Annotated in this window: 104 protein-coding genes, 1 tRNA gene and 1 other RNA gene (2 of these 106 only partly in view); 64 read left to right on the top strand and 42 right to left on the bottom strand. The window is 68.6% G+C overall.

The window, feature by feature from the left end; all coding sequences use genetic code 11:
• The 4 genes from ku to EV379_RS13725 all read left to right on the top strand — a co-directional run.
• Nucleotides 1-695, top strand: the 3' portion of a protein-coding gene (gene ku, locus EV379_RS13740) for a non-homologous end joining protein Ku (protein ID WP_130506633.1). 163 nt of this gene lie to the left of the window's left edge; the window shows 695 of its 858 coding nt (coding positions 164-858); its start codon lies beyond the left edge, outside the window; its stop codon occupies nt 693-695.
• Between the two features lie 176 nt (nt 696-871).
• Nucleotides 872-1,180: a DUF7882 family protein gene (locus EV379_RS13735; protein WP_130506632.1), complete on the top strand. Its 309-nt coding sequence runs from the start codon at nt 872-874 to the stop codon at nt 1,178-1,180.
• Nucleotides 1,181-1,256: 76 nt separating this feature from the next.
• Nucleotides 1,257-1,961: a GAF and ANTAR domain-containing protein gene (locus EV379_RS13730; protein ID WP_130506631.1), complete on the top strand. Its 705-nt coding sequence runs from the start codon at nt 1,257-1,259 to the stop codon at nt 1,959-1,961.
• On the top strand, nt 1,958-2,674 hold the full coding sequence (locus EV379_RS13725) for a GAF and ANTAR domain-containing protein (RefSeq protein WP_130506630.1): 717 nt from the start codon (nt 1,958-1,960) through the stop codon (nt 2,672-2,674). Before EV379_RS13730 ends, EV379_RS13725 begins: the two co-directional genes overlap by 4 nt.
• A 12-nt stretch (nt 2,675-2,686) precedes the next feature.
• On the opposite strand, the gene EV379_RS13720 is transcribed toward EV379_RS13725, so the two are convergent.
• Complete coding sequence (locus EV379_RS13720; protein ID WP_130506629.1) at nt 2,687-3,022, bottom strand: DUF7882 family protein; 336 nt, start codon at nt 3,020-3,022, stop codon at nt 2,687-2,689.
• Between the two features lie 135 nt (nt 3,023-3,157).
• On the opposite strand from EV379_RS13720, the gene EV379_RS13715 reads away from it, so the two are divergent.
• Nucleotides 3,158-3,481: a DUF7882 family protein gene (locus tag EV379_RS13715; RefSeq protein ID WP_130506628.1), complete on the top strand. Its 324-nt coding sequence runs from the start codon at nt 3,158-3,160 to the stop codon at nt 3,479-3,481.
• Here the strand turns inward: EV379_RS13715 and EV379_RS13710 are convergent.
• Nucleotides 3,478-3,918, bottom strand: coding sequence for a hypothetical protein (locus EV379_RS13710; protein WP_130506627.1), 441 nt, complete (start codon nt 3,916-3,918; stop codon nt 3,478-3,480). The two genes, EV379_RS13715 and EV379_RS13710, sit on opposite strands and share 4 nt — an antisense overlap.
• A gap of 428 nt (nt 3,919-4,346) precedes the next feature.
• Here EV379_RS13710 and EV379_RS13705 point away from each other — a divergent pair, with 428 nt between their 5' ends.
• From EV379_RS13705 to EV379_RS13695, 4 genes are all read left to right on the top strand, one after another.
• Nucleotides 4,347-4,880, top strand: coding sequence for a DUF892 family protein (locus tag EV379_RS13705; RefSeq protein WP_165397371.1), 534 nt, complete (start codon nt 4,347-4,349; stop codon nt 4,878-4,880).
• A complete protein-coding gene (locus EV379_RS17255; RefSeq protein ID WP_165397370.1) occupies nt 4,877-5,041 on the top strand; it encodes a hypothetical protein in 165 nt (54 codons plus the stop codon). The genes EV379_RS13705 and EV379_RS17255 overlap by 4 nt, the downstream gene beginning before the upstream one ends.
• A 48-nt stretch (nt 5,042-5,089) precedes the next feature.
• Nucleotides 5,090-5,605 (top strand): DUF6328 family protein, encoded by a 516-nt coding sequence (locus tag EV379_RS13700; protein ID WP_130506625.1) that lies wholly within the window; start codon nt 5,090-5,092, stop codon nt 5,603-5,605.
• 63 nt (nt 5,606-5,668) lie between these two features.
• Entirely contained in the window at nt 5,669-6,316 is a 648-nt protein-coding gene (locus EV379_RS13695; protein ID WP_242616386.1) for a TetR/AcrR family transcriptional regulator, read from the top strand.
• On the opposite strand, the gene ectB is transcribed toward EV379_RS13695, so the two are convergent.
• Complete coding sequence (gene ectB / locus EV379_RS13690) at nt 6,313-7,578, bottom strand: diaminobutyrate--2-oxoglutarate transaminase (RefSeq protein WP_130506624.1); 1,266 nt, start codon at nt 7,576-7,578, stop codon at nt 6,313-6,315. The two genes, EV379_RS13695 and ectB, sit on opposite strands and share 4 nt — an antisense overlap.
• A gap of 190 nt (nt 7,579-7,768) precedes the next feature.
• Between ectB and EV379_RS13685 the strand changes: the two genes are divergently transcribed.
• The gene (locus EV379_RS13685; protein ID WP_130506623.1) at nt 7,769-8,047 is read left to right on the top strand and encodes a hypothetical protein; all 279 of its coding nucleotides are present in this window, start codon (nt 7,769-7,771) and stop codon (nt 8,045-8,047) included.
• Nucleotides 8,048-8,057: 10 nt separating this feature from the next.
• Here EV379_RS13685 and EV379_RS13680 read toward each other — a convergent pair whose 3' ends face one another.
• Nucleotides 8,058-8,615: a TetR/AcrR family transcriptional regulator gene (locus EV379_RS13680; protein ID WP_130506622.1), complete on the bottom strand. Its 558-nt coding sequence runs from the start codon at nt 8,613-8,615 to the stop codon at nt 8,058-8,060.
• Between the two features lie 141 nt (nt 8,616-8,756).
• Here EV379_RS13680 and EV379_RS13675 point away from each other — a divergent pair, with 141 nt between their 5' ends.
• The gene (locus EV379_RS13675) at nt 8,757-9,770 is read left to right on the top strand and encodes an SDR family NAD(P)-dependent oxidoreductase (protein WP_130506621.1); all 1,014 of its coding nucleotides are present in this window, start codon (nt 8,757-8,759) and stop codon (nt 9,768-9,770) included.
• Between the two features lie 51 nt (nt 9,771-9,821).
• Nucleotides 9,822-10,802 (top strand): oxygenase MpaB family protein, encoded by a 981-nt coding sequence (locus tag EV379_RS13670; protein ID WP_130506620.1) that lies wholly within the window; start codon nt 9,822-9,824, stop codon nt 10,800-10,802.
• Here EV379_RS13670 and EV379_RS13665 read toward each other — a convergent pair.
• Nucleotides 10,759-11,331: a GNAT family N-acetyltransferase gene (locus tag EV379_RS13665; protein ID WP_130507489.1), complete on the bottom strand. Its 573-nt coding sequence runs from the start codon at nt 11,329-11,331 to the stop codon at nt 10,759-10,761. The two genes, EV379_RS13670 and EV379_RS13665, sit on opposite strands and share 44 nt — an antisense overlap.
• A 19-nt stretch (nt 11,332-11,350) precedes the next feature.
• On the bottom strand, nt 11,351-11,950 hold the full coding sequence (locus EV379_RS13660; RefSeq protein ID WP_130506619.1) for a class I SAM-dependent methyltransferase: 600 nt from the start codon (nt 11,948-11,950) through the stop codon (nt 11,351-11,353).
• Nucleotides 11,951-12,149: 199 nt separating this feature from the next.
• Here EV379_RS13660 and EV379_RS13655 point away from each other — a divergent pair, with 199 nt between their 5' ends.
• The 3 genes from EV379_RS13655 to EV379_RS13645 all read left to right on the top strand — a co-directional run bounded on the left by EV379_RS13655 (nt 12,150) and on the right by EV379_RS13645 (nt 16,192).
• Entirely contained in the window at nt 12,150-14,726 is a 2,577-nt protein-coding gene (locus EV379_RS13655) for an ATP-dependent Clp protease ATP-binding subunit (RefSeq protein ID WP_130506618.1), read from the top strand.
• 142 nt (nt 14,727-14,868) lie between these two features.
• The gene (locus EV379_RS13650) at nt 14,869-15,666 is read left to right on the top strand and encodes a CPBP family intramembrane glutamic endopeptidase (protein WP_130506617.1); all 798 of its coding nucleotides are present in this window, start codon (nt 14,869-14,871) and stop codon (nt 15,664-15,666) included.
• Nucleotides 15,667-15,751: 85 nt separating this feature from the next.
• Nucleotides 15,752-16,192, top strand: a complete 441-nt coding sequence (locus EV379_RS13645) for a VOC family protein (protein ID WP_130506616.1) — start codon at nt 15,752-15,754, stop codon at nt 16,190-16,192.
• A 1-nt stretch (nt 16,193) separates the two neighbouring features.
• On the opposite strand, the gene EV379_RS13640 is transcribed toward EV379_RS13645, so the two are convergent.
• The 4 genes from EV379_RS13640 to EV379_RS13625 form a co-directional block, all read right to left on the bottom strand.
• Nucleotides 16,194-16,940: an EI24 domain-containing protein gene (locus tag EV379_RS13640; RefSeq protein ID WP_242616385.1), complete on the bottom strand. Its 747-nt coding sequence runs from the start codon at nt 16,938-16,940 to the stop codon at nt 16,194-16,196.
• 9 nt (nt 16,941-16,949) lie between these two features.
• Complete coding sequence (locus tag EV379_RS13635; protein WP_130506615.1) at nt 16,950-18,785, bottom strand: YhgE/Pip family protein; 1,836 nt, start codon at nt 18,783-18,785, stop codon at nt 16,950-16,952.
• 13 nt (nt 18,786-18,798) lie between these two features.
• Nucleotides 18,799-21,699, bottom strand: a complete 2,901-nt coding sequence (locus tag EV379_RS13630) for an MMPL family transporter (protein ID WP_130506614.1) — start codon at nt 21,697-21,699, stop codon at nt 18,799-18,801.
• 106 nt (nt 21,700-21,805) lie between these two features.
• Nucleotides 21,806-22,636 carry an alpha/beta hydrolase gene (locus EV379_RS13625; protein WP_130506613.1) on the bottom strand — a complete coding sequence of 277 codons (831 nt, stop codon included), beginning with the start codon at nt 22,634-22,636 and terminating at the stop codon, nt 21,806-21,808.
• Between the two features lie 129 nt (nt 22,637-22,765).
• On the opposite strand from EV379_RS13625, the gene EV379_RS13620 reads away from it, so the two are divergent.
• Nucleotides 22,766-23,341 carry a TetR/AcrR family transcriptional regulator gene (locus EV379_RS13620; protein ID WP_130506612.1) on the top strand — a complete coding sequence of 192 codons (576 nt, stop codon included), beginning with the start codon at nt 22,766-22,768 and terminating at the stop codon, nt 23,339-23,341.
• 21 nt (nt 23,342-23,362) lie between these two features.
• Here the strand turns inward: EV379_RS13620 and EV379_RS13615 are convergent, their stop codons facing one another.
• Entirely contained in the window at nt 23,363-23,932 is a 570-nt protein-coding gene (locus EV379_RS13615; protein ID WP_130506611.1) for a M15 family metallopeptidase, read from the bottom strand.
• A 121-nt stretch (nt 23,933-24,053) separates the two neighbouring features.
• Here EV379_RS13615 and EV379_RS13610 point away from each other — a divergent pair, with 121 nt between their 5' ends.
• Nucleotides 24,054-24,440 carry a TIGR03618 family F420-dependent PPOX class oxidoreductase gene (locus EV379_RS13610; RefSeq protein ID WP_130506610.1) on the top strand — a complete coding sequence of 129 codons (387 nt, stop codon included), beginning with the start codon at nt 24,054-24,056 and terminating at the stop codon, nt 24,438-24,440.
• A gap of 93 nt (nt 24,441-24,533) precedes the next feature.
• Nucleotides 24,534-25,568 (top strand): sensor domain-containing diguanylate cyclase, encoded by a 1,035-nt coding sequence (locus EV379_RS13605; RefSeq protein WP_130506609.1) that lies wholly within the window; start codon nt 24,534-24,536, stop codon nt 25,566-25,568.
• Nucleotides 25,569-25,586: 18 nt separating this feature from the next.
• On the opposite strand, the gene EV379_RS13600 is transcribed toward EV379_RS13605, so the two are convergent.
• A complete protein-coding gene (locus EV379_RS13600) occupies nt 25,587-27,020 on the bottom strand; it encodes a DUF2252 domain-containing protein (RefSeq protein ID WP_130506608.1) in 1,434 nt (477 codons plus the stop codon).
• 18 nt (nt 27,021-27,038) lie between these two features.
• Nucleotides 27,039-27,410 carry an SHOCT domain-containing protein gene (locus EV379_RS13595; protein ID WP_130506607.1) on the bottom strand — a complete coding sequence of 124 codons (372 nt, stop codon included), beginning with the start codon at nt 27,408-27,410 and terminating at the stop codon, nt 27,039-27,041.
• Between the two features lie 176 nt (nt 27,411-27,586).
• On the opposite strand from EV379_RS13595, the gene EV379_RS13590 reads away from it, so the two are divergent.
• Genes EV379_RS13590 through EV379_RS13580 form a run of 3 tightly spaced genes read left to right on the top strand, consistent with a single transcriptional unit; the run spans nt 27,587 to nt 30,847 of the window.
• Nucleotides 27,587-29,218: an MFS transporter gene (locus EV379_RS13590; protein ID WP_130506606.1), complete on the top strand. Its 1,632-nt coding sequence runs from the start codon at nt 27,587-27,589 to the stop codon at nt 29,216-29,218.
• Nucleotides 29,215-29,745, top strand: coding sequence for a hypothetical protein (locus tag EV379_RS13585; RefSeq protein ID WP_130506605.1), 531 nt, complete (start codon nt 29,215-29,217; stop codon nt 29,743-29,745). The genes EV379_RS13590 and EV379_RS13585 overlap by 4 nt, the downstream gene beginning before the upstream one ends.
• A gap of 34 nt (nt 29,746-29,779) precedes the next feature.
• The gene (locus EV379_RS13580; protein WP_130506604.1) at nt 29,780-30,847 is read left to right on the top strand and encodes a hypothetical protein; all 1,068 of its coding nucleotides are present in this window, start codon (nt 29,780-29,782) and stop codon (nt 30,845-30,847) included.
• Here EV379_RS13580 and EV379_RS13575 read toward each other — a convergent pair.
• Together EV379_RS13575 and EV379_RS13570 are read right to left on the bottom strand one after the other, a co-directional pair.
• Complete coding sequence (locus EV379_RS13575) at nt 30,837-32,708, bottom strand: alkyl/aryl-sulfatase (protein WP_130506603.1); 1,872 nt, start codon at nt 32,706-32,708, stop codon at nt 30,837-30,839. The two genes, EV379_RS13580 and EV379_RS13575, sit on opposite strands and share 11 nt — an antisense overlap.
• Nucleotides 32,709-32,814: 106 nt before the next feature.
• On the bottom strand, nt 32,815-33,732 hold the full coding sequence (locus tag EV379_RS13570; protein ID WP_130506602.1) for a DMT family transporter: 918 nt from the start codon (nt 33,730-33,732) through the stop codon (nt 32,815-32,817).
• A 39-nt stretch (nt 33,733-33,771) separates the two neighbouring features.
• Here EV379_RS13570 and EV379_RS13565 point away from each other — a divergent pair, with 39 nt between their 5' ends.
• The 3 genes from EV379_RS13565 to EV379_RS13555 all read left to right on the top strand — a co-directional run bounded on the left by EV379_RS13565 (nt 33,772) and on the right by EV379_RS13555 (nt 36,505).
• A complete protein-coding gene (locus EV379_RS13565; protein WP_130506601.1) occupies nt 33,772-34,287 on the top strand; it encodes a MarR family winged helix-turn-helix transcriptional regulator in 516 nt (171 codons plus the stop codon).
• A gap of 62 nt (nt 34,288-34,349) precedes the next feature.
• Nucleotides 34,350-35,789 (top strand): argininosuccinate synthase, encoded by a 1,440-nt coding sequence (gene argG, locus EV379_RS13560; RefSeq protein ID WP_130506600.1) that lies wholly within the window; start codon nt 34,350-34,352, stop codon nt 35,787-35,789.
• Nucleotides 35,790-35,992: 203 nt separating this feature from the next.
• On the top strand, nt 35,993-36,505 hold the full coding sequence (locus EV379_RS13555) for a Dps family protein (protein ID WP_130506599.1): 513 nt from the start codon (nt 35,993-35,995) through the stop codon (nt 36,503-36,505).
• A gap of 12 nt (nt 36,506-36,517) precedes the next feature.
• Here the strand turns inward: EV379_RS13555 and EV379_RS17250 are convergent, their stop codons facing one another.
• Nucleotides 36,518-36,694, bottom strand: a complete 177-nt coding sequence (locus tag EV379_RS17250) for a hypothetical protein (RefSeq protein ID WP_165397369.1) — start codon at nt 36,692-36,694, stop codon at nt 36,518-36,520.
• 236 nt (nt 36,695-36,930) lie between these two features.
• On the opposite strand from EV379_RS17250, the gene EV379_RS13550 reads away from it, so the two are divergent.
• The 6 genes from EV379_RS13550 to mnhG are packed head-to-tail and all read left to right on the top strand — an operon-like array spanning nt 36,931 to nt 43,404.
• Entirely contained in the window at nt 36,931-39,855 is a 2,925-nt protein-coding gene (locus tag EV379_RS13550) for a Na+/H+ antiporter subunit A (RefSeq protein WP_165397368.1), read from the top strand.
• Nucleotides 39,852-40,445 (top strand): sodium:proton antiporter, encoded by a 594-nt coding sequence (locus tag EV379_RS13545; protein WP_130506598.1) that lies wholly within the window; start codon nt 39,852-39,854, stop codon nt 40,443-40,445. Before EV379_RS13550 ends, EV379_RS13545 begins: the two co-directional genes overlap by 4 nt.
• On the top strand, nt 40,445-42,013 hold the full coding sequence (locus EV379_RS13540) for a Na+/H+ antiporter subunit D (protein ID WP_130506597.1): 1,569 nt from the start codon (nt 40,445-40,447) through the stop codon (nt 42,011-42,013). Before EV379_RS13545 ends, EV379_RS13540 begins: the two co-directional genes overlap by 1 nt.
• Complete coding sequence (locus EV379_RS13535; RefSeq protein WP_130506596.1) at nt 42,010-42,702, top strand: Na+/H+ antiporter subunit E; 693 nt, start codon at nt 42,010-42,012, stop codon at nt 42,700-42,702. The genes EV379_RS13540 and EV379_RS13535 overlap by 4 nt, the downstream gene beginning before the upstream one ends.
• Nucleotide 42,703: 1 nt before the next feature.
• Nucleotides 42,704-42,976, top strand: coding sequence for an MrpF/PhaF family protein (locus tag EV379_RS13530; RefSeq protein ID WP_130506595.1), 273 nt, complete (start codon nt 42,704-42,706; stop codon nt 42,974-42,976).
• The gene (gene mnhG, locus EV379_RS13525) at nt 42,973-43,404 is read left to right on the top strand and encodes a monovalent cation/H(+) antiporter subunit G (RefSeq protein WP_130506594.1); all 432 of its coding nucleotides are present in this window, start codon (nt 42,973-42,975) and stop codon (nt 43,402-43,404) included. The genes EV379_RS13530 and mnhG overlap by 4 nt, the downstream gene beginning before the upstream one ends.
• Nucleotides 43,405-43,472: 68 nt before the next feature.
• On the opposite strand, the gene EV379_RS13520 is transcribed toward mnhG, so the two are convergent.
• Nucleotides 43,473-44,006: a MarR family winged helix-turn-helix transcriptional regulator gene (locus EV379_RS13520; RefSeq protein WP_242616384.1), complete on the bottom strand. Its 534-nt coding sequence runs from the start codon at nt 44,004-44,006 to the stop codon at nt 43,473-43,475.
• 112 nt (nt 44,007-44,118) lie between these two features.
• Here EV379_RS13520 and EV379_RS13515 point away from each other — a divergent pair, with 112 nt between their 5' ends.
• Nucleotides 44,119-44,694 carry an NADPH-dependent F420 reductase gene (locus EV379_RS13515; protein WP_130506593.1) on the top strand — a complete coding sequence of 192 codons (576 nt, stop codon included), beginning with the start codon at nt 44,119-44,121 and terminating at the stop codon, nt 44,692-44,694.
• Between the two features lie 78 nt (nt 44,695-44,772).
• On the opposite strand, the gene EV379_RS13510 is transcribed toward EV379_RS13515, so the two are convergent.
• Complete coding sequence (locus tag EV379_RS13510) at nt 44,773-45,597, bottom strand: MBL fold metallo-hydrolase (RefSeq protein WP_130506592.1); 825 nt, start codon at nt 45,595-45,597, stop codon at nt 44,773-44,775.
• A gap of 63 nt (nt 45,598-45,660) precedes the next feature.
• Between EV379_RS13510 and EV379_RS13505 the strand changes: the two genes are divergently transcribed.
• Entirely contained in the window at nt 45,661-46,407 is a 747-nt protein-coding gene (locus tag EV379_RS13505; RefSeq protein ID WP_130506591.1) for an NUDIX domain-containing protein, read from the top strand.
• Between the two features lie 10 nt (nt 46,408-46,417).
• Here the strand turns inward: EV379_RS13505 and EV379_RS13500 are convergent, their stop codons facing one another.
• Together EV379_RS13500 and EV379_RS13495 are read right to left on the bottom strand one after the other, a co-directional pair.
• Entirely contained in the window at nt 46,418-46,843 is a 426-nt protein-coding gene (locus tag EV379_RS13500) for a DUF1801 domain-containing protein (protein ID WP_130506590.1), read from the bottom strand.
• Between the two features lie 12 nt (nt 46,844-46,855).
• Nucleotides 46,856-47,854 carry a LacI family DNA-binding transcriptional regulator gene (locus EV379_RS13495; RefSeq protein ID WP_130506589.1) on the bottom strand — a complete coding sequence of 333 codons (999 nt, stop codon included), beginning with the start codon at nt 47,852-47,854 and terminating at the stop codon, nt 46,856-46,858.
• Between the two features lie 186 nt (nt 47,855-48,040).
• Between EV379_RS13495 and EV379_RS13490 the strand changes: the two genes are divergently transcribed.
• From EV379_RS13490 to araA, 3 genes are read left to right on the top strand one after another with little or no spacing between them, the layout of a single operon-like run.
• A complete protein-coding gene (locus EV379_RS13490; protein WP_130506588.1) occupies nt 48,041-49,792 on the top strand; it encodes a ribulokinase in 1,752 nt (583 codons plus the stop codon).
• A 3-nt stretch (nt 49,793-49,795) separates the two neighbouring features.
• Entirely contained in the window at nt 49,796-50,515 is a 720-nt protein-coding gene (locus EV379_RS13485) for an L-ribulose-5-phosphate 4-epimerase (RefSeq protein ID WP_130506587.1), read from the top strand.
• Complete coding sequence (gene araA, locus EV379_RS13480) at nt 50,515-52,032, top strand: L-arabinose isomerase (RefSeq protein WP_130506586.1); 1,518 nt, start codon at nt 50,515-50,517, stop codon at nt 52,030-52,032. The genes EV379_RS13485 and araA overlap by 1 nt, the downstream gene beginning before the upstream one ends.
• A 74-nt stretch (nt 52,033-52,106) precedes the next feature.
• Here araA and EV379_RS13475 read toward each other — a convergent pair whose 3' ends face one another.
• The 4 genes from EV379_RS13475 to EV379_RS13460 all read right to left on the bottom strand — a co-directional run bounded on the left by EV379_RS13475 (nt 52,107) and on the right by EV379_RS13460 (nt 56,227).
• Nucleotides 52,107-52,721, bottom strand: a complete 615-nt coding sequence (locus tag EV379_RS13475; protein WP_130506585.1) for a dihydrofolate reductase family protein — start codon at nt 52,719-52,721, stop codon at nt 52,107-52,109.
• A gap of 115 nt (nt 52,722-52,836) precedes the next feature.
• The gene (locus tag EV379_RS13470) at nt 52,837-54,153 is read right to left on the bottom strand and encodes an HNH endonuclease signature motif containing protein (protein WP_165397367.1); all 1,317 of its coding nucleotides are present in this window, start codon (nt 54,151-54,153) and stop codon (nt 52,837-52,839) included.
• Between the two features lie 123 nt (nt 54,154-54,276).
• Nucleotides 54,277-55,776, bottom strand: coding sequence for a multicopper oxidase family protein (locus EV379_RS13465; protein ID WP_130506583.1), 1,500 nt, complete (start codon nt 55,774-55,776; stop codon nt 54,277-54,279).
• On the bottom strand, nt 55,760-56,227 hold the full coding sequence (locus tag EV379_RS13460; RefSeq protein WP_130506582.1) for a hypothetical protein: 468 nt from the start codon (nt 56,225-56,227) through the stop codon (nt 55,760-55,762). The genes EV379_RS13465 and EV379_RS13460 overlap by 17 nt, the downstream gene beginning before the upstream one ends.
• A 196-nt stretch (nt 56,228-56,423) precedes the next feature.
• On the opposite strand from EV379_RS13460, the gene EV379_RS13455 reads away from it, so the two are divergent.
• Genes EV379_RS13455 through EV379_RS13445 form a run of 3 tightly spaced genes read left to right on the top strand, consistent with a single transcriptional unit; the run spans nt 56,424 to nt 59,618 of the window.
• Complete coding sequence (locus tag EV379_RS13455) at nt 56,424-58,493, top strand: sensor histidine kinase (protein ID WP_130506581.1); 2,070 nt, start codon at nt 56,424-56,426, stop codon at nt 58,491-58,493.
• Nucleotides 58,486-59,166, top strand: a complete 681-nt coding sequence (locus EV379_RS13450) for a response regulator transcription factor (protein WP_242616383.1) — start codon at nt 58,486-58,488, stop codon at nt 59,164-59,166. Before EV379_RS13455 ends, EV379_RS13450 begins: the two co-directional genes overlap by 8 nt.
• A gap of 23 nt (nt 59,167-59,189) precedes the next feature.
• The gene (locus tag EV379_RS13445; RefSeq protein WP_130506580.1) at nt 59,190-59,618 is read left to right on the top strand and encodes a VOC family protein; all 429 of its coding nucleotides are present in this window, start codon (nt 59,190-59,192) and stop codon (nt 59,616-59,618) included.
• Between the two features lie 15 nt (nt 59,619-59,633).
• Here EV379_RS13445 and EV379_RS13440 read toward each other — a convergent pair whose 3' ends face one another.
• The 5 genes from EV379_RS13440 to xylA all read right to left on the bottom strand — a co-directional run bounded on the left by EV379_RS13440 (nt 59,634) and on the right by xylA (nt 65,752).
• Complete coding sequence (locus tag EV379_RS13440; RefSeq protein WP_130506579.1) at nt 59,634-60,920, bottom strand: sugar ABC transporter permease; 1,287 nt, start codon at nt 60,918-60,920, stop codon at nt 59,634-59,636.
• On the bottom strand, nt 60,917-61,669 hold the full coding sequence (locus tag EV379_RS13435) for an ATP-binding cassette domain-containing protein (RefSeq protein WP_130506578.1): 753 nt from the start codon (nt 61,667-61,669) through the stop codon (nt 60,917-60,919). The genes EV379_RS13440 and EV379_RS13435 overlap by 4 nt, the downstream gene beginning before the upstream one ends.
• 74 nt (nt 61,670-61,743) lie before the next feature.
• Nucleotides 61,744-62,796, bottom strand: coding sequence for a sugar ABC transporter substrate-binding protein (locus EV379_RS13430; RefSeq protein ID WP_242616382.1), 1,053 nt, complete (start codon nt 62,794-62,796; stop codon nt 61,744-61,746).
• A 301-nt stretch (nt 62,797-63,097) separates the two neighbouring features.
• Nucleotides 63,098-64,555, bottom strand: coding sequence for a xylulokinase (gene xylB / locus EV379_RS13425; protein ID WP_130506576.1), 1,458 nt, complete (start codon nt 64,553-64,555; stop codon nt 63,098-63,100).
• A gap of 3 nt (nt 64,556-64,558) precedes the next feature.
• A complete protein-coding gene (xylA, locus tag EV379_RS13420) occupies nt 64,559-65,752 on the bottom strand; it encodes a xylose isomerase (protein ID WP_130506575.1) in 1,194 nt (397 codons plus the stop codon).
• Nucleotides 65,753-65,964: 212 nt separating this feature from the next.
• On the opposite strand from xylA, the gene EV379_RS13415 reads away from it, so the two are divergent.
• Nucleotides 65,965-67,185, top strand: a complete 1,221-nt coding sequence (locus EV379_RS13415; protein WP_130506574.1) for an ROK family transcriptional regulator — start codon at nt 65,965-65,967, stop codon at nt 67,183-67,185.
• A gap of 70 nt (nt 67,186-67,255) precedes the next feature.
• The gene (locus tag EV379_RS13410; protein WP_130506573.1) at nt 67,256-68,284 is read left to right on the top strand and encodes a LacI family DNA-binding transcriptional regulator; all 1,029 of its coding nucleotides are present in this window, start codon (nt 67,256-67,258) and stop codon (nt 68,282-68,284) included.
• A gap of 7 nt (nt 68,285-68,291) precedes the next feature.
• On the opposite strand, the gene EV379_RS13405 is transcribed toward EV379_RS13410, so the two are convergent.
• The 5 genes from EV379_RS13405 to EV379_RS13385 are packed head-to-tail and all read right to left on the bottom strand — an operon-like array spanning nt 68,292 to nt 75,470.
• Nucleotides 68,292-69,860, bottom strand: coding sequence for a glycoside hydrolase family 43 protein (locus EV379_RS13405; protein ID WP_130506572.1), 1,569 nt, complete (start codon nt 69,858-69,860; stop codon nt 68,292-68,294).
• Nucleotides 69,860-72,244: a beta-xylosidase/alpha-l-arabinosidase gene (locus EV379_RS13400; protein WP_423203251.1), complete on the bottom strand. Its 2,385-nt coding sequence runs from the start codon at nt 72,242-72,244 to the stop codon at nt 69,860-69,862. Before EV379_RS13400 ends, EV379_RS13405 begins: the two co-directional genes overlap by 1 nt.
• Nucleotides 72,241-73,116, bottom strand: coding sequence for a carbohydrate ABC transporter permease (locus EV379_RS13395; protein ID WP_130506570.1), 876 nt, complete (start codon nt 73,114-73,116; stop codon nt 72,241-72,243). Before EV379_RS13395 ends, EV379_RS13400 begins: the two co-directional genes overlap by 4 nt.
• Nucleotide 73,117: 1 nt before the next feature.
• On the bottom strand, nt 73,118-74,167 hold the full coding sequence (locus EV379_RS13390) for a carbohydrate ABC transporter permease (RefSeq protein ID WP_423203250.1): 1,050 nt from the start codon (nt 74,165-74,167) through the stop codon (nt 73,118-73,120).
• A 10-nt stretch (nt 74,168-74,177) separates the two neighbouring features.
• Nucleotides 74,178-75,470 carry an ABC transporter substrate-binding protein gene (locus EV379_RS13385; protein WP_130506569.1) on the bottom strand — a complete coding sequence of 431 codons (1,293 nt, stop codon included), beginning with the start codon at nt 75,468-75,470 and terminating at the stop codon, nt 74,178-74,180.
• A 315-nt stretch (nt 75,471-75,785) separates the two neighbouring features.
• Here EV379_RS13385 and EV379_RS13380 point away from each other — a divergent pair, with 315 nt between their 5' ends.
• From EV379_RS13380 to EV379_RS13335, 10 genes are all read left to right on the top strand, one after another.
• Complete coding sequence (locus tag EV379_RS13380; RefSeq protein ID WP_130507483.1) at nt 75,786-77,024, top strand: multidrug effflux MFS transporter; 1,239 nt, start codon at nt 75,786-75,788, stop codon at nt 77,022-77,024.
• Nucleotides 77,025-77,043: 19 nt separating this feature from the next.
• Nucleotides 77,044-77,727, top strand: coding sequence for a phosphatase PAP2 family protein (locus tag EV379_RS13375; protein ID WP_130506568.1), 684 nt, complete (start codon nt 77,044-77,046; stop codon nt 77,725-77,727).
• A gap of 123 nt (nt 77,728-77,850) precedes the next feature.
• Nucleotides 77,851-78,864 (top strand): LacI family DNA-binding transcriptional regulator, encoded by a 1,014-nt coding sequence (locus EV379_RS13370; protein ID WP_130506567.1) that lies wholly within the window; start codon nt 77,851-77,853, stop codon nt 78,862-78,864.
• A 299-nt stretch (nt 78,865-79,163) separates the two neighbouring features.
• Nucleotides 79,164-80,507, top strand: a complete 1,344-nt coding sequence (locus EV379_RS13365; protein ID WP_130506566.1) for an ABC transporter substrate-binding protein — start codon at nt 79,164-79,166, stop codon at nt 80,505-80,507.
• Nucleotides 80,508-80,587: 80 nt separating this feature from the next.
• Nucleotides 80,588-81,535 carry a carbohydrate ABC transporter permease gene (locus EV379_RS13360; protein WP_242616381.1) on the top strand — a complete coding sequence of 316 codons (948 nt, stop codon included), beginning with the start codon at nt 80,588-80,590 and terminating at the stop codon, nt 81,533-81,535.
• Complete coding sequence (locus EV379_RS13355; protein ID WP_130506565.1) at nt 81,535-82,482, top strand: carbohydrate ABC transporter permease; 948 nt, start codon at nt 81,535-81,537, stop codon at nt 82,480-82,482. The genes EV379_RS13360 and EV379_RS13355 overlap by 1 nt, the downstream gene beginning before the upstream one ends.
• A gap of 74 nt (nt 82,483-82,556) precedes the next feature.
• Nucleotides 82,557-84,068 carry an arabinosylfuranosidase ArfA gene (gene arfA, locus EV379_RS13350; RefSeq protein WP_130506564.1) on the top strand — a complete coding sequence of 504 codons (1,512 nt, stop codon included), beginning with the start codon at nt 82,557-82,559 and terminating at the stop codon, nt 84,066-84,068.
• A 33-nt stretch (nt 84,069-84,101) separates the two neighbouring features.
• The gene (locus tag EV379_RS13345; RefSeq protein WP_130506563.1) at nt 84,102-85,382 is read left to right on the top strand and encodes a D-arabinono-1,4-lactone oxidase; all 1,281 of its coding nucleotides are present in this window, start codon (nt 84,102-84,104) and stop codon (nt 85,380-85,382) included.
• A gap of 94 nt (nt 85,383-85,476) precedes the next feature.
• Complete coding sequence (locus tag EV379_RS13340; RefSeq protein WP_130507481.1) at nt 85,477-86,772, top strand: saccharopine dehydrogenase family protein; 1,296 nt, start codon at nt 85,477-85,479, stop codon at nt 86,770-86,772.
• Between the two features lie 46 nt (nt 86,773-86,818).
• On the top strand, nt 86,819-88,681 hold the full coding sequence (locus EV379_RS13335; protein ID WP_130506562.1) for a helicase HerA-like domain-containing protein: 1,863 nt from the start codon (nt 86,819-86,821) through the stop codon (nt 88,679-88,681).
• A 6-nt stretch (nt 88,682-88,687) separates the two neighbouring features.
• On the opposite strand, the gene EV379_RS13330 is transcribed toward EV379_RS13335, so the two are convergent.
• Both EV379_RS13330 and EV379_RS13325 read right to left on the bottom strand, forming a co-directional pair.
• Nucleotides 88,688-89,302 (bottom strand): TetR/AcrR family transcriptional regulator, encoded by a 615-nt coding sequence (locus EV379_RS13330; protein ID WP_130506561.1) that lies wholly within the window; start codon nt 89,300-89,302, stop codon nt 88,688-88,690.
• Nucleotides 89,302-91,074, bottom strand: a complete 1,773-nt coding sequence (locus EV379_RS13325; RefSeq protein ID WP_130506560.1) for a glycoside hydrolase family 3 protein — start codon at nt 91,072-91,074, stop codon at nt 89,302-89,304. Before EV379_RS13325 ends, EV379_RS13330 begins: the two co-directional genes overlap by 1 nt.
• A gap of 251 nt (nt 91,075-91,325) precedes the next feature.
• Here EV379_RS13325 and EV379_RS13320 point away from each other — a divergent pair, with 251 nt between their 5' ends.
• Genes EV379_RS13320 through EV379_RS13310 form a run of 3 tightly spaced genes read left to right on the top strand, consistent with a single transcriptional unit; the run spans nt 91,326 to nt 94,092 of the window.
• A complete protein-coding gene (locus EV379_RS13320) occupies nt 91,326-92,624 on the top strand; it encodes an MFS transporter (RefSeq protein ID WP_165397366.1) in 1,299 nt (432 codons plus the stop codon).
• Nucleotides 92,621-93,406 (top strand): tyrosine-protein phosphatase, encoded by a 786-nt coding sequence (locus tag EV379_RS13315; protein WP_130506558.1) that lies wholly within the window; start codon nt 92,621-92,623, stop codon nt 93,404-93,406. The genes EV379_RS13320 and EV379_RS13315 overlap by 4 nt, the downstream gene beginning before the upstream one ends.
• Before the next feature lie 23 nt (nt 93,407-93,429).
• Nucleotides 93,430-94,092, top strand: a complete 663-nt coding sequence (locus EV379_RS13310) for a GNAT family N-acetyltransferase (RefSeq protein WP_130506557.1) — start codon at nt 93,430-93,432, stop codon at nt 94,090-94,092.
• Here EV379_RS13310 and EV379_RS13305 read toward each other — a convergent pair.
• From EV379_RS13305 to EV379_RS13295, 3 genes are all read right to left on the bottom strand, one after another.
• Nucleotides 94,089-94,985: an aminoglycoside phosphotransferase family protein gene (locus tag EV379_RS13305; RefSeq protein ID WP_130506556.1), complete on the bottom strand. Its 897-nt coding sequence runs from the start codon at nt 94,983-94,985 to the stop codon at nt 94,089-94,091. The two genes, EV379_RS13310 and EV379_RS13305, sit on opposite strands and share 4 nt — an antisense overlap.
• A gap of 50 nt (nt 94,986-95,035) precedes the next feature.
• Complete coding sequence (locus tag EV379_RS13300) at nt 95,036-95,593, bottom strand: hypothetical protein (protein ID WP_130506555.1); 558 nt, start codon at nt 95,591-95,593, stop codon at nt 95,036-95,038.
• 216 nt (nt 95,594-95,809) lie between these two features.
• A tRNA-Ser gene (locus tag EV379_RS13295) sits at nt 95,810-95,897 on the bottom strand.
• A 117-nt stretch (nt 95,898-96,014) separates the two neighbouring features.
• Here EV379_RS13295 and ffs point away from each other — a divergent pair.
• Nucleotides 96,015-96,111: signal recognition particle sRNA small type (gene ffs / locus EV379_RS13290), an RNA gene on the top strand.
• Between the two features lie 158 nt (nt 96,112-96,269).
• Here ffs and EV379_RS13285 read toward each other — a convergent pair.
• Complete coding sequence (locus EV379_RS13285; RefSeq protein ID WP_242616380.1) at nt 96,270-97,016, bottom strand: FadR/GntR family transcriptional regulator; 747 nt, start codon at nt 97,014-97,016, stop codon at nt 96,270-96,272.
• 189 nt (nt 97,017-97,205) lie between these two features.
• On the opposite strand from EV379_RS13285, the gene EV379_RS13280 reads away from it, so the two are divergent.
• From EV379_RS13280 to EV379_RS13265, 4 genes are all read left to right on the top strand, one after another.
• Nucleotides 97,206-98,450 carry an aminotransferase class V-fold PLP-dependent enzyme gene (locus tag EV379_RS13280; protein ID WP_130506554.1) on the top strand — a complete coding sequence of 415 codons (1,245 nt, stop codon included), beginning with the start codon at nt 97,206-97,208 and terminating at the stop codon, nt 98,448-98,450.
• A 61-nt stretch (nt 98,451-98,511) separates the two neighbouring features.
• Complete coding sequence (locus tag EV379_RS13275) at nt 98,512-99,807, top strand: ABC transporter substrate-binding protein (protein ID WP_130506553.1); 1,296 nt, start codon at nt 98,512-98,514, stop codon at nt 99,805-99,807.
• A gap of 8 nt (nt 99,808-99,815) precedes the next feature.
• Nucleotides 99,816-100,790 carry a carbohydrate ABC transporter permease gene (locus tag EV379_RS13270; protein WP_130506552.1) on the top strand — a complete coding sequence of 325 codons (975 nt, stop codon included), beginning with the start codon at nt 99,816-99,818 and terminating at the stop codon, nt 100,788-100,790.
• On the top strand, nt 100,787-101,623 hold the full coding sequence (locus EV379_RS13265) for a carbohydrate ABC transporter permease (RefSeq protein WP_130506551.1): 837 nt from the start codon (nt 100,787-100,789) through the stop codon (nt 101,621-101,623). The genes EV379_RS13270 and EV379_RS13265 overlap by 4 nt, the downstream gene beginning before the upstream one ends.
• Before the next feature lie 68 nt (nt 101,624-101,691).
• Here EV379_RS13265 and EV379_RS13260 read toward each other — a convergent pair whose 3' ends face one another.
• On the bottom strand, nt 101,692-104,067 hold the full coding sequence (locus EV379_RS13260; protein WP_242616379.1) for a transketolase-like TK C-terminal-containing protein: 2,376 nt from the start codon (nt 104,065-104,067) through the stop codon (nt 101,692-101,694).
• Between the two features lie 209 nt (nt 104,068-104,276).
• Here EV379_RS13260 and EV379_RS13255 point away from each other — a divergent pair, with 209 nt between their 5' ends.
• The 3 genes from EV379_RS13255 (at nt 104,277) to EV379_RS13245 (ending at nt 108,122) form a co-directional block, all read left to right on the top strand.
• Complete coding sequence (locus EV379_RS13255) at nt 104,277-104,750, top strand: Lrp/AsnC family transcriptional regulator (protein ID WP_130506549.1); 474 nt, start codon at nt 104,277-104,279, stop codon at nt 104,748-104,750.
• A gap of 97 nt (nt 104,751-104,847) precedes the next feature.
• On the top strand, nt 104,848-107,001 hold the full coding sequence (gene pta / locus EV379_RS13250) for a phosphate acetyltransferase (protein ID WP_130506548.1): 2,154 nt from the start codon (nt 104,848-104,850) through the stop codon (nt 106,999-107,001).
• Nucleotides 106,998-108,122: an acetate/propionate family kinase gene (locus tag EV379_RS13245; RefSeq protein WP_130506547.1), complete on the top strand. Its 1,125-nt coding sequence runs from the start codon at nt 106,998-107,000 to the stop codon at nt 108,120-108,122. Before pta ends, EV379_RS13245 begins: the two co-directional genes overlap by 4 nt.
• An 80-nt stretch (nt 108,123-108,202) precedes the next feature.
• Here the strand turns inward: EV379_RS13245 and EV379_RS13240 are convergent, their stop codons facing one another.
• Complete coding sequence (locus EV379_RS13240; RefSeq protein WP_130506546.1) at nt 108,203-109,588, bottom strand: hypothetical protein; 1,386 nt, start codon at nt 109,586-109,588, stop codon at nt 108,203-108,205.
• A gap of 144 nt (nt 109,589-109,732) precedes the next feature.
• On the opposite strand from EV379_RS13240, the gene EV379_RS13235 reads away from it, so the two are divergent.
• The 3 genes in view from EV379_RS13235 to EV379_RS13225 are tightly spaced (at most 9 nt apart) and all read left to right on the top strand, a layout consistent with a single transcriptional unit that may run on beyond the window.
• Nucleotides 109,733-110,365, top strand: a complete 633-nt coding sequence (locus tag EV379_RS13235; RefSeq protein ID WP_130506545.1) for an ArsR/SmtB family transcription factor — start codon at nt 109,733-109,735, stop codon at nt 110,363-110,365.
• Entirely contained in the window at nt 110,346-111,683 is a 1,338-nt protein-coding gene (locus EV379_RS13230) for an MFS transporter (protein WP_130506544.1), read from the top strand. Before EV379_RS13235 ends, EV379_RS13230 begins: the two co-directional genes overlap by 20 nt.
• 9 nt (nt 111,684-111,692) lie before the next feature.
• Nucleotides 111,693-112,236 carry the 5' portion of a DNA polymerase III subunit gamma and tau gene (locus EV379_RS13225; RefSeq protein ID WP_130506543.1) on the top strand. 1,928 nt of this gene lie beyond the right edge of the window, so only the first 544 of its 2,472 coding nucleotides appear in the window; the start codon lies at nt 111,693-111,695; its stop codon lies off the right edge, out of view.

The raw sequence follows: 112,236 nt of genomic DNA, 5'->3' as shown, positions 1-112,236 counted from the left end.
TCGAGTACGAGCACATCGATAAGGCGTACGCGGATGACGAGCACACCGTCGTGCTCAGCGACAAGGAACTGCGCGGTCTCCCAGAGGAACGCAGCCGCGAGATCGAGATCGTCGAGTTCGTGCCGAGCGCGCAGCTTGACCCGATCATGCTCGACCGCAGCTACTACCTGGAACCGGACTCAACATCGCCCAAGGCCTACGTGCTGCTGCGACGCACCCTGGAGTCCACGGATCTGACGGCCATCGTGCACTTCGCGCTGCGGCAGAAGACACGCCTCGGCGCACTGCGCGTGCGCGGAAAGGCGCTCATGTTGCAGTCGCTGCTGTGGGACGACGAGGTCCGCGCGCCGGAGTTCCCTGCGCTCGAGACCCGGGTGAACATCGCGAGCAAGGAGCTCGAGATGTCCTCAGCGCTCGTGAGCTCTTTCGCCGCCGACTTCGATCCGTCGCAGTATCACGACGAATACCAGGCCCAGCTGCGCAAGCTCATCGACGAGAAGCTCAAGACCGGGAAGGTCGTCGACACGGCCGTCACCTTCGGCAAGGAGCCGGAGGCGGGCGGCGACGTCATCGACCTGATGGATGCGCTGCGTCGGAGCATCGAGAAGAACAAGTCGGCGACGGGGCGCGGCAAGCAGAAGGCGGCGAAGGCGCCGGCACGCAGCAGCCGCACGAAGGCAGAGAAGGGCGCGTGAGCGCGACTGATGCCGCGCGGTTGCGCAAATGAGCAAGGCTCAGAGAACCGAACGAGCGTAGACTGAGTACAGGTTGTCCAGCCCAGACCCCGCCGGCAATCAGGACACTCGCGAGGCTGCTGTTCGACTTCTCCAATGCCAGGCGGCATGGTGTTGAGCGGAATGGGAAGTGCACAATGGGAGCCATTGTTTACGGAGCAGAGCGCCGGATACACGTCGACGATCGCACCTTGGCCCACGTGAAATCGGTGGTTGTCACCAAGCTGCGGCGGCAGGAATCCTTCACACTCTCGTGCCTGCAGGTGCAGGGCGAACCGGGAAGCCGGATCTCGCTCTGGATCCACCCATCGATCCCCCTCCAGTTCGAGTTCGACACCGCCGACCGCCATGAGCTCAATCGAGAGTGGTTGACGAGTCTCATGGTGAGCGCGAACGCCTCCGGCGACCTCCGGATCGACGACGAACCGATCGTGGCAGTGGCCTGACGCGCGGAGTCGGTGTCCCGGAGTAGTTTGGTCAGTGGACCAGGACGACTGTGGAGCACCGGGGAGGTGACGCGCGATGAGCAGGGACTTCGACGACATCGTCGCCGGGCTTTCGAACTTCGACGGTCACGAAGCGGAGCTGACCGGGCCGATTCTCGAGACGATTCCGGTGACCGGTGTCTCCATCGCGACGCTGGGAGAACTGCTCGGATCTGAGACGGTGTCGGCCAGCGATCTGCAGGTCGCGCGCCTCGACGAGTTGCAGTTCGATCTAAACGAGGGTCCGTGCTGGGATGCACTCGCCGAGATGCGGCCGATGCTGGAACCCGATGTGCGCATGCAGCCTGGTGGCCGGTGGCCGGCGTTCTCCGAAGCCCTGCAGACAGAGAACGTCGGCGCGATCTTCGCGTTCCCCATGACGGTGGGCACGCTGCGGGTCGGCGCCGTCGACCTGTACAACACCGACCCGGGCGAACTGAGCCCGCTCTTCGTGGCTCAGGCGACGGAACTCACTGCGGCGCTGAGTCGCTACGTTCTGCGGCGCGCCCTGCGTCAGGCAGGGTCTCCTGATGCCGAGGGCACGGGCCACGCGCGGCGCACCATCCATCAGGCGACCGGGTTCGTCATCGCCCAACTCGGCGTTTCGGCCGACGACGCGTATCTCCTCCTGCAGGGGCAGGCGTTCGCCGAAGGTCGCAGCATGAGTGAACTGGCCGCTGACATCATCGAGCATCGCTTTCGCTTCGTGGTCGATCAGAACGGGATCGAGGAACTGTCATGACGGTGAACATCACACGTGATGAGGAGCTCTTCGAGATCTTCGTCACGCTCGCCGACACCCTCGTTGACGAGTACGACGTCGTTGAGCTGCTGCAGTCCCTCGTCGACTCCTGCGTCTCGCTGTTCGACGTCGCTGCGGCCGGCCTGCTCCTGGTGGACGACTCCGACGCGCTGGACCTCGTCGCGTCCACGAGCGAGGAGAGCCGGCTGGTCGAGCTGATGCAGCTCAGCGCGGAAGACGGTCCGTGCATCGAGTGTTTCCGTACCAGCACGACGGTGTCGATCTCCGACATCCGCGAGAGTCCGGCCGAGTGGGTGCGCTTCCGGGCGGCCGCGGAGGAACAGGGATTCGGCTCCGTCACCGCATTGCCCATGCGCCTGCGGTCAACCACGATCGGCACACTCAATCTCTTCCGCGCCCCGGTGGGGGAGCTGAACGCCCGCGACATCCGGGCGGCGCAGGCGCTGGCGGATGTTGCAACGATCGGCATCCTGCACGAGCGCACGATCCGTGCGGGCAACGAGACACGCGATCAGCTGCAACACGCGCTCAACTCGCGAACAACGATCGAGCAGGCGAAGGGTGTGATCGCCTTCACCCACACCGTCTCAATGGACGAGGCCTTCGCCCGTTTGCGCGATTACTCGCGGGCGAATCGCATTCCGCTCGCCACTGTCGCGGCGCAACTCGTCGCCCGCGAACTCATCATCTGAGCAGTGCCGACGCTAGCCGAGCGAGCTCGGGTGCTCGCGCACATACGCCTCCGCTTCTGCCTCCGGAAGCACGATCATGCCGCGGTCGCTCACTGAGGTGAGTTCCAGCGCGCGAATCCAGACGGGGTTCAGCGTCGGCGAGGTGTTGCCAAGGAAGTGGAACTGCAACGGAATGGCCGGCGACAGCCACAGGCTCACCCGCCCCGATCCGCTGGCGGCCGGCACCACCCAGCTGAGGTAGAACGATTCCTGGCGTCTGAGCTTGCCGCCGATGGCAGCCTTCACATGGGAGAGCGTACGGTCCTCCATCGGGTATGACGTCTCTGCGCCATAGATCAGTTCGCCCATGCACACAGCTTGCGATAGCCGGATGGACTTTGCAAGATGCGCTGACGTCGCCTGCGCCCCGTGCTCCGCCCGGCACTGTCACACCCGTTGCGGCAGGCGCTGGTCTTCTGCGGAGCACGAGCGCATGCTGGGGTCATGGGGCAACTCGTCTATGCAGTCTCGCCCCCGTTCGACTTCGATGACCGGGTGCTCTCCCACGTGAAGATCGTGGTCGGGGCCAAGCTGCGTCGCAAGGAGTCGTTCTACCTCGGGTGGACGGTGCCGAGCGCGAAGGGCTCCGGCAGAATCGCGATCTGGATCTCGCCGTCGATTCCGCTGCAGTTCCGCTTCCGGAGCGCCGCGCCTGGGGAGATCAACCGGGTGTGGATTCGGGCGATGGAACTGTCGGCGATGGGCGAGGGCGGAATGCTCGTGATCGACGAGGACGATGCCGAGGAGTACGTGCGTCAGCACGCCTAGAGAGCCTCAAACCTTTCCACGGTCGCCCTCCACTCTCGCGATCCCCGCACCTCCCGCTCCACCTGGCGCTTGAAGTCCCTGAGGTCCGTGTTCACGTGCACCCCGTCGAGCAGGATCAAGGGAACGTAGCTCTCGGCCGTGTCCTCGCGCTGCCACTCCACCGAGATCGCGATTCGTGTGCGCTGTTCTCCGAGCGATTCGAATGTCACCTCGCCGCGCGGAGCGGCGCCAACCACGTTCGAGAGATCGGTCATTCGCGAGAGCTCGGCGGCTGCGGCGGCGGCCCCGCGAGTGCTCGGCACGCCGTTGACCAGCACGGTCCACTGAGTCGCCTGGGCGGATACCGGCTGAGGGCTCGCTCCATCTGGCGCGCCGACACGCTGCCAGAATTCGACGGTGCTGTCGATGCTGGCATCCACGTCGATGGTCGTCGACACCCGGCTCTTCATCGCTCTCCCGACCCGCCCCAACTCCTCGGCCTGACAACCCCACGGTAGGTCGGAGCGGGCCGGACCGATACGGGCTTGAACCGCCGCGCGCGGTTGTGGTACCCGCGCTGTGTCGGCGAGCGGCACCGGCATCTCGCTCGCGCGGACGGCGGTGCGCCCATGGAGATATTCGGCTGTCAAGCCCCTCGCTCCCGCCCGGACACCGTTGTAGCGTGCTGTCACGCCTCGGTGCCGCCATTTCCGAGGCGAGGAAGCGTGGCCGGGTTTCCGGTGGGCATTTCGGTGCCGGCTCCCGTGCGGCGGCCCCCTCGAATCATGCGTCCCATCGGAGGGGCCGCCCGTACTCTGCGGCGCGACCAGGCACCGGCCGGGTCGCTGTGGCTCGGCTGGTGAGCGAGGGATCGGGGTGGATGATCATGTTTGAGCGTTTCGAGAGCCAGCGTGACGTGTACGGATACCGGCTCGGCGCGACGCTCACGATGGAACACGACTGGCTCGGAATTCTGCCGCTGCTGATCGACTCCGCCCGCTCCGATGAGGTCGAGGACTTCTTTGAGTATCGCGCGGCGCAGACCCGCCACCAGATCGAGGAACTCAACGGCCTGTTCGAAATGTTGGACCTTGCGCCGGCGCAGTATCCGTCACCGGCGTCGAGCGCACTGGTGCGATCGGAGACAGCGTTCCTCGGCAAGTGCGCGCCCGAGCTGCGCGAAGGTGCGGCCGTGGCATCCGCGATGATGCTCGACGGCGTCCGGCTGGCGGCGTACACGATCCTCTACGACGCCTTGCCCGGTGATGTTCACCCGATGGCACGGGTCAAGGTCGAGAGTCTGCTCGCGGATGTGCGGCGCGCACACGGCGAGCTCAAGACCGTGCTGCGGACAGTCGGGAGCCGAATGCCGGGGACGGCGGCCGGCAGCCCCGAATCGAGTGAGGGAGCGGCATCGTGAGCGATGAGCGCGAACGGCCGCGCGAGGCGGCCGAGCAGTCCGAGACACGCAGACGTGACGCCGAGGAGCGTGAGGGGGCCGAGATCAATGAGCTCGACGCCGACAATGAGGTCGAGCAGGACACGATCGAGACGGTCGACCCCGACAACCCGCCGGCGTAGCCGGCACGAGCGCAGCGAAGCGGCGCGCTCGCCTATGGGGGAGCGCTGATGAGTGAGTCGGCCGCGGCCAGGGCTGCGGATGCCGCAGGCGCGGGGGAGAGCGAGAAGGAACGCCTCGACCGAAACTGGAACGAGCTGCTCCAGGAGCTCCGGGTCGTGCAGACCGGAACGCAGATCATCACCGGCTTCCTGCTGACCGCAGTGTTCCAGTCGCGCTTCGAGGAACTGGACACGTTCCAGCTTGCCACGTACCTCCTGCTCGTCGCCACGTCGATCCTGACGACGATCGCCGGTCTCGCACCCGTGAGCCTGCACCGCTACCTCTTCAGGAGGAGGGCGAAGGACAAGGTCCTGGCCCACGCGGACCGCTTCGCCCAGCTGACGCTCATCGGCGTCGCCGTCACCGTCGTCGGGATCGGAATGCTCATCTTCGACTTCGTGCTCGGCCGTTTCTGGGGGATCGCGGCGGCCGTGGTGATCGCCATCGTGTTGATCGCGGTCTGGGTCCTCGTGCCGGTGCGGGTGCGTGCCGCCGACCGTCCCGAGCACACGCCCCAAAATTGACTTTGCGTCATCTTTACGGCCCGCCGTCGTGACGGGCGCCGCGGATGCTGAGAAGATGAAGCTATGTCAATGCAACGACCTCCCGCCGCACGCCCCGAGGGGCTCAGGGAGCGCAAGCGTCGAGCGACGGAGAACGCGATCGAACTTGCGGCGGTCGAACTCGCGCTCGAGAAGGGCCTCGCTGAGGTCACGGTCGCCGAGATCTGCGAGCTTGCAAAGATCTCACGCAGCACCTTCTTCAACTACATGCCCAACCGTGATGCGGCGATCATGGGCCGCCCGATCGCGCTGGTGCCCCGCGAGCTCGCGTTCGCCCTGCTGGACGATGCCGACGGCAACGTCCCGCTCGGCCTGCTGCGCATCACGGTCGCATCGATCGGGCACAACGGGGTCAACGCACCCGTTGCCGCCGGCCGTCGGCGCCTCGTGAGTGAGCAGCCGGATGCCGCCAGGCTGCAGCACGCGACGCTGGGCGAGCTGCGGACCGCGCTGCTCGAGCTGACCGTCGAATGGCTGGGCGCGCGACCGGAAGGGCGCGCGCTGCCGGACATCGCCGTGCAGCGCGAGGCCCTGCTGCTCGTCGGCATCGCAGGCACCGCCGCCGAGGTGCTGATCGAGGAGTGGGCCAACGCCGACGGCGAGCTGCAGATCTCGGAGCAGAGCTTCCACACCGCGATCGCCGAACTCGGCGCGGTGCTGCACCGCGGCTAGCGGGCGCGCACCGCCGCGAGGCTCTCGCGCACGATGGCCAGGCCGCGCAGCAGCTCGTCATCGCTGATGGTGAGGGCCGGCAGGAACTTGAGCACCTCGTCGCGGGCGCCGGAGGTCTCGATCACGAGTCCGCGCTCGAAGGCCGCGGCAGAGACCGCGCCGGCGAGCTCGGGGTGTGACGTCGAGGCGATGCCGTACATGAGGCCGCGGCCGCGCACCTCGAAGGCGATCTCGGGGTTCTCGGCGGCGATGGCCACCAGCTCGCCACGCAGCAGCTCCGATTTGCGGGTGACCTCATCGGTGAACACCGAGTCGGCCCAGTAGGCGTCGAGCGCGGCCCGCGCGGTGATGAATGCGAGGTTGTTGCCGCGGAACGTTCCGGTGTGTGCACCCGGCTGCCAGACATCGACCTCGCGGCGCATCAGCACGAGCGACATGGGCAGGCCGGACGCCGAGATCGACTTCGACACCGTGACGATGTCGGGAACGATGCCGGCATCCTCGAAGCTGAAGAAGGCACCGGTGCGGCCGGTTCCGGCCTGGATGTCGTCGACGATGAGCAGGATGCCGCGCTCGTGCGTGATCGCGCGGAGGCGCTGCAGCCACGCGGCGCTCGCCACGTTGATGCCGCCCTCGCCCTGCACGGCTTCGACGATGACGGCTGCTGGCAGGTCCAGACCGCTGCCGGTGTCATCGAGCATCTTCTCGAACAGGTCGAGCGTGTCGATGTCGGCGCCGAGGTAGCCGTCGTACGGCAGGCGGGTCACGTTGTCGAGCGAGGTGCCTGCGGCGTCCCGGTACTTCTTGTTGCCGGTCGCCGCGAGCGCGCCCATGCTCAGGCCGTGGAAGCCGTTGGTGAAGGCGACGACGTTGCTGCGGCCGGTTGCCTGGCGGGCCACCTTGAGCGCGGCCTCGACGGCGTTGGCGCCGGTCGGGCCGGTGAACTGGATCTTGTAGTCGAGCCCGCGGGGCGCGAGGATGCGGGCCTCGAAGGCCTCGAGGAACGCCTTCTTGGCGCTCGTGGCCATGTCGAGGCCGTGGATGATGCCGTCGCGCTGCAGGTACTCGATGAGGGCCTGCGTGAAGATCGGGTTGTTGTGACCGTAGTTGAGCACGCCGGCGCCGGCGAAGAAGTCGAGGTACTCGCGCCCGTCCTCGGTGCTGAGCACCGAGCCGCTCGCCGAGTCGAAGACCACGGGGAAGGAGCGGATGTACCCGCGCACCTCTGATTCGATGCGGTCGAAAATGTCGAGGTCGCTCATAGCTTCACTTCCTGTGGATCGGTTGGTCGCCGGTCTTATCGTGCTCATTGCTGGTCTGCCCGATAAGCCTAACGAGTCGAGGCTGTGCTTCCGGTGTGGCGCGAGGCGTGGGCAGAGAAGTGATTGCGCGCGCCTCAAAGCTGGCGCAGGCTGGGGGAATCACGTTGGACCGCCGAGAAAGGGGCAGGCCATGCCGTACGCGAAGCCGGGCAAGCACGAGAAACTCGAGCACAGGGGCCGCGAGTTCACGCTCGACAAGGACGAGTCTGGGAACTGGCAGATCACGGATGCCGCAGGCACCCACTACGGGTGGATCGAGGTGATCACGCGGCACGGTGCCGACCACGACCCCGTCTACAACGGCTACCTCGTCGGTCACCCGACCTTCTCCCACTTCGGCTCGGACTGGCGAGGCATCACGGGGTCGCTGGTGAACGACTTCGACGGTGAGCACCGATTCGCGGAGTGAAGCGGCTGATTCAGTCCAGCTGGCCGGGGCCGACGAGCACGCGCCACACCCACTCGGCCGCGGTCTCGACCGCTGGGCGGGGTTCCCTGGACAGCCACGTCTCGATCACGGCGAGTACGGACCCGGCGATGCCAGCACCCACGACGTCGAGGGGAACGCCCTCGAAGGCTCGTGACCCGGATTCGAGCACGCCGGCGCTGGCGGCGCTCGCGAACCGTGCGCGGAGCCTGGCGGATGCGACGGAGGAGCCACGCTCGCCGAGCACGATCCGGTAGAGCTCCGCATTCGTCTCGAAGTGCGCCAGGTAGGCCACGAAGTCGGCTGGGGCGTGCACGGGGAGACCGCCGTCGAAGCTGGGAACACGGGCGCCAGCCTGCAGCTCGGCGGCATCGAGCGCGTCAGCCAGCAGGGTCTCCTTGTCGGAGTAGTGCTGGTAGAAGCTGCTGCGGTTCACCCCGGCCCGGGCGGCGATGTCGCCGACCGTGATCTCGTCGAGCGCCCGCTCGCGGGCGAGCTCAAGCAGCGCCTGCTGCAGGCTGCTGCGTGTGCGCTCGACTCGGGTGTCCATGCCCCAAGTCTGGCAGCGATTCGCGCGTCCCGCTGCCAGTTTGCCGACAGTTGTCGGATTTCCGCCAGAAGTCGGTTACTCTGGCGGCACAGAGGCAGAGCTCCGGCCACGATGGGCGGAGCGGGACGAAAGGACTCTCAGATGGCAACGGATCCGAAGCCGCTCACCGGCAACAGCACCATCGGCGAATGGCTCGCCCACCCCGCGGGTGGCCCGGCGGTGAAGGGTCTGCTCGCGGCATCCGGTGCCAGCGAGGAGTCGCTCGCCCCGGTCCTCGGCCTGCCGCTGCAGCAGCTCGTGGCGCTCAGCCAGGGGCAGATGCCGCAGTCGGTCATCGACGATCTGGTGAAGTCGGTCAACGGCGGAGTGATTCCGGAGACCGAGGCCACCGGATGGCAGGAGAAGGTCACCTCGGGGCGCTTCTCCGGCAAGACCGTCGTCGTCACCGGGGCGGCCTCCGGCATCGGCCGGGCCACCGCGAGCCGCATCGCACGGGAAGGCGGCCGCGTCGTGGCCGTCGACATCTCGGCCGAGAAGCTCGCCGAGTTCGCCGCGTCGATCCCCGGCGCCGAGATCGTGACCGTCGCAGGCGACATCACGAAGCAGGAGTCGGTCGACGCGATCATCGCCGCTGCCGGCGAGCGCATCGACGGCCTCGCCAATGTGGCCGGCATCAACGACGACTTCTCGCCGCTGCACGAGACGAGCGACGCGATGTGGGACCGCGTGATCGGGGTCAACGTGACCGGCACCTTCAAGCTCACGCGCGGTGTGCTCCCCGCGATGATGGCAGCAGGAGCCGGTTCCGTGGTGAACGTCTCCAGCGAGGCCGGACTGCGCGGCAATGCCTCCGGCAACGCGTACACCGCTTCCAAGCACGCGGTCATCGGCCTCACCCGCAGCGCCGCCTTCATGTACGGCCCGCACGGCATCCGCGTGAACGCGGTCGCGCCGGGTGGGGTCGCCACCGGCATCCCGTTCCCCCCGCACGTTTCTGAGGCCGGCCAGGCACGCCTGCAGCCGTTCCAGTCGGCGATCCCCTCGCTGGCGACCGCCGAGCAGCTCGCCGCGTCGATCACCTTCCTGCTCAGCGATGACGGAGTGAACATCAACGGCGCGACGTTGCCGTCCGACGGCGGCTGGTCGGTGCAGTAGACCGCGCCGATTACTCTCCCCGGCCGCCGCATTCAGGCGTAGCGTCGTGCCATGGACGGCGAGAAGCGAGCCGATGGCGCGGCTGTGCGCTGGCGGCCGGGACGAAGCGGTCGGCGGCGGCCACCGGCGTGGACGCGGGCGCTCGCCGAGGGCGAGGATGCCGGCTTCTTCGGCCCGGGCAGCGCGGTGTGGGCGGTCAACGGCTCGCTGACGACGTTGGTCGCCGGCATTCGGGCCCTGCTCCTGCAGTCGCTGCACCCCGGCGCGATGGCCGGCGTGCACGACTGGTCGCACTACCGCGACGACCCGCTCGCGCGGCTTGACGGCACCGTGCGCTGGGTCGCGACCGTGACATTCGGCGACACACGCAGTGCCACGGCGGCATCCGCGTTCGTCTCCCGTCTGCACGAGCACGTCACCGGCAGCTATGTCGACGCCCGCGGTGTCGAGCGGCCGTACGCGGCGAACGACGAGGAGCTGCTGCGCTGGGTGCATGACGCATTCACCGAGGCATTTCTCGGCGCCCATCTGATCTGGGGTGGGCCGATCCCGGGCGACGGTGATGCCTATGTGCGGGAGTGGGCCCAGGCCGGCAGGCTCATGGGTGTGCGGCGACCGCCGCAGAGCGTCGCCGAACTGCGTGCCGAGATGGCGGGGTTCCTGGTCGATGCGAAGCCGGACGCGCGGGTGGCGGAGGCCGTGCGGTTCCTCCGCAGGCCGGGGCTGCCAGGCATGACCGGGCGGCTGTACCCGATTCTCTTCGGGGGTGCGGTGGCTTCGCTCGACGCCGGCAGCCGATCGTTGCTCGGCCTGCGCCGGCCGTGGTGGCCCGCGATCACGATGACGAGGGCGTTCCTCGTGCTGGGTCGGCGCGTGCTCGGCCCGGTTTCGCCGAGCGAGCAGAACGCGCGAGCCAGGGTGGCGCGGCTCGGCGCAGATCCGGCCAATGCAGATCCGATCGGCGCAGATCCGGTCAACGCACATCCGGTCAACGCAGATCGAGCCGCATCAGCACGCGAGGAAAACCGTTGAGCACGGAGTCGGTGTCCGCAGCCTTCGCGAAGCCGGCCCGCTCGAAGAGCGCCATGGTGCCAACGTAGGCCATCGTGAGATCGACCTTCTCGCCCCGGTTGTCGACGGGGTAGGCCTCGATCGCCGGAGCACCGCGCTCCCTGGCGAAGGCCACGGCGCCAGCGACGAGTTCGTGTGAGATGCCCGTTCCGCGGTGCCCCGGCCGCACGCGCAGGCACCAGATCGACCAGACGTCGAGCTCGTCGACGTGCGGAATCTTGCGGTTGCGGGCGAATCCGGTGTCGGCCCGTCGGTGCACACCGGCCCAGCCGACGACCTCGTCGCCGTCGTAGGCGAGCACCCCGGGCGGGGGATCCTCCCCGCACAGTTCCCGCACGCGCTCGCCGCGGGCCGGGCCGTGCAGCGCGAGGTTCTCCTTCGACGGGATCCGATAGCTCAGACACCAGCAGACATTCGCATCCGGCCGCTTCGGGCCCACCATCGCGCGCACGTCGTCGAACACGCTCGCCGCGCGCACCTCGATCGCCACGGACACGGCCTCCTGGTCGTCAGTCGGCGGCGTGGCCGTCGAAGAGGTGGGTGGGAACCGGGCCGAACGGGGCGGAGCGCACGCGCAGCCGCCGTCGATCATCTGCCTCGAAGCCTGCGGCGGCGAGGAGCGCAGCCGCATCACGATCCCAGTGGCAACCGTGGCAGAATCGGGCGGAGAACGGCGTCGCGACACGCTGCACCGCCCGCTTCAGCGTCCCCGGCGGGGCGACGACATGGTCGATGAAGACGACGCGGCCGCCGGGAACGAGCACGCGTCGCACCTCGGCGAGGGCGACGGCCGGATCGCTGACCGAGCAGAGCACGAAGGTGCCGACGACGGCATCGACCGAGTCGTCCGGCAGGGGTATCGACTCGCAGCGTGCGTCGAGCGGCACGGCGGCGTGGCCCCACTCCTTGGCGCGGGTGGCCAGCTCGCTGCGGCGCGCGGCATCCGGTTCGAGGCCGATCCAGAGCACATCCGGGTGCAGGGCGCCGAAGTTGACGCCCTCACCCGCGCCGATCTCGAGCACGCGCCCGCGCAGCCGCGAGACGAACTCGCGTTCGAGCTCTTCCAGTTCGTCATCGCCGACGAGGGCCGGCGCGGGCTCGGCGGTCATGTGTGCGATCGCATCGCGAGAATGGACATGGTCTCCCCTTCTCGAACCCCGGTGACCACTCTGCCACCGCCGCGCGGTCGAGGCAATGCGCTCGGCGCACAGGCCATTCACAGCCCGGAGGGGCTCTGGGCAGGAATACTCCCGCGCCGCCAGCGTTGAAGTTGAGCGTAAGGCACTCAAGTTTGACCAGGGAGGTTTCGTGCCCGAGAACTTCACCCCAGATGGCGGCAACTCGTTCGACGAGTTCCTCGCCCGTTACCTCGATGGCGAGCGGGCGCGCTCCGCGCGGTCGATCGACCTCAGCAAGTTCCTGACCGCGAGCACCCAGCAGATCCTGGCCGCGGCCGGGCGCTTCGCGCTCGAGCGGGGCCAGAACGAGCTCGACGCGCTGCACATCCTGCGCGTCATCATCGACGAGGATGCCGCCCGCGCGGCCGTCTCACGTCTCGGCGTCGATCCGGGCGCCATCGCCGCGGCCGCCGAGAAGCGCCTGCCGCAGGCCTCCGAGCATGCCGCGACGCGGCCGCCGGCCATCACGCCCTCCGCCCAGCGTGCGCTCTTCCACGCCTACCAGGTGGCGCGCGCGTCCGGCTCGACGTACATCGAACCCGAGCACCTCTTCTTCGCCCTCGTGCTCAACCAGGATTCCCCGGCCGGCCAGGTGCTCGCCCACGCCGGCGTCACCGCTGAGGCGCTGACCCAGGGCATGCGCGAGACCGTCGACGCCGGCGGAGCGGCGACGGCCGGCGAGCAGGAGGAGGAGCAGTCGGCATCCGACACCCCGATGCTCGACAAGTTCGGCACCGATCTCACCGAGCTGGCCCGCAGCGGTCGGCTTGACCCCGTGATCGGACGTGCGGACGAGATCGAGCAGACCATCGAGATCCTCAGCCGCCGCACCAAGAACAACCCGGTGCTCGTCGGAGAGGCCGGCGTCGGCAAGACCGCGATCGTCGAGGGCCTGGCCCGGGCGATCGTCGACGGCTCCGTGCCTGCACAGCTGCGGGGCAAGCGCGTCATCGCGCTCGATCTGCCCGGCATGCTCGCTGGAACGCGCTACCGCGGCGATTTCGAGGAACGCCTCACCAAGGCCATCGACGAGATCGCCGGCCACAGCTCCGAGATCATCGTCTTCATCGACGAGGTGCACACGGTCGTCGGCGCGGGCGGGGCTGGCGAGGGCGGCATGGATGCCGGAAACATCCTGAAGCCGCGGCTTGCCCGAGGCGAACTCCACCTCGTCGGCGCCACGACGCTCGCCGAGTACCGCACGATCGAGAAGGACTCGGCGCTGGAGCGCCGCTTCCAGCCCGTGCGCGTCGGCGAGCCGTCGATCGAGGATGCCGTGCTCATCATGCAGGGGCTCCGCCCCGCGTACGAGGAGCACCACGGCGTGCGCTTCACGGATGCCGCGCTGCGCGCCTCCGTCGAGCTCTCGGCCCGCTACCTCAGCGACCGCGTGCTGCCGGACAAGGCGATCGACCTGATCGACCAGGCCGGCGCCCGGCTTCGGCTCCGTCTCGGCTCCACGCAGGACGTCTCTGCGCTGATCGAGCGCCTCGCCGTGCTCGAGGCGGACAAGAACGCGGCCGTCTCGGCCGAGCACTACGAGCGGGCCTCGCAGCTCCGTGACGAGATCGTGGCCGTGCAGCGGCTGCTCGACGACGCGACCGCCCCTGGCGGGCCTGGAATCGATGCCGTCGCGTCGTCTGCCACAGTCGACGAGAGGGAGATCGCCGAGGTGATCGCCCGTGCGACGGGAATCCCCGTCAGCCGTCTCACCGAGGGCGAGCGCGATCGGCTCGCGGCGCTCGAGGGCGAACTGCACGAACGTGTGATCGGACAGGACGACGCGGTGACCGCCGTCGCCAAGGCCGTCCGTCGCAGCCGCACCGGAATGGGGGACGCGAACCGCCCCGTCGGCAGCTTCCTCTTTCTCGGGCCGACTGGTGTCGGCAAGACCGAGCTGGCCAAGGCACTCGCCGGGTCGCTGTTCGCGTCCGAGGCTGCCGTCATCCGCTTCGATATGAGCGAGTTCGGCGAGCGGCACACGGTGTCGCGCCTGGTCGGTGCCCCTCCTGGCTACGTCGGCTACGACGAGGCCGGTCAGCTCACCGAGCGCGTGCGGCGCAACCCGTACTCGATCGTGCTGTTCGACGAGATCGAGAAGGCCCACCCCGACGTCTTCAACCTGCTGCTGCAGGTGCTGGACGACGGTCGCCTCACCGACGGCCAGGGGCGGACAGTCGACTTCCGCAACACCGTCGTCATCATGACGTCGAACATCGGCAGTGAGTTCCTCACGTCCCGTTCCGGGGCGATGGGCTTCGTCGGTGGCGCCGCGGACGACACGACCGGCTTCGGCTCGGCCGAGGCGCTGCGCGAGCGCGTGATGGGCAAGCTGCGCGAGGCGATGCGGCCGGAGTTCCTCAACCGCATCGACGAGATCGTGCTGTTCGGCAAGCTCGACAAGCCGCAGCTGCGGCAGATCGTCGGACTCCTGCTCGCTGCGACCGCCGAGCGGCTCGCCGCCCGCTCGATCCACATCGAGGTGACGGATGCCGCCATCGACTGGCTCGCCGAGCACGGCTACCAGCCGGAGTACGGCGCGCGGCCGCTGCGCCGGCTCATCCAGCGCGACGTCGATGACCGCATCGCCGAGCTGCTGGTGAACGGCGTGATCGGCGACGGCGGAGCGATCACCGTCGACGCGGTCGACGGTGCGCTGAGCGTGACGGATGCCGCATCCGCGCTGCCGGCGCCGCTGGCGGCCTGACCGCTCCCGCTCGCAACACGAGCAGCCACGGACCGAGACGTGCCGTCGCCCTGACAGGGCGACGGCACGCCCGGCGTTGTGCTTCGTTGAGCGTCGGCGGTCAGCGTTCTGCCAGACTTGTGCCACAACGACGGGAATGTGCATGACAACCGAGAACGCGACCCAGGCAACACCGATTCGCCCGCTGACCGACCACTCCCGCTTCGGGCGTCTCATCGAGCGCCGCGACGGCGCCGACTTCCCCTATTACAACGGGGTGCCGATTGAGCTCTCCGTTGCTCGATGGATTCTGCTCTGGATCTCCGTCGCCATTGGGCTCGTGGCACTCATGCTGTTCCCGCAGCCGAACAACGTCGTGGCGATTCTGCCGCGGGCCCTCTTCGTGGCTATCCCGCTCGCGGTGCTCGCACTGGTCGCCGGGAAGCACTGGACGGCGCTGTTCCGTCGCGTGCGCGGTGTGGATGTCGGCAACATGTTCTTCTTCGCTGGCCTCAACATCGCGATCACCGCTGCGGTGGGCGGGATCGTCTCGCTGTTCTTCCCGGTGAGTGCGAACGCTGCGGTCGCAGCGGCGGGCGAGGGTGGGGTGCTCGACACCATCGCGCTCTACCTCGGCAGCGGCATCCAGCTGCTGGGTGAGGAACTCTTCGTCGTGCTGCCGTTCCTGGCCCTCATGTACTTCCTCTTCGCCAAGGCCGGGCTCTCGCGCAAGACCGCGATCATCCTGGCGTGGCTCATCTCGGCCATCTGGTTCGGCGCGGCCCACCTTCCCACGTACGACTGGAACCTCGTGCAGGCGATCGTCGTGATCGGCTCGGCGCGGATCGCGCTGACGCTCGCCTACATCCGGACCAAGAACCTCTGGGTTTCTGTCGGTGCGCACATCATCAACGACTGGGTCTTCATCACCATCGCGGTGATCGCAGCGTCCGCCGCCTGAGCTCAGCCCTGTCGCCGCCCGCGCAACCGCTGGCTGTCACCGGGCCTCCGGCGTAGCATGACTGCCACTTATGCAAGGAGGCATCATGGCGAACCTCGTCGTGCACTTTGAGATCCACGCATCCGAACCGCAGAAGCTCATCGATTTCTACACCGAGCTGCTCGGCTGGACTTTCACCCGCTACGGCGAGATGTCGTACTGGTCGATCGACACCGGTGAGGGCGCGATCAACATGACATCCGAGCTCGGTCGGGGCATCAACGGCGGCCTCACCCAGCGCATGGGGCCGAAACCCGAGGTGGGCGCGCCCGTCAACGGAGTCAACATCGTGATCGGTGTCGACGATGTCGACGGCCTGTTCGCGAAGGGGCTCGCGCTCGGCGCCATCGAGGCGCTGCCACTCGACGACATGGAGGGCATCGGCCGCGTCGGCTACCTGCTCGACCCGGACAACAACGTCTTCGGGCTCATCTCCCCGGTGCTCTCTGACGGCACCAACGTGATGGAACGGATGGGCGGCGCGTAACTCAGACCCGCGCGACCGGCGACGCGTCGAGCGCTGCCCTGGCGAGGAACGTTGACCCGGCCACGGCAGCCGGCATGGTGAACACCGCTCCGAACGGGACCATGTAGAGCAGTTGCGTCGCAACGCCGAAGCCGAGCAGCTGCCAGCGGATGCCGCGGCGAAGCGTGCGCTGCGCCGCGCCGGGGATGGCGCGCGCCTCGAACGCCCGTGAGCTGAGCTCGACCGCCAGCAGCCGACCGGAGAACACGACGCCGAGCACGGGAGCGAGCACACCGCCGATCACGGGGACGAAACCGCTGAGCGCGACGCACACGGCGGTGAGCAGACCGGCTCCGATCAGCCAGAGCGCGCTGCGCACACCGCGCCAGAACCCGGCGCCCTCCGTCGGGCCGTCGCCGCCGAGGTCACGCTCGGCGGCCAACCAGATCCGTTCGTAGAACGGGTCGCCGACGGCGAGGGTCAGCGCCGTGAACGTCACGGCGCTGAGCACGATCGCGGTCGCGAAGAGCACCGTCCCGATTGCAGCGTTCACGATGCTCGGCCACGGCTCCGGCCACGTCTCGTCGAAGGGTGTCAGCCAGTCGACGATCGGCCCCACGTTGAAGCCGAGCGCGACGAGGCCGGCCAGCATCAGCGCGAACACGATGGCGGCCGGCACCAGCCCCAGCATCATGGCGCCGGGCCGGCGGCTCCAGAATGCGAAGCCGCGCAGCAGCAGCCCGACCCCGGACAAGAACTCTCTGACCACGCCATCAGCCTAGGCGCCCCGGTGGCGGGGGAATGTGCGGTGGCGGGCGACGCCGGCGAAGACCAGCGCGATGCCGAGCACGGTTGCGAGCGCGAGCAGCGCCACGGCGGCGAGGGCGGCCGGACCGTCGCCGGTCAGGCAGGCCAGAAGCCAGCTCAATGCTGGTGCGGTCGGGACCGCACCGGCGGTCGATGCGATCACCGGGGGAACGGAGCCGCTGAGTCCGGCCGCCAGGGCGAGCACGGCGATGAGCACAGCCACGAGGCGTCCGACCGAGCCGAGCGCCGCCGCGAGTCCCTGATTCGCGATCGCGAAGACGGCGCCGATCAGCACGCTCGCACCGGCGAAACTCATCCACGCCAGGGGCGTCGTGTTCACCGCGGTGAGCACGGCCACGGCGACGAGCGCGCCCTGGCCGGCTCCGAGCGCGGCGGTGGGGCCGAGCGAGCGCAGCGTGATCGTCCGCGACGGCACCGAGGTCAACAGCAGCCGCGTCGGCACGGCGCGGCGGGCGATGGCGATGACGAGGCCGCCGAGCCAGAGGGCGACGACGGCGAACAGCGGCACCGTCTGCACGCCAGGTGGCACGGCATCCTGATCGGCGAGCACGGGGCGCGAGACCACGGTCGTCAGCGTGCTGATGTCGCTGTCGCTGTACGTGGGGATCTGGGTGACCGCCTGCCCCAGGCCGTCGGCCAACTGGGCGGCGCCGTCGTCGAGCTGCGCGGCCCCGGCGGCGAGGCTCTGCGCGCCGGCGCTCAGCGAGTCCGCCCCGGACGCGGCCTGCCTGCTGCCGGCAGCCACCTCGGTCGCGCCGCCTGCCGATTCGTCGATGCCGGCGACGAGCGCGGGCATGGCCTGGGCCAACTGGGCATTGCCGGATGCCACCTGGCCGGCTCCCGCTGCCAGCGCCGCGGCCTGCTGATCGGCGTTCTGCAGGCGCGCGAGGGCCGCCGTCGCGCGGTCGCAGACGACGCCGGGGGTGAGACAGATCTGCGCCGTCACGGCCGCGAACTGCGCGGTGGCATCGGAGACGGCCGCGGCGAGGCTGCCGACGGCCGCGGCGACGCCGGCAGCACCTGCCGCGAGCTGCGCCGTCTGCGTCGGCAGCGGCTGCGACGCGGCGTCGAGCTGGGCGAGTCCGCTCGCGAGGGAGTCGGCGCCGGCCTCCAGGGAGTCGAGGCCGGTGCTCAGCTGACTCGCCCCATCGGCGAGGGACTGCGCGCCGCTCGACACCGAATCCGCACCGGAGACGAGGCTGGCGGCGCCGTCCGATGCATGCCCGATCTGCTCGTTGATCGTGTTGAACCCCGCGTAGACGTTGTCGAGATACTGCTCGATCAGCTGCTGGTTGACGGCCGCGGCCGCCGCCTCGGTGATGAGCTGCGTGATCGTCGGATCGAGGGCCGCCGACGCCGGGCTCGTCGCGACCTCGAACACGGCCTCCCTGGCGTCGGCTGCCGGTCCTCCGATCGAGGTCGCCGCCGCCGAGAACGACTCCGGGATCGTCACGACGGCCGCATAGCGCCCGGTGCCGAGTCCGAGCGTCGCCTCGTCGCTGTTCGTGAGCACCCAGGTGAAGTTGCTCGTCGACTCGGCAGGGTCGCTCGGCCCCTCAATGAGTCCGGCGGCGAACTGTCGCCCGAGCGGCACCGTGTTGCCGTTCACGGTGACGGGGTCGTCGTTGTTCACGATCGCGGCCGTCACCCTGTCGAGGTTCTGAGTCGGAGCGGCCAGCGCCCAGGCGAGGATCCCGCCGATGAGCAGCGGCACGGCCAGCACGCCGAGCACGGCGAGACGGCCGAGGCGCTCTGATCCGCCCGTCGCCGAGAAGGTGCGCGCCATCAGAGCCCCGCCATCAGCGCACCGCCACTGCGCTCTGTGCCGGCGTGTCGGTCAGCTGCACGGTGCGCAGCTCGACGCCGAGCGGCAGCAGCGCGTCGGCGATGGCGCCGTTCTGGCACGCGAGCACGATCGTCAGCGGGGCGACGGCCCTCCGCCCGCTGCCCTTGCGTGCCTCGCCCAGCGCTCTGCGGATGCCGGCGCGGAGCTCGGGATCGACGAAGCTGTCCGCCGCATCGATGAGCACGATCCCGGGGCGCCGGCGCAGTGCGTCGTGCACGGCACTCACACCGCGGAGCGATGCGTCAAGCAACACGTAGGCTGTGCGGGCGCGCACCGCCGCGGCCCGCGTCGGCAGCACGAAACCCTCCACCTTCACCCGACCGGCACTCACCGGCATCCGCCCGCCGATGGCGAGCAGAATCGCGCTCCGTTCATCGAGGGAACCACCGAGAAGGACGAGCGCCTCGCCCGGGGCGAGCATCAGGTCACACGCCGGGCCGTCTGGAGGCTGCCCGGCAACCCGCATGCCCTCGGCCGCGATCGCGAACTCCACGCCCGGCTCCGGCCAGTCGGCGAGGGCGAACTCGGCGGCCAGTCCCTCGCCCTCGACGTCGAAGTGGGGCAGGGCGCGGTCGAGCCAGCCGGGGATCCACCACGCCCCGCGGCCGAAGCTCACGAGCACGGCCGGGATAAGCGTCATCCGCACGAGGAAGGCATCGATCAGCACGCCGACCGCGAGGCCGAACGCGATGGGCTGGATGTTCGCCTCGCCCTCCGGCACGAACGCGGCGAAGACGGCGAACATGATCAGCGCCGCCGCGGTGACGACGCGCGCCGACGCCGTGAAGCCGCGGTGCACCGAGCCGGTCGGATCGTCGGAGTGCAGGTACTCCTCGCGCATCCGGCTCACCAGGAACACCTCGTAGTCCATGGCGAGGCCGAACAGCACGCCCATCAGGATGATCGGCATGAAGCTGATCACCGAGCCCAGCCCGGCCACGTTGAGCGGGTCGGCGAGGAAGCCGTCGATGAACACGAGGCTGGTGAGCCCGAACGCCGCACCGATCGAGAGCGCGTAGCCGAGCGCTGCGGTGACGGGCACGACGATCGAGCGGAACACCATGGCCAACAGCACGAGCGAGAGACCGACAACGAGCAGGCCGAACGGCAGCAGCGCGCCGGCGAGGCGCTCGGAGATGTCGATGCCGGCCGCCGTGTAGCCGGTGACGGAGAGCCGGACGCCGTACTCCTCCTCGAAGTGGGGCTGCATGGAGCGCAGCGTCGCGACCAGCTCCTCCGTCTGCTCCGAGTCCGGCGCGCCCTCAGGGATCACCTGGACGATGCCGGTGTCGCCGGTCTCGTTCGGGGTCGCCAGCGGCACCGATGCCACCCCGGCGACGGTCGCGATCTCGGCGCCGAGATCGTCCATCAGGGTGACGGGGTCTGTGCTCTGGATGATGGAGCCGGTGACGATCAGGGGGCCGTTGAAGCCGGGCCCGAAGTGCTCCGCGACGAGGTCGTATGTCGTGCGGCCCGGTGTGCCTTCGTCGAGGGAGCCGGCATCCGGCAGTGCGAGGCGCAGCCCGGCCGCCGGGATGGCCGCGAGGCCGAGCAGCACGACGACGGCGACGACGGTGACCAGCGGCCAGCGCGTGACGGCGTGCACCCAGCCGAGGAAGAAGCCGCCGCGTGGCGGAGCGTCCGTCGGGGTCTCGGCCGGACCGGCCTCGGTGAGCTCTGCCTCGGCGGGCTCCGCCTCGGCCGGCGCGACGTCTTCGCTCTCCGCAGAGTCCTCAAATTCAGAGTCCTCACCTGCGCCGTCCTCACCTGCGCCGTCCTCACTCGCGGCGGCGGGCGGGCCGGCGCCGGGCCGGAAGCGTCTGGCGACAATGTGCCAGCCGGCGAATCCGAGCAGCGCCGGGGTCAGCGTGACCGACATCAGCACGGCGATCGCCACGGCGAGAGCGGCCGCGACGCCCATGATCGTCAGGAACGGGATGCCGGCGACGGCCAGACCGAGCAGCGCGATGATCACCGTGAGCGCCGCGAAGACGACGGCGGAGCCAGAGGTCGCGACCGAACGGGCCGCCGACTCCTCCGGTTCGATGCCGTGCTTCAGCTGATCCTGATGTCGGGAGATGATGAACAGCGCATAGTCGATGCCGACGGCGAGCCCGAGCATGAGCGCGAGAAGCGGCGTCGTGGAGGTGATGGTCAGCACGCTCGTCGCCATGAAGACGATCGCGAGCGATGCGCCGACGCCGAGCAGGGCGGTGATGAGCGGCAGGCCGGCCGCAACGAGCGAGCCGAAGGTGATGAACAACACCACGTAGGCGACCGCGATTCCGAGCAGCTCCGTGACGCTGATCCCCGTTGAGGTCTGCGCGAACAGCTGCCCGCCGACGGACACCTGCGAGCCGGCTGGAAGCTCGGCCTCGAGCGCGACGCCAGCCGCCTGCAGCGCGTCCGCGGTCGAGGGCAGCACGGCGGTCGTGGCGACCGAGAGCTGGATCGGCACGATGACGGCCGAGTCGTCTGCGCTGATGTTCGCACTGGAGCCGGAGCTGGAGTCCGAGGGGTACGGCGCGGTCGCCGACGACACCTGCGGGATTCCCGCGATGTCGGTTGCGGCTGCGGTGACCGCCGCCTCGAAATCGGCGTCGTTCACATCGCCGCCGTCGGGGGCGACGGCGATCAGCTGCGCCGACGTTCCGCTCACCTGCGGGAAGGTGCGGGCGAGGGCATCCAGTGCCTCCTGCGATTCCGTGCCGGGGATGCTGAAGGTGTTGTCCGTGCCCTCGCTCAGCAGTCCGGCCCCGGTGAACAACACCGCGAGCACGATCACCCAGAGCAGGAGCATGCGTCGGTGCGCGCGGAATGCCCATCTGCCGAGTGCGTAGAGGGCGGAAGACATCGTCAACTGTTTCGGGTTGCAGTCTCAGAGCGGTTCTGGCGGGCTGGTGCCCCACAGGCTACAACCGTGCCACGGGGCTGGCAAGAGTCGCGGCCCGGCCAGCCGGCTACGCGGCGCTGCTGGCTGTGGAGTGCGCGACGGCCCAGTCCAGCGCGTACTCGGCCACCTCTTCCCAGCCGTCCTGGCTGACGATCCGGTGTGTGCGGCCGGCGTACTCCTTGTATTCGACGAGGGCAGGACTGCCGCTCGCGTTGTACTTCTTGACGATCGCCTGGCCGATGGCCGGGGGGACGACGTGGTCGATCTCTCCGGTGATCACGAGCAGCGGGGCACGGTCGGCCTTCGCGAAGTTCACGTGGCTGACGCCGCCCTTCTCGTTGAAGGCCGCCGCGACTCCCTCGAAGAACACGCGGTTGTACGAGTTGACGGCGAACTCCTCCCAGAGCGCATCCGACTCTGCGCGACCGAGGTCGTTGCCGAAGGTGAAGTGGAAGTGCGACTTGGAGAGCGGCTTCGCGCCGTTCTTGCCGAACGGATTCGCGAGGATGGGCGTTCCCGTCCACAACGTCGACGCCGGCAGGGTCGTGATGCCGGCCGGCTGGCCGGGGGTGACGCCCACGTAGGCGATTCCGAGGTCGCGATCGGCGAGCATCTGGGTGAGCAGGCCGCCGAAGGAGTGCCCCATGATGATCGGCTTCTGGGGGAGTGCGCGAATGATGCGCTCGTAGTGGTCTGCGATCTGCTTCAGACCGATGCCCTTGAGTGCGTCGGGGTTGCTGCGCACATCGGCGACGGAGCGGTCATCGATGCCGGGCCAGCCGGGGATGATCACCTCGTGGCCGCGGGACCGGAAGTACTCGGCCCAGGTGTTCCAGCTGCGCGGGGTCATCCACAGGCCGTGGATGAGGACGATGGGGGCTTTGTCTGTGGTGGTCATGGTTCCTTCTCCTTGGTGGTGCCGCTCCGCTAAGTGGAACGATCGTTCTTTCTGCTTCTGAAATGAAAGCTACGCCTCGCCGTGCGGCATGTCAAGCAAAAAGAGAAAGATCGTTCTATCATTTTGCTTATGGCTACTCGAACGACTCCCAGCGGCGCCTCCGAGGCCCGCGAGCGCCTGCTGCGCGCCGCATCCGAGCTCTTCTACCGCGAGGGCATCCACTCGGTCGGCGTCGACCGGATCCTGGCGGAGGCCGGCGTGACCCGGGCGACCTTCTACCGCCACTTTCCGAGCAAGGAGGACCTGGTCGAGGCGTACCTCGGCGTCGAGGACGCGCAGATTCGCGCCACCTTCGCGGCGGCCGAGGCGTCCGGTGCCGAGCCGAAGCAGCTCGTCGGCCTTGTGATCACCGGCCTCGCCGACGATGTGGCCCGTCACCACACCCGCGGCTGTCCATTCATCAATGCCGCAGCCGAGTACCCGGACGCCGACAGCCCGGTTCGGCAGGCGGTCGGGGCGCACCGTGCGTGGTTCCGGACCGAGCTCGAGACCGTCTTGGACGCGGCGGGGGTGGCGGACGCCGCCGGCGCCGCCGCACAGCTCGTGCTCCTGCGCGATGCGGCCATGGTCGGCGGCTACCTCGACGGCTGGGAGCTCGTGCGCCCCGCCTTCCTGGCGGCCGCCGCACGCGCCGCACAGCAGTAGGCCGCCGAACCCGCTCGGTCGTCAGCCGGCCGAGGCATCATTCAGCGGCGCCGGGCACGTCTCGCCCGGCCGCACCGCCAGTTCGAAGTGCCACATCTCGTTGCCGTATGTCTGGCACAGGCCGTAGTCGTTGCCGTGCTGGCTCAGCCAGCTGTCGGCATCCGTCGGCCCGATGTCGACGGCGAGCCCGCGCACGTGCGTCGACTCCTCCGGGGTCTTCACCCACTTGCGCGCCTCCTCCTCGCTGAGATAGTTGCGGATCGCGTTGTCGAGGAGCAGCTGTTGGTAGCGCTCGCTGCGCCAGCCGTCGGTCACGAGCATCTCGACGCCATCGGCGGCCGCGTCGGCGGCAGCCCGCTGCAGGGCAGCGCGCAGATCGAGGTCGAGATTGGCGATGGTCGGGAGATCGTCGGCGTAGGGCGAGACGCTCTCGCCCTCGGGAATGTAGCCGTCCTCCGCGCCGAGATCCGCCTCGCTCGCCGCTGCCGGTCCATCGGCCGGTGGCGCACACGAACTGAGCGTGAGCGCGAGGAGGGAGACGAGGACTGCGGATGCGGCCGCACGCAGTGTGCGAGTGAGTGGCTGGGGCATGGATGCTCTTCCTGGTGGGCTGGGCGCCGTGAACGATGGCGCACGCCCAGCTGAACAGCCAGCGTGTTGCGTGAGCGTATGGTCTGACCGCGCAGCGTCGCGGCTTTGGGACAATGGAGGCATGACAACCGAGCTGACGGACGCCGCGACGCGCTTCGTGACCGAACGACACCTGGCGATCCTCTCGACACTTGCCCATCGCGGCGGCATCCACGCTGTGCCAGTCGGTTTCACCCTCGATGGCGGGCTCGTTCGCATCATCACCTCGGACGGCACGCAGAAGGTGCGCAACGTCGAACGCGGCGGAACGGCCACCGTCGCCCAGGTACACGAGGGCCAGTGGATCTCCTTCGCGGGTCGGGCACGCATCAACCGTGATGCCGATGCCGTCGCCCACGCCGTCGCGCTGTACGCGGAACGCTACCGCCAGCCACGGGTCAACCCGAGCCGCGTCGTGATCGAGATCACCATCGACAAGCTCATGGGCTCGGCCGAGCTGCTCGGCTGAGCCCGAGCGCGGCCTCGCCACAGCAGCTGACCACTCCGTCGCTTGCACGGCGCGCTGTCGCCCTCGCCGTGCAATCGTGGCCAGAATGGGGTCATGGACGCCGTGCTTGACCAACTCACCCGCACCGTTACCGCTGCGAAGACGCTTGAGGACCTGGCCCGCCCGATGCTTGAGATGCTCGAGGCTGTCACCGGTCTCGAGTCGACCTACCTAACGACGGTCGACCTCGAGCGCGGGGTGCAGAGCATCCTGTTCGCGCGCAACGTCAGCGAGCTGCAGATCTCCGAGGGACTCGCTGTGCCGTGGGAGGACACCCTGTGCAAGCGCGCGCTCGATGAGAGCCACTTCTACACCTCGGACGTGCCCGTGCGATGGGCCGACTCCGAAGCGGCAGCCGCACTGAACATCCATACCTACGTCAGCATGCCGATCGAGACCGAGACCGGGGGCCTGTACGGGACACTGTGCGCGGCCAGCGCGGCGCCGCTGCCCCTGAAGCCGCAGTCACAGATGGTGCTCGAACTCTTCGCGAAGCTGATCGCACAGCAGGTCGAGCGCGAGCTGCTGTTCCAGACTCTGCAGCAGGCGAACAACGAGTTGGCCTCTCACGCCTCGACGGATGCCCTCACCGGGCTGCCGAATCGACGGCTGCTCCTCGATGAACTGCGCCGTGCGTTGGCCCGCGGCACCCGTGACGATCGCGGCGTGATCGTCGCCTTCATCGACCTCGACGGTTTCAAGGCAGTCAACGACGCGCACGGCCACGACATCGGCGACGAGTTCCTCCTCGCCATCGCTCGCCGCCTCGGGTCCGCGGTGCGGCAGGGGGAGTTGCTGGCCAGGCTCGGCGGCGATGAGTTCGTCGTGATCGGCGAAGCACCTGAGCTGTCGGGCGGACCGGGCATGGCGGATGCCGCCGAGGCGCTGCGCTCGCGGCTGGCCGAGTGCACCATCGGGAGTTTCGAGCTCAGCAACGGGGTCGTCGATTATGCCGGCGCCAGCGTCGGCGTCGTGGTCGTCGACGCACCGAGCACGACGGCAGAGTCGGCTCTCCGGCAGGCGGATGAGGCGATGTACGCCGTGAAGCGCGAGCGCAGGGCAGCGCGCCCCGGCATCCCCGTCCTCTGATCGGTCAGTGCGGAGCCGTCAGAGCCCGCTGAGCGCCTCGAGACGGCCGGACTCGACGGCCGCCCGGAACGCCGCGTAGTCGCGGTTGTTCTGTTCGGCGTATGCACTCGCGAAGTCGGCGATGGCCCGGTCGAACACATCGGAACCGCCGAGGTAGGCGGCGATAGCGACGCGGTCGCCCGCGCGGGCGTGCGCCCGTGCCAGCGTCTCGCCGCAGAGGTGCGCGTAGAGCAGGAGCCCGGTCGGGTTCATGATCTCGATGTCGGCCGACCCCTTCCAATCGTGCATCTGGCGCACGTAGAAGTCGCGGTTCTCGCCGTCAAAGCCCTCCACCCGCTGCCAGCCGAGGAAGATGTCGCTCGCCGCCTGCATCATGCGCTGGCCGCGCACGACACGTTCGCCCTGGTGCTCATGCTCGCTGGTGGGCAGGAAGCGTTCAAGCACCGATCGCTGCGCCTCCTTCGCCTGCAGCAACAGGAGGTCCTGGTCGTTGCGCCCGCGCAGCAAGATGATCCACGCGCGCGTGCCGACGCTGCCGACACCGACGACCTTGCGAGCCATGTGCACGTACTCGTACTCGTGGGCGGGGTGGTGCTGGTTGCCGAGTGTCTCCATGTAGGAGGAGATCAGCTCGCGCATCTGCTCCACTTCCTGCTCGCGGGTGCGCCCCTCCCCGGCCAGCTCGCCGATCGGCACGATGAGAGGGGGGAAGGAGAGAATCCGCAGCTCGCCATCGATGACGCCGACGAGCTTCTTGGTGGCCCGCGCGCTGTCGCGGGTGCGCGCCTTCGCGAAGACCTCCGTCGTGCGCTTGACCTGCCTCTTGTCGGCTCGGCCCTCCGCCTGCTCGTTCTGCAACCAGGTGAGGGCGTCGTCGGCGTTCAGCCGGTCGTACCAGGAGCGGAGCACGGGGGAGTCAGCGGCGAGCCGCATCCGCTCGCGATAGGAGCGGGCCAGCGCCAGCACGCTGTCGCGCCGTTCCGCCTCGCTGAAGCCGCGGTGTTGCCCGGCCACCTCAAAGCTCGCGGCCAGGCGCTTGAGATCCCACTCCCACGGCCCTGGCAGGGTCTCGTCGAAGTCGTTGATGTCGAAGAGCAGCGAACGCTCCGGTGTGCCGAACACCCCGAAGTTCGACAGGTGCGCATCGCCGCAGAGCTGCACGGTGATCCCGGAGTCCGGCGTGCCGGCGAGATCGGACGCCATGAGCAGTGCGGCGCCGCGAAAGAAGGTGAACGGCGACACGAGCATGCGCCCGTAGCGGATGGGGACGAGCTCCGGCGCCCGGCTGAGCGCCTGTTCCTCGAGGAGGGAGACGGGATCGGGCCGGTCGGATGCCGCATGCCAGTCAGACGCGCCGGAACGCGGTGATCGTCGGCGGGCGTCACGCCCGGCGGCCGCCCGCAGTCGAAATGATTCGCTGATGCCGCTCGTGGCGGCGCCCGACTCGGCCATCGTCCCGGCCCCTGTCTCTTAGAACTCGCCCATGGCTTTCGCCTTGAGCGCGTCGTACTCGCGTTGGTTGATGGTGCCGGCATCCAGCAGCGCCTTCGCCTGCGCGATGTCGGCCGCCGGGGTCGCCGATGGCGCCGGCTTCGAATAGTCCTCAGGGACGACGCCGGCGTTGCGGCCGGCCCGCTCGTTCATCGACGCACCGCGCGCGATCAGGTAGACGAGCGCGGTGAGGAATGGCACGAAGATCAGGAAGAAGATCCAGATGGCCTTGAACCAGCCGCTGAGGGCGTGATCTCGGAACAGGTCGCTGAGGATCCAGAACAGGACCATCAGGTAGGCCACGACCACCCATGTCCAGAAGAAGAAACCGACAACGTCCCAGAAATTCATAGTCGTGACCATTCTTTCGGGGCACACCCCCACGGCTGCGCCAGTGGCTCAGACTGTACCCCGGTACTTTTGCTCAGCGCTACCCCCGCGTGTCCGTTGCGCCGTGGCCGGGTCGGGGTCAATACTTGGCCTGCGGGATCCGGATTCGCCGGGCGTCAGAGGGAGTCGGCCGCTTCATGAAGAAATGGTTAGTCGTCATCATCCTCGGCTCTGCCCAATTCGTCATGGTGTTGGACGGCACGGTGATGAACGTCTCGATCTCGACGGTCGTGGCCGACCTGGACACGACCGTGGCCGCCATGCAGGCCGCGATCACCTTCTACACGTTGACCATGGCGGCCGTGATGCTGCTCGGGGCGAAGCTCGGTGACGTCTGGGGCAGACGCCGCGCCTTCGTCATCGGATCCATCGTCTACGCCATCGGATCGCTCACCACGGCGCTCAGCCCGAACGTGCAGACGCTGTTCCTCGGCTGGTCGATCATCGAGGGGCTCGGCGCCGTGCTGGTGATCCCGGCCATCGCCGCGCTCATTGCCGACAACTACACCGGTCGGGACCGCATCACCGCCTATGCGGTGATCGGCGCGGTTTCCGGCGCTGCGGTGGCCGCCGGCCCGCTGATCGGTGGCTTCATCACGACCTACCTGAACTGGCGCTACGTCTTCGTGGCCGAGGTCGTGATCATGGCCGTCGTCGTGCTCTGCGCGCGGCTGGTCGCCGACTCCACCCCGCCGCAGAAGGTGCGCATCGATGTGCCGAGCGTCCTGCTCTCCGCATTCGGACTCGTCTTCGTCGTGTTCGGGATGCTGCAGAGCAAGACCTGGGGCTGGATCACGCCCCTGCACTCGCCCGAGGTCGAAGGGGTCGAGATTGCACCGCTCGGAATCTCGCTCACCGCGTGGCTGATCCTTGCCGGCTCGGTGCTGCTCTACGTGTTCGTGCGCAGGCAGAAGGCGCTGGTCGCGAGCGGGCGGCCCCCGCTCGTGCACGTGGAGATGTTCCGGATCACCCAGCTGCGCAGCGGGCTCAGCGTGCTCGGGGCGCAGTACACCATCACGGCCGGCCTCTTCTTCATGGTGCCGGTCTACCTGCAGATGACGCTGGGGCTCGACGCGCTCCAGACGGGCATCAAGATCTTCCCGCTCTCGGTCGCGCTCATCCTCTTCTCGATCGTCGGCACCCGGCTGTCCTCGACCTGGTCGCCGCGGCGCATCGTGCAGTGGGGGCAGGCCGTGCTCGTCGTGAGTGCGGTGGTGCTGCTGGCATCCGTCGACATCGAACTCAAGAGCTGGGTCTTCGCCATCGGCATGTTCTGCGCCGGCGCAGCGCTCGGCCTCCTCGCCTCGCAGCTCGGCAACGTGAACATGTCGTCCGTCAGCGGCACCGAGTCGAGTGAGGTCGGCGGCCTGCAGGGCGTGTTCCAGAACCTCGGCTCCTCGCTCGGCACCGCGCTGATCGGATCTGTGCTGATCGGCGCGCTGGCCACCTCATTCGCCGGTGGCGTCGCCGCCAGCACCCTGCCTGAGAACGTGAAGGGCTCGGTCACCGAACTCACCGCAGGCGGTGTGGAGATCGTTCCGGCCAGCAGCGTTGCCGGAATCGCCGAGGACGCTGGGCTGAGCTCGGCGGATGCCGCGACGCTCACCTCGGTCTACGCAGAGTCCCAGATCAGCTCGTTGCGCACGGCGTTCTTCGCGCTCATCGCGATCGCCGCGGTCGCACTCGTGTTCTCCCGCGGCATTCCGGCGGAGGTCGCAGGGCGCAGCACGGCGGAGACCGCGCGCACCAAGGAGGGGCAGACGTCATGAACGAACGCGCGCCGGATCCAGCCGAGAGTGACGCCGCACTGGTGACGCGGGTGCGCGTCGGATTCGTCACCGAAGAGTCGGTGTATGGGATTGTTCTGGTCAGCGGCATGATCGTCGTCTCTGGCGGCTATCGCGCCACCGCTTGGGAGACTTTCGTCAGCGTGATCGGAACCGTTTTCGTGTTCTGGGCCGCCCACATCTACGCCGGCACCGTCGCGGGGCACGGCGTGGTCGAGGGCGATGACACAACGCTGGCCGTCGCCTTCCATCGCTCGGTGCGGCGTTCGCTCGGCTTTCTGCTGTCGGCGCTGTTGCCCTGCTTCGTCTTACTGCTCGGGGCGCTGGAAGCGATTCCCGATGCCCTGGCCCTCTGGACCGCACTCTGGCTCGGGGTGGTGATTCTCGCCGTTCTCGGATTCAGCGCCTTCACGGTGCGGGGCAGCTCATGGCCCGTTCGCATCGCAGGGGCACTCGGGACGGCGGCCTTCGGATTTGCCATGATCGCGCTGAAGGCGATCATCCACTGATCACAGCGCCCGTCGGAGGAGAAAGGTGACCGCGATGACTCAGTCCGGTTCGATCGTGAATGTGCTGCGGCATCCGACGGAGAGCAGGGAGTCGGTCGAGTCGGTCGCACTCATCCTGGGTGCCGCCGTCTTCGTGGTCAGTGGCGTGGTCGCCCTCCTCGTGTTCTGGGGCAGCCCGGCGCCGATCTCCGGTCCAGGGTCACTCGGCCAGTTCGTCGCACTGAGCTCCGCCATCGCCGCCGCGCTCGTTGTCGTCTGGGCAACGGCCCTGCGTCGCTCCCGCAACCGGGGAGCGAGCGTCGAGAGCGACGGACCGCGGCTGCACTGGTTCGATGTCGCGGCCATTGCGCTCGCCCACGCCGTCATCGCGTTGCTCGGCTGGATCGCCATCGCCGCCGTCATGGCGCAGAGCTTCGTCGGCGCGGTGGTGTTCCCGCTGTCCGCCGCGGTGCTGGCCGGGGTCGCGACGGCGGTCACCGCCTACGTGGTCTTCCTCTCTGCCGTGCACCTCACACCCATCCTGCTCTCTCTGGTGCTCGCGGTGTTCCTGCTGGTCGGAGCCGTGACCAGCATGCTCAGCGCCTCCGATCCACTCTGGTGGCAGAAGAACCTCAGCACCCTCGGCATGACGGATGACCTCTCCGGGAACGCCTTCAATCTCACGCTGATCATCGCCGGCGTGCTCGTGACGACCATCGCGAACTACGCGACGGTCGCGCTGCCGGCCGGCACGGAAACGGAGCGCCGCCACCGCCGTTTCGTGCGCGTGTCTCTGATCCTCATCGGAATCCTGCTCGGCTGCGTCGGGCTGTTCTCCCTCGACGTGTCACTGGCGCTGCACAACCTCTCGGCGACGGGCATGGCCATCGTGTACACGACCCTCGTGGTGCGCCTGCGCACACTCATCCCGACCACGCCGACGGTGTTCCTCTGGCTGGGGTACGTCTTCGTCGGCGTGATCGGGGTACTGGTGGTGTTCTTTGTGACCGGGTACTACAACCTCACCGCGGTCGAGCTGATTCTGGCCGTGCTCGTGTTCAGCTGGCTGATCGTGTTCATGCGCAACCAGGGAACGAGCACGGCCAGTCCGGCTACGGAGTGACGATGTTGAACGCCTTGTCGCCGCTCTGCAGCACTGCGAGCAGCTGCGGCAGCACGGTGGCGTCGCCGCTCGTCTCGATCCCGGGGGACTCTGCGTCGCCCGCAAGGAGCGCCAGCATGCGCGCCTTGCTCAGTGACACGGTGGCCACGGCATCCGGGTCGAGCGCCTTCTCCCGGCTGATGAGCACGCCGTTGCGCAGCGCAACGCGGTAGTTCGCGTCGAGGTCGGTGAAGCTGACGTTGATGCGGAGGTCGAGATCCCACGCCTTCGGTCCATCGACCGAGATGGCCAGGGAGTCGAACAGCTGATCCGGCGTGAGCTGGGCGAGGATCGCCGGGGCGCTGGTCACCGTCGGGGTGCCGAAGTTGCCGTCACGCAACTCGGTGGCTCCCGAGAGGTAGAAGTTGCGCCAGGTGCCGTTCTCCGCGCCGAAGCCGAGCTGCTCGAGGGTGGCGGCGTAGAGCGCGCGGGCGCCTGCGTGCTCGGTTTCGGCGAACACGGCGTGGTCGAGCAGGGTCGCGGCCCAGCGCAGATCACCCTCGTCGAATGCCGTCTGGGCGAGTTCGACGACGCGGTCGATCCCTCCGAGTGCCTTCACGTAACGCTCGGCCTGCGCGGCCGGGGTGTGCGGCCAGAGCCTGGCCGGGTTGCCGTCGAACCAGCCCATGTAGCGCTGGTAGATCGCCTTGACGTTGTGGCTGATCGATCCGTAGTAGCCGTGCGTGTTCCAGGCGGAGGCGAGGGCGGGCGGCAGCTCGATCATCTCGGCGATCTCCGACCCGGTGTAGCCCTGGTTCAGCAGACGCAGGGTCTGGTCGTGCAGGTAGGCGTAGAGGTCGCGCTGGGTCGAGAGGAACCCGACGATCCGCTCCGTGCCCCAGGTGGGCCAGTGGTGCGAGGCGAACACCACGTCACTGCGGTCACCGAAGGTGTCGATCGCCTCGGTGAGGTAGCTCGACCACACGTGCGGGTCGCGCACGAGCGCTCCGCGCAGGGTGAGCAGATTGTGCAGCGTGTGGGTGGCGTTCTCCGCCATGCAGAGCGCGCGGTGCTGAGGGAAATAGAAGTGCATCTCAGAGGGCGCCTCGGTGCCAGGCGCCATCTGGAACTCGATCTCGACTCCATCGATGGTGTGGGTCTCTCCTGTTGTGCTGATGTCCAGCGTCGGGACGATCAGGCCGACCTCACCGGTTGATGTCGTCTGGCCGAGCCCGGCACCGACTGCCCCCTCCGGGCCGCGGTCGAGGGCCGCGCCGTACATGTAGCCGGCGCGCCTGGCCATTGCGGTTCCCGCGTAGACGTTCTCTTCAACGGCGTGGTGAACGAAACCGACGGGGGCGATCACCTGCACGCGTCCGGCGTCGACATCGGCCTGGGAGGTGACGCCGAAGATTCCGCCGAAGTGGTCGACGTGGCTGTGCGTGTGGATGACGGCGACGACGGGGCGCTCGCCGCGGTTGGCGCGGTAGAGCGCGAGGGCGGCCGCTGCCGTCTCGCTCGAGATCAGCGGGTCGATCACGATCACACCGGTGTCACCCTCGACGAAGGTGATGTTGGAGAGATCGAGGCCGCGCACCTGGTAGATGCCATCGACGACCTCGAACAGGCCCTGCTTGGCGACGAGCTGGGACTGGCGCCACAGGCTGGGGTTGACGGTCGTCGGCGCCGCGCCGGCGAGGAAGTCGTAGCTGTCGTTGTCCCAGACAGTGTTGCCGTCAGCGTCGAGCACGATACCGGGCTCGAGCTTGGCGATGAAGCCGCGGTCGGCGTCGTCGAAATCAGCTGTGTCGTCGAACGGCAGCGAGCCGAGCAGTGCGCGGTGTGCCTCTTCGACGGTTGGAATGACCTTCTTTTCCTGCATGTGTTCTGTCCCCATTCAGAGCGTGGAGAACGGTCGACGACCGCTCGATGTTCGTTCACTGCGGCCCCCTCGGGTGGAGACGCCGGTGGTCGAGCGGACGAGCCCCTCAACCACCGTCTGTTTGCAGCTTAGGGGGGACGGTGGGGGAAGCGACAGGTGTGATTTCGGGGCCGGGGGCTCTGCCCGCGCGCTGGCCGAGCAGGATTCCGGCGAGGGTGAGCAGCACCCCGACGAGCTGCTGCGGCGTGAAGCTCTCGCCGGCGGCGGCGAGCCCGAGGAGCACGCCGGTGATCGGATTCAGCAGCCCGATCAGCCCGACCGTTCCGGCATCCAGATGTTTGAGCCCGGTGAACCAGGCGACGTAGGCGAGCGCCGTCGCGATGATCGACACATAGGCGAATGCGAGCAGCTGCGTGGTGTCCAGCGTCGGCGGTGCGCCCTCGACGATCACCGCGAGTGGGATGAGGCTGAGCCCGCCGGCGATCAGCTGCCATGAGGCCATCGAGATCACGTCGACGCCGCGTCCCCAGCGCTTGGTGAGCACGTAGCCGATCGACGACATCACCATCGCCGCGAGCGATGCGAGGACGCCCATGACGTTGACCGAGCCGGTTCCGGAGAACAGCATCGCGGCGACGCCGACGATGCCGAGCGCGGCGCCGAGCAGCGACAGCCAGCGCGGGCGCTCGCCGATGAGTGGCCACGCCAGCAACATCATCACGAGCGGGGCGGTCGCCATGATCGTTGCGGCGACACTCGTCGGCAGCAGCTGGGCGGCCACGTAGACGAGGGCCAGGAAGGCACCCATGTTGAGCGTGCCGAGAACGAAGGATTTGAGCCACCACCATCCCCGCGGACGGCGGCGGCGCAGAGCGAGGAGCAGCAGCCCGGCCGGAAGCGCCCGGATGGCCGCGCCCCAGAGTGGGTTGTCGGCAGGCAGGAACTGCTGGGTCACGAAGTATGTCGTGCCCCAGCTGATGGGCGCGATCGTGGTGAGGAGCACGTACCGCCATTTATCTTCCATGGAAGCTACTATAGTTGCCGCGGAAGATAACATGGCGGGATGTCGGAAATCCCTCGTGACCTCCCGCTCGACCGCGTCGCGCGCATCCAGGCGGAGTGGCGGCGCGAGCGGCCAGACGTCGACCCGTCGCCGCAGGGCGTCATCGGGCGGATGCACCGCATCACCGACTACCTGCGGGAGTCCATCGTCGAGGTGTACCAGCGCCATGGGATCGGCGAGGGGGAATTCGATGTGCTCGCGACGCTCCGCAGGGCGGGGGAGCCCTTCGAGCGCGCGGCGGGGGAGCTGGCCGATCACACCATGGTGACCTCTGGCGGTCTGACGAAGCGCGTCGACCGGTTGGAGAAGCGCGGCCTGGTCACGCGTCGGGTGAGCGAGCTGGACGGTCGGGCCCGCGTCGTCGCGCTCACCCCGGCCGGGCGCGAACTCGTCGACCGGGTGTTCACGGAGCACATGGAGAACGAGCACCGGCTGCTCAGCGTGCTGAACGCCGCCGATCTCGCGAGCATCGAGGGCGTGCTGACGCGCTGGCTGGCGGCCGTCGACGAGGGCTGAGCGCGGCATCCGGGGCTGGGCCGATGCCAGCGGAAACGCCCGCGTGGAATAAGGTTTTAGCTATGTCTAAGGTGCTCAGCTCTCTTCCTGTCGGCGAACGCGTCGGCATCGCCTTCTCCGGTGGTCTCGATACCTCCGTCGCCGTCGCCTGGATGCGAGAGAAGGGCGCGGTGCCCTGCACATACACCGCAGACATCGGCCAGCCGGACGAGCCCGACATCGACGCCGTCCCCGGCCGCGCGCTCGAGTACGGCGCCGAGATCGCCCGCCTCGTCGACGCCAAGTCGGCACTGGTCGAGGAGGGCCTCGTCGCCCTGGCCTGCGGCGCGTTCCACATCCGCTCCGGCGGCAAGACCTACTTCAACACCACGCCGCTCGGCCGTGCCGTCACCGGCACCATGCTCGTGCGCGCCATGAAGGAAGACGGCGTCGACATCTGGGGCGACGGCTCGACCTACAAGGGCAACGACATCGAGCGTTTCTACCGCTACGGTCTGCTCGCCAACCCGCGCCTGCGCATCTACAAGCCGTGGCTCGACAGCACCTTCGTGCAGGAGCTCGGCGGCCGCACCGAGATGAGCGAGTGGCTCGTCGCCCGCGGTTACCCGTACCGCGACTCGGCCGAGAAGGCCTACTCGACCGACGCCAACATCTGGGGCGCGACCCACGAGGCCAAGCTGCTCGAGGAGCTCTCCAGCGGCATCGAGCTCGTCACCCCGATCATGGGCGTCGCCAGCTGGCGCGATGACGTCGAGGTCGCGACCGAGGTCGTCTCGGTGCGCTTCGAGGCCGGCCGACCCGTCGCCATCAACGGCGTCGAGTTCGCCGACCCCGTCGCGCTCGTGCTCGAGGCCAACAAGATCGGTGGCCGTCACGGCCTCGGCATGTCCGACCAGATCGAGAACCGCATCATCGAGGCGAAGAGCCGCGGCATCTACGAGGCCCCCGGCATGGCGCTGCTGCACATCACCTACGAGCGCCTGCTGAACGCGATCCACAACGAGGACACCGTCGCCAACTACCACGAGCAGGGCCGCCGCCTCGGCCGCCTGATGTACGAGGGCCGCTGGCTCGACCCGCAGTCGCTCATGCTGCGCGAGTCCATTCAGAAGTGGGTCGGCTCCGCCGTCACCGGTGAGGTCACCGTCAAGCTCCGCCGCGGCGACGACTACACGATCCTCAACACAACGGGCCCGCACCTCAGCTACCACCCGGACAAGCTCTCGATGGAGCGCGTCGGCGACTCGGCCTTCGGCCCGGACGACCGCATCGGCCAGCTCACCATGCGCAACCTCGACATCGCCGACTCGCGTTCGCGGCTCGAGCAGTACGCGTCGGCCGGCATCATCGGCGGAGCGACCGCCGAGCTCGTCGGCAAGCTCGAATCGGGTGCAGCCAGCGACATCCTCGAGATCGGTCACCCGGATGCCGCGACCGATGCCCTGGAGCGGGCGACCGACGTCGCCTCCGAGGGCGCAGCCTTCGACTCCGGCACCGACTAACGGGAGGCGATTCCCGCGAAGGGAGGCCAGATTCTTCGAATCTGGCCTCCCTTCGGCGTTTCCGCCTCCGCCGGTGCTGGGTATCTCCGGAGTCTTCACGACACCCCCTGTGCGTGGGCCGGTGGCGGGGTTAGCCTCGAAGGAGCGCCCCGGGCTCTGCCCCACCGAGCAGGGCAGGGGTGGCTCGACGGAAGGAAGGCACGATGACCGACACTCTGGAACGCCCAACGACGAAGCACGCGCGCAAGAAGGCAACGGCGAGCCCGTTCACCGCATCGAAGAAACTCAGTGACGCCCTGCAGCAGGTGCTCGTCGAACTTCTGGAACTGCAGCTACAGGGCAAGCAGGCGCACTGGAACGTGGTCGGCAAGAACTTCCGCGATCTGCACCTGCAGCTCGACGAGATCATCGACTCCGCACGCGAGTTCTCCGACGTCGTGGCCGAACGCATGCGTGCGTTGCACTCGGTTCCGGACGGCCGGAGTGACACGATCGCGGCCACCACGACGCTGCCCGTCTACCCGGCGGGCGAGACGGACACGGCGGAGACCGTCGACCTCATCACCGCCAGGCTGCAGGCCGTCGCAGGCACCGCCCGTTCTGTGCACGACGTCGTCGACGCCGCAGACCCGACGAGCGCCGACATCCTGCACACGATCATCGAGAAGATCGAACAGTACGCCTGGATGGTCGGGGCGGAGAACCGCACGCCGTAGCCGAACCGTGCCTCAGAGGCCGTCGAGCACCGCCTCGATGTCGCTGAGGTCAAGGCCCGTCGCATTCGCGAGATCGCCGTTCATCAGCCCCTGCAGATGAGCGGCGGTCGCGCGGTGCAGGGGAATGCTCGATCCACGCAGGCAGTCATCGCAATTGCACCCGGACGGATCGATTGTCGTGCCGGTCATGGCCAAATCATTCGTTGTCACAGCGTGCCCCCTCAAGCTCGTAGGCAGAGCTTACGTGGTGTTGGCGTGCCCCGCGAATGGGGGATGTCCCTGAGATGACCCTGAGCGGTCGGCGCGAGCCTGAAATGCTCCAGCGCGGTGCCCCTGACTCGGCTGCAACATTCGAGTTTAGTCGAAGACGCGCAGGGGTGTGCCTTGGTATTCTGTAGCCACACGACGACTGGCGGGGGAGATTGATGATCTTCTCCCTTGTGGCGGTCGGACTTCTCGCGATTCTCACCCCGCTGCTGGCGACATGGCTCAAGGCTCGCGTCTTCTGGGTGATCGCCCTGGCGCCGGCCGCGTTGTTCGCGGTGACGCTCGCGCAGGCGCCCGGCATCCTGGCCGGCACCCCCGTCACCGAGTCCGTCGAGTGGATCCCGCAACTCGGCATCTCTCTCAGCTTCCGCATCGACCCGTTGTCGCTGCTCCTCGCCCTCATCGTCACGGGTGTCGGTGCGCTCGTGCTGGCCTACTGCGCGCGGTATTTCAGCGACGACGAGCCGGGCCTCGGCCGCTTCGCCGCCCTGCTGCTCGCCTTCGCCGGGGTGATGTACGGCCTCGTCACGAGCGACGACGTGATCGTCATGTTCGTGTTCTGGGAGGCCACGAGCGTGCTCTCCTACCTGCTGATCGGGCACCACACCGGCCGCCGATCCAGCCGCGGTGCCGCGCTGCAGGCGCTGACCGTGACCACATTCGGCGGGCTCGCGATGCTCGTCGGCATCGTCATGCTCTCGGTCGCGGCCGGCTCGACATCGCTCACCGAGATCGTGGCAAACCCGGTCGGCGGGGTGTTCGGCCAGGTCGCGATCGTGCTCGTGCTGCTCGGCGCGCTGAGCAAGAGCGCGCTCGTTCCGTTCCACTTCTGGCTGCCCGCCGCGATGGCCGCGCCCACCCCGGTCAGCGCGTACCTGCACGCCGCCGCCATGGTCAAGGCCGGCATCTACGTCATCGCCCGCTTTGCCCCCGGCTACGCCGACCAGCCGCTCTGGCAGCCGATCCTCGTGACGGTGGGTGTGCTGACCATGCTCGTCGGCGGCTGGCGCGCGATGCGCCAGTACGACCTCAAACTGCTCCTCGCCTACGGCACCGTCAGCCAGCTCGGCTTCCTCACGATCATGCTCGGCTTCGGCACCAGGGACGCAGCACTGGCCGGTGCCGCCCTGCTGCTCGCGCACGCGCTCTACAAGGCAACGCTCTTCCTCGTCGTCGGCATCATCGACCACGCGACGGGCACCAGAGACTGGCGCAAGCTCTCCGGGCTCGGCCGACGGATGCCGCTGCTCGCGACGACGGCCGGCATCGCCGTCGCCTCGATGGCCGGCCTGCCCCCGCTGCTCGGATTCGTGGCGAAGGAGAGCGTGTTCGGCTCGCTGCTGGAATCGACGACGGGGCCGGACGAGTTCTGGGCCTGGGCCGCCCTCTCCGGTGTCATCGTCGGCTCCGTGCTGACCGTCGCGTACAGCCTCCGGTTCTTCTGGGGTGCCTTCTTCAGCAAGCCAGACGTCGGGGCCATGGAGCTGCACCCGACCGGTTCCAGCATCCTGCTCGGGCCGATCGTGCTCTCGCTCGCCACGATCGGCGGGGGGCTTGCGGCATCCGTCGTCGAGACGCTCGTCGCCCCGTACGCGGACACGCTGCCCGGCCCGCACGAGCAACACCTGGCGCTCTGGCACGGCTTCGAGCCGGCGCTGGCGATCTCGGCCGTCGTGCTGCTGCTCGGATTCCTCGTGCTGCTGCGCCGTCGTCAGGTGGCCAGGCTGCAGGCCAAGGTCCCGGCGACGCTCGACGCCGCCCGCGACTACGTGCAGTTCATGCGCGCGCTCGACCGCTTCGCCGCTGTGCTCACCACGCGCATCCAACGAGGTGGCCTGCCCGCCTACCTGGCCGTGATCATCGGCGTCTTCGTGCTCGGTCTCGGCCTCTCTGCCGCGGTCAACCGCAGCTGGCCGGATGGCGTCGTGCCATGGGACTATGCCGTCCAGCCCTTCATCGCGCTGGTGATGGCCATGGCCGCGATCGGTGCAGCCGTCGCCGGGCACCGGATGACGGCCGTGCTCCTCGTCGGCGTGACCGGCTACGGCCTCGTGCTGCTCTTCGCGATGGGCGGTGCGCCGGACCTGGCACTCACCCAGGCGCTCGTCGAGACGCTCACCATCGTCGTCTTCGTGCTCGTGCTGCGCCGGCTGCCGCAGCAGATGGCTGTGCGCAACAAGTCTGTGCACAAGGGGCTGCGTGCCGTGCTCGGCATCCTCGCCGGAACGGTGATGGCCGTGATCGCGGTGATCGCCCTCGGCGCCCGCGAGGCGGCATCCATCTCGGCCGGGCTGCCTGGCCTTGCCGCCGAGGCGCACGGCAAGAACATCGTCAACGTGATGCTCGTCGACATCCGCGCATGGGACACCATGGGCGAGGTCGCGGTGCTCGTCGCCGTGGCGACCGGTGTCGCGAGCCTGGTGTTCATCTCCGGCCGCGCCGCACCCGTCGAGCGCATGGAGGGCGGCGGCGAACGCCGGAACCGCCCCGTGCTGAACGCGAGCGCGGTGTCACGGCAGACCTGGCTGCTCGCCGGGCGGACGCTCTCCCCGCAGAACCGCTCGATCATCATCGAGGTGCTCGTCCGGCTGCTGTTCCACCCCGCCATCATCGTCTCGATCTACCTGCTCTTCGTCGGCCACAACCAGCCGGGCGGTGGCTTCGCCGGTGGCCTGCTGGCCGGCCTCGCCCTCGTCGCCCGGTATCTGGCCGGCGGCCGCTACGAGCTGGCTGAGGCCGTGCCGATCGACGCGGGCAAGCTGCTCGGAACGGGCCTGCTGCTGGCCGTCGGTACCGCGCTCAGCTCGATGTTCTTCGGGCTGGAGGTGTTGGAGTCCTCGTGGTTCGAGGCGAGCATCCCCGTGCTCGGCGAGATCTCGATCGGCACATCGACGATCTTCGACATCGGTGTCTACCTCGTGGTGTTCGGGCTCGTGCTCGACATCCTGCGCAGCCTCGGCAGCGAGGTCGACCGGCAGCAGGAAGACCAGGACGACGGCGACGCCGAGGCCGAGTATGAGCGGCCGAGCAGCTCCGACGTCGACTCCGCCAAGCCGAACCCGGTCGAGGGGGAGCCAGCATGAACGCCTCGATGACCCTGATCCTGCTCATGGCCGTGATGTACGCCTCCGGCGTCTACGTGCTGCTCGAGCGCAGCCTCACCCGCGTGCTGATCGGCTTCCTCCTCGTCGGCAATGCCACCAACATCCTGTTGTTCCTGATGAGCGGTCGCCCCGGCCTCGGCCCGATCATGGAGGACGGCGTCGATCCATCCGAGATCTCCGACCCGTTGCCGCAGGCGCTGATCCTCACGGCCATCGTCATCAACCTCGGAATCACCGCGTTCATGCTCGCCCTCATCTACCGCTCCTGGTGGCTCGCCCAGCTCGGTGCCAAGGGCGACCTCATCGACGACGAGGAGCAGGATCTCGAGGACGCGCTCGCCTCCGCGGCGGAGCTGCGCCGCTCCGAGGCTGACGACACCGCCATCCAGGCCATCCTCGACGCCAGCGAGGAGCACCTCGACGCGGCCGGTGATGTCGACGACAGCGCCGACGACGCCGACGCGGATGCCGCTGAGCTGCTCGCCGAACTCACCGCGCTCGACGCACCGAGCGAACCGCCGCACGGCGGCCACGACAACGGCGACTCGAACAGGGAGGGAACCCGCTGATGCCCCAGCTCATCCCGCTCATGGTTCTCATCCCGCTGATCGCGGCCGCCCTCACGGTGATCCTCGGCCGCCAGCCGCGCCTGCAGGTGGCCATCAGCAGCACGGCGCTCACACTGACCGTCGCGATCAGCGCGGTCCAGCTCTGGCTGATCGACGTCAACGGCACCGCGGTCGTGGCCGTCGGCGGCTGGGCCGCCCCCTGGGGGATCGCCCTCGTCGTCGACCGGCTCTCGGCGATCATGCTGCTGATCTCGTCGATCATGCTGCTCGGCGTTCTCATCTACTCCATCGGCCAGGGCGTGGCCGACCGGCACCGCGAGACCCCGGTGTCGATCTTCCACCCCAGCTACCTGATCCTGTCCGCCGGCGTCTTCACCACCTTCATCGCCGGCGACCTCTTCAATCTCTACGTCGGCTTCGAGGTGCTGCTCGCCTCAAGCTATGTGCTGCTCACCCTCGGCGGAACGGGCGAGCGGATCCGCGCCGGCGTCACGTACATCATCGTCAGCCTCGTCAGCTCGCTGTTCTTCCTCGCCTCGATCGCGCTGATCTACGGTGCGACGGGCACCGTCAACATGGCCCAGCTCTCCGTGCGGCTGGGCGAGCTCCCCGCCGATGTGCAGCTCGTGCTGCACCTGCTGCTGCTGATCGGATTCGGGATCAAGGCGGCCGTGTTCCCGCTCTCGTTCTGGTTGCCCGACTCGTACCCGACGGCGCCTGCGCCGGTGACCGCCGTGTTCGCCGGCTTGCTGACCAAGGTGGGTGTGTACGCGCTCATCCGCACGGAGACGGTGCTCTTCGCGGGCCAGGACCTCAGCGCGCTGTTCCTGGTGGTCGGCAGCCTGACGATGGTCGTCGGCATCCTCGGAGCCCTCGCCCAGGCCGACATCAAACGACTGCTCTCGTTCACCCTGGTCAGCCACATCGGTTACATGCTGTTCGGAATCGGCCTGTCGTCGACGCTCGGCCTCGCCGCGACGATCTACTACGTCGTGCACCACATCACGGTGCAGACGACCCTGTTCCTCACGACCGGTCTGATCGAGCGCATCGGTGGTGCAACGTCGATCAACCGGCTCGCCGGGCTGCTCAAGGCGTCACCGCTCGTCGCGATCCTCTTCTTCATCCCGGCCCTCAACCTCGGCGGCATCCCGCCGTTCTCCGGCTTCATCGGCAAGGTCGGCCTGTTCGCCGCCGGCGTCGACGCGCCGAGCCCGCTGGTGTGGGTGGGCATCGCGGCCGGCGCCGTCACCTCGCTGCTCACGCTCTACGCTCTCGCCCGTTTCTGGAATATGGCCTTCTGGCGCGGTCAGAGCGAGCTCAAGGGTTACGAGTCCGTACTGATCGAGTCGCTGCAGGAGGCACCGGAGGCACCGGACACCTCCGTCGCGGTCAAGACGCGCACCGTTCCGGCGTCGATGCTCGCCGTCACGACCGGGATGGTGGCCCTCACGGTCGCACTGACCGTGTTCGCCGGCCCGCTGTTCGGCTTCGCCGAGCGTGCGGCCGAGAATCTGGAGACGCCGACGAGCTACATCGACACCGTCTTCCCCGGGGGTGTGCAGTGACCGAGCGCAATGGATCGATCCCACCGACACGGCCGACGATGCGCGGCGGCGTCATCCCGACCAACCGGGTTCCGAGTGGGCCCGCGTTCCCCGAGACGGAGCAGACGCACCGACAGAACCTGTGGCGGCAGTTCCCGCTGCTCGTGATCCTGGTCGTGCTGTGGATGCTGCTCTGGGACGACATCACCGTGATGACGGTCGTCACCGGAACGGCGCTGGCGCTGCTGGTGACCCGCGTCTTCTACCTGCCGCCGATCGCGCTGAGCGGGCGGCTCAACCCGTGGCGGCTGCTCATCTTCGTCGCTCGGATGGTCTACGACATCATCGTGGCGTCGGTGTTCGTGGCGTGGCTCGCCATCAACCCGCGCTACCAGCCGATCAACTCGATTCTGGCCATCAAGCTGCACACGCGCAGCGACCTCGTGATCACCCTCACCGCCGTCTCGATCTCGCTGGTGCCTGGCACCGTCGTCATCGATGCCGACCGGGAGCACGCGATCCTCTACATCCACGCGCTCGGCACCCGCACGAGCGAGGACATCGACCGGATCCGGCGTGAGGTGCTCGGCACCGAGGAGCGGATCGTCCTGGCGATCGGCGCGAAGGACGAGGCCGACGGGATCCGGGCCGACCGGCGTCAACGTGACGGCGGGGTCGGCACCGTCGGCGCCAGAAGGAAGGGAGACTGACATGTCGTTTCTCATGGTCGTCGCCGTGTTGGCCGGTGTGATGTTCGGCGTCGGCGCCCTGTGCGCCGTCTACCGCATCATCCGCGGGCCGTCGATCCTCGACAGGGCGCTGGCCGCCGACGTGATGCTCGCCATCGCGATCTGTGCGCTCGGCGCCGAGATGGCGATCAATCGGCACACCGACACACTGCCCGTTCTGCTGGTGTTGGCGATGTTCGCCATCGTCGGCTCGATCAGCATCGCGCGGTTCATGTCGAAGCAGGACGCGGCATGAACGAGATCGTCGCCGGCATCCTCATTCTGCTCAGCGCCTTCCTCTCGATGGCTGCCGGCATCGGCATCGTGCGCTTCCCCGACGTGCTCTCGCGACTGCACGCATCGACGAAGCCGCAGATCCTCGGTGTCGCGGCGATCTGTGTGGCGATCTGGCTGCTCAACCCCAGCTGGGGCGTCGCGTCGACGTTGATCCTGGTGCTCGGCTTCCAGATGATGACGCAGCCGATGACGGCGCACATGATCGGCCGCGCGGCGTACCGCACCGAGTACGTGCGCGCCGATCTGCTCATCGCCGACGAGATCGCGGATGCCGTGGACGCGGCGTCCGCCGCGGAGGCCGCCGACGCCGCCGACGCCGCCGAAGCAGCCGAGGCCGCCGCCGAATCGCGCAGCCCCGACACCCCCGGCGGGCCCGCGAACTCGTAGAAACCGTCGCCTCTGGCGCCGCGCGGGAGCCGATTCGACGAGTTCGGCGCCCCGCGGGGTCGGCGCGTCTAGGCCGTGGCGGCCTTGGCCGGGTGGCAGGCCGTCGCGGCGAGCTTGCCGTCTGGATCGAGTCGCTCAAGCAGGGAGCCGGCGATCAGGTAGAGCTGGTCGAGCTGCTCGGGGTTCAGCGCGTCGAGGACGACGGAGCGCACCGTGTCGTGGTGGCCGGGAGCCGCGGCGTCGAGCAGGGCGAGGCCGGCATCCGTGATGCGCGCGTTCGTGGCACGCCGGTCCTCGGGGCACGGGAAGCGCTCGACCAGCCCGCGCTCCTCGAGTCGGCGCACGACATGGGAGAGCCGGGGGAGCGTCGCGTTGGTGCTCGAGGCGATCGCGGTCATGCGGGCCGTGTGCGCCGCGGCATCCGCCAGCACCATGAGAACCGTGTACTCGAAGTGGGTGAGCTTGGCGTCGCGGAGCAGCTGCGCGTCCAGGGCAGGCGGCAGCAGCTCGACGACGGCGGCCAGGCGCTGCCATGCCGCCATCTCGTCCGGGGTCATCGGGCGCGCGTCGAGCGCGGGGGTCGTCGCACTGTTCTCGCTCATGTGACCATTCTAGCGGTTGTTCCGGCAATAGTTGACGCAACAAGTAAAAGGGTCTATGGTTTTACTTGTTGGAACAACTAAAGCGCCGCGGCGCAGATTGAAGGGCACTCACATGACAACGGTCAGCATCATCGGAAACGGCAACATGGGCACCGCGATCGGCGACATCGTCGCAGCCGGCGGAAACACCGTCGAGTTCATCGGCCGTGACGCGGATGCCGCCATCACCGGTGACATCGTCGTTCTCGCGGTCGGTTACCCCGCCGTCGCCGACATCATCGCCGCCCACGGCGAGAAGCTGGCAGGCAAGGTCGTCGTCGACATCACCAACCCGCTCAACTTTGAGACCTTCGACTCGCTCGTCGTCCCCGCCGACGGCTCTGCCGCGTCCGTGATCGCAGGCAAGCTGCCCGACTCCACCGTGCTCAAGGCCTTCAACACCAACTTCGCCGCGACCCTCGCGAGCAAGAGCGTCGGCGGCGCCGCTCCGACCACCGTGCTGATCGCCGGAGACGACGGCGACGCCAAGGCGCTCCTCGCCTCGGTGCTTGGTGCCGCAGGAGTCGACGCCGTTGACGCCGGTTCGATGGCCCGCGCCCGCGAGCTCGAGGCGATCGGCTTCCTGCAGCTGACGCTCGCCGTGCAGGAGAAGGTCGGCTGGGCTGCCGGCTTCGCGCTCACGAAGTAGGGCGAGCTCGTAGAAACGGTCACCTCCCGACTCGGGAGGGGACCGTTTCTGCGTGTTTGGGGAGGTGGCAGCCGCGGGCTAGTCGAGCAGGTAGACGAGCTGCGCCCGCACGGAGGCCTCGGCCGCTGGCAGGACGTGCGCGTCGACATCCGGGTAGACGATGGCGGTGATGCGCGCGACGAACGGCTCGTGGAGCGCCGGCGCCCCGCCCAGCTCGCCCTCGAGCACTGCGAGTGCCGCGCGCACCTCGTCGAGTCGCTGCATCCGGTGCTCTCGGTACTGCGCGCAGATCTCGGCCAGGCTCGGCAGCACCGGCCCGTGACCGGGCAGGACCAGTGCGGGGCCGATGGCCGCGAGGGTGTCGAGCGAGTCGAGGTACTCGGCCAGCGTGCTGTCCGGATGCGCGATGACGGTGCTCCCGCGGCCGAGGATCGTGTCACCCGTCAGCACGGCGCCAATCGCGGCGCTGCCGCTCGCCGCCGTGTCCAGCGGGGCGTCGTTGCCGAGCAGGAAGCAGACGGAGTCGGCGGTGTGACCTGGTGTTGCGACGACCCGAATGTCGACACCGGCGGCCGTGAGCTGCTCGCCGTCTCGGAGCGGCTCGCCACCGAAGCAGTGCGCCGGGTCGAGCGCGCGCACCGGGGCGCCGGTCAACGCGGCGAGCCGAGCGGACCCGGCCGTGTGGTCGGCGTGCCGGTGCGTGACGAGGATCAGCTCGACGGGGGTAGCGGCCAGGGCCTGCAGGTGTGCCTCGTCGAGCGGTCCAGGGTCCACGACGACGGATGCTGCACCACCGGGGGCGGCCAGCAGATAGGAGTTCGTCCCGTCGAGGGTCATCGGCCCGGGATTCGGCGCGAGCAGGCGCCGGGTGAGCCGGCTCGTGGCCACGATCGCTGCGCTCATGACGGCAGCCTACCCGCGCCGGCCGCCTCGTGCTGCCGTATTCTGGCTCCGAGAGGGGCGTCGATGGAAGCGAATGGACTCACCGCACCCGGCAACGCAATCGGGCTGGCCGCGACGGTCGTTCTGCTGCGCGATTCCGACGATTCCGGGGTCGAGGTTCTGCTGCTTGAGCGCCCGCACGACCGAGGGAGTTTCGCCGGTGCCTGGGTATTCCCCGGCGGCGCCGTCGACCCCGCGGATCTCATCGTGGCCGGGGCCGGCCCGTCTATCGTCGAGAGTCTGCTCGAGCTGCCCATGGGGGAGGAAGCCGCGGCGAGCCGCCGCGCAGCCGCACGCGAGACCCGCGAGGAGACCGGCCTGCTGCTGGATGAGGACACACTCGTGCCGGTGTCGCGCTGGCATCCGCCTCGGGAATCGCCGAAGCCGTTGCGCACATGGTTCTATCTGGCCGCGGCGCCGAGCGGGCCCATCGCGCTGGAGCCGAACGAGGCGGTTGCGCACCGCTGGGTCTCGCCGGAGGGTGCGCTCGCGATGCATGCAGCCGGCGAGCTCACGCTGTTCCCGCCCACCTGGGTCACCCTGTTCGGACTGATCGGAGTGCCATCAAGCGAGGACGCGCTGCGGGCGGCGCGGCTGCAGCCCATCGTCGAGTACGCGACCCGGTTCGCCCCCGACCGAACGGTCGCGCTCTGGCAGGCGGACGCCGCATACGGAGCGGACGGATCCGTCGACCCCGTGCTCCTCGATGCTCCCGGGCCGCGCCACCGACTCGACATGCGCGAGCTGCCCTGGCGGTACCTGCACGACTAAGGCGTGGCGCTCAGAGTCCGGAGAGTTCCCTGGCGCGGATCACCATGCGCTCCAGCGCGTCGAGGTCCAGATCGCTCGCCGAGCGGAAGCCGATGCTGGCGGCGCCGATCGTGACGGTGCCGAGCTCGGCGGCGTACTGCGCACCCAGGTAGCCGGCGGCATCAGCCGCGTTCACGTAGAGGCTGATGTGCCTCTTCTGTTGCGCGAGCCCGATCAGGAACCACTCGACGGCCTGGCCCTTCGGCCGGGGTTGGAGCAGATCGCCGTAGCCGATGATCGCCTGTTCCGTTCCGCCCCAGAACACCCCGCGCCAGAGCACACGCGAGAGGTCTGGCAGCGCGGCGCGGATCCGGGCGTCGACGGCGCGCATGGACGCTCCGGCCTCGCCCTCGATCGCGGCGAGGAACTCGTCGACATCGTCGTCAACCTTGTTCATCTGCCCAGCCTGTCACGCCCGCGCCGTCGATTCCCGCTCGACGAGCGTGAACGGCACGGTGATGTTGCGTGCAGGCAGTGGCTCGTCCCTGGCTGCGATCCGTTCTGCGAGCATCTGCACGGCCAGCGCGGCGATCTGCTCGCGACCCGGGCTGATCGTGCTGAGTGCAGGCAGCGAGTATCGGGACTCGTCGAGGTCGTCGAAACCGATCACCGAGACCTGCTCTGGCACGCGGATGCCGCGCTGCCCGAGTGCGCGCAGGGCGCCGAGTGCCAGCGCATCGTTGAAGGCGACGATGCCGTCGACCTCGACCCCCTCGGCGAGCAGGCGCTCCGTCTCGGCCGCGCCGTCGAAGCGGGTCCAGGTGGCGACGGGACGCACGAGCTCAGCGCGCTCGGCAGTGCCGGCGGCCTCGAGCGCCTGCCGGTAGCCGAGCAGGCGCAGGCTGGCGGCCCCCGACACGTCGCCGGGGCGGGCGCCGATCGCGGCGATGCGGGTGCGGCCGAGTCCGATGAGGTGCTCCGTCGCGGCGCGGATCGCCTCGGTGTTGCGCATGGTCACGTGGTCGACCAACGGCTCGCTCGTGCCGCCATCGAGCGTCGGGGCGAGCTGGGCGTAGAGACCGGTGTCCTCCTGCTCGGGGCCGAGCGTGCTGAACAGCATGCCGTCGACGAGCTGTGCCTTGCTGGCCCTGGCCGCCCCGGCATCCGAGCCCCGCGACTGCTCGATCAGCACGGAGAGACCCTCGCGGTCGGCGGCGTCCATCACGGCCTCGGCGAGTTCGGCGAAGTAGGGGTTCCGCAGGGTCGGCACGACGAGGCTGATGACGCCGGTGCGCCCGGTGCGGAGGTTGCGCGCGGTGAGATTCGGGCGGTAGCCGGTGGCCTCGATGGCGTCGAGCACGCGCTGCTTCGTGGCCGGGCGGATGTGCGGGTAGTCGTGGATCACATTCGAGACGGTCTTGATCGAGACGCCGGCGATGGCGGCGACGTCGGAGAGCGTTGCGGCCATGGGGTCCCCTTCTGGATCGGGCGCCGATCCGGCGCGGTATCCCAAGCTATCAGGCCCCGCGTAGACGGACCGTGCCGGGAATGTTACTCTTCTACAACGTTGTAGAAATCGGCGGTCACCCGTGCCGGCCGACTTCTGCGACCGACAGGATGGCGGCCGAACGGCCCAGACGAAGGAGTCCACGACGTGACCCCCAGCAGCACCCCCGCCCGCCCGGTGGCCGAGCATTCCGCTCAGACCGAGCAGTTCGTGATCGGTGTCGACTACGGCACCCTCTCCGGCCGTGCCGTCGTGGTGCGCGTCTCCGATGGGGCCGAGCTCGGCAGCGCCACCCTCGACTACCCGCACGCCGTGATGGACACCGTACTGACCGCTGGCCCGGCCGCGGCCGCCGGCGCGCCCGTCGCCCTCGCCCCTGACTGGGCGCTCCAGGTGCCAGCCGACTACGTCGCCGTGCTGAAGAGCGCCGTGCCTGCCGCCGTCGCGGCCGCCGGCATCGACCCAGCCCAGGTGATCGGCATCGCCACCGACTTCACCGCATGCACGATGGTGCCGACGCTCGCAGACGGCACCCCGCTGAACGAGCTGAACGAGCACGCCGACACACCGCACGCCTACGTGAAGCTGTGGAAGCACCACGCGGCCCAGCCGCACGCCGACCGCATCAACGCGCTCGCCGCCGAGCGTTCAGAGGCCTGGCTGCCCCGCTACGGCGGGCTCATCTCGAGCGAGTGGGAGTTCGCCAAGGGCCTGCAGCTGCTCGAGGAGGCGCCGGCGCTCTACGCCGAGATGGAGCACTGGGTCGAGGCCGCGGACTGGATCGTCTGGCAGCTCACCGGCGAGTACGTGCGCAATGCCTGCACCGCAGGCTACAAGGGCATCTGGCAGGACGGCGGCTACCCGTCACGCGACTTCCTCGCGGCGCTCAACCCCGACTTCGCCGGCTTCGTCAGCGACAAGCTCGAGCACCGGATCGGCCAGCTCGGTGATGCGGCAGGAGTGCTCAGTGCAGAGGCCGCAGCCTGGACGGGACTGCCGCAGGGCATCGCCGTGGCCGTCGGCAACGTCGACGCCCACGTCACGGCACCGGCGGCGCAGGCCGTTCTGCCAGGACAGATGGTCGCCATCATGGGCACAAGCACCTGCCACGTCATGAACTCCGACACGCTCGCAGAGGTGTCTGGCATGTGCGGCGTCGTCGACGGCGGCATCGTCTCCGGGCTCTACGGCTACGAGGCCGGGCAGTCGGGCGTCGGCGACATCTTCGCCTGGTACGTCAAGAACCAGGTTCCCGCCCGCTACGTCGAGGCCGCGGACGCCGCAGGCAGCAGCATCCACCAGTACCTCACCGATCTCGCCTACCGTGAGCCGGTCGGCGCGCACGGCCTCGTCGCCCTCGACTGGCAGAGCGGCAACCGCTCGGTGCTCGTCGATCACGAGCTCTCCGGCGTTGTGCTCGGCACCACCCTGACCACGCGAACGGAGGAGGTCTACCGCGCGCTGCTGGAGGCGACGGCATTCGGAACGCGCACCATCGTCGAGACCTTCAACGCCAGCGGCGTTCCGGTGACCGAGTTCATCGTGGCCGGTGGCCTGCTGAAGAACCCACACCTCATGCAGACGTACAGCGACGTGCTGCGGATGCCGATCTCCACGATCGCCAGCGAGCAGGGGCCGGCACTCGGCTCCGCCATCCACGCGGCCGTCGCCGCCGGGGCCTATCCGGACGTGCGCGCGGCCGGCCAGGCGATGGGCAAGCTCAACAAGAACGTCTATATGCCGAACGAGGCATCTGCAGATGCCTATGACGTGCTGTTCGCGGAATACACGCTGCTGCACGACTATTTCGGCCGCGGGGCCAACGAGGTGATGCACCGGCTGCGGGCGCAGAAGCGCGACGCGGTGGCCGCAGCATCCGCAACCTCAACGGAGGCGTGAGCGATGACTGACGTCACCACATTCTCTGCCGAAACGGAACGGGCCATTCAGGCTGTGCGCGAGGAGGTCGCCGCGCTGCACGGCGAGCTCGTGCGCTACGGCCTGGTGGTCTGGACCGGCGGCAACGTCTCCGGCCGGGTGCCAGGCGCCGAGCTCTTCGTGATCAAGCCGTCCGGCGTCTCCTACGACGATCTGGCGCCGGAGAACATGATCCTCTGCGACCTCGACGGTGTCGTCGTGCCCGGTTCGGCCGGCAGCGATCGCTCGCCGTCCAGCGACACCGCCGCCCACGCCTACGTCTACCGCAACATGCCTGAGGTCGGCGGCGTCGTGCACACGCACTCCGACTACGCGACCGCGTGGGCGGCCCGCGGCGAGGAGATCCCCTGCGTGATCACCGCCATGGCCGACGAGTTCGGCGGCCCGATCCCAATCGGCCCGTTCGCGATCATCGGTGACGACTCGATCGGCCGCGGCATCGTGCAGACCCTCAGCGGCCACCGCTCGCGGGCCGTGCTGATGCAGAACCACGGTCCGTTCACGATCGGAAAGGACGCCCGCGACGCGGTCAAGGCCGCCGTCATGGTCGAGGACGTTGCCCGCACCGTGCACATCGCCCGCCAGGGCGGCGAGCTGATCCCGATCCCTCAGGCCGCCATCGATTCACTCTTCAACCGCTACCAGAACGTCTACGGACAAGCACCCCAAGGAGCAATTGCGTAATGCCGAAACTCACCACGACACTCGACCACTACGAAGTCTGGTTCCTCACCGGCAGCCAGAACCTCTACGGCGAGGAGACGCTGCGTCAGGTCGCCGAGCAGTCCCAGGCGATCGCGCGCACGCTCGATGCCGCGGACGGCGTGCCCGTGAAGGTGGTTTGGAAGCCGGTGCTCAAGGACTCCGACTCCATCCGCCGCCTCGCCCTCGAGGTGAACGCCGCCGACAACGTGATCGGCGTCATCGCCTGGATGCACACCTTCTCGCCGGCCAAGATGTGGATCCACGGCCTCGACGCGCTGCAGAAGCCGTTGCTGCACCTGCACACGCAGGCCAACGTCGAACTGCCGTGGGGCGAGATCGACTTCGACTTCATGAACCTCAACCAGGCCGCCCACGGCGACCGGGAGTTCGGCTACATCCAGACCCGTCTCGGCGTCGTGCGCAAGACGGTCGTCGGCCACGTCACCGACCCGCGCGTCACCGCCGAGGTCGGCAGCTGGCAGCGGGCGGCGGCCGGTTGGGCCGCGTCCCGCACGCTCAAGCTCGCCCGCTTCGGAGACAACATGCGCTACGTCGCCGTGACCGAGGGGGACAAGACCGAGGCGGAGCTGCGCTTCGGCGTGCAGGTGAACACGTGGGGCGTGAACGAGCTCGCCGACGCCGTGCACGCGGCATCCGATGCCGACATCGACGCTCTCGTCGCCGAGTACGAGGAGCTCTACGCCGTGGCGCCCGAGCTGCGCCGCGGGGGAGAGCGCCACGAATCGCTTCGCTACGGCGCCGCGATCGAGATCGGCCTGCGCTCCTTCCTCGAGGAGGGCGGCTTCGGCGCGTTCACGACGAGCTTCGAGGACCTCGGCACCCTGCGCCAGCTGCCCGGCCTCGCCGTGCAGCGCCTCATGGCCGACGGCTACGGCTTCGGTGCCGAGGGTGACTGGAAGACGGCCATCCTCGTGCGCGTCGCCAACGTCATGGGTGCCGGCCTGCCCGGTGGCGCCTCGCTGATGGAGGACTACACCTACGACATGACCCCGGGCAACGAGTTGATCCTCGGTGCCCACATGCTGGAGGTGTCGCCCTCGCTGACGACCGCCAAGCCGACGCTCGAGGTGCACCCGCTCGGCATCGGCGGCAAGGAAGACCCGGTGCGCCTCGTCTTCACCGCCGACTCCGGCCCCGCCGTCGTTGTCGCCCTGAGCGACATGCGCGACCGCTTCCGCCTCGTGGCCAACGTCGTCGAGGTCGTGCAGCCGACGGCTCCGCTGCCGAAGCTGCCCGTCGGCCGTGCCGTGTGGAAGCCGGCGCCGGACTTCGCCACGAGCGCCGCGGCTTGGCTCACCGCCGGAGCCGCACACCACACGGTGATGTCGACGGCGGTCGGCATCGAGGTGTTCCAGGACTTCGCCGAGATCGCCCGCACCGAGCTGCTCGTGATCGACGAGAACACCGAACTGCGCGAGTTCGGGCGCGAGGTGCGCTGGAACCAGGCGTACTACCGCCTCGCTCAGGGCATCTAGCCGCCGGACTCGGCCAACGCCGCGGCATCCGCTCCTCACCGGGCGGATGCCGCGGCTCGGCTGGCTCGGGCTCGCTAGGCCTCGGGTTCGTCAGGCATGTCCATCGTCTGCACCTCGCCCGCGCGCTCGTAGATGAGCGACACCGCTCCCTTCTCGAAGCTGCGGGCCGGCTCCACCAACCGGAACGATGAGGGAACCGTGCCGACGTCGAACAGCCGTTTGCCCTGCCCGAACGCGACCGGGTAGAGCCACAGCTGCAGTCGATCGAGGAGCTCCTCGGCCAGCAGCGACCGCACGAGTTCGCCGCTGCCGATCACGGATACCCGATTGAACTCCTCGCGGAGCCGTCCTGCGGATGCGGCATCCGGCAGCACGGTCGTTCCCGCCCAGCTCGGATCGCTGAGCGTGCGAGAGACGACGAACTTCGGCACCGTGTTGAACTTCACCGCGATGGGGCCGTCACCCGCGGTCGGCCAGTACGACGCAAAAATGTCGTACGTCTTGCGCCCGAGCAGGAGCGCGTCGAGGTTGTCGAGGTCGGCGCCGATCGCCTCCCCGGACTCGTCGTCGAAGAACGGCGCCTGCCAGCCGCCGAACTCGAACCCATCCTCGCGGTCTTCCTCGCGGCCACCCGGGGCCTGATAGACGCCGTCCAGTGAGATGAACAGGCTTGCGCTGATGATGCCCATGATCGGATTGCTCCTTCCGCCGCGGCGAGGGCCACGGCCATCGACGTTCATTCTTCGCGCGCCGAACGCCCGCTGTCCAGCCCCGATGGCGAATCGCGAATGCCCCGTAGGGCGATCAGAAGGGTGCCGGCTCGACCTCAGCGATGTGCCCGGTCGGTGTCGTGATGGTGACGCGGCCGTCCGGCAGGCGGCTGTATTCGATGCGGCTGAGATTCTTGCGGCGGTTTCCGCGCTCGCAGAGGGGGAGAAGGTTGTCGTCGTTGGTGCGACCGCGGTCACGCACCCACTCTTCGAGGTGGTCGACATCTGTATCGTCGACCGGCCGAGAGCAGGTGGGGTCGATACAGCTCTCGTAGCGGAACGCGATCCAGTCGCGTTGCGCTGTGCTCGGGCGGTAGCGGGTGCGGTCGTAGCGGAGCCGCTCGCCCGTGAACGGATCGGTTGCCACGCGGCGGAACGACGGGGCCGACGCGATGAGCCGCGCCGCCGTGGCCTTGTCGACCGTTCCGTAGCCGCGCAGCTCGATGGGCTCGTCCCCGTCGGCGATGAGCGAGAGCAGGGGCACCAGCAGGATCGGGCGGACCTTCGCGGCCGTCGCCGTGCCATCGCCGGCGAGCCAGGCCACGGCCAGGTCGGCACGGATCTGGTCACGCGAGCGCCACTCCGGCTCGCCGATCGGGGTCTTCTTCTGCTCGGCGCGGGCGGTCGCATTCAGTCGGGACACGATACGCACGGCATCGGGTGCCGCGACGAGTGCGTGAATCCACGCCATGCCGTCTTCCTCGGGTTCGAACCACACGCGGCGCTCGGCGAACGCGCGGGTGTGGCGACTCTCGGCCGGCTCGGCTGAGAGTCGTTCCTTGAGGCGGCGGGCTCTGGCGCGGAACGCCGACAGCGTGAGGCTTCCGGCCGGCTCAGCCAGCTGTTCGTCGAACGCGCGCACGGCGTTGTCTTCTGACCAGCCGGTGATGAGTTCGAGCGCCGCGCCGACATGTGCGGCACTGGTCGCGCCACGTTGGAACGCGGCGTGCAGGCGCGGCATCCGGTCTTCGAGGGTCTGTGCCCGGAACGCAATGGTGCGCACCTGCGTCGAGGAGAGCTGCAGCCGGAGGCCGGCGTCGAAGGCCGCGGCATCCGCGGCGAGCTCGGGTGCGTCGGCGTGCGCCAGTCCGACAGGGCGCAGGTAGATCTCCGGCTTCGCTCTGGCGAGTCGGATCAGCTCGGCCAGCGCCGTCCAGAGCCGAGCCTGTGCTCGATTGCCGGCCGTGTGAGCGTCGACGGCCTGCTCGATGCGGTCGACGATCAGCTCAGCGCCATGAGGCGGCGGTGTCGGTGGTGCGGACCCTGGCGGGTGAGGCGGCGGGGCGTGCATGAGCAGCGGGCCGGGCAGATTGGTGGTGGGAGGTGCTTCGGGCGGGGATGACGGGTGCATCCACTTCTCCAGACTCATCGTTCGGCACGAGCGATCTCTGATGCACCCAGTCTAGCAAAAAAGTACGAAGAAATCGATGAAATCTCAGGAATCCGTCGCGCATTTCTTCTAGGCGATTACGATTCACTCCGGGTGGTTGCCCGCGTCGCCATTGATCGTGAATGGCGTCGTGACCCCGTCGTACATGACATGGGTGATCAGCCCGTCGACCGCGTGCTGGAGTGTGTGGCAGTGGTCGCTCCAGATGCCGGGGTTGTCGGCGACGAACGCGATCTCGTAGGACTCGTGCGGCCGAACATCGAGCGTGTCCACCCACCAGGGGCTGCCGCATGCCGCGACACCGTCACGAGAGAGCACCAGGGCGTGGTGCCCGTGCAGGTGCATCGGATGCACGTCGCCGGAGTCGTTGCGGATCCTCATCACGACGACATCGCCCTCGCTCACCGCGAACATCGGCACGTCGGGGAACATGCGGCCGTTGATGGTCCAGAAGTTGCCCGGTCGGCCGTCGATGATGCCGTAGCGGCGGGCGATCACGTAGTCGTACACGCGGTCGGGGCGGGACGGATCGATGCCAAGCGGCACCGGCGCGCCGTAGCTGAGAAGATCGAGGCGCTCGGCGGGCTGCCGCACCGGCTCCGTCACCGCGGCGCCGTCCGCCACGTCCCCGATCAGCACGCTGCGGGCGCCGCCCACCCTGAGCTGCGCCGCGCCCTGCTCTGGCGCCAGCATCGAGACGTCGGCGCGCCCGCCTGCCGGGATGAGGAGCGTGCGGTCGGTGACCTCGCCCGGTTCGCTCACCTCATGGCCGTCGACCGCGACGACGCGGAACGGGTCGGCCGACCAGACCGCGGCGGTGCCCTGGTCGGTGTTGATCACGCGCACCCGCACCTCCTGGCCGGGAGAGGCCGGAACCCGCTCGTCGGCCACCCGGCCGTTCAGCGTGTGCTGGCTGCCGTAGAGGTGCAGCAGGGCGATCAGCTCGGTGGCGGCATCCGGTGCGGCGTCGCCCGGCTCGATCACGACAGCACCGAGCAGGCCGCGCTGCACCTGCTCGTGCGAGAGCTGGTGCGAGTGGTACCAGTACGTCCCGGCGTCCGCGGCGACGAAGCGGTAGACGTAACGGCCGCCGACGGGAACCGCGTCCTGCGTGATGCCGGCCACCCCGTCGGCCGCATTCGGCACGTCGATACCGTGCCAGTGCAGCGTCGCGCCGGCTGCGACGGACTCGTTGATGAACACGACCTCGACGAGCTCGCCCTGCCTGGCTCGGATGACGGGGCCGGGGGACTGGCCGTTCACGGTGTACCCATCGACCGGGCGGCCACCAGGCACGTCGATGCGTTCCTGCCTGGCGACGAGTTCGACCCGCACATCGGCCGGGCGGTCTGCATCGGCGGTCAACGCCGTGACGCTCGTGCCGCCGGCGGCGGGGCCGTCGAGCGCGGCACTGGCGGGGACGGCGTGGCCCGCGTGGTCGGAATGGCCGGCAGACCCGCCCATCTCCATGACCGAGTACTCGCCCAGGAGCGTTCCCTGCCAGGCGACGAACGCGGCGAGCAGCGCGGTCGTGAGCGCGGCGCCGAGAAGCACGCGGCGGAAGACCTCACGCCGGGACGGCATCGGATGTCGCCTCCGCCACGGTCTTCCGCGCGGAGCGGCTCACCCGCAGCGCGGCGAACACGGAGGCGAGCAGCACGGCGAGGGCGTTCACCCCGTGCAGCAGACCCAGATACGGCAGATCGCGCAGCCCGAAGCCGGCCATCACCTGGAGGGCGATCAGCCCGAGCACGATCCCGGCCAGCAGCCGGGCGCCGCGCACGCGCACCCCGAATGCCACGAGGAACAAGGCGACGGCGGCGAGCGGGATCACCACGGCACCGACGATTGCGTGGATCCAGAAGCCGATCTCGCCGAGGTAGGTGAGCTGACCGCTCTCGATCAGCGCTTTGTCGACGACGCCGCCGTCCTGCACGAAGTGCACCATTCCGCCGACTCCGAACGCGATCGCGGCGGCCTGCACGGCGACGCCGCCGGCGATGACCCAGGCGATGACCGCATAGACCCTGTGCATGATGAACCTCCCTGTTCGTGCGGACGCGCGTTGCGGCATCCGTTTGGCTCACTCTCGCCCCGCGGCACCCCTCGCCGGAACGCGGCAGACCGCGCCTCGCGGCGCGGATCGGCGCAGCGCTCATGGCGGCCAGCCGCCAGCGAGGCACGGGGCAGGCCCCCTCCCGTAACGGCGCCGGGAGGAGGACGATGGGAGTGTGGATCGCAGGTGGTTGTGCCTTGCGACGTTCGGCCCGATCGGGGTCGCGTCTCTGCTCTACATCGTCGTCATGCGCGGCTTCATCGACCCAGACCTCAATTCGGATCACGGCCTCGCGTGGCCGCTGCTCGGCGCGCTGCCCCTGTTCGTCTTCGGAATGTGGCTGCTCACGGTGTCGGCGTCTCGGATCGCGCTGCTCATCGCGCTCGGGGCGACCGCGATGCTCGTCGGCTCTGCGTTTGAGACCTTCGTGCACCTCAACCTCGAGATCCTCACCGAGCCGTGGTTCCCGTTCGTCAACCTGCTCGGCCTGAGCGCCGACGCGGTGGCGACCTCGGCGCTGTTGGTGGTGTTCGCGACGTTCCCGGACGGCGTTCCGGAGCGTCGGTGGCAGCGGATCGCGGTCCTCTTCCTCTGGACCCCGGTTCTGGTCGGTCCGCTCACGCTGCTCACCACACCGCACATCGTCATGTCGCAGTTCATCGGCATCAGCGGCGAGTCGATCCCCAACCCGTACTTCGTGCCGTGGCTCGAGTGGGCCGCCCCCGCCGTCCACTATCTCGTCTTCCAGGGCTGGGCCGCTGTCGCGCTCGGCGTCACCGTGCTCGCCTCCCGAGTGTTCTTCGGACAGCCGGGGGTGCGTGCCCGCACCCGCGTCATGGGCCTCGCGGTCGGCTCTGCGATGGCGGCGTTCCTGCTGTGGACATTCGTGCCAGGCCTCTGGGGCGTCGAGTTCCTGGTCTACGCGTCAATGATCGCGATCCCGGTCGCGGCGATCCACGGCATCCTCCGCTACGGCGCCTTCGACATCGGGCCGGGCGAGCGCGGAGCACGCGTCGAGCGCGCGTCGACCCTGCTCATCACGGTCGTCTACGCGGCCGCGGTCGCGACGCCGGCGCTCCTGCTCACGCCCCCGCTCAGCACGCTCTCGGCGATCCTGATCACAACGCTGCTCGCGGTCGTGCTGCTGCCGGCCCGCAGCTGGATGCAGCTGCGCCTGCACCGCGCTCTGTTCGGCGACCGCGAGCAACACTTCGCGATGCTGAGTGAGCTCGGCGCGCAACTGGAGCGGGCAGGCGAGCCGCGCGAACTGCTGACCACCTTGGCCGAGGCGGTTCGCGGCGGCCTCGACGCGACGTGGGTGCAGATCCGGCTCGTCGGGGCGGATGCGGCGCTCGCCGGGACCTCGATCGGAGGCGCGGGGGAGCCGGTCGGCGACCCGGCCGAGTCCAGCGAGCTCGTGCGCGGCGAGGAGACCCTCGGCCGCATCGAGCTGGGGCCGAGGCGCCGCGGCGAGTACGGTGACGCCGAACGCGCGCTGCTCCGAACGGTCGCGGCTCAGGCGGCGGCATCCGTTGCCAATGTGCTCCTCAGCGCGCAGCTGGCCGAACAGCTCGATGAACTGCGCGCCTCTCGCGAGCGGCTCGTCGCGGTGCAGGATGACGAGCGCCGCCGGCTCGAGCGCGATCTGCACGACGGCATCCAGCAGAATCTGGTGGCGCAGATTGCGGGACTGCGGCTGGCTCGCAACCGCCTGCAGCGCGGGGAGCTCGCCGCAACTGAACTCATCGAACTTCAGGACCAGGCACGCGAGACCCTCACCGAGCTGCGGGAGATCACCCGCGGCATCCACCCCTCCGTGTTGAGCGACAACGGGCTGGTGGCCGCGGTCGAGTCGGGGATGGCACGGTTCCCGATCACGCTCACCGTCGAGGCCGACGCCGCGGTGCGCCGGGAACGCTACCCGGAGGACGTCGAGACGACGGCGTACTACGTGGTGCGCGAGGCGCTCGCGAACACGGCCAAGCACGCCCAGGCGACGAGGGCAACGGTCAGGCTGGAGCGGAGCAACGGGCAGCTGCGCATCGCGATCACCGACGACGGCCGCGGTATCGGCGCGATCAGGCCGGCCGCGGCGACGAGCGGCGGCCTCGCGAACATCCGCGACAGGGTGGCGGCGCTCCGCGGCACCGTGCAGGTGACGGCCGCCGTGCCGTCTGGCACGACCGTGCTCGCCGAGCTGCCGGTCGGCCACCCGCCCGCCGTGGACGGCGGCCGCGGTGGATGAGCAGGGGGTTGTGCGGGTTGTGATCGCCGAGGACAACTACCTCGTGCGGGAAGGGCTGCGCCGCCTGCTCGAAGACTCCGGAGAGATCGACGTCGTCGCGTCGACCGGCAACGCGGCCGAGCTGCTCGACGCGGTGCGGAGGTTCGCGCCGGATGCCGTGCTCACCGACATCCGGATGCCGCCGAGCCACCAGATGGAGGGCATCGAGGCCGCGCGCGCCATCCGCGCCGCCCATCCAGACATCGGCGTGGTCGTGCTCTCGCAGCATGCGGACGAGAGCTACGCCCTTGCCCTCTTCGCCGAGGGGGCTGCAGGGCTCGGCTACCTGCTGAAGGACCGCATCGGCGACCTGGAAGACCTGGTGCACGCGCTGCGCGAGGTGAGCGCGGGCGGATCGGTGATCGACCCGCAGATCGTCGACACGCTCGTGCGCCGCCGCAGCCGGGCCGGCGCGGCGAGCCCGCTCGCGGCACTGACCCCGCGCGAGCTCGATGTTCTGCGCGCGATGGCGGAGGGCAAGACCAACGCCGGCATCGAGCAGGCTCTGTTCCTGTCATCATCGACGGTCGAGAAGCACGTCAACGCGATCTTCACCAAGCTGCGCCTGCCGGAATCCGGCGTGCACCGACGGGTTGCCGCGGTGCTCGCGTTCATGCAGAGTGACAGCGAATGACCGCTCGATCGCCAGGAGGAACGATGAGTACAGCGGAGCAGGGCGCCGGGCGGGTGCGGCAGCTGAGGCTCGTCGTTGCGGTGCCGGATGACGAGGATTTCGACGGCGTGCTCGCGTTCTACCGCGATGTGATCGGCATGCCGGTGGCCGAGGCCTACGACGGTGATGGCGGGACCAGGGTCGTGATCCTCGACGCGGGGCGGGCGACGCTCGAGCTCTCGAACGCTGCCCAGGTGCGCATGATCGACGCGATCGAGACGGAAGGAGGTCACAGCAGGCAGCTGCGGGTCGCGCTTGAGGTCGACGACTCGGAGACGGCAACGACGGATGCCGTCGCGCAGGGTGCCGCGCTCATTGCCGCACCGCGGGAAACACCGTGGCGCTCGCTCAACTCCCGGCTCGAGGGGCCGGGCGGGCTGCAGCTCACGCTGTTTCAGGAGCTCGACGCCTGAACGGTGCGCCGGGAGTCAACTTCGCACGAGCGACCCGCCCGCGCGCAGCCGGGAGAGGGCGTCGACGGTCGCCGCGAGGATCAGCACGCCACCGGTGATGACGAGGTTGGCACCGGCCGGCAGATTGAGCAGGCCGAGGCCGTTCGTGATGACCGCGATGACGAGCGCACCGATCGCCGCGTGCATCAGCCGACCGCGCCCACCGAAGAGGCTCACGCCACCGACGACGGCCGCTGCGACACCGCTCAGCACGATGTCTCGGCCCGCCGCGGCATCCACGGAGCCGACCTTGCTGATGCTGAACAGGCCGGAGACGACCGCGAGGCCGGAGCAGACGATGAACGCGGTCCACCGGATCATGACGACCTTGATGCCAGCGCGGCGCGCGGCCTCGGCGTTGCCGCCCACCGCGTAGATGTAGCGGCCGTACTTCGTGCGGTCGAGCACGAAGGTGCCGATCCACAGGATGACGAGCGTGATGGGCACGACGATGGGCACCCCCTCGACCGCCCTGAACCCGGTGCCTCGGTTCTGGCTCAGCAGCCAGACCGCGGTGCCGCCGATGAGGGCGATCGCGGCGAGCTTGATCCAGAGCAGCGTGATCGTGCGGTTCGGCAGGTCGACCCGCGCACGGCGGGCACGATCCCACATCGCCATCCCGAACGACACGGCCAGCATGATGCCGAGCATGACCCAGCCTGCCCACACGGGCATGTTGCTGTTCATGATCGCGAGCACTTCCGGCACCTGCACCCGGTAGAGCCCTCCGCTGCCGATGATGATGAGGTTGAGACCCTGGATGCCGAGGAACAGGCCCAGTGTCACGACGAATGACGGGATGCCGACCTTGGCGACGAAGAAGCCGATCAACGAGCCAACCGTCAAGCCGACGAGGAAGGCGATCGCGAGGGCCAGCATCCAGTTGAGTCCCGTGACGTTCACGAGCACGATCCAGACACACATCGAGAGGCCGGCTGTGACACCGGCTGAGAGGTCGATCTCACCGAGCAGGATCACGAAGACGAGCGCCATGCCGAGCATGACGAGCGTCGCCGCCTGGGTCATGAGGTTGGCGAAGTTACGCTCGGTGGCGAAGAACGGACTGAGGAACGAGAAGAGGATGCTCAGCACGATGAAACCGCCGATGGCGGGCAGGGCGCCCATGTCGCCGCTGCGCAGGCGCTGCACCCAGGCCTTCGCCTGGTCGACCAACGTTCCCTCCTGGCCGCTGCCGATCAGCTCTGCTGTGCTCTGCGCGGCGAGTACCGAGGTGGGTGTCGTGTCTGGAGGTGTCCGGCTCATTCGGGGGCTCCTGTGTAGGTCTTGCTGCCGGTGATGTAGCCGACGACGTCGTCACGGTTGGTGTCCTCGGTCTTGACCGACGCCACCATCTGGCCGAGGTAGAGCACGCTGATGTAGTCGGCGACGGCGAATACATCGGCGAGGTTGTGGCTGATGATGATGACGCCGACGCCCTGTTCTGCAAGCCGCTCGACCAGGTTCAGCACCTGCTCCGTCTGGGCGACGCCGAGGGCAGCAGTCGGCTCGTCGAGGATGACCAGTTTCGCCTTCTTGAGCACGGAACGGGCGATCGCGACCGTCTGCCGCTGGCCACCAGAGAGCGATGAGACCTTCTGTCGCACCGATTTGACCGTCCGCACCGACAACTGGCGCAGCGTCTCGGCTGCCTCGCGCTCCATGTGGGCCTCGTCGAAGGTGCCGACCGAGGTCTTCTCGCGGCCGAGGAACATGTTCTGCACGATGTCGAGGTTGTCGCACAGTGCGAGGTCTTGGTAGACGACCTCGATACCGAGGTGGGCTGCGTCACGGGGGCTGTGCAGATTCACGAGGTCGCCCGCGAATCGCACCTCGCCCTCGTCGTAGGGCTGCACACCGGCGAGCCCCTTGATGAGGGTGGACTTGCCCGCGCCGTTGTCGCCAACGAGGGCCGTCACCTTGCCGGCGTATGCGGTGAGGTTGACTCCCTTGAGAACGCTGACAGGCCCAAAGCTCTTGACGATCCCGGTCAGTTCGATGAGTGGCTCGTCCATGCTGCATCCCTTCGCCCGCTGCGATACACAGGAGGCGGCGCGACGAGCGCGCCGCCTCCGTCCAGATGTGTCGGTTACTTGATGCCGTTCGCCTCGCAGGCGGCCAGCACCTCTCCGGTGCAGATGTCAGCTGCGCTTGCTTCGCCGTTGTCGATCACCGTCTGCACCTCGGCTGGGCCGACGAGTACAGGCGTCACGGCGATGTAGGGCGTTCCATCGTCGAGAGTCTTCTCGACCTTGGGAGTCTCGCCCTTCAGCAGCTGGATGGCGAGCTTGGTCGCGGCATCCGCTTCCAGGGAGACCTGCTTGTAGACCGTGGCGATCTGCTTGCCGAGCAGCACGTTCTGCAGGCCGGCGGTGCTGGCGTCCTGACCCGAGACGGGAACCTTCAGGCCGTTCTTGTCGAGGATCGTGATGACGCCGGCGGCGTTGGTGTCGTTGGCGGCCCAGACCGCGTCGACCTTTCCGCCGAGGCCGGTGAGGGCCTGTTCGAAGTTCGTCGCCGACTTGTCGCCGTCCCAGATTCCCGGGGGCTCAGCCGCCGGAACGATGCCCGCTGCAGCCATCACGGAGTCTGCGCCGTCATGGAACATCTTCGCGTTGCCGTCGGTGGCGTCGCCGCCCATGTAGACGACGATCGCGGTCGCCGGGTCCTTGCCTTCGGCCTTGAGGCCGTCAACGATCGACTGCCCCTGCAGCTCGCCGACCTTGAAGTTGTCGAACGACACGTAGTAGTCGGCGCCCTCGATGGGGCGGTCGTAGGCGATGACGGGGATGCCCTCTGCCTGTGCCTTCTCTGTGACGGCGCCGGCCGCACCCTCCAGATCGACGAGCAGCATGACGCCGCAGCCCTTGCTCAGCTGCTGGTCGGCGATCGTCGCGTACTGGCTGGTGTCACCCTGGGCGTTCTGGATGTCCGCCTCGAAGCCGGCATCGGTCAGGGCCGTGTCGAGGGCCGGACGGTCGAGGTTCTCCCAACGCGGAGAGGATGCCGCATCCGGAAGGATCACGCATGCGCGATCGGCGGCCGGTTGCGCGCTCTCGCTGCTGCCGCCACCACCTCCGGAGCTGGAACATCCGGCGAGCATCAAAGCGGAGACGCCCGCGACCGCGGCTAGTGAGATCAATGAAGAATGCTTCATCTCTCTGCCCTTCTGTGTGGTGTTGTGTCGATTCCCTCGCGGGGTCACCTTCCACGTCGAACGGTGGCAAAGGGATATATTTCTCCGAAAACTCGCCCGCCAACAGGCATTCGAGATATTCTCAGGTTGCAATTCTGTAACGGTCGCGGGTGTGTGGGACGGGCGTCCGGCAGTGGCTTGCGATTCCACGGCGCACCCGTCGCGTCATGGCCCGCTAAAAGTGCAGGGGCCCGGGAGATATCCCGGGCCCCTGCACTCTTCGCGGGCCGCGACTGCGCGCGGGCCGCTAGGCGAATCGGGCGGCGCGGGCCGCGCGTGCTGCGGCATACTGCTCGCGGATCACGGGGTGGTGCTCCGGCGTCGGTCGTGCGGCGACCGTGACCGCCCAGTTCGGGCGCTCGCCGTCGAGCGCCCAGCGCGCCTGGCGTGCCGCCCCGTCTGCGACGTACTCGCCCGGTGTCGGCACGACGACCGGCGCGTCGAAGATCTGCGCCGCGATCCGCTGCACGGCCGGATTCTGCGCCGCGCCGCCGATCAGGATGATGCGCTCGGCGCTCACACCCTGCGCGCGCACGGCGTCGAGGCCGTCGGCGAGGCCGCAGAGCATTCCCTCGATGGCCGCGCGCGCCAGATTCGGCCGCGTACTGTTGGCGAGGGTGAGTCCGTCGAAGCCTGCGGTGGCGCGCGGCAGATTGGGCGTGCGTTCGCCCTCGAACCAGGGCACGAGCACCGCGCCGCCGGATCCGGCCTCCGCCTGCAGGGCGAGCTCGCCCAGTTCGGCGTGGTCGACGCCGAGCAGGCCGGCGACCGCGTCGAGCACGCGTGCGGCATTCAGGGTGGCGATGAGGGGGAGGAAGCGCCCGCTGGCGTCGGCGAAGCCGGCGACCGTGCCGCTTGCATCGGATGCCGCGGCATCCGTGACGGCGAAGACGGTGCCGCTCGTGCCGATCGAGACGACGACGTCGCCGGCCACGGCGTCGAGGCCGAGCGCCGCGCCGGCGTTGTCGCCTGCCCCCGCGCCGAGGACGATATCGGCTGCGGGGTCGGCCGCGCCGAATCGCTCGGCGATGACCGGGTGCACGGTACCCGCGTGCTCGGCCGGGCCGAGCACGCGTGGCAGCACCGCATCGTGCCCGAGCGCGAGCCGCAGCAGCTCGCGGTCGTACTCGCCGGTGGTCGGTGACCAGTAGGCGGTTCCGCTGGCGTCCGAGCGGTCGGTGCAGAGCAGCTCGAGCGCGGGGCCGCGCGGTGAGGACTCGGCTGGACCGCAGCCGCGCAATCGCCACACGAGCCAATCATGTGGGAGCGCGACTGCGGCGACTGTGGCCGCATTCGCGGGTTCGGCATCACGCAACCAGCGCAGCTTGCTCGCCGTGAATGACGCGACGGGCACCACGCCGCTGCGCCGCGCGTACTCCTCAGCGCCCACCTCGGCGACGAGGTCGTCGGCCGCCGCGGCCGAGCGCGTGTCGTTCCAGAGCAGGGCGGGGCGGATGACGCGGCCTGCCGCATCGAGGGCGACCATGCCGTGCTGCTGCCCCGCCACGCTCAGCGCGCTCACGTCGGCGAGGCCGCCGGCATCCGCGATCGCCTCGCCGAGCGCCACCCACCATGCCCCGGGGTCGACCTCGGTGCCGTCCGGGTGGGCGGCGCGGCCGGAGCGCACGAGCGCTCCGCTCGCGGCGTCCCTGATCACGACCTTGCAGCTTTGGGTGGATGAGTCGATTCCCGCGACGAGCGTCATGGATTAGCCTCGAGCTCCAAGGAGGTGCTCGAGCGCGAGCTGCTGCAGGTGCACGAAGCCGAAGCCCTTGCCGCCGAGGTATTCCGCTGCGTCGAAGTCCTCGAAGGCGCTCCGATCGGCGATCAGGTCGTCGTAGCTCTCGCCTGCGGCCAGCGTCGGCACGGCCAGCTCGGGCACGCGCGAGGCCGCGAGGGCCTCCTGCACCTCTGGGTCGGCGCGGAATGCTGCCGCGCGCTCCTTGAGCAGCAGGTACGTGCGCATGTTCGCCGCGGCCGAGGTCCAGACGCCGGTGATGTCCTCGGTGCGCGATGGCTTGTAGTCGAAGTGGCGGGGGCCGTCGTAGGCTGCGCCACCGTCCGGGCCGCCGTTCTCGAGGAGGTCGACGAGCGAGAAGGCGTTCTGCAGATCGCCGTGCCCGAACACCAGGTCCTGGTCGTACTTGATGCCGCGCTGACCGTTGAGGTCGATGTGGAACAGCTTGCCGGCATCCAGCGCCTGGGCGATGCCGGCGGTGAAGTTGAGCCCGGCCATCTGCTCGTGGCCGACCTCTGGATTCACGCCGACGAGCTCCGGGCGTTCCAGGGTGTTGATGAACGCGATGGCGTGGCCGACGGTCGGCAGCAGGATGTCGCCGCGGGGCTCGTTCGGCTTGGGCTCGATGGCGAAGCGGATGTCGTAGCCCTTGTCGGTGACGTAGTCGCCGAGCAGGTTCACGGCCTCGCGGTAACGGCCGAGCGCCGAGCGGATGTCCTTGGCGGCGTCGTACTCCGCGCCCTCGCGGCCGCCCCACATCACGAAGGTCTTCGCGCCGAGTTCGGCTGCGAGGTCGATGTTGCGCAGCACCTTGCGGAGGGCGAAGCGGCGCACGGCGCGGTCGTTCGAGGTGAAACCGCCGTCCTTGAAGACGGGGGCGCTGAAGAGGTTCGTCGTGACCATCGGCACGATGATGCCGGTGTCGGCCAAGGCCTGCTTGAGCCGGTCGATCTGCGTCTGGCGGGCGGCATCCGAAGAGCCGAAGGCGAACAGGTCGTCGTCGTGGAAGGTGAGGCCGTATGCGCCGAGATCGGCCAGGCGCGTGACGGCCTCGACGACGTCGAGGTTCGGGCGGGTCGGGCCACCGAACGGGTCGGTCCCGTTGTAGCCGACGGTCCAGAGACCGAAGGAGAACTTGTCGGCGCGGGTGGGTGTGAGAGACATTGGTCGAACTCCGGATTCAGCATCGTTGATGATTTGTTGACTGACAAAACATATTAGAACACGGATCCCGCGGTTCTGCCACTGGGGCAGTGATGCGGCCTCGATAATTTGTCGTTTTTGACGACAAATCGCTTGCGTTCTCCCGGGTTCTCCGGGATGGTGGAATCCGTGAAAACGGATGCGCGCCGCTAGCCTTGACTGCGACGAGGGAGATGGCAGTGCACGGCAGTAACAACGACGATGTGCGACGGCACAACCTCTCGACCATCCTCGGCATTGTGCACCGCAACGGGGCGACACCCCGCTCGCAGCTCACGCGCATGACCGGCCTGAACCGCTCGACGGTCGCGGCGCTGGTCGCAGAGCTCGTCGAGCTGGGCCTGGCGCTCGAGCGGGAGCCGGACGCAACCAAGCAGGTTGGCCGCCCGAGCCCGGTCGTCGCGGTGGACCCTCGCGTGGTCGCGCTGGCCGTGAACCCGGAGATCGACGCCGTGACCATCGCCGTCGTCGGCCTCGGCGGTCACGTGCACCGTCGCATCCGCCACGTCCTCGAGCACTCACCCAGCGTCACCGAGGCGGTGGGCATCGCCGAATCGGTGATCGCAGCATTGCGCGGAGAGCTCGATGCCGGGTTCCGTGTCGCCGGCATCGGCCTCGCCGTTCCCGGCCAGGTGCGCTCGAGTGACGGCATGGTGCGCTTGGCCCCGCACCTCGACTGGGTCGATGCGCCGATCGCGAGCCTGCTCGCCGAGGCGAGCGGCTATCCGGCGTTCGCGGCGAACGATGCAGGGCTCGGCGCGATCGCCGAGTGGCACTTCGGAGCGGGGCGCGGATGCCGCGACCTGGTGTATCTCAACGGCGGTGCAAGCGGCATCGGCGGTGGTGTCATCGCCGCCGGCGCCCCATTCGGCGGTGTCGGCGGGTTCGCGGGGGAGTTCGGCCACATCCGCGTGAGCGCAGCGAACGATGCCGGGGCTCACCTCGACTCGGCCGGCATTGCGGGCACGCTGGAGTCCGAGGTGCGGCTGAGTGCCCTGCTCTCGGTGCTCGGACTCGGCGCCGAGAACGTCGAGGACCTGGACGCTGCGCTGCTGGCCGCGCTCGCCGACGACGGTGCCACTGGCGACGCCGCGCGCGCGGAGGTCGCCCGCCAACTCGGCCATCTGGGCACGGCGCTCGGGGCTGCGGTCAACGTGCTGAACCCGGAACTCGTCGTACTCGGTGGCTTTCTCGCATCGCTGCTCGTCGCCGACCCCGAGGCGCTCGACGCGGCGCTCGCCCGCTCGGCTCTCGCGGCGCCACGTGAGGACGTGACGGTTGTTCGCGCCGAACTCGGGCCGAACCTGTTGATGGTCGGTGCCGCGGAGTTGGCATTCGCCCCTCTGCTCGGTGACCCGGCCGGCTTCAGCTGGCCCGGACGAGCCGCGCGCTGAGCACGGGCGCGATCGGCGGTTGTCGCGTGCCACGAGCCGCTTTCGCAACTCTCGGAACTAGGATCGAAAGATGCAGAGTGATGTCGCCGAAGACAACAGCGAGAGGGTGACGCTCGCTGACGTCGCCGAGGAGGCCGGTGTCTCCCTGTCAACGATCTCGAAGGTGTTGAACGGGCGTTCGGATGTCGCCGGGGCAACGCGCGAACGCGTCGAGGAACTGCTGCGCGAGCGCGGGTACATGCGCCGCGGTGGCCGCGCGCAGCCCAAGGCCGAGCTGATCGAGCTCGTGTTCCACGAACTCGACAGCATCTGGTCGATGGAGCTCATCAACGGGGTGGAGTCTGTCGCGAAGGAGCACGGGCTGAGCGTCGTGCTCACCGTGAGCGGCAGCCGCCATTCGCCCGATCCGGACTGGATCGAGGGCGTCATGCGAAGGCGTCCGGTCGGAGTCGTTCTCGTGTTCTCCGACCTCGCCCCCGAGTACCGGGAACGCCTGCGTGCCCGCGCCATCCCCTTCGTCATCGTCGATCCGGCCGGAGATCCCTCTCCGGACGCCCCATCCGTCGGCTCGGCGAACTGGTCGGGCGGGCTCATCGCCACCCGCCACCTCATCGAGCTCGGGCACACCCGCATCGCCGCGATCACGGGTCCGGAAGACATGATGTGCTCCCTGGCGCGGCTCGACGGCTTTCGCTCGGCGATGAACTCGGCCGGGCTGCACATCGATCCGGACTGGATCCAGTTCGGCGACTTCCACGCGGCAGGCGGTCGCGACCGTGCGAACACGATCCTCGCCGGCCCCGAGCGGCCGACGGCGATCTTCGCCGGGAGTGATCTGCAGGCACTCGGTGTGCTCGACGCGGCGCGCGCCAGCGGGCTGCGCGTGCCGGAGGACCTCTCCATCGTCGGCTACGACGACATCCCGCTCGCCAGGTGGGTGACCCCGCCGTTGACGACGGTGCACCAGCCGCTCAGGCGGATGGGCGAGGAGGCCGCGCGCCTGGTGATCCGACTGAGCGAGGAGACCATGGAGTCGACTCCGCGGATGGACCTCGCCACGAGCCTGGTCGTGCGCGACAGCACCGCACCGCCGGCCTGAACGCCGACTAGTCGCGGACCGACAGCTCGAAGCTGTCGACATCGGCGTGCCCCGTGCCGTCGCCCACCGCGAACATCCCGATCCACGCGCCGACGAAACCGCCGGTGACATCGGGGGAGAGCCGCGTCAGCTCGGCCTCGGCGATGGGCGTCGAGGTCCCGTCGCCCCGCACCGAGAGCACGGCGTCGAAGCCATCGAGCTCGAGGACGAGCTCTGCTGCCCCGGCGGGCACGGATGCCGCGCCCAGCGCGATCTCCGCCCCCGCAACGGTGAGGCGCGCCTCCGCGGTTGAGCCTCCGGCGGCGTCGGCACGCACGACCAAAGTCAGATGGTCGCGCTCGGACAGGCGCAGCAGCAGGCCGGCCTCCGCGCGGGCTGATGCCGGGGCGGAGAGCTCGAGCCGCGTCGCCACGGTGACGCGCATCGATGGCAGCCGTCGTCCGAGAAATGCCAGTGGGCCCGTCTCCGCTGGGCTACCCGGTCCGGCCACAAGCCGCAGATGGCCAGGGCGTGCCGAGAGCGACATCCGTTCCGCGCCGGCGGATCGCAGTGTGTTCCAGCCCAGCTCCAGAGTCGGCGCGTCGAAATGGTCGACGAAGTGGGTTGGGCGTTCCGCCTGGTCGGGGACGCCCGCCGCATCGACGCTCTCCAGTACCCGCGCGAATCCCGGTGCGAAGAGCACCCGATCGGCCTCCCAGCCGACCGGGACCAGGTGGGTCTGCCTGCCGAGGAGGCTGGCGACGCCGTCGAGGGTGTGCGTGGCCAGCAGCGTCGCCCACCCGCTGTCTGCTGCCGCCCCGCTTGCGCCGTCAACGGCATCCACGAGGTCGGCGTGGCCGACGTTGATGATCGGTGCACGCGCCCCGAGGTCGCGGTGCGTGAGTCGGGGATTGCCCGGATCACCGGTGTACGGCCCGGTGATCTCGTCGGCGAAGGCGACGATCACGGCGTGGTCGCGCTCCGTTCCACCCTCCGCGGCGAGCAGGAGCCAGCGGCCGCCGTGGCGGAACAGGTGAGGGCCCTCCGCCCACCTGGCGCCGGTGAGAGCACCGCGCCAGAGCACATGGGTCGGGCCGATCGCCTCGAAGCTCACGGGGTCGCGTTCGGAGAGCCACACCTCCGTCTGCTCGGCCCACTCGCCCTGCTCGGCGAGCCTGGTGCCGCAGAGCCACACGCGATCGCCGTCGAACGTCAGCGACGGGTCGATGCCGCCGATGTCGTCCAGCCACAGCGGCTGCGACCACGGCCCGGCCGCATCGCGCGCCGTCACGAGGAAGTGGCCCTGTCTGCCCGTGCCGTGCACGAGCGTGCACACGACGTGGAAGCGTCCGTTGTTGTACCGGATCGTCGGCGCGAAGAGCCCTCCGGATGCCGGGACCCCGCTCAGATCGACCTGGTCGTCGCGGTGCACGGCGTGCCCGATCAGCTCCCAGTCGACGAGATTCGATGAGCGGTGGATCGGCAGCCCTGGGAAGTACTCGAACGTCGAGGTGACGATGAAGTACTCGTCACCGACCCTGCACACACTGGGGTCAGGGTGGCATCCGGGCAGGACGGGGTTGCGGTACCGGCCCATCAGCGCTCGGCGTCGACCGGAACCAGCCAGGCCTCGGAGCACAGACGCCGCGTGTGGTCGACCAGGCGGGTGGATCCCTGCAGTTGCACCGCGTGCGAGAACGGCAGCTCGGCACTTGAACGCCCGACGCTCAGCACGATCTCTCCTGGCTCCACGATCCGCTCGCCGCTGCGCCCGGTGAACGAGGCGAGGTCGGCTGGCACGACGAAACGCACCTCCGTCTTCTCGCCCGGCTCGAGGGCGACGCGAATGTAGCCGACGAGGCGTTGCACCGGGCGCACAACGGAGGCCACCGGGTCGTGCATGTAGATCTGAACGACGTCGGTGCCCGCCCGAGAAGACGTGTTGCGCACGCGCAGGCGCACGCTCGCCTCGCCGTCGATGGCGATCTCGCTCTCGTCGCCCACGAAGGAGCCCCACTCGAACCGCGAGTAGCCGAGCCCGTGACCGAAGGCGAATGCGGGGGTGGGATCGATGTTCGACACGTCGGTGGCGCGAGCGAGAGGCGGGGCGAGGTAGCTGGTTGGTTGCGCGCCGGGTGTCGCCGGGACGCTCACGGGCAGGCGCCCGCTCGGATTGACCCGCCCGCTGATCACGCCGGCGATCGCCGATGCGCCCTCCTCGCCGACGAAGAATGCCTGCACGATCGCGGAGGCGTCGGTTACCGCGTGCCCGATGGCGTACGGCCGTCCGGTGAGCAGCGTCATCACGCTCGGCGTGCCGGTCGCCAGCACCGCGTCGACGAGCTGTTGCTGCGCACCGGGGAGCTCGAGCGACTCGACGTCGCAGCCCTCACCACTGGTGCCACGCCCGAACAGTCCGGCACGGTCGCCGAGTGCGAGCACGACGATGTCGGCGGATGCCGCGATGGCCACGGCATTCGCGATGCCATCGGTCTCACCGCCGTCGACGCTTGTGCCGAGTGCGTACCGGATCTCACTGTCGGGAAACTCGAGCCGGATGGCATCGAGCAGCGTGGGGATCTCGATGCCGATGGGCACCCCGGGGTGCTGCACGACGACGTGCGACGGGAAGGAGTAGCACCCGAGCATCGCGTATGGATCATCGGCGTTCGGCCCGATCACCGCGATCGATGCTGGCGACGCGAGCGGCAGGACCCCGTCGTTCTTGAGTAGGACGACGGCGCGCTCCGCGAGCTCGCGCGCGAGCTCGCGGTTGCCGGCCGAGTCGAGGTCGACGCTGCCCCTGAGTGCATCGGCCGAGCCGAGGTCTGCGCCCGCAAGAGCGGCTGGGACGGCAGACCAGTCGGGGTCGAGCAGGCCCAGCTCGGCCTTCTGCAGCAGCACGCGCCGCAGCGCCGTGTCCACCAGTGACTCGGCGACGACGCCGTCCGCGACGGCGGCGCGCAACGGCGCACCGAAGGCCTTGACCGTCGGAAGCTCGACGTCGATGCCGGCCTCGAGTGCCGCGCCGGCCGCTTCGGCCCAGCTGCCGGCCGTGCCGTGGAGCAGCTTGAGGAAAGCGACCGCGAAGTAGTCGGCCACCACGGTGCCCGTGAAGCCCCAGGTGTCGCGCAACAGGCCGGTGAGGAGTTCGCGGTCGGCCGCGGACGGCACACCGTCGATGTCGGTGTAGGCGTTCATGACGCTGCGAACACCGCCGTCACGCACGGCCATCTCGAACGGCGGCAGCAACACGTCGGCCAGCTCGCGGCGCCCGATCGAGACCGGCGCGAGGTTGCGACCGGCGCGGGACGCCGAATACCCGACGAAGTGCTTCAGGGTCGCGACGACGCCGGAGGACTCGAGGCCCTTGACGTAGGCGGTCGCGATCGTGGCGACGAGCTGAGGGTCTTCGCCGATCGTCTCCTCGACGCGCCCCCACCTGGCGTCGCGAACCACGTCGAGAACGGGGGCCAGCCCCTGGTGCACACCGACGCTGCGCAGGTCATCGCCGATCCGCCGCGCCATGCGCTCGACCAGTTCAGGGTCGAAGGACGCACCCCATGACAGCGGGACCGGGTAGGCGGTCGCGCCCCAGGCCGCGAAGCCGGCGAGGCACTCCTCGTGGGCAACGGCCGGGATGCCGAAACGGCTTGCGGCCACGATGCGCTCTTGAGTGCGCATCAGCGAGAGCGCCCCGACAGCGGCGTCGACCGGCGCGGATCCGAATGGACGGGTCAGCTGACCGAGTCCGAGCGGCAGGAGCTCGTCCAGGTCGACGGCATCGTTCAGATCGTGTTGGTGCGGGGCAACGTCTCCGCCCTCAGTGGACGCGCCGACCCAGACGCCGTAGAGCTGGGCTAGCTTTTCGTCGAGCGTCATGGCGTCGATGAGAGCATCGACGCGCTCGGCGGCCGGCAGCGAGGTGTCGTGCCACGTGTCGGTGATCGTCTGCGGTGTGGGGGTCGAGTTCATGGTCATCCTTTGACTGCGCCGCTGAGGCCACCGACGATGCGGCGTTCTGCGAGGGTGAAGAAAATGAGTGCGGGCAACATGGCCAGCGAGGTGAAGGCGAGAACGAGTGCGGTGTTCTGCGAGTACTGCGTCGAGAAGGCCTGCACTCCGAGCGGCAACGTGTACGCGGCAGGGTCGTTCAGAACGAGCAGGGGGAGGAGGTAGCCGTTCCAGCTGCCGACGAAGGCGAGCACTCCGACCGTCACGAGGCCGGGGCTGGAGAGGGGAAGCAGGATGCGCCAGAAGAAGCCGACACGGCTGCTTCCGTCGATGGATGCCGCATCCTCCAGCTCCTCCGGGATGGCGCGAAGGAACGGCACCAGGATCACGATGGTCGTCGGCAGGGCGAATGCGATCTGTGGAATGATGACGCCGATGATCGAGCCGAGGAGCCCGAGGTTCTGGAGCAACAAGTAGAGCGGGAGGATCGCGACCGAAAGCGGGAACAGCAGGCCAGCCGTGAACAGGGTGTAGATCGTTCCTCGCCCACGGAACTCGTACCTGGCGATGACGAAGGCGGCCATGACGCCGAGGAGCACGACGCCGATGGTCGTCACCAGTGCGGCGATGGTGCTGTTGCCGACCTGCGTCCAGAATGACGGCGAGGAGAGCACGGCGGCGTAGTTGTCGAGCACCCAGGGGTCTGGCAGCCCGTTCGGTTTGGCGGCGAGCTGCCCGGTTGTACGGAAACCGCCGAGGATCACGTAGGCGATCGGAACGACGGTGATCCCGATGCAGATGAGGGCGACCAGGTAGACGAAGGGCTGTCCCCAGTCGATGCGTCGCCCGGCAGGCACCCGCTGCGAGGCAGAGCCGGATGGCAGAGTGATGGTGGCCATGTCAGCCAACCCTTCTCGTGAGGGCGCCCTCGGTGTCGCGGCGGAGCACGAAGCGCTGGTACACGATGGCGATGGCGAAGGAGATGATGAAGAGGATCACCGCGACGGCGCTTCCGTAGCCGTACTGCGAGCGGGTGAAGCCGAAGTTGATCATGTAGGTCGCCATGGTCGACGTCGCGTTCGCCGGGCCACCGCCCGTCATGATCCACACCAGGTCGAAGAGCTGGAGAGAGCCGATGATCGACAGGAACGCCCAGATGCGAATGGTGGGTCCGAGTAGCGGGATCGTGATGTGCCGTTGGATCTGCCACCAGGATGCGCCGTCGATCTGGGCGGCCTCCGCGAGTTCTTCCGGCACGCCCTGGAGGCCGGCCAGGAAGAGGATGATCGCGAAACCGATGTACTTCCAGCTGATGACGGCGAGCATCGTCCAGAGCACAATCGTCGGGTCGCCGAGCCAGAGCTGCACGGCGTCGCCGAGCCCGAGACTTGTCAGCAGTGCGTCGAATGGCCCGTTCGGTTGCAGGAGCAGGAGCCAGGCGACACCGGCGATGACCTCGGAGAGCACGTAGGGAACGAACACGAGCACTCGGAAGAACGAGCGGCCCCGCATGGGGCGGTTCAGGAGGAGCGCGATTCCGATCGCGATCGGGCCCTGAACGAGGAGCGACGCGATCACGAAGAAGAAGTTGTGCCCGATCGCGCCGATGAACACGGGATCGCTGAGAGCACGAACGTAGTTGTCCAGGCCGACGAAGTCGGTGAGTGGGCCGATGCCGTTCCACTTGAAGAAGCCGTAGTACCCGGCGAGGCCGACCGGCACCATGACGAACAGCAGGTAGACGACGAGCGCCGGGCCGGCGAACAACGCGATCTCCGCCCGGCCGCGCAACCGGTTGCGACGCTTGTGACCTGCGCCTGCGGCATCCCGGTCGATCGGGGCATAAGGCAGGACTTCGGCGCGACCGGGCGCCGGCCGCGCCGAAGCGCGACCGGCGGGCAGGCCGCTCTGATCGTTGTCCGTGTGACGGACGAACTGGTTCGAGCTCACGAGTGGATCCCTACTGCTGTGCGGCGGCGTCGTTCATCGCGGTGACGATGTCTTCGGCCGTTCCCTGGCCGGCGAACATGTTGGCGACGGCGTCGTTGAGCGCCCCACCGACGTTGTTTCCGTATGCGATGTCGAGCCAGAGCTGCACATAGCTGGCGTCGTTGCGTGCCTCGAGCAGCGCGACCATGTTCGGATCGGTGACTCCGCTCTCTGAGCCCTTGGTAACGGGGAGGCCGGCACCAGTCTCCGCGAAGCGGGTCTGCACGTCGACGCTCGAGATGTACTTGAGAAGTTCGACGCACTCGGGCGGAGCGGAGGCCGAGCAGGAGTAGCCGTCGCCGCCTCCGAGCATGGCATCGGCCGCGCCGTCTGCTCCGGAGACTGCGGGGAACGGGAACCAGCCGAGGTCGTCGCCGAGCCCCTTGCCGTCCTCGGTCAGGCCACCCATGACACCGGGCTGCCAGTGCCCCATCAGCTCCATCGCGGCGTTCCCGTTCGCGAGCAGCCCGGCGGAGCTCGTCGCGCCCTGCTGTGCTGAGGTTCCGAGGAAGCCCTCCTGGAACGGCTCGGTGTCGATGAACGACTGGAGTTCCTCGCCCGCTTCGGTGAAGCACTTGTCATCGAAGACGAGGTCCTTGCTGGCGTCCTGCAGCACATCCTGTCCGCAGCTGCGCAGCGCGAGCCAGTACCAGTAGTGCGCGGCCGGCCACTTGTCCTTCGCGCCGACGACGATGGGCGTGATGCCGGCGGTCTTGAGCTTGTCGACCGCGTCGTTGAGTTCGTCGACGGTGCTCGGAGCCTCGGTGATCCCGGCCTGCTCGAACAGCGCCTTGTTGTACCAGAAGCCGGAGATTCCCATCGAGAACGGGAGGCCGTACGTCTTGCCGTCGACCTGCCAGCCGGCGGCGGAGCCACCGATGAGCTCGAGTTCGTCGGCCACGTCATCGCTCACGTCGAGCAACTTGCCCGCAGCGACCTGGTCGACCATCTGCCCGCCGCCCCACTGCTGGAACAGGTCGGGTGGGTTGTTCGACTGCAGCGCAACGGCGACCTTGGTCTTCAACTCTTCGTTCTGCACGGCGGTGACCTCGACCGTGACGTTCGGGTGTGCCTCCTCGAACTCCGTCGCGACGTCTTGCCAGAAGCCGTTGAGGGGCTCGCCGGTTCCGTTATGCCACCACGTGAGAGTCACGTCGTCGCCGGCGGCCGCATTGGTGCCGCCGGTGCTGCAGCCGCTGAGTGCGGCGACCGCGAGGCCTGCCGCCGTTGCCAACGCGACGAGCCGTGTGCTGCGTCTGTTCATCATTGAACCTTTCGAAAGTTTCGACAACTGCGTCGAAAGAAATCTGGACCTGTTGAATATACGTCGGAATGGATATGCAGTCAAGCGCAACATATTCGATCCCCGCCCGGGTTCCGTCGTGCTCACTCGCGGCATCCGGTAGCATTGCGAGGTTGCGAGCATCGAATCGATTCGATCGCTCTGGGACAGACTTTTCGCTGCCGCCGACCGGAGGGCAGTTATGGGGCGCTCTGCCACGCCCACCGTTCAGCTTCAAGGACTTCCGTGACCAGCACCGCAGGCATCCCCGTCATCCGCCCCGACGACACCGCATCCATCAGCACCGTCCGGCACAGCCACCCCGGCGACGCGCTCTCCTCGCGGCAGCGGCTCGTCTACGTGCTGATCCTCGGAGCGCTCACCGCGCTCGGGCCGTTCACGATCGACCTCTACCTGCCCGCATTCCCGGTGCTGGAGAGCGAGCTCGGCGTCTCGCCGGCCGCGGTGCAGCTGACGCTCACTGGAACGATGATCGGCTTCGGTCTCGGCCAGCTCATCGTCGGACCGTGGAGCGACAAGGTCGGGCGCAGGATGCCGCTCATCCTGGCGACGCTCGTGCACGTCCTGGCCTGCGTCGGGGCCGCGATGGCCTCCGACATCTTCGTGCTCGGCGGGTTCCGTCTGCTGCAGGGCTTCGGCGCGGCGGCCGGCGGCGTCGTGGCGATGGCGATGGTGCGCGACCTCTTCGGCGGCAAGCCACTGGTCAAGATGCTCTCGCGCCTCGCCCTGGTGAACGGCCTCGCGCCCGTGCTCGCCCCGGTGATCGGCTCCCAGCTGCTGCTCGTCATGGACTGGCGCGGCATCTTCTGGGTGCTCGCAGCGTACGGTGCGGTCGTCATCGTGGCCGTGTCGCTGTGGATCGTCGAGACCCGGCCGAAGAGCGCACGCCTGGCTGCGGGCGAGAAGACGGTGCTGCAGCGCTTCAGGATTGTGCTCTCCGATCGGACATTCGTCGGCATCGCGATCGTCGGTGGCATGACGTTCACCGGCCTGTTCTCCTACCTCTCCTCCTCGACCTTCCTGTTCCAGGGCACATACGGCTTCACCGCGCAGCAGTACGGCCTGCTCTTCGCCGCCAACTCCATCGGCGTCATCATCGGTGTGCAGACGAGCTCCTACCTGATGCGCACCGTGATCGGGCCGCAGTGGATCCTGACGATCACCACGGGCATGATGCTCATTCTGGGCATCTCGATCACGGTGCTCGACCTGACCGGTGCCGGCCTCTGGGGCACCGTCGTGCCGCTCTGGTTCTTCATCACGATGTGCGGCTTCAGCTTCCCCTGCGTTCAGGTGATCGCCCTGAACGGTCACGGCCAGGAGGCGGGAACCGCCGCATCACTGCTCGGCGCGGTGAACTTCGGCCTGGCCGGCGTCATCTCGCCCGTCGTCGGGATGCTCGGCGTGTCGACCGCCGCACCGATGGGCGCCGTGATGAGCGTCACGTCCATCATCTCGATCGCCGCGCTCTGGTTCATCGTGCGCCCGAGCCGCGTGCCGGAGCTCTCCGCCTAGCGCACGGTAGCGTTGGCGCATGACAGCTGAGAGCCCCACCCGCCTCCGCGCGGTGCAGCGCGCCCCGCTCATCACTGGCTTCGCCGCGATCCTGCTCGCGATGGCCATCGGTGCCGCGGTCACGCTCGGCAACGGCGGCGAGCCGTTCGCGGTGGACGCCGCGTGGCAGGAGCTCATGCTCGAGAGTCGCACCCCGTTCACCGAGGGGCTCGCGCTGGTCCTCAACTTCATCGGCGGCGGCAGGGTCGCGGTCCTTGTCGTGCCGCTCGCGATCGCCGCGCTGTTCCTGGTGCTCCGCCGGCCATGGGCGGCGCTGTTCTCGCTCGCGGCCGCGCTCGCCAGCACGCTCGGCGTTCAACTGCTCAAGCACCTCTTCGCTCGGGCGCGACCGGAGGAGATGCTCGTGCACTCCGACTTCGGCTCGTTCCCGTCTGGGCACACGGCGAATGCGGCCGCCATCGCCGTCACATTCGGCGTGCTCATTCCCCGCGTGTGGGTGTGGATCTCGGGGATCACCTACGTGGTGTTGATGGCGTGGAGCCGCACCCTGCTCGGTGCGCACTGGCTGAGCGACACGATCGGCGGGGCGCTCATCGGGGCCGGCGTCGTCCTGGTGCTCTGGGCGTTCAGCGCACGCTGGCTCGAGGCGGAACGCCTGGGTGCCGCGAGAGCGCGGGAGTCGCGCAGGGGTGGCGCGGCCTGAACGGGGGTACCGCGCGTCCCGTCACCCCGCTTACAACGTTGTAGTGTTCTGTCGACGGTGCACCGGATTCGCACCGCTCATGCTGAGCCGCATCGGGCGGGCCGCGGCAGAACGGGAGTGATCATGGCCGTGACGTTGCACGACGTTGCCCGCGTCGCCGGCGTGTCGATCAAGACCGTCTCGAACGTCATCAACAACTTCGAGCACATCCGCCCAGCCACGCGGGCGAAGGTGTTGCTCGCGATCGACGAACTCGGTTACCGGCCCAATCTGTCGGCACGGAGCCTGCGATCCGGCCGGTCCGGCGTGATCGGGCTCGTCGTTCCCGAATTCAGCCTGAGCTACTTCGCCGAGCTCGCCGACGCCGTGATCAAGGCGGCCGAACGACACGGACAGGTCGTGCAGATCGAGCAGACGAACGGCGACAGGGCGCGGGAACTCGAGGTTCTCAGCAGCCCGCGCATCCAGTTCTCCGACGGGGTGTTGTTCAGTCCGCTCGGCATGAGCAACGACGACGCCGACGCGCTCACCGTGCCCTACCCGCTCGTGCTGCTCGGCGAGCGCATCTTCGGCGGTCCGGTCGACCACGTGACGATGCGCAACGTCGAGGCGGCGCGCGCGGCGACGGAGCACCTGATTGCGACGGGGCGGAGGCGCATCGCGGTCGTCGGCGCGCACGAGGGTGAGATCATCGGATCGGCCGGGCTCCGCCTCCGCGGATACCGGGAGGCGCTGGAGGCCGCCGGCATCCCGTTCGACCCTGACATCATCGTGAACACCACGCTCTGGCATCGATCGAACGGGGCGACCGCGATGCGCGAGCTCCTCGCCACCGGGGCGCAGTTCGACGCCGTGTTCGGGCTGAACGACACGCTCGCGCTCGGCGCGATGCGCGCGTTGCAGGAGGCGGGACTACGGGTTCCGCATGACGTCGCCGTGATCGGCTTCGACGATCTGGACGAGGCTCGCTACTCGCTGCCGACACTCACGACGGTCGATCCTGGACGCACCGAGATCGCCGAGACCGCCGTGCGCGTGCTGCTCGAGCGCATCCAGGGCGCGCAGCCGGATGCCGCCCCGGTTGAGTATCTCGCGAATTTCTCGATCGTCGAACGCGAGTCAACCGCCATCTCCTGAGCGGCGACTCCTGATCGACCGGTCATCTCGGTCTGCGTCTTGACATGCGCGCGATGAGTCTGCATCATGTTCTTTACAACGTTTACTTTACAACGTTGTAACAACCGGAAGGCGTCACAGCCGCCGGGCGAAATTGGATCGAGGAGGATTCACGATGCCGGCTCAGCAGCCCACATCCTGCGTTTCCCCGGTGCTCCCTCGTTGCACGCTCCCGACAGCCATTCGTCGCTGAACGGGTCCCCGTCCGCAATCGCAATCAGACAACGGTGTCCCATCACCGCGAGAGGAACAGCCCCACCATGAAGTTCAAGATTCTTGCAACGGCCGGCGTCGTCGCCGTGGCCGCGGCCGCACTGACCGGCTGCGCGCCGACGGCCGACAGCGGCTCAAGCGCCGGCGCTTCCTGCACCAACAAGATCGTCAACACCGAGGCAACCCAGGTCAGCGTGTGGGCCTGGTACCCGGCATTCGAGGAGGTCGTCGACCTCTTCAACAACACCCACGACGACGTGCAGATCTGCTGGACGAACGCCGGTCAGGGCAACGACGAGTACACCAAGTTCTCGACGGCGATCGAGGCGGGCTCCGGCGCCCCCGATGTGATCATGCTCGAGTCGGAGGTGCTCTCCAGCTTCACGATCCGCAACGCTCTCGTCGATCTCGCGGAGTTCGGGGCTGCAGACGTCAAGGGTGACTACACCGAGGGTGCGTGGAGCGACGTGACGAGCGGCGACGCGGTCTACGCCATCCCCGTCGACAGCGGTCCGATGGGCATGCTGTACCGCAAGGACATCTTCGACACGTACGGCATCGCGACTCCGACCACGTGGGACGAGTTCGCGGCGGCTGCGCAGCAGCTCAAGGATGCCGGTTCCGACGGCGTCCTGGTCAACTTCCCGACCAACGGGCGCGCGTTCAACCAGGCGCTCTTCGCCCAGGCCGGATCCGTGCCGTTCGTGTACGACTCGGCCAAGCCGACCGACATCGGCATCGACGTCAACGACGACGGTTCCAAGAAGGTGCTCTCCTACTGGCAAGAACTCGTCGATGCCGGCCTCGTGACCACGGATGACGCGTTCACCGCCGACTACAACACGAGCCTCGTCGACGGCACGTATGCCGTCTACCTCGCTGCTGCATGGGGCCCCGGATACCTGCAGGGGCTCTCCGACGCCGACTCGAGCGCGGAGTGGCGCGTCGCACCGTTGCCGCAGTGGGACGCAGCGGCTCCCGTGCAGGTCAACTGGGGCGGCTCGACCTTCGCCGTGACCGCCCAGGCGAAGGACAAGGCGGCTGCGGCCGTCGTCGCCACCGACATCTTCGGCAGCGACGAGGCCTGGAAGATCGGCATCGAGAAGGCGGCGCTCTTCCCGACCTACAAGTCGATCCTCGAGTCCGACTACTTCGCCGAGCTCGAGTACCCGTTCTTCGGCGGCCAGCAGATCAACAAGGACGTCTTCCTCGAGGCGGCGGCCGGCTACGGCGGCTTCACATTCAGCCCGTTCCAGAACTACGCGTTCGACCAGCTGACCGAACAGCAGTTCGCCATGGTCCAGGGGGAGAAGGACGCCTCGCAGGCGCTCGACGACCTGCAGGACAGCCTGGTGAAGTACGCGGGCGAGCAGGGCTTCACCGTCAAGTAGCAGCAGCCGAGTCGGCCCGCCCCAGCGGTGGGCCGGCTCGGCCCGAACCGCGGCCCTTTCAGAGCAGAAAGACGACAGACATGAGCAGTGACACCCTGCACGCGGCGACGCCAGGCATCCGCCGGCGCTCCGCCATGAGCGGCGGCAGCAGGATCGACCGCAAGCGGCAACGCTGGGGCTGGTTCTTCGTCGCCCCGTTCGCCCTGATCTTCATCGGCTTCCTCATCGTGCCGCTCGTGTACGCGTTCTGGATGAGCCTGCAGACCTCGACGCTCGCGACGGGAACCCAGTTCACCTGGTTCGCGAACTACGTGAAGGCCTTCACCGACCCGATCTTCCTCGAGGGTCTCGGCCGGGTCGCCGCCTTCGCGTTCATCATGATCCCCATCCAGATGCTCGTCGCACTGGCCGCGGCGCTCGTGCTCGACACCCTCACCAGCTGGCTGTCGAAGTTCTCGCGGTTGATGATCTTCGTGCCGTACGCCATCCCCGTCGTCATCGGCGCGCTGATGTGGGGCTTCCTCTACAGTCCCCGCTTCGGCCCGGCCACCGACATCTTCGGGCTGTTCGGTCTTGCAGCTCCCGACTTCCTGGCCCAGAGTGCCATCTTCGGCAGCCTGATCAACATCGTCACCTGGCAGTGGTCCGGCTACTACATGATCATCATCTACTCGGCGCTGCGCGGCGTCGACCCGTCCATCTACGAGGCCGCCCGCATCGACGGGGCCAACGGCTGGCAGACGGCGACCAGGATCAAGGTGCCGATGATCAGCTCCTCGATGGTGATGGTGCTGATCTTCGCCCTGATCGGGACGCTGCAGTTCTTCACGGAACCGCAGGTGCTGCGGAGCGTCGCCCAGGGCGCGATCCCCGTCTCCTACACGCCGAACATGTACGCGTACACGCTCGCGTTCTCCTACAGCCAGTTCAACTACGCCTCAGCCATCGCGTTCTCGCTCGGCATCATCGTGTTCATCGGCTCGTACATCTTCCTCTTTTTCACTCGCAAGCAGAGCGGACTCAAGTAATGGCGCTCACAACAGAGACAGCGCTGCTCGTGCAGCCGGCGGCGACGCCGAGCGCGGCAGAGCGACGCGCACGCAGCGAGCAATCGGATGCCGGCCGCAACGGCGGGCGCCGCATCGGATCGCACGTCTTCCTCGTCATCCTGGTGATCTACTTCATCACCCCGCTCTGGTGGTTGCTCGTCGCCGCCACCAAGGACAACTCCGGGCTGTTCACCGGAACGGGCGGGTCGCTCTGGTTCGACGACAACTTCGCGTTCTTCGACAACGTCGCCGGGCTGTTCGAGCGCCAGGGCGGCATCTACTGGCGCTGGCTCGGCAACTCGTTCCTCTACGCCTTCGCCGGCGGACTCGGTGCGACGGTGCTCTCGGTCATGGCCGGCTACGGCTTCGCCAAGTTCCGCTTCCGCGGCCGCAACGCCTTCTTCTCCGTGCTGCTCGGCTCCGTCATGGTGCCGGTGACTGCCCTCGTCATCCCCACCTTCATGCTGCTCAGCCAGGCCGGCCTGATCAACACGATCTGGGCCGTCATCCTACCATCGCTGCTGAGCCCGTTCGGCGTCTACCTCATGCGCATCTACACGCAGGACTCGGTGCCTGACGAGATGCTCGACGCCGCCCGCGTCGACGGCGCGGGCGAGCTGCGTATCTTCTTCCAGGTGGCGCTGCCGTTGCTGAAGCCCGCCCTGGTGACGGTGTTGCTGCTCTCGGTCGTCGGCACGTGGAACAACTTCTTCCTGCCGCTCGCCGTGCTGAGCGACCCGCAGCTGTTGCCGGTCACGGTCGGCCTGAACGGCTGGACGGCGCTCTCCAACGCCGGTGCCGGAGGCGAACAGGTGTGGAACCTCATCACAACGGGCGCCTTCGTCTCGATCATCCCGCTCGTGCTCTCCTTCCTCTTCCTCCAGCGCTACTGGCAGGGCGGCCTCTCGCTCGGCAGCGTCAAGTAACGCGGCACGTCATCGACGGATGCCGCAGCACGCGGCATCCGCACCCACCTCGTCACCACCACAGAAAGATCGCTATGTCTACCGCACGCATCACCATCGACCCGCACTTCACGGTCGGTGCCATCAACCGCCGCCTGTTCGGATCCTTCGTCGAACACCTCGGACGCTGTGTCTACGACGGCATCTACGAGCCCGGCCACGACACCGCCGACGCGGATGGCTTCCGGCAGGACGTCATCGAGCTGGTCAAGGAGCTCGGCGTCTCGGCCATCCGCTACCCCGGCGGCAACTTCGTCTCCGGCTTCCGCTGGGAGGACAGCGTCGGCCCGAAGAGCGAGCGCCCCCGCCGCCTCGACCTCGCCTGGCACTCGACCGAGACGAATGAGGTCGGGCTGCACGAGTTCTCCTCCTGGCTGGACAAGGTCGACAGCGAGCTGATGCTGGCCGTGAACCTCGGCACCCGTGGCACGCTCGAGGCGCTCGACCTGCTGGAGTACAGCAACATCGCCTCCGGCACGGCCCGTGCGGATGAGCGCGCAGCCAACGGCAAGACCGACGCGTTCGGTGTGAAGATGTGGTGCCTCGGCAACGAGATGGACGGCCCGTGGCAGCTCGGTCACCGCTCGGCCGACGACTACGGCAAGCTCGCCTCGCAGACCGCCAAGGCGATGCGTCAGATCGACCCGTCGCTCGAACTCGTCGTCTGCGGCTCATCGAGCGCCCAGATGCCGACCTTCGGCGAGTGGGAGCGCGTCGTGCTGAGCCACAGCTACGACGACGTCGACTACATCTCGTGCCACGCCTACTACGAGGAGAAGAACGGCGACCTCGGCAGCTTCCTCGCATCCGCCGTGAACATGGACCACTTCATCGACTCCGTCGTCGCCACGGCCGACCACGTGAAGGCCGTCAAGGGCAGCGACAAGACCATCAACATCTCCTTCGACGAGTGGAACGTCTGGTACCTGGACCGCTACCACCAGGTCGACAAGATCGAGGGCGTCGACAACTGGCCGATCGCCCCCCGGATCCTCGAGGACGTGTACTCGGTCGCCGACGCCGTCGTGTTCGGCAACCTGATGATCTCGCTGCTCAAGCACGCCGACCGGGTCACGAGCGCATCGCTCGCCCAGCTGGTCAACGTGATCGCCCCGATCATGACCGAACCTGGCGGGCCGGCCTGGCGCCAGACCACCTTCTTCCCGTTCGCGCTCACCTCCCGCCTCGCCCAGGGGCAGGCGCTCGAGGTCAAGCTCGAGTCCGAGACCTACACGACGGAGGTCTACGGTGAGGCCGCGCTCGTCGACGCCGTCGCCACGCACGACGCAGAGACGGGTCGCTCGGCCGTCTTCCTCGTGAACCGCAGCCAGAGCGAGCCGACCACCGTCACGATCGACATCTCCGCCCTCGGCGCGGTGTCTGTGCTCGACGCGCAGACGCTCTCCGACGACGATGTGTACGCCAAGAACACGCTGGACGACCCGGAGCGCGTCGGCCTCAGCGCCAACGACTCTGCCGTTGTCGGCGATGGCACCATCACGGTGACGCTGCCTGCCGTGTCGTGGACCGCCATCGAACTGGGCTGACGACGGCGCAGCCGAAGAACGAGAATCGACGCCATGGGCACTGGACAGAACTGGGCAGGCAACCTGCGCTACTCGGCCACGACCGTGCACGAGCCGCGCGAGGCTGCAGAGGTGCAGCGTCTGGTCGCGGATGCCGCGGCCGGCGGTGTCGGCGTGCGCGCGCTCGGCAGCCGGCACTCCTTCAACGACATCGCAGACAGCGACGGCGTGCTGATCTCCACGCGCCTGCTCGCCGGAGAGATCAGCTGCGATGCTGAGGCGGACGCGGGGAGGGCCGGCACCGTCGCGGTCGGCGCCGGCATCCGCTACGGCGAGCTCGCGCTCGCCCTGCAGGAGCGGGGCCTCGCGGTGGCGAACCTGGCCTCGCTGCCGCACATCTCGGTTGGCGGGGCCGTCGCCACCGGCACGCACGGCTCCGGCGACGCCGTCGGTTCGCTCGCGACCGCCGTGCGCGGGATCGAACTCGTCGACGGCACGGGCGCCGTGCGCGTGCTGCGCGACGGTGACGCCGACTTCGCCGGCGCCGTCGTCAGCCTCGGTGCGCTCGGGATCGTCACGCGCGTCACCCTCGCCGTCGAGCCGGCCTTCACCGTCGCGCAGACCGTGTACGAGGGGCTGAGCTGGTCGGCGCTGCTCGCGGACGTCGGCGCGATCACGGGTGCAGGCTACAGCGTGAGCGTGTTCACCCGCTGGAACGACGACGGTCCGGATCAGGTCTGGGTGAAGCGGCGCGAGTCGGCCCCCGGAGAAGAGGCCGACGCGGTGCTCGCGGCCGGCGCCGTCGCCGCACCGGAGCCGCGGCATCCGCTGCCCGGGATCTCGGCCGAGAGCTGCACGGAGCAGCTCGGGGTGCCTGGGCCGTGGTTCGAACGGCTGCCGCACTTCCGGCTGGCGTTCACCCCGAGCAATGGCGCGGAGCTGCAGAGCGAGTACCTGATCCCGCGCCAGCACGCGGCGGAGGCGATCACGGCGTTGCGCGCGCTCGGCGACCGCATCCGGCCGCTGCTGCAGATCTGCGAGCTGCGCACCGTCGCCGCAGACGAGCTCTGGCTGAGTTCCGCGTATCAGCGCGACACGCTCGGCATCCACTTCACCTGGCTGCAGCACCAGAGCGAGGTGGAGGCGTTGCTGCCCGTCATCGAGGCGACGCTCGCGCCGTTCTCCGCTCGCCCGCACTGGGGCAAGCTGTTCACCCAGACGACGGCCGCGATCGCGCCGCTCTACCCGCGCCACGCCGACTTCGTGGCGCTCGTCGCCGCATACGACCCGCACGGGGTGTTCCGGAACGACTACCTGCGCCGGGTACTGCTCTAGCCGCCGCCTCGCGTTTTACGACGGTTGCTGGATATCTGTCCGAGCGAGGCAGTAGCGTCGGAGCATGAACGAAGACGGTGTTGTCTCAGGCGGTATGCGGGTGCTTCTGATCGGCGCGGGGGGAGTTGGCGACGCCATCGCGAAGATCGCGGCCAGGCGCAGCTTCTACGAGGTCATCGTGGTGAGCGACTACGACGAGTCCAGGGCCGAGCGGACCATCGCCTCCATCGCGGCGCGGCACGGTGCGGATGTCGCCGCGCGCTTCATCGCGGAGCAGCTCGACGCCTCTGACCCCTACGGCGTCGAATCCCTGGCGCGGGAGCACCGCATCACGCACGTGATGAACGCCGTCGAGCCGAAGTTCGTGCCGACCATCTTCGCCGGAGCGCTCGCGGCCGGAGCGCACTATCTCGACATGGCGATGAGCCTCAGCGAGCCCCACCCGAGCGACCCGCACCGGCGCACAGGAGTCAAACTCGGCGACGACCAGTTCGCGCAGAACCCCGACTGGGAGCAGGCGGGTCAGCTCGCCCTCGTCGGCATGGGCGTCGAGCCCGGGCTCAGCGACGTCTTCGCCCGCTACGCCAGCGACCACCTGTTCAGCGAGATCGACGAGCTCGGCACCCGCGACGGCGCCAACCTCGTCGTCCGCGACGACGACGGCAACGAGATCTTCGCGCCGTCGTTCTCCATCTGGACCACCATCGAGGAGTGCCTCAACCCGCCCGTGATCTGGCAGAAGGAGGAGGGCTGGTTCACCACCCCGCCGTTCTCGGAGCCCGAGGTGTTCGTGTTCCCCGATGGCATCGGCCCGGTGGAGTGCGTCAACGTCGAGCACGAGGAGGTGCTGCTGATGCCGCGCTGGCTCGCGGCCAAGCGCGTGACGTTCAAGTACGGCCTCGGCGCCGAGTTCATCGGTGTGCTGAAGACGCTGCACCTGCTTGGACTCGACTCGACGACGCCGCTGCGGGTGCGCGGGGCGGATGCCGATGGCGTGCGCGGCCCCGTCGAGGTCGCGCCGCGCGATGTCGTGGCCGCCTCGCTGCCCGACCCGGCCTCGATCGGCCCGCGGATGACGGGCAAGACGTGCGCCGGCGTATGGGTGACCGGCATCGGGGTCGACGGCCAGCCGCGCGAGGTCTACCTCTATCACGTGAGCGACAACGAGTGGACGATGCGCGAGTACGATGCCCAGTGCGTTGTCTGGCAGACGGCGCTGAACCCGGTGATCGCGCTGGAGCTCCTGGCCGGCGGCGTGTGGGCGGGCAGCGGGGTGCTCGGGCCGGAGGCCTTCGACGCCGCGCCGTTCCTTGAGCTGATGGCGCGCCCGCTCGAGGAGGGCGGCTACGGCCAGGCGTGGGGCCTCGAGGAGCGCACACCGACGCGCTGAGCCATCGATGCTGCAGTCTCGGCTGGCGGCTAACTAGGCTGTGGCCATGACAGACGATGCCGTCAACTCAGCCCAGATCAGCGCAGCCCAGAACGCCGCGGCTGCCGCCGCCGAAGCAGCGAAGGTGCTGCAGGCTCAGGCCGAGGAGGCCATCAAGAAGGCGCAGGATGCCGCGGCCGCCGCGCTCGCCGCAGCCGAGGCCGCAGCGGCATCCGCTGCCGCTGCCCCGGTGGTCGAGCCTGTCGAGACCCCAGCGGTTTCGACAAGCTCAACCGGCGGGGAAGGCCCACTCGACGCCGCACAGATCGAAACTATCCGAGCGGGTTACGCCTTCGAGGGTGCAGCGCTCGAGATGGGCGCGCTCGTGAACGACGAGGCGATGCCCGGCGTGCAGGTGCGGATTCCGTTGGCGATGACGAACAGGCACGGCCTCGTCGCCGGGGCGACGGGAACCGGCAAGACCCGCACCCTGCAGGTGCTCGCCGAGCAGCTCTCCGCCAACGGCGTCGCGGTGTTCGCCGCCGACATCAAGGGCGATCTCTCCGGCATCGCGACGGCGGGGGAGGGCAACCCCAAGCTGCTCGCGCGCACGGAGGGGATCGGGCAGGAGTGGACCCCAGACAGCTTCCCCGTCGAGTACTTCTCGCTCGGTGGCGTCGGCAAGGGCGTGCCGATCCGCGCCACAATCGCGGGCTTCGGCCCGATCCTGCTGAGCAAGGTGCTCGGTCTCAACGACACCCAGGAGTCGAGCCTCGGCCTCGTCTTCCACTACGCCGAGAAGTCCGGGCTGCCGCTGCTCGACCTCACAGATCTGCGCGCGGTGCTCGCCTATCTCATCAGCGACGACGGCAAAGCGGAGCTCAAGGAACTCGGCGGGCTCTCCAGCGCCACCGTCGGCGTGATCCTGCGTGAGCTCATCACCTTCGCCGACCAGGGCGCAGACGTCTTCTTCGGCGAGCCGGAGATCGACACCGCCGAGTTCCTGCGCACCGCAGCCGATGGGCGCGGCATCATCAGCCTGCTCGAGGTGCCAGGCGTGCAAGACAAGCCGGCCCTCTACTCGACCTTCCTCATGTGGCTGCTGGCCGACCTCTTCAACGACCTGCCGGAGGTCGGCGACCTCGACAAGCCCAAGCTCGTGTTCTTCTTCGACGAGGCGCACCTGCTGTTCGCGGACGCCTCGAAGGACTTCCTGTCCCAGATCACCCAGACGGTGCGGCTGATCCGCTCCAAGGGCGTCGGAATCTTCTTCGTGACGCAGACGCCGAAGGACGTGCCTGGCGAGGTGCTGGCGCAGCTCGGTTCGCGGGTGCAGCACCAGCTGCGGGCGTTCACACCGGATGACGCCAAGGCGCTGCGGGCGACCGTGTCGACCTACCCGAAGTCGGGCTACGACCTCGAGGAGACGCTGACGATGCTCGGCACCGGCGAGGCCATCGTCACGGTGATGAACGAGAAGGGCGCGCCGAGCCCCGTCGCGTGGACGCGCCTGCGCGCGCCGCAGGGCTCGATGTCGCCGTCGCCGGATGCCGCCATCGACGCCGCCGTCGCGGCGTCCCCGTTGCTGGCGAAGTACGGCACGGCGCTCGACCGTGACTCGGCCAGGGAGATGCTCACCCGCAAGCTCGCGGATGCCGCGGCCAAGGCCGACGCCGCCCAGCAGGCCGCCGACAAGGCGACAGCCGACGCCGAGTACGCCAAGATGCAGCAGACGATCGCCGCTGACCAGGCCAAGGCCGAGAAGAAGGCGCAGGCCGAGTACGACCGCCTGATGAAGCAGACCTCCGGCACGGCGCGCTCGACGAAGAAGCAGAAGACGGTGCTCGAGGAGGTGCTGGGCTCCAGTGCGACGAAGTCGGTGCTCACGGCCGTGATCGGCGGAATCTTCGGCACCCGCAAGCGCCGCTAGCCGCGTTCAGGCGCGGATTCGCTCATACAGCCCGTTGGCGGCGGCGGTGAAGGTCGCCTCGTAGTCGATCCGGTCTGGCAGCGTCGACCACTGGTCGCGGATGCCCTCGTTGAGCGCCAGAAGCTCCAGCACCACCTGTTGGGCATCGACACCCTGAGCGATCTCCCCCTGCTCGATTCGCTGCTCGATGAACGGAACGAACGCATCCAGCGCCGCCTCCAGCGAGCGCTGGCTGCGGCCCTCCACGGGGTGGCCCTCGATGCGTGATGCCCCGGTGAGCATGACGCGGAACCGCAGCAGATCGGGCTCCGCGGCAGCCACGTGCACGGTGCCGATGATCGCGTCGAAGAGCTGCCTGACCGTGTCCATCGGCAGGCGGATCGACTGGTAGACCTCCTCGCGGCGTTCGACCACGGCCATGAACAGCTCCTGTTTGCTCGCAAAATGGTGGAAAACGCCCGCGTCGGTCACCCCCGCGGCTCTGGCGATGTCGGCGATGCGCGCCGACTCGTAGCCCTTGCGGCCGAACTCGCGAGTGGCGGCCGCAAGGATCGCCAGACGGCGGGCGTCGCCGCGCGCCACACGTTTGTCGGTCTCGGGAACGGCGTCTGCTGTACTCATCACTTCGACCATACGAGACCGAAGCCGAATCGGAAGAGCGGATCGACGGTGTCGAATGGTACGTCTTCCCGCGAGGCCTCCACCGCTGCCATGGAGCGGGGGATGTCAAGGGGCAGCCGGCCGGAGGTCGCCGCCGCGCCGGTCACGGCGTCAAGAAGCACCTCGTCATCCACCCCGAATGTGCCCACGAGGGTGATCGGCAGCGCCGCGAGCGGGGTGAGCACGGCCGCTCGCTCGAGAAACACGTCAACGACCGTCGGCACCCGCGCGGCGATCGCCCTGATGTGCTCGATGGTGGATGACGCAAAATCGAGGCTCCCCTGGTGGAAGCCCTGCTCGAGCATTCCCTCGCGGGGCTCGAACGGCGCCGGAATGCGCAGGATTGCGACATCCGCGTCGCCGATGTCGTCGACGGGCGTTGCGCGCCGGGCGAGAACGTCGCGGTCGACACCCTCCGCGTAGACCCGGGTGCCGGGCGTGATGGCAAGCGGCGCGCCCTGGAGCGCGACGACGGATGCCCGCTGTACGCGGCGTGCGAGCGCGCGGTGTTCCGGGGTGGCGATCCGCTCCCGGATGCTGCCGACGTCGGCGGCCCCGTGGTTCGGCTCGCCACCATGGGGGTCGCCGAGGAGCCCGAGCCGGCCCTTCTCGCGCAGCACCCGGCGCACGGATTCGTCGATCCGCTCCTCCGAGATCAGCCCACGCTCCAGCGCCTCCAGCATCGGTGCCGGGTCGTCTTCTCCGCCGAGCTGATCGACGCCAGCGTCGAAGAGGCGGGCGACGCGCTCGGCTGGGCTCGCCTGCAGCATTCCCCATGCGCGCACCGGGAACTCGATCCCGAGCCTCGGCAGACGCATGCCGGTGACGATGTTGAAATCGGTGACGACGACCCCGTCGAAGCCGAGCCGCTCGCGCAGCACCTCGGTGAGAATCCGCCGTTCGAAGGCGAAGCCGACCTCGTCGTAGTCGAGTCCGAGCGGGGCCGCGTAGCCGGGCATCACGCGCACAACCCCGGCCTGCACGGCGGCGGCGAACGGTGCCAGGTGCTCGTCGAAGCGCCCTCCTGGGTAGACGGTGTGTGCCCCGCGCTCGAAATGGGAGTCCTCGCCGCCCTGCTGCGGCCCGCCACCCGGGAAGTGCTTCACTGTCGCGGCGACACCGGCGTCCTGCAGGCCGGCGATATAGGCGGTCACCATCTCGGATGCCAGTGCCGGGTCCTCGCCGAACGTGCCTGCGACGCGCCCCCAGCGCGGCTCGGTCGCCAGATCGGCCATCGGGTGCAGCGCGATCCGGATCCCGGCAGCCTTCAGCTCCTCACCCATCATGCGCGCGGCCTCGCGAACAAGCTGCCGGTCGCACGTCGCGGCCAGGCCGATCGGCTCGGGCAGCACGGTGAATCCTCCGCCGCTCATCGCCACCTGCACGTTGCGGTTGCGGCCGTGCATGGGATCGGCGGCCACCGAGACCGGAATGCCGAGACGGGTGGATGCCGCCAGCTCCCGCACGTGGCCGCCCCATCGAGCCAGCTCGTCGATCGGCGCGGCGTTCATCAGGGTCAGGTGGGTGACGTGCCGCGAGCGGATCAGCTCGGTGGTCGCCGTGAAGCCGAACGGCGATTCCCCGTCGGTGCCCTCCCACAGTGTGCCGCCCGCGCCAGCAACCACCCGGGCCACGAGTAGGCTGCCCACCTTCTCCTCCAGCGTCATCGCAGACAGAACCGACTCGACGCGTTCGTCGCGGGCCTGTTCGGGCGCAGTGGAGAGGTCGATCATGGTGCTCCTTCGTCTCGGCCGCACGCGGCGCTCCGCCCCAGTAGATCACAAACCTAGTGACGACTTGGCAACTTTCTGGTGAACGATTGCGCCGGGAACGCCCGGCACCGTATGGTCAGCAGAAGTTAACCTAGTTGCCACTAGGTCTTTGACTGCGGCACGAGAGCGTTTGGTCCAATGAGGGATCAATCAGACCGAGGAAGGTTTCCATGCCCAACACCGTTGACGCACCGTCACGTACACGCGTACCCATGTCGCGCATCTATCTGTTCGCGCTCATCGAGCTCGCCACACTGGGTGCCATCATCACGCCACTCGTGGTCTCGCTGTCTCTGAAGGTGCTGCAGTTGGTGCCGGAAGCCGAGAAGGAGGGGGCGCTCGGAATCGTCGCCGCGCTCGGTTCCCTTGCTGCGCTCCTGGCCAACCCGATCTTCGGCAGCCTCTCCGACCGCACTCGCAGCCGCTTCGGCCGGCGCCGGCCCTGGCTCGTCGCCGGCGTGGTCGGCGGGCTTCTGGCATCCGTGCTGCTTGCCGTCGCGTCGAGCCTGCCCATGATGATCCTCGCCTGGGTGCTGGCCCAGGCCGCCTACAACGCCACGCTGGCCTCGCTCTCCGCGCTGCTCGCCGATCAGGTTCCCGAGGAGCAGCGCTCGAAGGCATCCGGGATCTTCGGCGCTTTCGGATTCCTCGGCATGGTTCCCGCCATGCTCGTTGCCGCATTGTTCGCCTCGAACCTCACGGTCGTGATGCTGGTGATGCCCGTCTTCGCGGTCGTGGTCGTCACGATCATCTGCTTCGTGATCCCCGACCCGCCTGTCGAACGGCAGGATGCCGGGAGTCGCTCGATCGGCCAGATCTTCTCCGCGTTCCTGTTCAACCCGTTCAAGGTCCCGGCCTTCACGCTGGTCTGGGTGCAGCGCGCGACCATGCAATTCGGGTACACGGTGGTGTCGACCTTTGGCCTGTTCTACCTGATGATCCGTCTGAGCATGGATCAGACCGGAGCGGCGAGTCTGACCTCCATCGCCACCCTGGCCGGTGCAGCACTCAACGTCGCCGCGGCGTTCGGCTGCGGGTATCTGGCCTCGCGCCGGGGCAACTATGCGCCGTTCGTGATCGGCTCGGCCGCCCTCATGGCCGTGTCGCTCCTGATGAAGGCGTTCACCGATGACCTCGCGGTGTTCTGGATCAGCACGGCGCTCGCCGGATTCGCCCTCGGTGCCTACTACGCCGTTGACCTCGCACTGGTGATGCGCACGTTGCCGCTGGGCGAGGAGGGCAAGTACCTCGGCATCTTCAACATTGCCAAGACGCTGCCGCAGTCGCTTGCACCGGCCCTCGCCCCGCTCATCGTCCTCATCGGCGGCAGCGATCCGATCGCCGGCGGCGACAAGAACTATGCAGCGCTCTACATTGTGGCGGCCATCGCTGTGCTCGGTTCTCTGCTCACCCTGCCCGGCCTGCGCGGCGTGCTCCGCCGCGCGGACTACGAGCGGGGGCGCGCGGCCGCCACGGCATCCACGATCACCGAGAAGGAGTCGGTCGCGTGAGCTCCTTGATCGGCGGAACATACAACGCTCGCGACACCGGGGGCATGCCGCTGACCGCGGGGGGAGCGACGAGGCCCGGCGTGCTCCTGCGCTCCGACGCGCTCGGCACCGCCAGCGACAACGGGCTCGCGCAGCTGGCGGCCACGCCGATCGGGGTGATCGTGGACTTCCGCACCGACAGCGAGCGGCAGCAGGCCCCCGATCGCCTCCCGGCGAGCAGAACGATCCGTATCGTCGAACTCCCGCTCTTGGAGGGCGCACTGGCCGGGCCGGCCCCCTCTGATGGCCCCGTCTCAACCGAGGCGATGCGCGCGGCGCTCGAGCAGCTTCCGACGATGCCGGAACTCTACGTCGGGATGTTGGAGCACGCCGGCGAGGCGTTCGCCCAGCTCGCCCGTCTCGTCGCCCGGCCCGCCGACCCCCGATTCCCCGCCGTGCTGGTGCACTGCACGGCAGGCAAGGACCGCACGGGGGTCGCCACTGCGCTGTTGCTGGATACGGTCGGGGCCCGGCGGGAGGCGATCGTCGCCGACTACGCGGCAAGCGAGGCGAATCTGGCTGGCCGCTGGGCGGACGGCATGCTCGCGCGCCTCGGAGCCATGGGCGTTCCGCTGTCGCCTCGACTGACCGAGCTGGTGACTGCCACGCCACGTTCGGCGATCGAGGCGGCGCTCGCCTGGCTCGACGAGCGCGGCGGATCGGCCGCCTATCTGCGCCGCGCGGGACTCAGCGAGCAGGAACTCGGTGAGCTGCGCGAGCGCATCACCGGCTCACCGTCCTAGCGCGCACGCGGGAGAATGGGTGCATGCTCGAACTGCGCCCGTACCGTCCAGCCGACCGAGCCGCCGTCTACGAGATCTGCGTGCGCACGGCGGATGCCGGGGCCGACGCCACTGGCCAGTACAGCAGCGACGATCTGATGCCCGACGTCTACGCCGGCCCGTATCTGGAGTATGCGCCTGAGCTCGCCACGCTCGTCGTCGACCGCCCGGATGCCGGCCAGGGGGAGTCAGCGCAGGGGGAGTCCGCGCCAGAGCGGGTGCTCGGCTACATCATCGCCGCGGCCGACACGCGTGACTTCGTGCGCTGGTACGGGGAGCGCTGGCTGCCGCGGTTCGCTGAGCGCTACGCGCCGGCCGGCGAGCCGGCATCCGTCAGCGCCGCAGAGCGCACGGTCATCGCTGCCGGCCTGCACCCGGAGGCGCCGCCGGCCGACGAACTCGCGGCGTTCCCCGCCCACCTGCACATCAACCTGCTGCCGGAGACGCAGGGTCTCGGCCTCGGCCGCACGCTGATCGCGACGCTGCTCGCACAGCTGCGCGCGCTCGGGGTGTCCGGTGTGCACCTCGGCTACGCGCCGCTCAACAGCGGAGCGGCGGCGTTCTACGCGCGGCTGGGCTTCCGGCCGTTGCCGTCGGGGAGCGAGCAGGCTCCGCGCGTCGGTATCTCGACGGCGGCGGAGCTCTAGAGCGCGCTGTCCAGCAGGATCCGTGTCGCAGCCTCGCCGATGGCGACCGTCGCCAGGGCATCGGCAGAGCCCGCGTCGTCGGCTGTGGCGAACCAGGTTGCCGAGAGGGCGGTCCACGCGATGGTCCAGCGCAGCAGGCGGTCGGCGTCGATCCCGGACGCCAGCGCCACCGTCTGCACGCGCCGCCGCAGTCGTCGCGGTTCTGCCGACTGCGCGCGCGACGGGTTGCAGAGCATGTTGGCATAGTCGAACTCGGCGGCGCCCAGCAGGCCCTTGGGATCGATCGCGAGCCAGCCGCGATGATCGAAATCAAGAACATTGCCGTGATGGATGTCGCCGTGCAGCGGCACGGCCTCGGCCTGTTCATCGAGCAACTCGGCCGCCAGATCGGCGCCGCGCAGATAGCTGCCGCCGAGGTCATCGGCGTGCTCGAACAGTTCGCCGAACCACGAATCGAGTGGAACGAGCGTTGGTGGCGGGCTCGGGCGCGGCACGTGCAGGACGGCAACGCTGCGGCAGAGCAGACGCAGTGCGTGGTCGTCATCCGCGGCGGACGGCCCGAGCGACATCGCAGCCAGTGAGCGGCGGCCGCGCGCCCGCTCCAGCAACACTGCGTCCTCGTCGTGCCGGTATACGCCTGCCGCCCCTCGGCCGTCCCACCAGCGCTGGAGGGCGAAGCCGGCCCGTTCCTCGTCGCCGGCCGCCGAGGCCCTGGCGAGCTTCAGCATTGCCGGCCGGCCGTCACCGGCATCGCTCAGGACCGGCTGCAGCAGGCTGCTCGCGGTCGCGAATGCCGCGCCATCCGGCCGGAGCCGCCAGCGCTTGAGGCGCTCGAGCAGGCGCGCGGTGTCAGCGGCTTCGAGGGTGGGCTTCCCTGCGGCGTCTGCGGTCATTGTGCTCTTCGTGGACTCGGGTGGGTGTGCGGTGCTGCGGAGCGTGGGGCTCAGCGCCGGGCAAAGCCGGCGCGACGCTCGTGCCAGTAGAGCAGGGCCGCGTTCTCGCGCATGAACTCGTTGATCGGCTGCGGTTCGTCGATGATGGTCGCCGGCGCCCCGAGGATGTCGAGCACTTTGCGCATGTCGGCGGCCGTCCAGTAGCGGCCGCGCATGCGCACAAGCGTGTTGCCGTCGTGGCCGACGATGAAGAGCTGGTTCTCGGTGTCGAGGGTGTGCCCGCGGTAGAACGACACGAACAGCACGTACTCGACCTCGTCGCGCGGGATGTACCGGCGCAGACCGCCGAGGCCGCTCTCGCGCACGCCCGCTGCGGAGACCGTGATCGATGTCCGGTAGAAGATCGAGCCGAAGAGCACGAGGAGGCCGACAACGAGAACCTTCGCAATGACGATGATCATCCACGTGCCACTCGGGATCGTCAGCCAGTAGAGCACGGCGAAGATGGGGACCAGCAGTGCCGCCGCAGCGAGAATCGTCTGCGTGAACACCTGTTCCCGCGGTCGAAAAGTCTCGCCCCCCGGATCGTCGGCGCGCGCTCGATTCATTGCAATTCCCCCCGTGCATGCGCCAGAGGCATTCCTCCAGCGCATACACCCGAGCGTATTGCGGATTGGCGCGAAGCGCACCACCGGGGTTACGTCTGGCTACCTCCCGGGACGAATTCTTTCGGGCAGAACGGTGAACGGATGCCGTGCGCCGTCGTTTCCAGCCGAAAACTAAACCGGCCCCGAGCATCTTTCGATGGTCGGGGCCGGAATTGTTGGCGGAGAATGGGGGATTCGAACCCCCGAGGGCTTGCACCCAACACGCTTTCCAAGCGTGCGCCATAGGCCACTAGGCGAATTCTCCAGAAACTCTCTCGGAAGAAAGCAACTCAGAGAATCTTATCTGATCGAAAGGGTGCTTCGTGCCACCACCCCCTGAGCGAGGTGGACGCGAGCACTCCCGCGACACGGTAAACTATTCAACGACTCCTCGCGTGGCGTCATCCAGGCCAACTCCCCCAGGACGGAAACGTAGCAAGGGTAACCGGGCTCTGGCGGGTGCGCGAGGGGTCCTTTTCGTTAAGCCGACCCGTGCAAGGGTAACCGGGGCTGTGTCAACGCCCGAGGTGCGCGAGGGGTCCTTTTCGTTAACTCGACCCGCGCAAGGGTAACCGGGGCAGTGTCAACGCCCGAGGTGCGCGAGGGGTCCTTTTCGTTAAGTCGAAGGCCCAGCAGCTCAGTCGGCGGTGATCGGGCCCGGCTTCGCGGCCGGCCTGTGCTCACGTGCCCAGCGCTCGGTCTGCAGCACGTGAGTCGCGGCCGCTGTCGCGGCGTTCGCCGGGTCGCGCGCTATCAGCGCAGCGAGAATCTCGCGATGCGAGTGGTCGCTCTGGGCCTTGATCTCCGGCCCGGCCGGCAGGTCGAAGAGCTGGTACGAGCGCGAGCGGGATCGGAACACCCGCAGGAGCACGGCGATCGTCGCGTTCTGGGCGAGCGCGGTGACGCCCTCGTGAAACTGCGAGTCCAGATCGGATGCCCGCTCCTGGTCGTCGGTCTGCTCGAGCGCATCGAGGATCGCGCCGAGTTCGTCCGCAGCGGCATCCGTCATGTTGGCGGCGGCCTGCGCGGTCGCGTGCGATTCCAGCACGCGCCTCGACTCGAACATGTCGATGAGTCCCTCGAGGGGCATCAGCCCGACGGTGAGTCCGAGCGCGCCGATGATGTTCGCGGGTTCCAGCGCGGAGACGTAGGTGCCTGAGCCGTGCCGAGACTCGATCACGCCGAGCGCGCCCAGCATGCGCACGGCCTCACGCAGCGAGCCACGGGACACCTGGAGGCGGTCGCAGAGCTGCGCCTCGGAGGGGAACTGCTGACCGGGCTGCAACTCGCCGGAGGCGATCATCTGCCGCAGGCCGTGGAAGGCGTTGTCGATAGCGCTGATGGTGCGCCTCCTTGTGCGAATGGTGCGTTCGGCCGCTGGCATAGATGCGTAGGAACAGCATAGGGCCAGAAAGTGATCAGATGAGTGGGTAGTTATCTGACGACTTCCTGTATATGCTCCACTAGGTCGGCAGTTGTTCGCAGATTTGCAGCAAGTCATCCAATAACTTGATGTGACTCGGCGGCGGGTGCCGCATACCGCCCTCGCAACACACAAGGATGTGACACCTCGATGACCTCGACCAATGCGCCAAGCACGCACCCCGCCGCGCTTGCCCCGAGCCCGCTCACTCTGCCTGGCGGTGCTCCGGCCGCCGAGGCGTGGACTCTCTCCGACAGCGCACTGCACATCAACCACGGTTCCTTCGGCGCCGTGCCCCGGGTCGCCCAGCAGCACCAGAACGCGCTGCGCGCGGAGATGGACGCGGACCCCGTGGCGTGGTTCTCCTTCCTGCCAGAGCGGATCGGCGCGGTCCGGCATGACATCGCCGCCTTCGTCGGTGCGCCGGCCGAGCACACCGCCATCGTGCCGAACGCCAGCGCAGGAGCCACCGTCGTGTACTCGAGCCTGACGATGGAGCACGGCGCGGAGATCGTCGTCACCGATCACGGCTACGGCGCCGTCACCATGGGGGCCGAGCGCATGGCGCGCCGCTACGGCGGCACCGTGCGCACCGCGCGTGTTCCACTGGACGCGACGCCGGCCGAGGCGCACGACGCCGTCATGGCGGTCTGCTCCGACAAGACCCGGCTCATCGTGATCGACCACATCACCTCGGCGACGGCACGCTTCATGCCCGTGGCCGAGATCGCGGCATCCGCACGGGAGCGCGGAATCGTCACACTGGTCGACGGCGCCCACGTGCCCGGCCTGTACGACAACCCACTCGACGGCGTCGACTGCGACTTCTGGATCGGCAACCTGCACAAGTTCGCCTGCGCCCCGCGCGGCACGGCAGTGCTCCTCGCCCCGACGGAGTTGCGCTCCGAGCTCTACCCACTTGTCGACTCCTGGGGCGCTCCGCTCGAGTTCCCCGAGCGCTTCGACACCCAGGGCACCCTCGACCTCACCAGCTACCTGGCCGCGCCGACCTCGACCGGCTTCATCGCCGACACCTGGGGCTGGGGCGAGGCCCGCCGCTACATGACGGAGCTCGCCGACTACGCCGAGGACATCGTCACGGCCGCCTTTGCGGAGCGCACGGGGTTCGACCACCGCGTCGATGTCGGCGCCCCGGTCAGCGCGCTGCGCCTCGTGCGTCTGCCGGACGGGCTGGCCGAATCGCACCCGACCGCGGATGCCCTGCGCAACCGGGTCGTCAGCGAGTTCAACATCGAGGGCGCATTCACCAGTTTCGGCGGGGTCGGCTACTTCCGCCTCTCCACGCACGTCTACAACACGGCGGCCGACTTCGAAGACTTCGTAGAGCGCATGGTTCCGACGCTCTGCGATTGGGCACGTGATGCCGAGCGCTGAGCGCACGCGTCCACACCTGCACACATCACGGACCACAGCACGCACAACGAAACGAGGAGACATGACGAAACGGAAACTTCTTGCCGGTCTGGGCTTCGGCCTGGTGACTGCTCTTGCGCTCAGCGGCTGCTCAGCCCCTGCAGGCGATGGCCAAGTCACGCTCCAGATGGTTGAGAGCCTGACAAGCCCCGCACGCACCGAACTGCTCGACAAGCTCATCGGCGAGTTTGAAGAGCAGAACCCCGGCATCACCGTCGAGCTGATCTCACCGCCAACCGACCAGGCCGACCAGAAGATCCAGCAGATGCTGCAGTCGGGGTCCGGCGTCGACGTGCTCGAGGTGCGCGACCTGACCGTCGGCCCGTTCTCGGCCAACGGCTGGCTCAGCGACATGACGACGGAATTCGAGGGCTGGGACGGCTGGGACTCGCTCACCAGCAACGCCCAGAACGTGGCCACCGCCGGCGGCAAGATGTACTTCGTGCCGTACGGCTTCTACGGCATCAGCCTGTTCTACCGCACCGACATGGTCAAGGATGCCGGCTTCGACGGCGCCCCGCTGAGCTGGGACGACCTCGTGGATCAGGCGACCGCGATCCAGGACCCGGCAGCCAACCAGTACGGCTACGCCTTCCGCGGCGGCAAGAACGGCTACACCAACGCCGTGCTCGCGATCTCGGCCTACGTCGCCGGTGACATCGACGTCACCAACGCGTACAAGCTGAAGAACGGCGACTCGATCTTCTCCGCACCGGAGGCGCTCGAGGCCATGGACACCTACCTGACCCTGTTCAAGCAGGCCTCGCCGCCGTCATCCGTTGCCTGGGGTTACCCCGAGATGGTGGAGGGCTTCACGAACGGCTCCACCGGCTTCCTGCTCCAGGACCCCGAGGTCATCGCGGCCGTCAACGAGTCGAAGGCGATCACCCCTGAGCAGTGGACGACCGCGCCGATGCTCGTCGGCCCCGGCGGCAAGGCCATCCAGCCGCTGGCGACGGCGGGCTGGGGCACGGCTGAGGCCAGCGAGCACAAGGCCGAAGCGGCCAAGCTGATCCAGTTCCTCAACTCCGGCGACGCGTCGATCGAGTTCACGCAGACGAACAGCCTGGTGCCGATCCTCACCGGAGCAGCCGACGACCCGTTCTACAAGACCGGCGCGTGGGAGAGCTACCTCTACATGAACGAGAACCCGGAGGTCTACATCACCGCCGAGCAGCCGCGTGGCGTCGCCTGGTTCACCGAGTGGGCGGACAAGGCCGACTCCGAACTGCAGCAGGTGCTGATCGGCCAGATGACGAACAAGGAACTTCTCGCCAGTTGGGACTCCTACTGGACCGAGAAGTGGGCGGCTGAGTAGAAACCACCATGTCTGGTCAAACCACGACCGCGACAGGGCGCCCGTCCACACGGGCGGGCGCCCCCAGCGCGGCTCCGCACAAGTCCACCCGCCGGCGCGCGTTCAGCACGCGACGCGGGCTGGTCATCCTCGCATTCATGCTCCCGGCGATCATCTTCGTGGCCGTGTTCACCTACTACCCGATGCTCGCCGGCTCGCAGATGGCCTTCCGCAACTGGAACCTGAACAACCTGTCGAACACCGACTGGGTCGGGCTGGGCAACTTCCAGAAGATCTTCGCCGACCCCAACTTCTACGTGATCCTCGGCAACTCGGTGCTCTGGGTCGTGGCGTCGATCATTCCGCAGTTCATCATCGGCTTCGCGCTGGCGCTGTGGCTGCGCCGCAAGTTCGTCTTCCGCGGCGTCTACCAGGCCCTCATCTTCTTCCCGTGGGCGATCTCCGGATTCCTCATCGGCATCCTGTTCCGCTGGATGTTCAACGGTGAATTCGGCGTGATCAACGACTTGCTGATGAAGGCCGGTCTGATCGACACGGCCATCCCGTGGCTGGCGGAACCCGGAACGGCCATGACCGCCGTGATCATCGCCAACACCTGGTACGGCGTCACCTTTTTCGCCATCATGATCCTCGCCGCGCTGCAGTCGGTGCCAGACGAGGTGTACGAGGCGGCGGCTCTCGACGGCTCAGGCAAGGTCCGCACCCTGTTCAGCATCACGATCCCGTACATCAGCACGACGCTGGCACTGACCGTGCTGCTCCGCGTGATCTGGATCTTCAACTTCCCCGACATCATCTGGGCGATGACCGGTGGCGGGCCGGCCAACCAGACCCACATCATCACCACCTGGATGATCTCGATCACCCAGCGCGGCGACTACGGGCAGGCCTCGGCCCTCGGCCTCATCGTCATGGTGATCCTGTTGGTGTTCTCCGCGTTCTACCTGATGGCCATTCGTGAGAAGAAGGGGGCACGGTCATGATCAACCGAGAACTACCGGCGGCGAAGACCGTCAGAATCGCCTTCCTCGGGCTGTGGCTGATCATCTCGCTCTTTCCGCTCTACTGGATCCTGATCACCTCGTTCAAGACCCCCGGCGCGATCTTCAGCTACCCGCTGACGTACTGGCCGGAGGAGTTCTCGCTCGAGAACTACGTCTCGCTGTTCGAGAAGTCGAACTTCGCCACATACGTCGTGAACAGCCTGCTCGTCTCGACCGTGGCCGCCACCGTCGCGACGCTCATCGCGATGCTCTCCGCCTACGTGCTGGCGCGCTTCGAGTTCCGGAGCAAGGCGGCCGTGCTGATGGCCTTCCTGGTGACGCAGATGATCCCGGCGTTCATCGCGCTGGGTCCGCTCTACCTGATGATGGTGCAGCTGAAGCTCGTCGACAATCGCTTCGGCCTGATGCTCATCTACGTCGCCGTCTGCATCCCGTTCAGCACGATCATGCTGCGCGGATTCTTCGCGAACATCCCGGATGCGCTCGAAGAGGCCGCGATGATCGACGGGTGCTCGCGCTTCGGTGCGCTGTTCCGAGTGATCGTTCCCGTGATGAAGCCCGGCATCATCGCCGCGTTCATCTTCAACTTCGTGAACTGCTGGAACGAGCTGTTCCTCTCCGTCACGTTGATGAACAAGGACGAGAACAAGACGATCCCGACCGCGCTGAACGGCTTCATCTCGAGCTTCACCATCGACTGGGGCTCGATGTCGGCCGCCGCCGTGCTGACCATCGTGCCGACGATGGTGTTGTTCGCCTTCGCCAGCCGCTACATCGTGCAGGGGCTGACCGCCGGCGCCGTCAAGGGCTGACCGCACACACGAAACTGGCCGCCACCCCTCGGGGTGGCGGCCAGTTTCGCGTTGGGGGACCTGTGCTGTCAGCCTTGGGCGATGCCGCGCAGCACAGCCCGGACGATGGATGCCGCGTCGATGCCGTGGTAGCGGTACACGCTCTCCAGATCACCGGACTGCCCGAGCTTCGAGACGCCCAGGTGGGCAGACGGCACGCCGTTCACGCCCGCCAGGAACGAGAGGGTGTGCGGGTGGCCGTCGAGCACGGTCACGAGCGGCGCCGCTCGGTGCGCAGGCAGGATGTCGCGCAGGATCCACTCCCCGGCATCCGCTCCGCCCGACTGAACGGAGCCCTGCCCGGTCCTGGCCTGCAGCGCCTCGAAGAGCAGCCCGGCGTTGGTGACGCAGAGGACGTCGACGTGCACGCCGGCCTCGGCCAGGGTGTCCCTGGCGGCAATGGCCTCCGGCACGAGCGCGCCCATCGCCGCGATCGTGGCGTGCGGCGGCTGATCGCTGTGCGGCGAACGCAGCAGGTAGCCTCCGGCCAGCACCTGGCGACGGCGGAGCTCCCTGGCCTCCGGCAGGGCAGGCACAGCGGCCAGGTCCTGCTGCACCGGCCGGGTCGAGAGGCGGAGGTAGGCGGAGCTGCCACCGGGAACGCCGATGCGCCGAATGCATTCCAGCAGCATCCACTCGACCTCGAGGGCGAAGGCCGGCTCGTAGCTCAGCAGGCCCGGTTGCTGCAGCCCGATGGCCGGGGTGAGCAGCGACTGGTGGGCGCCACCCTCGGCGGCCAGCGTCACGCCGGATGGTGTTCCGACCAGGATCGACTGCCCACCTGCGTACATGCCGAAGGTCCAGGGTTCGAGGGCGCGGGCGATGAACGGGTCGTAGACGACGCCGATGGGGACGAGCGGGAAGCCCCAGCGGCTCCACGTCGCGCCGAGCTCGCCGAGCAGCCCGACGAGGTTCGTCTCGGCGATGCCGAGCTCGATGTGCCGGCCCTGAGCGCTCTCCTCCCAGTGCAGGATCGTCTCCGGGTCGTCGTCAAACCAGTCCCGAGACGGGGCGGCCGACCACACCTTGGCCTTGTTCACCCAGCCGCCGAGGTTCGTGCTCGAACTGACGTCGGGGCTCACCGTGACCACGCGCTCGGCGATGTCAGGCGCCCGCCTGGTGAGGTCGAGCAGGGTGCGGCCGAGCGCCGCCTGGGTGGTGCTGGTGCCGCGCGGCACCCAGCCGAGGTCGCTCGGCGGGGTGAAGGCTCCGGCAGCGGGAACGGGCTCGCGGCGCAGCTGGGCCGCGCGCTCCGCCGAGAGCCTGCCCTCGGCCGTGTCGGGTTCGAACAGCTGGAACGGCCGGGCGGGGTCCATGCCGACGGATGCCGCATACTGCTCGAACTGGGTGGGGTTCAGCTGCGCGGAGTGGTTCTGCGGGTGCCCCTCCATCGGCAGGTTCCTGCCCTTGACGGTGTACGCGAAGATCACCGTCGGCCGCTCGTCGTCGATGGCTTCGAAGGCCTGGCGCAGCGTGTCGTGGTCGTGCCCGCCCAGATTGCCGACCGCCGCACGCAGCTCGGCCAGCCCGACGTCGCTGAGCAGCGCGCGCAGGTCCTCCCAGCTGTCGGCGCAGATCCGATCCACCAGTTGCTCGTCTGAGCTGCGGAGCAGGCGCTGGTACTCGGGGTTCGTCATGGTGTCGATGCGTGCGCGCAGGCGCTCGCCGCCCTGGCGCGCGAAGAGCCCATCGAGCAGCCGACCGTACTTGGCAACGAGAACCTGCCAGCCGGCGGCCTCGAACATGGCGGAGAGCTTCGTGACGCTGACGGCCGGGACAACACGGTCGAGCGACTGCCGGTTGAAGTCGACGATCCAGACGAGCTCGCCGAGGTGGGCGACGGCCGGGTCGCCCATGGCCTCCCAGATCGCGCCCTCGTCGAGTTCGGCGTCGCCGATCAACGCGTACTGCCTGCCCGTTCCGGCCCGGCCGCCGTGGTCATCGACGTAGCGGCGGGCGATCGCGCCCCAGAGCGGCGCGGTGGCGCCGAGGCCGACCGAACCGGTCGAGTAGTCGACGGGGTCCGGGTCCTTGGTGCGGCTGGGGTAGCTCTGCAGCCCGCCGAACTCGCGGAGCCCGGCCAGCGCGGCCGGGTCGAGCTCGCCGAGGATGGCGTTGATCGCGTGCAGAACGGGGGAGGCGTGTGGCTTGACCGAGACCCGGTCGCCCGAGCGGAGTTGCTCGAACCAGAGCTGGGTCATGATCGTCACCATCGAGGCACAGGAGGCCTGGTGGCCGCCGACCTTCAGACCGAGTGGGTTCGGGCGCACGTGGTTGGCGTGGTGGATGCTCGCCGTCGACAGCCAGAGCACGCGCTGCTCGATCGCGCCGAGCACCGCATCGCGCTCGGCGAGCGTGCCCGGTTCGCTCGTCGGCGATGCTGTCTGGCTGATGGTGACTGACACGGTGACTCCTTCGTCTGTTGCGCTGTTCTGTGCTGCTCGGTTCTGTACTGCTCGGTTCTGTGCTGTACGGGTGCATGATTCACAGCGCCGTCGTGGCGCTGTGCGTCGTGTCAATCGTCCTGAGTTCATTCACAATGAACAACAGATGCACTAGATTTCAGTCAGAATGTCGCACGTGGGTGCCATGCAGGGGAGCGGAGCCAGACACAATGACTGATCGCGTGATCGATTCGACGGATGCCGCGCTGCTGCTGGCCCTGGCCGAACACCCGAGGTCCACGGCTGTCGCGCTCGCCGAGACGACCGGGCTGGCCCGCAGCACCGTGCACAGCCGCCTGAACCGGCTGGAGTCCGAGGTGCTCACCGACCCGCTGCGCCGGGTGGATCCGGCATCCGTCGGCCTGCCGCTCTGCGCGTTCATCTTTGCTCATGTCACGCAGCAGAAGCTCTCGCAGCTGCCGGAGAGCCTCGCCAGGATCCCCGAGGTGATCGAGGTGTTCGGCGTCTCAGGCGACTGGGACCTGCTGATCCGGGTGGCCGCCGCCGACGCGGACGATCTGTACCGCGTCGCGGACCTCGTGCTGAGCACACCCGGCATCGAGCGCACCTCGACGGTGCTGGCGATGAAGCACATGATGCCCTACCGCACCCAGCCGCTGATCGAGCGGCTTCGGGCCCGCTGACGCCGCTCGGCGCTTCCGCATTCGTGGCAGAGTAGACAGTGGCCGATCGCGCAGGAGCCCGAGTCGGTCACCACTCGCGGCGAACGAATCTCAGGTCATGGCACACAGCATCTACATCTCCTCGGTCGAGGGGAACACCGGCAAGTCCACCATCGCGCTCGGCGTCCTGGAGACGCTCACCCACACGGCCGCGCGCATCGCGGTGTTCCGGCCCATCGCGCGCTCCACCGTCGAACCCGACTACGTGCTGAACCTGCTGCTCGAATCGGCGACGGCCGACCTCCCATACTCGACGTGCATCGGCGTGACCTACGACGATGTGCACAGCGATCCGGATGCCGCGCTCGGCCGCATCGTCGAGCGCTACAAGGCCGTCGAGGCCGCCAGCGACGCCGTCGTCATCGTCGGCTCCGACTACACCGACGTCGGCAGCCCGACCGAGCTCAGCTACAACGCTCGCATCGCCGCGAACCTCGGCGCCCCGGTGCTGCTGGCGCTCGGTGGTCGTGCGGCGCAGGTGCAGGGCGAGCGGCTGGGGCAGTCCGACCCGCGCACCGCGGCCGAGCTCGGCGACCTGGCCGAGATGGCGCTCGCCGAGCTGCGCAGCGCCCACGCCTCGCTGTTGGCCATCGTCGTGAACCGGGCAGACCCCGCGCAGCTGCCTGAGACGATTGCGGCCGTGCGGGCGGCGCTGCCGGCATCCGGTGTGCTGCACGCCCACGGGCCAGAAGGTGCGCAGGCGGAATCGACGCCGGTCTGGGCGATCCCGGAGGACGCCGTGCTGGTCGCACCGACCATGCAGAGCATCATGGAGGCGACCGGCGGTAGCCTGCTGGCCGGCGACCCTGAGCTGCTCACCCGCGAGGCGCTCGCCGTCGTGGTGGCCGCGATGTCGATGAACAATGTGCTGCCGCGCCTGCTCGAGGGTGCCGTGGTCGTCGTGCCAGCCGACCGTACAGAGGTGCTGATCGCCGTGCTGCTGGCGAACGCGTCCGGAACCTTCCCGAGCCTCGCCGGAATCGTGCTGAACGGCGGATTCGAGCTGCCGGAGCCGATCCAACGCCTCCTCGCCGGTGTGCGCTCGCCGCTGCCGATCATCAGCACCGAGCTCGGCAGCTACGACACCGCGCTGCGCATCACGCGCACCCGCGGCCGACTGGCGGCCGACTCCAGCCGCAAGCGCGACACCGCGCTCGGCCTGTTCGAGAAGCACGTGGATGCCGAGGCGCTGCTCGGTCTGCTCAACCTCAGCCGTTCCACCGCCGTCACGCCGCTCATGTTCGAGTACGGCCTGATCGAGCAGGCCCGCGCCGCCCGCCGCCACATCGTGCTGCCGGAGGGCAGCGACGACCGGGTGCTCCGCGCCGCCGCGACCGTGCTGTCCCGCGGCATCGCCAGGCTGACGATCCTCGGTGAGCCGTTCGAGGTGCGCTCCCGCGCCATCGAACTCGGCCTCGACATCTCGGCCGCCGAGATCGTGAGCCCCTTCGACGACGTGCTGCGCTTCAAGTTCGCCGAGGAGTACGCCAGGCTGCGCGCCCACAAGGGCATCTCGCTCGACCAGGCGCGCGACACCGTCACCGACGTCTCCTACTTCGGCACGATGATGGTGCACATGGGGCTCGCCGACGGCATGGTCTCCGGTGCCGCACACACCACGGCGCACACGATCCGCCCGGCATTCGAGATCATCAAGACCCGGCCGGACGTCTCGGTCGTCTCCAGTGTGTTCCTGATGTCGCTGGCCGACCGCGTTCTCGTCTACGGCGACTGCGCCGTCATCCCCGACCCGACCGCGACGCAGCTCGCCGACATCGCCGTCTCCTCCGCCGAGACCGCCGCTCAGTTCGGCATCGACCCCAGGGTCGCGATGCTCTCGTACTCGACCGGGGAGTCTGGTGCGGGCGCCGACGTCGAGAAGGTGCGGGAGGCGACCGTGCTCGTGCGTGAGCGCCGCCCCGACCTGCCGGTCGAGGGGCCCATCCAGTACGACGCCGCTGCAGATGCGGCCGTGGCCGCGTCCAAGCTGCCCGGCTCCGCGGTCGCCGGCCGCGCGACGGTGTTCATCTTCCCCGACCTCAACACGGGCAACAACACCTACAAGGCTGTGCAGCGCAGCGCAGGCGCCGTCGCGATGGGCCCGGTGCTGCAGGGCCTCAACAAACCGATCAACGACCTCTCCAGGGGAGCACTCGTGCAGGACATCGTCAACACCATCGCCATCACCGCGATTCAGGCGGCCACCGCATGAGCTCCGTCTTCGTCGTCAACTCGGGTTCGTCGTCGCTCAAGTACCAGCTGATCGATCTGGCGACCGGCGAGTCACGGCTCAGCGGTCTGATCGAACGGATCGGCGAGCCTGACTCCTTCATCGCCGACCACTCCGAGGGCATGAACGTCGTGCTGGCCAAGCTCGGAAACGTCGACGACCTCGTCGCGGTCGGGCACCGCGTCGTGCACGGCGGCAGCGAGTTCGACGGCCCGACCCTCATCACGGACGAGGTCGAGCGCGAGATCGACGCGCTCTCCCGCCTGGCCCCGCTGCACAACCCAGCGAATCTGCTCGGCATCCGCGCCGCCAAGAAGGCGCTGCCGCAGGTGCCGCACGTTGCCGTGTTCGACACCGCGTTCCACCAGAGCATGGCCCCAGCCGCGTACACCTACGCGATCGACAAGGACATCGCCCGTGAGTACAAGGTGCGTCGATACGGCTTCCACGGCACCTCGCACAAGTACGTCTCCGAGCAGGCAGCCGTGATGCTCGGCAAGCCGCTCGGCGCCGTCCGCAGCATCATCCTGCACCTCGGCAATGGGGCGTCGATCACCGCCGTCGACGGCGGCAAGTCGGTCGACACCTCGATGGGTCTGACGCCGCTGCAGGGTCTCGTGATGGGCACCCGCTCCGGCGACATCGACCCGGCCGTGCTCGTGCACCTCAACCGTGCGGCCGGCATGAGCATCTCCGAGCTGGACGTGCTGCTCAACAAGCAGAGCGGCCTGCTCGGGCTGACCGGCATGGGCGACATGCGCGATGTGCAGGATGCCGCCATCAACGGCAACGAGGAGGCCGAGCTCGCCCTGCAGGTCTGGCGCCACCGCATCCGGCACTACATCGGGGCGTATTTCGCGCAGCTCGGCGGCCTCGACGCGCTCGTGTTCACCGCAGGGATCGGCGAGAACAACGCGCTGCTGCGCCGCCGCGCCCTCGCCGGGCTCGAGCACCTCGGCATCGAGATCGACAACGACCGCAACGAGCTCTCCTCGCGCGCGGCCCGCGTGATCTCGCCGGCCGGTGCCCGCGTCACGGTCATGGTGATCCCCACCAACGAGGAGCTCGAGATCGCGCGCCAGGTGGAGTCGCTCGTTCTGTAGGGCTCGCGCCGCGAGTTGTCGCAGATGGCCCCTTGCCCGTGGCTCAAGGGGCCATCTGCGACAACTCGCGTGCCTCGGGCCTAGCGTGAGACGACACACGTCGAGGTAGTGCGGATCGTGATCCCTTCGACTCCTCCGCGGATGGAGGCTGTCGCCACTCCTCCCTGTAAGGCGTCGGCTGAGGTGTAGAAATCGGTCCCCATGGCGCGGTCGGAGGCTGAGTATCCCACGGTGAGCCACGACGCCGTGATCGCGTCGAGGGCCTCATCCGCGCTGTCCGCGATTTCGAAGACGGGGATCACGACCGAACCCGATTGCTGTTCTCCGACGCCGACCTCGCAGCCTGCGGTCGACACCGTCACGGTCCCGGGGACTCCGGCGAGGTCGCCGGCGTCCGTCAACAGCGCCATCGTGGCCAGGCGGTCCGCTTCGAGTCGCTCGGCAGCCGCGTCAGGGGACAGAACGATCAGCGGACCGTCGGATCGCGCGGCGAGTTCCTCCGGCGTGAGGTCGTCGATACTGGGCTTGGCGAGATCGTCCGGCTCGTCCGCGCCGAGCGGCAAGCCGAGAAAGCCGCTGTGTTCGGTCGTTGTCTCGCCCGCGCTCGCGTAAACGGTGAAGGCTGGCCGCGGGCGGCCGTCGACAAGGAGCCCGCCATCGATCCCAGTGAGGGTGTCACTGAAGCGCGCAACGGCCTCCCGGCTGCGCACCTCGATGCGGAAAATCGGGCGAACGCTCCCCGCCTCCGCGGTGCTGCGAGTCGGTCCTTCGTGGAAGCTGATGACGTCAGCCCGCCCTGCCAACTCGCTGAGCAGCGGGATGAGGGCCGCGCTCGGGGTGAGCGCATCGATCAAGATCCGGCTGACCCGGCCGGAGAATGCGTCGCGGCCGTCAATGGCGACGGACGCAAGAGCACCGCTCCCGAAGCCCGGAAGCCGACGCAGTTCGGCAGCCGTCTCGGCCCAGCCTGCGGACGAGGAAGTGCTCACGCTCGCCGGCTGCGAGCCCAGTGCGACGAAGACCGAGGTCGCGCCGGAGACCGACCGCAGCAGCTCCGCGGCGGCCGCGATGTCTGCGGGAGTTTCGGGGGAGTCGTTGCCGGCGAACTCGAGCACAGTGGCCGGGCCGTTCCGATCGGCGCGCAGCCGCATCGTGCCTGTGGTCTTCACGGTGCCGCGTGCGGATGCCACCTCGTACGCGACATCGGCGGCGAGCGCTTCGAGATCCGGCAGGCCGGGGGAAACGGCGACGGTGATGTGCGCCGACCACGCATCCGGTTTCGAGAGCGGGCCACCGTCTTTCCTGTCCGCCGAGGCCGTCCACATTGCGGAACCGACTCCGTCTAGATCGCGGATCGCCTCAACAGCCTCATCGAGGGCGCCCGAGACAGAGGAGGGCGGATCGGGCGGAAAGAGGAACCCGCATCCAGACAGCGTCGCCACACCGGCGACGGCCGTCACCAGCATCGCCACCATCCTCAACCGTCTGCGCGCCATGGCACCCGCCCCCCAACCTGACCAGCGTGCAGTATGGCACGCCGTGCTCGACAGTCGCCGGCGAATCATGCAAGAACACTTGCGCAAGAGTTCTTGTGGAACTAGGGTTGCCGTATGGATGACGACTCGAGGCCGACCGGAGCCAGCCCAACAGAACCCGGCGCCAGACCCGAAGCCGCACCGATCCGGCCGGCCGAGGGGCTGCGCGACCCGAAGTCGCTGCGCGCGCTCGCGCACCCGCTGCGACTCCAGCTGCTCGGCATCCTGCGCTCCGACGGAGCCCACTCGGTCGGCCAGCTCGCCGAGCTCGTCGACGAGGCGCCAGGCACGGTGAGCTACCACCTCGGCACGCTGGCGAAGTTCGGCTTCGTGGTGGAGGCGCCGGAACACGCGAGGGACGGCCGGGAACGCTGGTGGCGTGCCGCGCACAGCCACACGAGCTTCGAGCCGGCCGAGCTGCGCGCCAACCCCGAGCAGTACGGGGCGGCCCGCGCCCTGCAGCAGGTGATCCTGCAGTCGTACATGGGGGAGCTCCTCGCCGCCCTCGACGCCGAACCGACACTGGAGCGCGAGTGGGTGGCCGCCTCGAACAGCTCCGACTCCTTCGCCTACCTGACCGCCCCGCAGCTGGCCGAGCTGACCGCGGAACTCGGCGCGCTCAGCCGCAAGTGGGAGGCCGCGAGCGACGCCTCCCGCGACGGAGCGCGGGCCGTCCGCTGGATGTACCATGCCTTCCCGCGCGCCTGAGCGCGGCCGACGCCTGGCCGGGCGGCTGCCGCTGCTCGGACTGCTGGCCGCCGCCTTCGTCTCGCGGGCGGGCAACGCCATCACGGCGATCGCGGTTCCGCTCTACGTGTTCTCCGACACCGGATCCGCGCTGGCGACCGGAGTCGCGGGCGTCTTCGCCACCGTGCCCGTCGTCATCGGCGGCGCGCTCGGCGGTGCGCTGATCGACCGGGTCGGCTACCGCGTCTCGAGCATCACCGCCGACCTGGCGAGCGGGGTGACGGTGCTGGCGCTGCCGATCCTGGCGGCGACGGGCACACTGCACTTCGGGGTGTTGCTCCTTCTCGTCTTCCTCAGCGGGCTCCTCGACACCCCTGGCGACACCGCCAAGACCGTGATGCTGCCCGAGCTGGCCACGCGGGCCGGCACCCCGCTGGCGCGCGCGGCCGGAGCGCAGTCGGCGGTGCAGCGCAGCGCGTCGATGGTGGGTGCGGCCGTCGCTGGTGTCCTGATCGGCGTGCTCGGTGCTCCGGGAGCGCTCTGCGTGAACGCCGCGACCTTCGCCGTGTCGGCGCTGCTGATCGCCGTGTTCATTCCGCGGATGCCGCGGCTTGCATCCCGTGCCGAACAGCCGGCCGAGAGCACCGGGTACTGGCGCGGCTTCGCCGAGGGCCTCCGCTGGCTGTGGACGAACCCGCTGGTGCGGGGCATCGTCCTGCTCGTCATGGTGACCAACGCTATCGACACCGCCGGGCTCACCGTGCTGTTCCCCGTGTACGCCGCCGAGCGTCTCGGTTCCGCCTCGGCGCTCGGTTTCATGGTGGCCTGTTTCGCCGGCGGCGCGCTGCTCGGCGCCGTGCTGTTCGCAGCGGTCGGCCACCGGGCGTCCGGCCGGGGCCTGTTCGTGCTCTTCTTCGTGCTCGCCGGCGTTCCGCCCTATCTGGCGATGGCGTTCGAGGTGCCGCTGCCCGTGCTGTTGGCGGTCCTGGCCTTCTCTGGACTCGCCGCGGGCGGGATCAATCCGATGATGTCGACCGCCCTGTTCGGCCTCATCCCCGAGCCGATGCGGGCCCGCGTCTTCGGGGCGATGAGTGCGGGTGTCTCGGCGGCGATGCCGATCGGCGCCTTCCTCGGCGGTGCATCGATCGCGGCGTTCGGGCTGGGCCCGACCCTGCTCGGAGCGGCAGGCGTGTACGCGGTGGCGACGCTGACGCCGCTGTTCGGGCGGAGCTGGCGCGGGCTCGGCGACGCGGGGCGACAGGAAGCCGGTGTTGGCGACGCAGAGGGCGAGCTCGGGGCGGCACTCGGTACCGAGCCCGGTGTCAGTGTAGGCAAGTAGCATTGCAGGGTGGTCACCGCTCTCTATCGCCGATACCGGCCAGAAAACTTTGCCGAGATGATCGGTCAGTCGCAGGTGACCGATCCGTTGATGACGGCCCTGCGCACCAACCGTGTCAATCACGCCTACCTCTTCAGCGGCCCGCGCGGCTGCGGTAAGACGACGTCTGCCCGCATTCTGGCGCGCTGCCTGAACTGTGCTGAGGGCCCGACCGACACCCCATGCGGCGTGTGCCCGAGCTGTGTCGAACTCGCCCGTGACGGCGGCGGATCACTCGACGTCGTCGAGATCGATGCCGCAAGCCACGGTGGCGTCGATGATGCCCGCGATCTGCGCGAGCGCGCGATCTTCGCGCCGGCCCGCGACCGCTACAAGATCTTCATCATGGATGAGGCGCACATGGTGACCTCGAGCGGCTTCAACGCGCTGCTCAAGATCGTCGAGGAGCCGCCGGAGCACGTCAAGTTCATCTTCGCGACGACCGAGCCCGAAAAGGTCATCGGCACGATCCGCTCCCGCACCCACCACTACCCGTTCCGGCTGGTGCCGCCAG

Origin of the sequence: Microterricola gilva, from assembly GCF_004217495.1 — a bacterium.
Lineage (GTDB): Bacteria > Actinomycetota > Actinomycetes > Actinomycetales > Microbacteriaceae > Microterricola > Microterricola gilva.
This window is presented reverse-complemented; position numbering and strand designations above follow the sequence as displayed.

Excerpts from the sequence above, each read along its gene's own strand:
- EV379_RS13685 (WP_130506623.1), top strand. The coding sequence starts at position 7,769 with ATGCCGTACGCGAAGCCGGGCAAGCACGAGAAACTCGAGCACAGGGGC.
- EV379_RS13725 (WP_130506630.1), top strand. The coding sequence starts at position 1,958 with ATGACGGTGAACATCACACGTGATGAGGAGCTCTTCGAGATCTTCGTC.
- EV379_RS13395 (WP_130506570.1), bottom strand. The coding sequence starts at position 73,116 with ATGGCCACCATCACTCTGCCATCCGGCTCTGCCTCGCAGCGGGTGCCT.
- EV379_RS13410 (WP_130506573.1), top strand. The coding sequence starts at position 67,256 with ATGCAGAGTGATGTCGCCGAAGACAACAGCGAGAGGGTGACGCTCGCT.
- EV379_RS13735 (WP_130506632.1), top strand. The coding sequence starts at position 872 with ATGGGAGCCATTGTTTACGGAGCAGAGCGCCGGATACACGTCGACGAT.
- EV379_RS13400 (WP_423203251.1), bottom strand. The coding sequence starts at position 72,244 with ATGACCATGAACTCGACCCCCACACCGCAGACGATCACCGACACGTGG.
- EV379_RS13715 (WP_130506628.1), top strand. The coding sequence starts at position 3,158 with ATGGGGCAACTCGTCTATGCAGTCTCGCCCCCGTTCGACTTCGATGAC.
- EV379_RS13590 (WP_130506606.1), top strand. The coding sequence starts at position 27,587 with ATGAAGAAATGGTTAGTCGTCATCATCCTCGGCTCTGCCCAATTCGTC.
- EV379_RS13385 (WP_130506569.1), bottom strand. The coding sequence starts at position 75,470 with ATGAACAGACGCAGCACACGGCTCGTCGCGTTGGCAACGGCGGCAGGC.
- EV379_RS13270 (WP_130506552.1), top strand. The coding sequence starts at position 99,816 with ATGTCTGGTCAAACCACGACCGCGACAGGGCGCCCGTCCACACGGGCG.
- EV379_RS13345 (WP_130506563.1), top strand. The coding sequence starts at position 84,102 with ATGGGCACTGGACAGAACTGGGCAGGCAACCTGCGCTACTCGGCCACG.
- EV379_RS13470 (WP_165397367.1), bottom strand. The coding sequence starts at position 54,153 with ATGCACCCGTCATCCCCGCCCGAAGCACCTCCCACCACCAATCTGCCC.
- EV379_RS13365 (WP_130506566.1), top strand. The coding sequence starts at position 79,164 with ATGAAGTTCAAGATTCTTGCAACGGCCGGCGTCGTCGCCGTGGCCGCG.
- EV379_RS13500 (WP_130506590.1), bottom strand. The coding sequence starts at position 46,843 with ATGAACAAGGTTGACGACGATGTCGACGAGTTCCTCGCCGCGATCGAG.
- EV379_RS13465 (WP_130506583.1), bottom strand. The coding sequence starts at position 55,776 with ATGCCGTCCCGGCGTGAGGTCTTCCGCCGCGTGCTTCTCGGCGCCGCG.
- EV379_RS13550 (WP_165397368.1), top strand. The coding sequence starts at position 36,931 with ATGATCTTCTCCCTTGTGGCGGTCGGACTTCTCGCGATTCTCACCCCG.
- EV379_RS13620 (WP_130506612.1), top strand. The coding sequence starts at position 22,766 with ATGGCTACTCGAACGACTCCCAGCGGCGCCTCCGAGGCCCGCGAGCGC.
- EV379_RS13650 (WP_130506617.1), top strand. The coding sequence starts at position 14,869 with ATGACAACCGAGAACGCGACCCAGGCAACACCGATTCGCCCGCTGACC.
- EV379_RS13515 (WP_130506593.1), top strand. The coding sequence starts at position 44,119 with ATGACAACGGTCAGCATCATCGGAAACGGCAACATGGGCACCGCGATC.
- EV379_RS13545 (WP_130506598.1), top strand. The coding sequence starts at position 39,852 with ATGAACGCCTCGATGACCCTGATCCTGCTCATGGCCGTGATGTACGCC.
- EV379_RS13445 (WP_130506580.1), top strand. The coding sequence starts at position 59,190 with ATGAGTACAGCGGAGCAGGGCGCCGGGCGGGTGCGGCAGCTGAGGCTC.
- EV379_RS13720 (WP_130506629.1), bottom strand. The coding sequence starts at position 3,022 with ATGGGCGAACTGATCTATGGCGCAGAGACGTCATACCCGATGGAGGAC.
- EV379_RS13330 (WP_130506561.1), bottom strand. The coding sequence starts at position 89,302 with ATGAGTACAGCAGACGCCGTTCCCGAGACCGACAAACGTGTGGCGCGC.
- EV379_RS13595 (WP_130506607.1), bottom strand. The coding sequence starts at position 27,410 with ATGAATTTCTGGGACGTTGTCGGTTTCTTCTTCTGGACATGGGTGGTC.
- EV379_RS13335 (WP_130506562.1), top strand. The coding sequence starts at position 86,819 with ATGACAGACGATGCCGTCAACTCAGCCCAGATCAGCGCAGCCCAGAAC.
- xylA (WP_130506575.1), bottom strand. The coding sequence starts at position 65,752 with ATGTCTCTCACACCCACCCGCGCCGACAAGTTCTCCTTCGGTCTCTGG.
- EV379_RS13585 (WP_130506605.1), top strand. The coding sequence starts at position 29,215 with ATGAACGAACGCGCGCCGGATCCAGCCGAGAGTGACGCCGCACTGGTG.
- EV379_RS13615 (WP_130506611.1), bottom strand. The coding sequence starts at position 23,932 with ATGCCCCAGCCACTCACTCGCACACTGCGTGCGGCCGCATCCGCAGTC.
- EV379_RS13510 (WP_130506592.1), bottom strand. The coding sequence starts at position 45,597 with ATGAGCGCAGCGATCGTGGCCACGAGCCGGCTCACCCGGCGCCTGCTC.
- EV379_RS13505 (WP_130506591.1), top strand. The coding sequence starts at position 45,661 with ATGGAAGCGAATGGACTCACCGCACCCGGCAACGCAATCGGGCTGGCC.
- EV379_RS13660 (WP_130506619.1), bottom strand. The coding sequence starts at position 11,950 with ATGACCGCCGAGCCCGCGCCGGCCCTCGTCGGCGATGACGAACTGGAA.
- EV379_RS13240 (WP_130506546.1), bottom strand. The coding sequence starts at position 109,588 with ATGCTGGTGACGGCCGTCGCCGGTGTGGCGACGCTGTCTGGATGCGGG.
- EV379_RS13460 (WP_130506582.1), bottom strand. The coding sequence starts at position 56,227 with ATGCACAGGGTCTATGCGGTCATCGCCTGGGTCATCGCCGGCGGCGTC.
- EV379_RS13305 (WP_130506556.1), bottom strand. The coding sequence starts at position 94,985 with ATGACCGCAGACGCCGCAGGGAAGCCCACCCTCGAAGCCGCTGACACC.
- xylB (WP_130506576.1), bottom strand. The coding sequence starts at position 64,555 with ATGACGCTCGTCGCGGGAATCGACTCATCCACCCAAAGCTGCAAGGTC.
- EV379_RS13695 (WP_242616386.1), top strand. The coding sequence starts at position 5,669 with ATGTCAATGCAACGACCTCCCGCCGCACGCCCCGAGGGGCTCAGGGAG.
- EV379_RS13600 (WP_130506608.1), bottom strand. The coding sequence starts at position 27,020 with ATGGCCGAGTCGGGCGCCGCCACGAGCGGCATCAGCGAATCATTTCGA.
- EV379_RS13570 (WP_130506602.1), bottom strand. The coding sequence starts at position 33,732 with ATGGAAGATAAATGGCGGTACGTGCTCCTCACCACGATCGCGCCCATC.
- EV379_RS13255 (WP_130506549.1), top strand. The coding sequence starts at position 104,277 with ATGACTGATCGCGTGATCGATTCGACGGATGCCGCGCTGCTGCTGGCC.
- EV379_RS13440 (WP_130506579.1), bottom strand. The coding sequence starts at position 60,920 with ATGAGCCGGACACCTCCAGACACGACACCCACCTCGGTACTCGCCGCG.
- EV379_RS13435 (WP_130506578.1), bottom strand. The coding sequence starts at position 61,669 with ATGGACGAGCCACTCATCGAACTGACCGGGATCGTCAAGAGCTTTGGG.
- EV379_RS13625 (WP_130506613.1), bottom strand. The coding sequence starts at position 22,636 with ATGACCACCACAGACAAAGCCCCCATCGTCCTCATCCACGGCCTGTGG.
- EV379_RS13265 (WP_130506551.1), top strand. The coding sequence starts at position 100,787 with ATGATCAACCGAGAACTACCGGCGGCGAAGACCGTCAGAATCGCCTTC.
- EV379_RS13340 (WP_130507481.1), top strand. The coding sequence starts at position 85,477 with ATGCGGGTGCTTCTGATCGGCGCGGGGGGAGTTGGCGACGCCATCGCG.
- ectB (WP_130506624.1), bottom strand. The coding sequence starts at position 7,578 with ATGAGCGACCTCGACATTTTCGACCGCATCGAATCAGAGGTGCGCGGG.
- EV379_RS13320 (WP_165397366.1), top strand. The coding sequence starts at position 91,326 with ATGTCGCGCATCTATCTGTTCGCGCTCATCGAGCTCGCCACACTGGGT.
- EV379_RS13565 (WP_130506601.1), top strand. The coding sequence starts at position 33,772 with ATGTCGGAAATCCCTCGTGACCTCCCGCTCGACCGCGTCGCGCGCATC.
- EV379_RS13700 (WP_130506625.1), top strand. The coding sequence starts at position 5,090 with ATGAGTGAGTCGGCCGCGGCCAGGGCTGCGGATGCCGCAGGCGCGGGG.
- EV379_RS13300 (WP_130506555.1), bottom strand. The coding sequence starts at position 95,593 with ATGAATCGAGCGCGCGCCGACGATCCGGGGGGCGAGACTTTTCGACCG.
- EV379_RS13705 (WP_165397371.1), top strand. The coding sequence starts at position 4,347 with ATGTTTGAGCGTTTCGAGAGCCAGCGTGACGTGTACGGATACCGGCTC.
- EV379_RS13520 (WP_242616384.1), bottom strand. The coding sequence starts at position 44,006 with ATGAGCGAGAACAGTGCGACGACCCCCGCGCTCGACGCGCGCCCGATG.
- EV379_RS13415 (WP_130506574.1), top strand. The coding sequence starts at position 65,965 with ATGGCAGTGCACGGCAGTAACAACGACGATGTGCGACGGCACAACCTC.
- EV379_RS13285 (WP_242616380.1), bottom strand. The coding sequence starts at position 97,016 with ATGCCAGCGGCCGAACGCACCATTCGCACAAGGAGGCGCACCATCAGC.
- argG (WP_130506600.1), top strand. The coding sequence starts at position 34,350 with ATGTCTAAGGTGCTCAGCTCTCTTCCTGTCGGCGAACGCGTCGGCATC.
- EV379_RS13475 (WP_130506585.1), bottom strand. The coding sequence starts at position 52,721 with ATGGGCATCATCAGCGCAAGCCTGTTCATCTCACTGGACGGCGTCTAT.
- EV379_RS13610 (WP_130506610.1), top strand. The coding sequence starts at position 24,054 with ATGACAACCGAGCTGACGGACGCCGCGACGCGCTTCGTGACCGAACGA.
- EV379_RS13555 (WP_130506599.1), top strand. The coding sequence starts at position 35,993 with ATGACCGACACTCTGGAACGCCCAACGACGAAGCACGCGCGCAAGAAG.
- EV379_RS13530 (WP_130506595.1), top strand. The coding sequence starts at position 42,704 with ATGTCGTTTCTCATGGTCGTCGCCGTGTTGGCCGGTGTGATGTTCGGC.
- EV379_RS13675 (WP_130506621.1), top strand. The coding sequence starts at position 8,757 with ATGGCAACGGATCCGAAGCCGCTCACCGGCAACAGCACCATCGGCGAA.
- EV379_RS13645 (WP_130506616.1), top strand. The coding sequence starts at position 15,752 with ATGGCGAACCTCGTCGTGCACTTTGAGATCCACGCATCCGAACCGCAG.
- EV379_RS13580 (WP_130506604.1), top strand. The coding sequence starts at position 29,780 with ATGACTCAGTCCGGTTCGATCGTGAATGTGCTGCGGCATCCGACGGAG.
- EV379_RS13325 (WP_130506560.1), bottom strand. The coding sequence starts at position 91,074 with ATGATCGACCTCTCCACTGCGCCCGAACAGGCCCGCGACGAACGCGTC.
- EV379_RS13375 (WP_130506568.1), top strand. The coding sequence starts at position 77,044 with ATGACAGCTGAGAGCCCCACCCGCCTCCGCGCGGTGCAGCGCGCCCCG.
- EV379_RS13405 (WP_130506572.1), bottom strand. The coding sequence starts at position 69,860 with ATGGGCCGGTACCGCAACCCCGTCCTGCCCGGATGCCACCCTGACCCC.
- EV379_RS13310 (WP_130506557.1), top strand. The coding sequence starts at position 93,430 with ATGCTCGAACTGCGCCCGTACCGTCCAGCCGACCGAGCCGCCGTCTAC.
- EV379_RS13280 (WP_130506554.1), top strand. The coding sequence starts at position 97,206 with ATGACCTCGACCAATGCGCCAAGCACGCACCCCGCCGCGCTTGCCCCG.
- EV379_RS13355 (WP_130506565.1), top strand. The coding sequence starts at position 81,535 with ATGGCGCTCACAACAGAGACAGCGCTGCTCGTGCAGCCGGCGGCGACG.
- EV379_RS17250 (WP_165397369.1), bottom strand. The coding sequence starts at position 36,694 with ATGACCGGCACGACAATCGATCCGTCCGGGTGCAATTGCGATGACTGC.
- EV379_RS13630 (WP_130506614.1), bottom strand. The coding sequence starts at position 21,699 with ATGTCTTCCGCCCTCTACGCACTCGGCAGATGGGCATTCCGCGCGCAC.
- EV379_RS13360 (WP_242616381.1), top strand. The coding sequence starts at position 80,588 with ATGAGCAGTGACACCCTGCACGCGGCGACGCCAGGCATCCGCCGGCGC.
- EV379_RS13275 (WP_130506553.1), top strand. The coding sequence starts at position 98,512 with ATGACGAAACGGAAACTTCTTGCCGGTCTGGGCTTCGGCCTGGTGACT.
- EV379_RS13730 (WP_130506631.1), top strand. The coding sequence starts at position 1,257 with ATGAGCAGGGACTTCGACGACATCGTCGCCGGGCTTTCGAACTTCGAC.
- EV379_RS13680 (WP_130506622.1), bottom strand. The coding sequence starts at position 8,615 with ATGGACACCCGAGTCGAGCGCACACGCAGCAGCCTGCAGCAGGCGCTG.
- EV379_RS13230 (WP_130506544.1), top strand. The coding sequence starts at position 110,346 with ATGCCTTCCCGCGCGCCTGAGCGCGGCCGACGCCTGGCCGGGCGGCTG.
- EV379_RS13575 (WP_130506603.1), bottom strand. The coding sequence starts at position 32,708 with ATGCAGGAAAAGAAGGTCATTCCAACCGTCGAAGAGGCACACCGCGCA.
- EV379_RS13605 (WP_130506609.1), top strand. The coding sequence starts at position 24,534 with ATGGACGCCGTGCTTGACCAACTCACCCGCACCGTTACCGCTGCGAAG.
- araA (WP_130506586.1), top strand. The coding sequence starts at position 50,515 with ATGCCGAAACTCACCACGACACTCGACCACTACGAAGTCTGGTTCCTC.
- EV379_RS13670 (WP_130506620.1), top strand. The coding sequence starts at position 9,822 with ATGGACGGCGAGAAGCGAGCCGATGGCGCGGCTGTGCGCTGGCGGCCG.
- pta (WP_130506548.1), top strand. The coding sequence starts at position 104,848 with ATGGCACACAGCATCTACATCTCCTCGGTCGAGGGGAACACCGGCAAG.
- mnhG (WP_130506594.1), top strand. The coding sequence starts at position 42,973 with ATGAACGAGATCGTCGCCGGCATCCTCATTCTGCTCAGCGCCTTCCTC.
- arfA (WP_130506564.1), top strand. The coding sequence starts at position 82,557 with ATGTCTACCGCACGCATCACCATCGACCCGCACTTCACGGTCGGTGCC.
- EV379_RS13635 (WP_130506615.1), bottom strand. The coding sequence starts at position 18,785 with ATGGCGCGCACCTTCTCGGCGACGGGCGGATCAGAGCGCCTCGGCCGT.
- EV379_RS13370 (WP_130506567.1), top strand. The coding sequence starts at position 77,851 with ATGGCCGTGACGTTGCACGACGTTGCCCGCGTCGCCGGCGTGTCGATC.
- EV379_RS13485 (WP_130506587.1), top strand. The coding sequence starts at position 49,796 with ATGACTGACGTCACCACATTCTCTGCCGAAACGGAACGGGCCATTCAG.
- EV379_RS13540 (WP_130506597.1), top strand. The coding sequence starts at position 40,445 with ATGCCCCAGCTCATCCCGCTCATGGTTCTCATCCCGCTGATCGCGGCC.
- EV379_RS13495 (WP_130506589.1), bottom strand. The coding sequence starts at position 47,854 with ATGGCCGCAACGCTCTCCGACGTCGCCGCCATCGCCGGCGTCTCGATC.
- EV379_RS13235 (WP_130506545.1), top strand. The coding sequence starts at position 109,733 with ATGGATGACGACTCGAGGCCGACCGGAGCCAGCCCAACAGAACCCGGC.
- EV379_RS13245 (WP_130506547.1), top strand. The coding sequence starts at position 106,998 with ATGAGCTCCGTCTTCGTCGTCAACTCGGGTTCGTCGTCGCTCAAGTAC.